Raw genomic sequence first — 115,343 nt, 5'->3', positions numbered from 1 at the left:
TATTTTAACATTGTCAATCATCTTCCTAATTTTTAATAAAATTACAAAAAATGATTGAATTTGAAATTAAGAAATAGGTCTTCTGATTACACTTCAATGACCCCAACGATTTATGAAATACTCAACAAATGAAAAATACAACATGAAAAATGCAAAATGGAACATGAAGGTCGAATTGCACCCTGAATCACTTTAGGTACTTCAACAGATCCTGCCCGAGGTCCCGCCGGAAAGCTTTATTCTCATATTTAATTTTGTCCGCATTCAGATATGACTTCCTGAAAGCTTCTATTATTGTGTCCCCGAAAGAAGTCAGGGCCAGAACACGCCCGCCATGGGTAAGCACCTGATTTTCTTCAGGACCGATGATGGTTCCCGCGTGAAAAATGATGCTGTCTTCAACCAGGTCAAGACCGGATATAGTTTTATTTTTCTCATAACTTCCCGGATAGCCCGATGAAACCAACATCACCGTTGCTGCATACCTTGGATCAACTTCAATTTTATACAGGTCAAGGCTTTGGTTACCAATTGCTATGAACAATTCAAGCAAATCATTTTTAATCCGGGGAATGATGGATTCTGCTTCAGGGTCGCCCATCCTGGCATTGTATTCGATGACATACGGATCACCTTCAACATTGATCAGCCCAAAAAAGATAAATCCCCTGTATTCTATGCCATCCCGGATCAAGCCTTCGATAGTAGGCGTGATGACCCTTTCTTCGACCTTCTTCATAAAAGCATCACCTGCAAAAGGGACGGGGGAAACAGATCCCATGCCGCCCGTGTTCGGGCCGAGATCGCCCTCTCCGATCCTCTTGTAATCTTTTGCTGACGGCAGGATCAGGTAGTGCAAGCCGTCGGTCAGCACAAATGCGGACATTTCTATACCGGCCAGGAATTCTTCAATGATCACTTTCTCACTGGCCTCGCCGAATTTTTCATGGAGCAACATCGCCCTGATCTCCTCCTGTGCCTCTTTCAGAGTCTTGCATATAACAACGCCTTTACCCGCGGCAAGGCCATCCGCTTTGATAACAAAAGGAGGATTCATTTTCTCAAGGAAGTGAATGGCTTCTTTGAGCTGATCTTTGGTAAACGTCCTGTACCTTGCGGTGGGTATGTTATGTCTTTCCATGAAAGCCTTGGCAAAGTCCTTACTGCCTTCGAGCATGGCCGCCTGTTGCCTGGGCCCGATAACGGGAATCTCTTTCAGCAATGGATCAGCGAGAAAGAAATCATGGATGCCTTCCACCAGCGGCACTTCCGGGCCGACTACGACCATTTCAATCTTATTCTCCAGGGCCATCTCCCTGATTCCTGCGAAATCAGAAACAGAAAGGTTTACATTTTTTCCCAATTCTGCTGTTCCTGCATTGCCGGGTGCAATAAATAACTCCGTCAATAGAGGGCTTTGTCGCAATTTCCAGGCTAAAGCATGTTCTCTTCCCCCGGAACCAATGATCAAAACATTCATTCATTTCTTTTTTTACGGTTTTTTTGAATCTAATGCCTTTTCCATGGAGTCCCAGAGCAGGCCGGCGGTTCTTTGCCAGTTGAAAACCTGCCTGCGTTCACGTGCTTTTTCATTGAGAGAAATGCTAATTGAGGGATCTGACACAATTTTCATCATCCCTTCACAGATCGATTTTACAGAGAAAGGATCGATGAGAATGGCAGCATCTCCGGCAACTTCAGGCATGGAGGTTACATTGGATGTAATTACCGGTGTTTCGCAGTAAAATGCTTCGAGGATCGGGATACCGAACCCCTCAAAATAAGAAACGTAAGTAAGTGCTGTAGCGGAGGCAATTACCCTGTTCAACTCGAGTGGTTCGAGCCGGCCGCAAAAACCCACATCCTTATTAAACTGCATCTTATCATAAGCTTCTTTGATACTTTTGGTCCACCATTTTTTCTGCCCGATGGTGAGCAGTTTCATGTTGATACCGGTTTCCTGCCTGAAGAGATCGAAAGCGCGGAATAAATTTGCCAGGTTTTTGCGGGGATGCAGGGCACCTACAAATACAAAATAGGGGATACCCTCGGAATATTTTGCCCTGACCAGGAACTTTTCAGACTCAGAAAGGGGAGAGTAACGGTCATTAGCGCCATTGTAAACTACATCGATCTTTTCAGGGGAAACATGATACTGGTTGATGATGTCCCGTTTTGAAAATTCCGAAACCGTCGCGATACGGCAGGCTTTCCGGGCATATTGCGGAAAATAATGACGATAGAATGTCCTTTCGGGATATGGAAGGTCCTCGGGATAATGTTCAAAATTCAGGTCATGAATAACATTCATCGATTTAACCGGGCTGGAAAGCGATAAATATCCATCGGGAGAGAAAAAGAGATCGGGCTGGATCTTTTTTAATATCCTAGGAATAGATTTTTCAAACCAAAGGTAATACAGCAACGGATGCCGGGCTTGCGGCGGGATAACCACGGGTGTGATATTCCCTGAAAAAATGAATGACTCATCGAATTGCCGGTCGAACATGAAATAAAACTGATGTTCCTGGTGCTGTTTCGTTATCCTTCTTAAAGTTTCGTAAGAAAACCATCCTATTCCTTCGAGCTTGTTTTTCAGGAGCAACCTGGTGTTAACGGCAATTCTCAATTTTATATATATTAAAAAGAAATTAAACTTCCGGTTACATACCGGATTTAACCCGTGCACCGTTTTTTAAATCTCATAACTTTGTACAAATTTAATTTTTTTTGAAAATGACTGGCTCAAGAGAGAATATTAAACCGCCTGTTATTATCACATTTTCCTAACAACCCATCAATGCAGAAAAAATTCCTGACCAATCTTGCCCTATTGCTGTTCCTGAACTTTCTGGTAAAGCCATTCTGGATTTTCGGGATCGATCGCACGGTGCAGAATACGGTTGGGCTTGTGGATTACGGTTTTTATTTTACCATTTTTAATTTTGCTTTTCTGTTCAATATATTGCTGGATGCCGGAATTACAAATTTCAACAACCGGAATATTGCCCAGCATGTCCACTTGCTGAACAAGCATTTCTCAAGCCTGGTAATCCTGAAATTCTTACTTACATTTATTTATGTTGCCGTGACCTTCATTGTTGCCCTGATCATCGGGTATAAAGGGGAACAGCTAACCATGCTAGCTTGGGTGGGGTTTAACCAGTTCCTCCTCTCTTTTATCCTTTACCTGAGGTCGAATGTATCAGGTATGCTAATGTTCCGCACCGACAGTTTTCTCTCCGTATTTGACCGGGTACTGATGATATTAATATGTGCTGCTTTACTTTGGGGGAACCTTACAGGTGGGGTGTTTAAAATCGAATGGTTCGTTTATGCCCAAACAGCGGCATACCTGATTACCATGGCAGTAGCCATGGCTATCGTTGTGCGGAAGGCAAAGTTTAAAAGACTAAGCTGGAACTGGCCATTTTTCCTGGTGATCCTGAAAAAGAGCCTGCCTTTTGCTATCCTGGCGCTGCTTATGTCGGTTTATAACCGGGTCGATTCGGTTTTTATCGAACGGCTACTTGAAGGAGCAGAAGGCAAGCGGCAAGTTGGTATATATGCTCATGCTTTTCGTTTACTTGACGCGTTTAACCAGTTTGCGTGGCTTTTTGCCGTGTTGCTTTTGCCTATTTACTCGAAGATGATCAAGATGAAGCAGGAATTGAATAAAATGATCAGGTTGCCTTATTCTCTGCTGATCACTTCAGCTATTATCGTCGTTACCGGTTCTTATTTCTACAGGACCGAGATCATGGAATGGCTATATCCGAGAGGAGAACTGGAATCAGCGGCTGAGTTTGCAGACAAACTCAGCCAATCTGCCCGGGTCTATGGTATCCTGATGTTCGGTTTCCTGGGAAGTACTACTATGTATGTTTTTAGTACGTTGCTCACGGCAAATGGCAATCTGAAGCAGCTGAACATGATAGCCCTGGGAGGAATTATTGTGAATTTCGGTATTAATATCCTCTTAATACCCAGGATGCAGGCTTCCGGTGCGGCTTATGCAAGTCTTGTTACACAGCTGTTCACGGCGGGCTCCTATCTTATCATGGCACAGTACTTTTTCCGTTTTAAGATAGATTATCGTTTTATTTTCACTCTTCTGTTCTTTATCGTTTTAGTGATAGGCTTTAACTTCATTTCGAAAGAATTATCCTTCCACTGGTTACTCAGCTTTTCGATCATGTTAACTGCCAGTCTTATTTCTGCTTTTACATTAAGATTGATCAATATCGTGGAAATCATTCGTTTGCTTAAAGAAAAATCGTCGGTTTGATGGTTAGGAATGAATTGGCTATTGGGTCCCTCGTCTCCGCCTTTGGCGGAGCCTCGGGATGACGGCATGGAGTTAATTTAAAGAGAAATGGGCGGAGCGCCAGATATCATCGTGCGACCGGAAAAAAAAGTACTTTTACATATGTAGAATAGTCTGATCAGGCAAATCTACTAATCGAAATAAAGCCAATACCGGACAACAATTTTTTATATTAAGCCTGAGATTATTAAATTATTAAAAATGAGGACGAAGATTTCAAATCTTTTAAGGCAATTAGGAATATTACTCTTTACTGACAAAATAAGATTTTTCATTTTCCATTTAAAGAAATTAAAAGAAAGAAGAAGGTTCATATCAAAAAATCCTGGCATTCCAATTCCCCCTGCTTATCTCATTTATGAAGCATTTGACCTCAATTATGACAGCTATTATTTTGCAAGCAGGAATACAGCCGCTTGGTTACTGGATCATTTCAAAAGACACTATCAATTAATCAATATAAATATTTTAGATTGGGGATGTGGACCCGCAAGAATCGTCCGACATCTTCCGGATTTACTTGATAAATCATGTTCCGTCTATGGGACTGATTATAATGCAAAATCAATTGCCTGGAATAAAAAAGCGATAAAGGGAGTCAATTTTAACCTGAACGATACTGAGCCACCATTGCCTTATGTGGACAATTCATTTGACATTATTTATGGCATTTCGATTTTTACACATCTTCCTGAGGGATTGCATTACAAGTGGTTTTCTGAATTAGTGCGAATAACTAAAAAAAATGGCATTTTATTCCTTACGATGCAGGGTAATGCATTCAGGATAAAACTGACAATATCTGAACTAGATCAATTTAATCGGGGAGAATTAATTACAAGAGGTAATACAAAAATTGGCCATAGGACGTATACTGCTATTCATCCCCCTGACTTTGTAACAGAGCTTATAAAAGGACACCAATTACTCGAGCATATTGAAGGCGATATAAGAAACAACAAGCCTCAGCAGGACATTTGGATCATAAAAGTGATCAAGTAAATACCTCTTAGAATTACCCAACATGTTCTTATCCAATTATTTTGCAGTAATTCTTGAATAATTTCCTCCTCATTTTTAAATCTAATTTTATTCTATTTTTACTGAAATATGGTTTACATTGTAAATCTTCAGCCAAAAGCGGACTAATTTAGGTGAAATACTTGCTGGCGCAGGTCAGGCGCACCTTTTTTATTCAAACAATGATAAAAGTCGGAAATATCGGTACTTTTCAAAGTTTTGTAAGCGAGGGATCTGCTTGCAGCATCGGAACCTTATTTTAATATTATAGTTTATAGAAAAAGCTAAACTTTAAATATTTATTTCTAAATTTGATCTCTTTTTCGTAAAAAGGAAAACATGACTGATCAGTTGAACCAGGAACCCTTCAAAAAGGAACTTAATTCCATCAACCTGTTGCATTTATTATATAAGTGGAGACTTCCACTGGCTATTATTACCGCCATTGCTATCGTTGCCTCAATTATTTTTTCATCGCCCTTCTTTATTAAGCCCAAATACAAATCTTCCGTGATCATGTTCCCGGTTGCGACCAATTCGATTTCCAAAGTTTTGATCAGCCAGAACAGCGGAATAAAAGAAGATATTCTGGGTATCGGTGAAGATGAGCAAGCTGAACAGATGCTGCAGATGCTGAATTCTAACCTGATCAGGGACAGGATTGTTGAGAAATATGATCTCATGGGGCATTATAATATCTCCCCGGATTCAAAATATAAATATACCCGGTTACACAGGGAATATGAAAATAATGTCAAGTTTCGCCGGACGGAATACATGGCTGTGAAGATCACCGTTTTTGATACCGATCCGCAAATGGCAGCGGACATGGCTAATGATATTGCAGCCTTGCTTGATTCTACCAGGAATATTATGCAGAAAGAGAGGGCGGTCAAAGCTTTCCAGATTGTCGATGAGCAGTATCGCAGCCTTGAAAATGAAGTCAGTAGCATCGTCGAATCATTAAGATACCTCGGAAGTAAAGGAGTTAATGATTACGAAAGACAATCAGAAGTTCTTAACCAGCAGTTTGCTATTGCACTTTCTCAAAACAATCAACATGCAGTCAGAGTCCTTCAACAGAAACTTGATACCATCGGAAAATACGGAGGGGTTTTCCTATCTCTGAAGAATGAACTGGAGTTTAAGACAGAGCAGTTGACTTTGCTAAAGACCAAGTACCAGGAAGCCAAAGTTGACGCAGAGCAGTTTCTGCCTCAGAAATTTATCATAAACAGCGCTTACAAAGCAGAGATCAAATCATACCCGATCCGGTGGATCATATTGGTTGTCACTGCCTTTATCGTCTTCTTTGCGGCGGTTTTAACCATTATCATCGTTGAGAATTATACGAAGTTACAGTTAAAAAAAAACTTCAGTTCCCAATAATACCTAAGCTGAATGTCAGATTTCAGAAATTTAAAATATCTGAGCTCAAAATGGAAAAATACTTTAATAATACGAACCTGATCAACCTTCTGCTCAAATGGAGAATCCACCTGCTGGTGATCCTTTCGGTTGCAGTTGTGCTGGCGGTTATCTTCTCCAGCTCCTTATTCATCACACCAAAATTCAAATCCATGGCCGTGATCTATCCGGCTAATGTATCACCGTATTCTGAAGAAAGTGAAACGGAACAGATGTACCAGATCCTGCAGTCACAGGATATTATTGACAGTGTGATTACAAAGTTTAACCTGCCTGAACATTACAAGATTTCAAAAGATTATAAATACTTTAAAACAGCTATTTATTACGAATACAGCCAGAATATTAAAGTTGAAAAAACTCCTTATGATGCGGTAAGTATAGAAGCTCTTGACAAGGATCCTGTTATGGCCTGCAATATTGTTGAAGCGATTATCGACTTTTACAATCAGAAAGTCAGAAATATGCACAATGCCAAGTATTTGGAAGTGATGGACATGTTCAAGCAATTACTATCTAAGAAGGAAAGAGATATTGATTCGCTGAAACAAGCTTTATATACTCTAAGCGTTGAATCAGGCTTATTGGGTTATGATCAAAGCTCAGAAGAGATCATGAGGGGCTATTTGCGTACGGTGACCAGTGGCGCTGCAGCCAACATCAACTCTTCCGAGGTTAAACGTCTGAAAGATAATATGGAAAGGGTGGGGGGCGACCTGATCCTGCTGACGGAATCGATTAAAAATGAGGCGCGTGCCTATACAGCATTTAATGTGCAGTATGAAGATGCTCTCCGGTTTTACAAGGCTAAGCTGACCTATTGTAATGTCATTACACGCCCATTTCCGGCCGATAAAAAATCGTTTCCGGTCCGCTGGCTGATTGTGACCATGACGTTCATCCTGACCTTTTTCTTCTCCATTGTTGTTATTCTGATGGTTGAAAACCTGAGGGTGTCAAGAATCAGAAAAAATCAAAACCAATTGAATCATTGACCGAACGGGCGAAACTATTATGGGTTTATGGTGCCAGCGCGGTATTTATAGCCGCTAATGCCTACCTTTTTCTCCATGATAAATTATGGGGGCTGGCTATCCCTTTCGTCTTGTTATTGCTCATCCTGTATATTTTTTCGTTAGATAATGTGCTTCTTCTGATCACTTTTCTAACCCCTTTTGCCGTTAATCTTAAAGATGCCGAATTTGGGATCGGGATTTCTTTGCCTTCAGAACCCCTTATGTTCGGGGTTTTATTGCTTTTTATACTGAAACTTTTGCATGAGAGGTTCTATGATCACAAGATCATGAAGCACCCCGTTACCATTGCCATCGTCATCAATCTCGTCTGGATTTTTATTACCTGTTTCACCAGTGAGATTCCCACTGTTTCCATAAAATTCATGATTGCCCGTTTATGGTTTGTCATACCATTCTATTTTGCCGGAATATTGTTGTTCATGGATCTGAAAAATGTCAGAAGATTCCAGTGGTTATACATTATTCCGCTGGTAATAGTAATTTTCTATACGCTTTATAACCATTCAACTTATGGATTCGATAAGCCGCACAGCAATATGGTCATGAAGCCTTTTTATAATGACCATACGGCGTATGGTGCTATTATTGCCTTGTTCCTTCCCGTCTTTACAGGATTATCCCTGTCCCGGCAATTTAAGAGATCTTACCGTGTGATGGCTTTTATCATCCTGGCTATCCTGGTTACCGGCATTATCTTCTCATACAGCAGAGCAGCCTGGATTAGTGTAGCTGCTGCCCTGATGGTTTACTTTCTGGTCCGCTTCCGCATCCGGTTTTACTGGCTTTTGCTTTCCCTGGTGGTCGGTATCGGCCTCTTCTTTATGTTCCAGTACCAGTTCATTGATAAGCTCGAAAAGAACAAACAAGACTCTTCCACTGATTTCATGGAGCATGTCCAGTCGATTTCCAATATTTCATCTGATGCTTCTAACCTGGAAAGGATCAATCGATGGGCCTCAGCTATAAGATTGTTCAAAGAAAGGCCAATTTTTGGTTGGGGGCCGGGCACTTACCAGTTTGTTTACGCTCCGTACCAGCGTTCCAAGGAAAAAACAATTATCAGCACTAATTACGGGGACATGGGCAATGCCCATAGTGAATACATCGGGCCAATGTCTGAATCCGGCGTACTCGGAATGCTGAGTTTTTTCGGGATCGTTGTTACTGTCATTATTACCGGCATTCGTGTTTACCGGAGGTCTCAAAATAAGGAAGTCAAACTGTTGAGCTTGATGATCATGCTAGGACTGATTACTTATTATGTGCACGGATTAATGAATAACTTCCTTGACACAGACAAGGCGTCTGTGCCATTTTGGGGATTTACGGCAATATTGGTAGCAATGGATCTGTATCATTCCGGAAAAAAAGAAAGGGATACCCAGGTTATTGAAACACCTGAACCGTAAAAGATCCTTTCTTGTTTATTTACTATCCAGCTTTTTGAATAATTCGGGGAGTCTCTTCAGGTAGGCCATTTCCCGCCATTTTTTCCTTGCTTCTTCTGCAGGTGATCCGAAATATGTTATTCCCCCTTCAATGGATTTGTCAATGGCTGAAGTAGCCAATAGCACGGCTCCTTTACCGACCACGATATCTTTATTTACTGAAACGCGGCCCCAAAGGATAACCTCATCTTCGATCCTGGTAACACCTGCTATGGCGCAATGGGCGCCGATGAGACAATTTTTGCCGATATAGGTGTCATGTCCGACCTGAACATGATTATCGAACTTGGTGCCTTCATCAATAACAGTATCTCCCGAAACTCCTTTATCAATGGAACACAGCGCCCCTATCTCGACGCGGTCTTTGATCACGACCCGCCCGCATGATTCAAGTTTGCGGTAACCTGCGGATTTCTTCTGGAAGTAATATGCATCGGCACCAATGACCGAATTGGCATGGATGATGACCTCATCACCGATCACGGTATGGTCGTAAATACTGACATTGGAGTGGATCAGGCAGTTTTTACCGATTTTCACATGGTTACCAATGAATGCACCAGGCTGGATCATGGTTCCCTGGCCGATTTCAGCGGTAAGGCTGACCGATGCACTGCAAGCTTCGAAAGGCCGGAAATGCTTAGCCAGATAAACATAGTCGCGAAAAGGATCATCGGAAATAATGAGAGCTTTTCCTTCAGGCCGTAGCACTTCCTTGTTTATCAATATCGTGGTGGCCTTTGAATTCAGGGCTTTATCGTAATATTTCGGGTGGTCCACGAAAGTCAGGTCGCCTGGATTAACCATGTGGATCTCATTAATCCCGGTAATTAAAAAAGAAGGATCACCATCGAACCTGGCATTCAGCAAACCGGCGATTTCCTCGAGAGAATAACTGCGTGGGAGGTTCATATATTAATCTTTAGCTCTTTCAGCATACCGGTAAGTACGGGTATCTACCTTGATTTTCTCACCGGCATTGATAAACAGCGGTACCCGGACGATAGCGCCGGTTTCAACTGTTGCCTCTTTCAGCGTGTTGGTGGCGGTGTTGCCTTTTTCCCCGGGCTCGGTGTAAGTCACTTCAAGCGTGACCGTAGCCGGCATTTCGCACTGCAACACGGTTTCCGTTTCGGAATGGAAGATCAGGTCGACTGTCTGTCCTTCCTTGAGCAGGTCCGCAGCATCGATCATTTTTTTCTCGATATAGACCTGTTCGAAGGTATCGGAATTCATGAAGTGATAGGAATCCCCATCGTTATAAAGATATTGATGAGGCCTTCTTTCGATCCTGACAATATTGATCTTGACACCGGCTATGAAGGTATTTTCAAGCACCCGGCCATCACGAAGGTTCTTTATCTTGGTCCGGACGAAAGCACCGCCTTTGCCGGGTTTGACATGCTGAAACTCAACGATCGCCCAGAGGTCATTGTTAAATTCGATGCACAATCCATTCCTGAAATCCGCGGTTGTTGGCATATTACTGAGGTTTTAGAAAGATTTTCCGAAAATTTTTGCAAAATTACACCATTTTTCCAAATAAAAAAGTCCCCAACTTAACACTCAACACTTAACACTCAAAACTTCTTAAGTTTCTGCTCCCACATATACTCCGCATCCAACCTTATCATCTCTTTCAGCGGAATTCCCTTTTGTATCGCTTTTCCCCTGACGTGTTCCATCCAGACGGGATTGTCTGAAATAATCCGGCTGAAATGATCCTGGCCATAATTGATCAGATAATTCACCGTATCATTCCGGTAAAAAAGGAATTTTCCCTCTTCAATAAGGGCTTCTTCCAGAGAAATATGTCTCAGTGCTGCCCTATTGATGATATCTCCGTACCAGGGGCCGACCTGCATGGTCTTATTAATATTTTCATAGACAGGATCTTTCAGCCATGAATGTGTGTATAGCGCATATAACTGGTCGATAAAGGTCCAGTCAAACTTGTGAGGGAATCGCTCTATGATCATCAGGAAAATGACCTCCTGCTTTTCAACTTCCTGCCGGAGATTTAAGATCGAGATATTCATCCAGGCCGTTTCCCCGAAAGCGATTACATCATCCCCGCCTGAAACCACGGAGTCCTGAACGATAACTCCAGTGGATGAGAAGGTAAAAGTCTTGGACAACCTGCAGAAAAACTTTGACATCCTGGTTCAGGTTGATATCGCTGAGTAATTTCGAAAGATCCAGGCCGAATTCGATGGTTTTATCGGCTTCGGTTGTTCCACCCTGCATATAGTTATCGCCTCCATGGTAATCATAAATGGGATAGCCGAGAATAACTTCAGGCTTGTTAAGGCTTACATTGTTGTAATCCCAGCGGATAGAATCGTTATAGCCTAATATAGTCATCGCATGGTTAGCGCTGCCCCCGAAGGTGGTAAGCACGTATTTTCCCGCTTCAGGGGTGCCGACCTGGATCTGGTAAGCATTGGTGATGCGGTTATGCATACCGTTGTAATATTGAGTGTACCCGGACATCCAGCGCTTCGGGCCGCCATAACTCAGTGTACCGCCATAATCCACGACATTTCATAGGTGAAATTATACCCTATGTCAGAAGCCCAAGGATGGCAGCAATAACGAGAAGTTGAGGGATGTTCCTCATATGGATAAATTGAAGGGCTAAAGATATTGAAAAAATTGGAATTTAGAATTTTCTTACCTTTGACGCTTCATTTCAACACTTATGATGAACAGAATACTGGAATCCGCAGCATTTTTACGATCGAAAGGGATCACGGAACCTGAAATTGGCATTATTCTTGGAACCGGCCTGGGAAAACTGGCCGACCAGATCGAGCCTGAAATTGAGATCGATTATGAGAAGATTCCCCACTTTCCAATTTCAACCGTCGAATTTCACCATGGAATCCTGATATATGGCATGCTTCGCGGTAAGAAGGTCCTGGTCATGAAGGGCCGTTTCCATACTTATGAAGGTTATACCACCCAGGAAATCACCCTGCCGATCCGGGTTATGAAAGTCCTTGGAATACGCAGTTTGCTGGTTTCCAACGCCTGCGGTGCCATGAATACCGCATTCAAAAAAGGATCACTGATGCTCATCGAGGATCATATCAACCTGCTTCCGAATCCTTTGATCGGGCCCAATTTCGATGAACTGGGAACCCGTTTCCCGGACATGAGCCAGGCTTATTCAAAGGAAATCAATCAGAAGATAATCCGGATCGCTGAAAAGAACGGCATCACTTTGCATCGGGGCGTCTATGTGGCTGTATCAGGACCAAACCTCGAAACCCGCGCCGAATACAGGTGGCTTAGCCGCATTGGTGCCGATGTCGTTGGGATGTCAACCACCCCCGAAGTGATAGTGGCCAACCACATGAAACTCCCGGTGGCTGCTATTTCCGTTGTTACGGATGAATGTGACCCGGATCATCTTGAACCTGTCGATATTTCGAAAATACTTTATTACGCCTCCCAGGCCGAGCAAGGGCTTGTGAAAATCTTTTCCGACCTGGTGGAGGAATTATAAAAATCCTCCTTATGTCTGCTATCCTGACAGTAAAGTCGCCGTACGACCATCATTTTATCCGGGAATTTCCCCTTGCCGGGGAAAGAGAAATTGAACGCGCCATAAGCAAGGCTTATGACTTGTTCCATGACCAATCCCGCTGGCTCCATAAATACCATCGGATCGAAATCCTTGAAAGGCTTGCCGGCCTGATGGAAAAACAGGTGGAAGAACTTACGCGGATTGCCGCCGAAGAAGGTGGCAAGCCTTACCGCGATTCTAAAGTGGAAGTCCTGAGAGCCATCAACGGCGTAAAAATCGCAACAGCTGAACTCTATAACCTTCGCGGAGAAGAGATCCCGATGGGAATGACGGCTGCTTCGGTTAACAGGCTTGCTTTTACCACGCGGGAACCAATAGGCGTGGTATTTGCAATCAGCGCCTTCAACCATCCGTTGAACCTGATCATCCACCAGGTAATTCCGGCCATCGCAACCGGTTGCCCGGTCATTGTGAAGCCCGCATCTTCGACTCCTGTTTCCTGCTTCAACCTGGTCAGGCTGCTTTACGAGGCCGGACTGCCGGAGGCACACTGCACCGCATTGGTCTGCCGGCGCGACCTGGCTGAAAAACTCTCCGCCGATCCACGGATTGGCTATGTGACTTTCATCGGATCACATGCTGTAGGATGGCACCTCCGGTCGATCCTTGCCCCAGGCACACGAATTGCACTTGAACACGGTGGCGTAGCCCCGGTCATCATAGATAAATCAGCGGAAATTGAAGAAATAGCTCCCGGCATTGCCAAAGGTGGTTTTTACCACGCCGGGCAGGTCTGTGTTTCTGTGCAGCGGGTGTTCGTACATGAAGAAATTGCCCGCCCGTTCGCAGAAAAGCTTGCCGAAATCGCCGCTAACCTTAAAGTCGGCGATCCGCTCGATCCGCAGACGGATATAGGCCCCATGATAGCAGAAAGTGAGGTTAATCGAGTTCATGACTGGGTTGAAGAAGCCAAAGCAACCGGAGCAGAATTACTTACAGGCGGCCAATTAATTTTAAATCAATCTCCCCCGCTCCCCCGCTTCCCCGCTTCCTACAGTCCCACAGTCTTATTCGCTCCTCCTGAGCACATAAAGGTATCCAGGGAGGAAGTCTTCGGCCCGGTGATCTGCGTCTATCCCTATTCAGATCTGGGTGATGCCATCTCAAAAGCCAATAATCTGCGCTATGCATTCCAGGCAGCCGTCTTTACCCGCGATATCGATATGGCGCTGGAAACGGCACAAAAACTCAATGCTTCCGCCGTGATGATCAACGACCATACCGCCTTCCGTGTCGACTGGATGCCGTTTGGCGGGCGCGACGAATCCGGAATCGGCATAGGAGGGATCCCTTATTCAATGCACGAAATGACGCGGGAGAAGCTGATAGTGATGAAGAGCAAAGGATTGATTTAAGTGTTGAGGTTTAAGGGTTAAGGTTTAAGTTCTGGAAATTTATATAAATATTTGATTTACAGACAGTAAAAAAGTCCTAAACTTAACCCTTAAACCTAAAACCTTAAAACCTAAACTAACAACTTTTCACTATGAAACACCTTCACTTCTTGCTAATAATCTTTGTCATCATATTCGACAATCTTTCAGCGCAACAGAACTTAATACAATATATAAACCCTTTAATCGGCACACAACGCATGGGCCATACCTATCCGGGAGCAACGGTTCCTTTTGGCATGGTGCAGCTCAGCCCTGACACTGATACCATTAGCTTTGAAAAAGACGGAAAATATAACGGGGAGGTTTATGCTTATTGCTCGGGATATCAATATGATGACCCGACGATCGTGGGGTTCAGCCATACGCATTTCAGCGGGACCGGGCATTCCGACCTGGGAGATTTCCTGATTATGCCCACGGTCGGGGCTTTGCAGCTGAATCCGGGAACTGCCGTCCATCCTGAAAATGGCTATCGCTCTGCTTACTTACATCAGAATGAAGTTGCAGAACCTGGCTATTACAAAGTGAAGCTGGATGACGACGGCATTCTGGCGGAACTGACGGCTACAACGCGGGTAGGCTTTCACCAGTATACCTTCCCGGAAACCGACAGCGCCCATGTCATCCTTGATCTTATCCATGGGATTTATAATTATAATGATAAGAATGTCTGGACATTTATCCGGGTGGAAAATGATACGCTTGTGACCGGCTATCGCCAGACAAACGGTTGGGCCAGGACACGGGTGATTTATTTCGCGATGGTCTTCAGCAAACCATTTTATCAATATGGGCATAAAAAATACGATCAGACCGTTTACCGGGGATTTTACCGGAAGTTTGATGAAACGAAGAACTTCCCGGAAATGGCAGGCAAGAAGATCCGGGCTTATTTCGACTTTAATATGAAAGAAGGGGAGAAACTGAAAATCAAATTTGCCTTATCGTCCGTCAGTACGGATGGCGCCCTGAAAAACCTACAGTCGGAAATTCCCCATTGGGACTTTGAACGGGTAGTCAGGGAAAGCCAGGGAAAATGGAATAAAGAACTGAACAAAGTGGTAGTGGAAACGATGACCCCGGGCGATAAAGTGACCTTCTACACCGCCCTTTATCATTCTTTTCTCAGCCCGACGGTTTATATGGATGTCGATGGCGCTTACCGCGGCCTTGACCAGAATATCAACCAGGCAACTGATTTTACGAATTACACCACTTTTTCGCTCTGGGATACTTACCGCGCCTTGCATCCTTTGTTCAATCTAATACAGCCCGGCAGGAATACAGATATGATCAAATCCATGCTGGCCCATTATGATCAGAGCGTGCACCCGATGCTTCCAGTCTGGTCGCACTATGCCAATGAGAATTGGTGCATGATTGGCTATCACGCCGTTTCGGTCATCGCGGATGCCGTTGTAAAAGGAAATGATGGTTTCGATACCGGCCATGCGCTGGAAGCCTGTGTGAATACGGCCAATTATGATCTTTTTGATGGTCTGGGCTATTATAAAGTCATGGGTTATGTTCCGGAAGACAAGAATTCTTCCTCGGTTTCAAAAACATTGGAATATGCCTATGACGACTGGACCATTGCCCAATTGGCCGGTAAAATTGGCAATCCTGAAATTGATCTGATTTTTACCAAACGATCTGCAAGCTTTTTGAATGTTTATGATCCAGGAACGGGCTTCATGAGGCCAAAGCTGAACGATGGTTCATGGAAGGTGCCGTTTGACCCTCTGAATACGCATGGGCAGGGTTTTATTGAAGGAAATGCCTGGAATTACAGCCTTTATGTCCCGCATCAGATTCCTGAGATGATCAGCCTGATGGGAGGTAGGGAAAAATTTTCAAGGTACCTCGATTCGTTATTCACTATGCACTTGTCAGATGAAAATTTTAAAGAAACTGAAGATATAACGCGTGATGGGATTATCGGCTGTTATGTGCACGGCAACGAGCCCGGTCATCATATCCCCTATCTTTATAACTGGACCGGTCAGCCATGGAAAACACAGGAAAGGGTGAGGATGATCATGAAAGCCATGTATGCTGATGCGCCGGACGGGTTGTGCGGGAATGATGACTGCGGCCAGATGTCGGCATGGTACATTTTCAGTTCCCTGGGATTCTACCCGGTCTGCCCCGGAGCCGACTGGTATGCCATTGGAAGCCCCCTTGTAAAATCTGCCGTTATTACATTGGAGAATGGCAATAAATTGGAATTAGAGGTGAGAAATCAGTCGGAAACCAACTTATTCATCCAGGATATCCTGTTGAACGGAGAGAGATATTTAAAAAATTACATAGATCATTCTTCATTAATAAAAGGCGGAAAAATTACTTTTGTGATGGGTCCTCATCCTAATAAATCCTGGGGGAAAATTCTTCCGTAACGGTTTTATATTCCTTATCCTTGCCGTTTACTTCATTTTTAAAAATTAGCTGGTTTTAAATTTCTTAACTTTGTTATCCGGGTATATTAAAACAATATTTCTATGAGTCAGAAATATCGTGTCATCGTTGCTGTTATCGGGGTGCTCCTCGGTCTGTTCATGATGTGGTATTTCTTCGATATATTGATTTATATCATCACAGCCGGGGTGATATCTTTGATTGGCCAGCCTCTGGTGGAATTTCTTTCGAAAATCAGGATCGGCAAACTATCCATGCCTAAATCGATTGCAGCCCTCATCACAATTGTAACCCTGATAGGGTTGCTTGTGTGCCTGGCTCTCCTCTTTGTTCCGATGATTACGCGCCAGGCCCAAATGATCTCGAAGATCAATGTAGATGAAGTAGTTACATACTTTGCAGGGGTGATTGACCGGATGCAGGGGCTGCTGCTTTCTTATGATATTATTAAAGCAGACGAGACACTCCAAAGTATCCTGGAACGCCAGATCACTTCCGTGATCAATGTTGCTGATTTTTCCAACCTTTTTGAAAAGCTTCTCGGTGCGACGAGTACGTTAATTATCGGCATATTTTCCGTGCTCTTCCTTTCATTTTTTTTTCTGCGTGATCGCCAACTGCTCAGGAGCGGGATCCTTTTGTTTGCCCCTGACCGTTTCCAGCCTGAAGTTGTAACTATTCTGCATAAGACCAAGATCATGCTTTCAAGGTATTTTATAGGTCTGCTTTCACAGCTCTTTATCATGATGGTACTGCTTACGATCGGCCTGTCTGTCTTTGGGATTGAAAATGCAATATTGATAGGTTTTTTCGGAGGGTTAATGAACGTGATCCCTTACCTGGGGCCAATCATCGGGGCTTCTATCGGAACAGTACTCGGTATTTCCTCCGATCTGGGACTGGGATTGTATGATAATGCGCTGAATACGGCAATCACAGTAATCCTCGTTTTTTCCATAGCCAACCTGATCGATAATTTTGTCATACAACCCCTGATCTTCTCTAAAAGGGTAAATGCGCACCCGATTGAGATACTCCTTGTAATACTGATGGCAGGAAGCCTGGCTGGTATTCCGGGAATGATCCTGGCTATCCCGGGTTATACCGTGCTCAGGATCGTGGCGAAAGAATTTCTGAGCGGGTTTAAACTGATCGATAAATTAACCGAAAATATTTAAAAACATGAAAAAGACAATGTCAAATTTTCTCCTTGGCTTCCTGGCCGGCGCTGCCGCCGGTGCTTTAGCAGGTATATTATTAGCTCCCGATAAAGGCAGTATTACCCGTCAGAATATTAAGAAAAAAGTACAAGCACTAGCTGATGAATATGGCCTCGGATTAGGGGAACTGATGAATGAAATGGGAGTGGAACCGGAACATGAATTAAAGACAAAAATTCCAAGAGCAAAACCTGGAACTAAAACACAAAAACCACCGTCTGTAGCAAAAAGGAAGTACACCCGCAAACCCAAAACAGAATTGTAACCACTAACCAATAACATAATAACTATCAGTTATGGAAGAAGATAATAGCCTATCCGCACAATTGATGAGGTTTTTCGACCAGATTAAAATTTACTTAGACCTGAAGGTCGGTTATTTTAGGCTCAATGTTGCCGATTACCTGATCAGATTTTTTTCCAGCCTGGTTTTATGGCTGGTACTTTTCTGGATATTGTTTTTCGTTGTGGTTTTCGGCTCTTTTGCCTTTGCCTATTGGTTTGGCGAAGCGACCGGAAAATGGTGGCTGGGATTTCTAATTATTGCCGGTTTTTATATCCTCCTGGCCGTATTTATCTATGTTTTCAGAAGAGCTATCATCGTACGGCCTTTTACCCGGCTCATCCTAAGCCAGATGGAATTAGATCAATATAAAGACTTGGAAAATGAAAAAGAATAGGAAGGATTTCCAGGAAATCGAGCTAATAAAGGCACGCCAGAAGCTACGGATTCTGGAACAAGAGCTGAAGATCAAATCCAGCTTCAGGGAATTAACTGGTAACCTGACCGGTCCTGCGATTAAAAACCGTATCCTTGAAAATTTGTTTGGCGGATCCGGACTTGCTTTCAAGCTGGGAATTATGGCTGTTTCGCTGCTGACCGACCGGATCAGGCGCAAACGAAAGAAATAACAATTTCCATTGCCTGCTCAGCTTAAAGATAGCCTTAGCCTCCTGATGCGGATAACACCTGGGAGATTGATTAACCTGGTCAAACTTTTTTCCAGTTATTACCTGAGCCGCTTTACAGGTAAAATGAGGCATTGGGGAAATCCGTTTACCATTTCCGTGGAGCCGACGACCTCCTGCAACCTGAGATGTCCCGAGTGTCCGTCGGGCCTTAGAAAGTTCACACGTGATACCGGGAAGATCTCGCTTGAAATGTACCATGAGGTCATCGACCAGCTTCACCCGGACCTGTTTTACCTGATCCTGTATTTCCAGGGAGAGCCTTATCTTCATCCGCTTTTCTTTCACATGGCGGAATATGCCCGGAAAAAGAAGATTTACACTGCCACTTCCACAAATGCACATTTCCTGACCGACCACCTGGCAAAAAAAACCGTCGAGTCGGGCCTGGACCGGATCATCATCTCTCTTGATGGCCTGGACCAGATAACCTATGAGAAATACAGGGTAGGGGGGTCATTTGATAAAGTTCTGGAATGTACCCGAAACCTGGTGAAGTGGAAAAAAGAGCTTCATTCGGCAACTCCTTATATCATTCTTCAGTTCATTGTTTTTCGAACCAATGAGCACCAGATTCCTGCACTGCGTGAGCTGGCAAAGGAAATAGGAGTAGACAAACTTGAGCTTAAATCTGCCCAGGTCTATAACTACGAGGAGGGAAATCCGCTTATTCCCGTTAATGAATCTTTTTCGAGATACAAAAAGAAGGGTGACGGCAAGTATATTATAGATAATCCCCTGTATAATCATTGCCTTAGAATGTGGCGGGGCTGTGTGATTACATGGGATGGACTCGTAGTTCCCTGCTGCTTTGATAAGGATGCCACCCACCGTTTAGGGGATCTGAAAAAGCAGAGTTTTCAGGAGATCTGGCGGGGTGAAGCCTATGATAACTTCAGAAAGAAATTGTTCTCCGCCAGGAATGAAATCGATATTTGCAGGAATTGTACAGAAAAATAACCTTGGGTCTTTTCACGCTGTCAAATGCTTCGCACGTTGACAGGTGAAAAGTTAATTTATCTGACGGCGTCCGCCTTTGGCGGACCTGTCAGTGTCAAAAACAATATCTAAACCGTCATAATGTCTTTTTCTTTCTGAACAACAATTTTATCGACTACTTCGATATACTTGACGGTGAGTTTCTGGATATCTTCCTGCAACTTCTTTACTTCATCTTCAGCTACCCCTTCTTTTTCAAGGTCTTTGGCCATATCATTCGACGAACGCCTGATGTTGCGGATGCTTATCTTGGCATTTTCCGCTTCAGATTTAGCTTTCTTGACGAGATCACGTCGCCGCTCTTCTGTCAGCGGTGGCACCTGGATCCGTAACACTTCCCCTTCATTTTTGGGATTCAGGCCCAGGTTCGCGGTCATGATGGCTTTGTCGATATCATGAATGATACTTTTATCCCATGGCTGAATAATGATCTGTCTTGCATCCGGTGTTGTAATGTTTGCCAATTGTTCAATGGGAGTTACCACGTCGTAGTAGTTGATCCTGATCCCTTCAAGCATCTGGGGTGTGGCCTTTCCCGCGCGAAGCTTGTGCAATTCTTTTTCCAGGAATTGAACTGATTTGTTCATCTGGTCTTCTGTTTCCTGAAGTAGAAATTCGGATTCCTCAGTCATAACAGTGTCACTTTAAGATTTTTGCAAAAATAGGTTTTTATCGGGAAATCTCGCTATGATAGTCTTACATGCACTAACTTTCTGGCCTAACTTAACCACGATCTCGCTATCTTTTGGAAGAATGATATCGACCCTGGAGCCGAACTTGATGATACCTGCTTCTTCTCCCTGGAAAACATAACTCCCCGGCCTGGCGGTGGTGAATACCCGCCTGGCCATGATACCGGCAATCTGTGTCATCATGACCGGTTTGCCATGTTCATTTTCTATCACGATCGACATGCGCTCATTCTTCATGCTGGCTTTTGGCCGGTATGCCGGAATGTGGGAACCATGGTGATATTTTGTGTGAATGATCTCCCCGCTGACAGGATACCAGTTTACATGTACATCAAGGGGCGACATGAAAATGGAAACCTGCATTCGCCGGTCATGAAAATACTCCGTTTCTTGAATCTCTTCTATCACAACAACATGGCCATCGGCAGCACTTAAGATTTGTTCAGGGTCAGGTAAAACTTCTCTGTATGGTCGCCTGAAAAACCGGATGCACAGGAAATAAAAAATAACGCCCGCACAGTACAATATGTAATGTATGGTACTTTGCACCGGAAAAACCAGGTTTATCAGCCAGACCATGCACAACAGGAGTGCCAGCATGACAAGAAGGGGTATGTATCCTTTATGATGAAGTCTCATAGGTTGAGCAATAAAAGATAACAAAATAATACCGGTGCTGCAAATATAGCTGCATCAAACCGGTCGAGTACACCGCCATGGCCGGGAAAGAAATCTCCGGAATCCTTGACATTGAACTTTCGTTTCAGCATTGATTCCGATAAATCACCGAAGGTGCCGGAAATATTGATAATCAATGCTGCAACAAGCCATTGCCAGGTTGTAAGCTCTTTGAAGAACAGGGACAATATGAAGGCCGCAAGCAGGCCGAAGCATGTTCCTCCGATAGTGCCTTCCCAGGTTTTCTTCGGTGAAATTTTTTCGAATAGTTTATGTTTCCCTATCGCTATTCCAACCAGATAAGCAAAAGTGTCATAGCCCCCCTGGATGATTAATAAGCTGAAAAGTATATGCCAGTAAGGATGGTCACCGATAACCACAGGGTTCATTAAGAAAATCATCATGGCAAAAGGGATGGAAATATAGGCGACAGGGAAAATGCTGAAAGCTATATTTAACAATGAATTTGGCTTCGTCCGGAACAATTCCGCAATAAAAAAAACAAAGAACAGAGGAGGAAGAAAGGCCAGGTACCAGGCTGAAACTATCCCGAGGGCGGTAAGAGCCACGATGATGTACATGATGGCCCCGACCGCGAAGCCCAAAACCCGTTGCGGGTGTATTTCATGAAAACCGGCCAGTCGGTAAAACTCGTACAAACCGACCATCATCAGAACAAAGATCACAACAACAAGAGCCAACGGATGCAGCAGAAGAGAGCCGATGATCAGGGCTGTAAGAAAAATGCCGGTAATGGTCCTCGTGTATAGGTTTTGCACGCAGTAATTAATTTAAAGCCGGTCTTCCAGAAGGAAGACATATAATTCTTTCGGTCCGTGAGCCCCCATGACCAATGTTTTTTCAATATCGGCCGTACGGCTGGGGCCCGTGATAAGAGTGACCATCGAAGGCATCCGTTGTTCGTACTTTTTTCTTAATTTGAGCAGGGCATCCTTCAGGTCACCAACCAGTTGCGATGCCTGTGCTAAAACGATATGGATTTCCGGATAGATAAAGATTTGCCGGCCGGCCATTTGCCCGGTCGACACCATGACGCTGCCCAGCCTTGCTACGAGGGATTCGCATCCGGTCATCCCCACATGCGACTGGGTTATTTGATCGTGATCAGACAGGCAGGTAATTTGCCCTTTATTCAGGAGCTCGATAATCTTTGGCTCAAGTGCGAAAATATTGTCCCACTTCCGGTCGTGCATCAGGAACCTGAGGCCATTGATGACTTCCGCCTCACTCTCACAATAAATGAACATTCCGCCGGCAGCAGTCAATTCCTGTGCGAAATTGATATCAAAAGATTCTTCCATTTCACTGAATACCGGCTTTTCATAGTCGATCTTTGGAAATGGCTGATCAGTCTTTGAAATGAGAGCCTCCCTAATGTATTTTAATACCTTTTCTTTTGAAGTGCTTTCTTCCATAATCAATACAAAGATAGAAAATTTGAACTACTGCTGTTCAAGGACTGATTTTTAGGAAGAAATGGTCAGAAAGTGGTCATTAGGTGGTCATAAAGTGGTCATACATTGTTCAATTGCTCGATTGTTCAATTGCAATTGAGCACTATGAATGCTCAATCCTCTTGCACTCCATAGGAGTGCCTTGAAAATAGCCCCGGAATTCATTCCGGGGAAAAATATGCGGATAGGATAATGTTTCCCCTCCCTGCACAACCAGAGCTTTTATTATAAATGATGGCATGGGAGGGGATTAAAGGGTGGGAATATTTGAAACAAATCCTTACAGTTTGATCCATTTCCCCGATTGGATTATCTGGCTTTTATGGTCAAATATCCGGTAAAGATAAATTCCGGCAGGTAAGCTGGAAACAGGTATCGAATTGGTGCCTGCCGAAAGTTCAGCTTCACATTCCAATCTTCCGGTCAGGTCAAAAAGCTGAATTTGTGACCGATCTATTGGTGAATTAATATTTAATGTCTCATTCCCCGGATTAGGATAAATAAAACATGCGTTACTATTTATAATTGGATTTTCAGTGGTTGAAACCAGCAATCCATCCTGATTAACCTTGAGAATATAGATATCGAACTCTTCGTTCTGGGTTAAGTAATCGTAGCGTGAACACGACAGCACACATCCACTGTCCTGTGTGGCCAGTATGGCATTCACCAGGTAAAATGCATCCCCTCCATAAAACCGCTGGTTTTTAAGGTTCAGATTCGAATCAAGGATATTTAACATGATCCATGAAGGCTCGGTTTGAAAATATTGTTTAATATTGGATTCTCCAGAGAAAAAAATGTTACCTTTTGAAATAAAGTCTAGATTTTTATATAGACCTGTATAATCCACAGTATCAGTTTTTCCAAAATATGCTGCGTTAAGTAAAGAATCATTGGCAGTCATTTTCAGAATTCCGATATCGAATTCATCTTGGGAGGGATCGAATGACCTTCCGGTCAGAAGATAAATCGAGTCATTGATCCATTTAGCCGTATTTTGATCCCTAATAATGCCACCAGAAAGGACTAAAGAATCAGTTACATTAAAAGAAGTATCAATATAACTGATATTGCATGACATTCTATATGAAACGGGCAAAAGAGAAAATAATTTATAACAAAAATTTGAAGAATCCTCAATAATTGTCGAAGCAATGTTAAATGAATATGCTTGATTAAAAAATTTATATCTGACCAAATCTCCTTCGGGTGTCAATTCATAAATACAGACCTTATATTCAGCGGGAGAAGATCCAGGTTGGTAGTGGGCTATAAAAACAATATTACCATTACTTCTGATGATATGATGGAAATTATAAATTTTAAGGCTGTTGGAAATCAATTTCTTATCATCAATAATTTGTAATTCGTGATTAAATTTCACAAACCATAATTCAGAAACCGTATCAATGGTCCAATTACCTAAAGCCACAAAATAATCATCATCAATTTTAATCAACTCTGCAAGGTTACAAGTGCCTTCATGGTTATATATACTGATGGAGTCTAGAAAAGATCCATCATGATCAAGTTTGATAATCAAAGCATATTGAAAGTTTTCAACCGAAAAATAGATGTTTCCTTGTTCATCTTCATTCAGGCTTCTTGAAATTTCATTTAAAGGACTTTGATAAAGAAATTCATAGGTAGATTGGCCGTATGTAAAAAACATACTCATTAATAATCCAAAAATTATAAAATCTTTCTTCATAAGAATTTTAATAAAACAGCAGGATGCATTTATATTAATGCATCCTGCAATAAGTTAATTAATTAAAAGTTCCCGGTTGATTTGTGTCAACAACCCATAAACCATATGTATTGGTCATAATGTGAACATAACTGTAATTTGGAAATCCGTAATAAATGCTTCCCTCATTATTAATGGACATGAAAACTTTGTCTTCAATTAAATCCCCCAAATCATCACATTCGAATATAAGATCGGTACAAACAGATTCTTCACCATGCAGGTAGAAATTCATTTCATCAGGACAGAGACAATCATGAAAATTTGGTAATGCATAGTAATTGACAAAACACAAATAGTCATAATAATTGTCTTCGGTAGTTTCATCTTCGTAATTAAGAAAATCACAATAATAATTTTGGGGAGGAATACCATTAGGGGGGTCTCCATAATAATGGACAAGACCATCAGGCCATATATCTAACGTTACTACATCAGTAGAGTAATGCCTTAGACCAGGGACACCAATATTTACTCTGATTCTATATTCAATTTGTTCGGCTGCATCACTATTAGTATGTGTTCCTTCGTATGGGCCATCGCAGTATCCCCCAGAATTACACCACCCCAACCCAAACATCCACCAATCCTCATCTCCAAAACGACCATAATTAATTGGCGAGACATATCCGAATGCCGAGATTACACCGAAAGTAACACTTCCTGAAATAGAGTCCCTTCTGAAAACATCCGCGAAAATCAGATGAAGATTTTGTGAAGGAAGATTCTGATATTGAACAGTCAGGCTGTCAATAATCTCGTCATAAACAGATGCAGCTTCAGCAGGCGTTACCTTTCCGCCGGTTAAATCAACATCAATAAATACGGAATCAATATCCAATCCTTGGAGATTATTGGCTACATCTCCATAAGTATAATTTATCAAAGCTTCAGTGTACCGAACTGCTGTATCTATCGGGTAACTGCTCCCACTTTTCAGCCTGTTTTCAATCTCCGATTTGAATGTAAGTATCCGCTGTTCTATGTTTTGGTTGGTCTGGTTCACCTGGTTGATCGGATTAACTTTTGAATCATCATGCTGTTTTTTACAGCTTAAAATTACGACAATAAAAGATAAAATAATTGCTATAATAAAAATCACTTTTTTCATTTTGTCAATGAAACTCCCCGCCGCAAGCAGCGGGGTATCTGTTTAACTGACGGGTTAACCCGTCAGTTAGAATACTTTCGCCCCAAGGGGCGGGGAATTAACCTAACAAGATTAAATTAAAGGGTTTATAAACTAAGAAGTCTTGTGCAGCAAAGGAAATGTACATTTATGGAGGGTACAGCGATTTTGGATCTAACCTTATATATCTTAAATATGTTAGTTCATCCTTCATGCCCCCAATGATAATCTATTTTAAAGTGAAATCCATAGCAGAAAACCACTAGAAAAAATTTAAGTGGTTTTCTATAGATGATCTGCATACTTCACAGAGATTACACAAGGAAGAGGAGGTTCAAATATTTTGCAAGTCCTGTGGGCCGTATGGGACTTGTTTTAAAGGGTCGATCTATTATCCACGGGCGGCTTGTCCGGGACTATTTTCATTTGTCCCTGACGGGCCAAATTCTTAATGACTACCTTCTGACAACCTTCTGACTACCTAATGACCAACCACTAACGACTAACGACTGACGACTATACTCTGTCTGCCTTCGGCTTCCTGCCCCTTTTCTTTGGAGTTTTATCTTCGGCTTTTTCAGACATGGTATTATTCCCGTTTGATTTGATATTGATCAAAACGATCTCATGCCCCGCCTGCTTCATCTTTTTCCCGAAGATGGGCTCCAGGTCTTCGCCGAATATCACTTCTTTTTCGAGCAGCATTCGGGCCAGATGCTCGAGTTTGTCCCTGTTAATTCTAAGGATTTCCACGGCTCTGCGATAGGCCTGGTCGACCAGTTTTCCAATTTCATGGTCAATAACTTCCGCTGTTTTTTCACTGTAAGGCTTTTGGAATGCATATTCCTGCTGCCCCGTGGAATCATAATAGCTGATATTGCCGATCTTATCGTTCAGTCCGAAGAATACGACCATATTGTAAGCCTGTTTGGTTACCCTTTCCAGGTCATTCAGGGCTCCGGTTGAAACCTTCCCGAATATGATCTCTTCCGCTGCCCTGCCGCCTAATGTAGCGGTCATTTCATCAAACATCTGTTCGAAAGTCGTGAGCTGCCTCTCTTCAGGCAGGTACCACGCTGCGCCCAATGCTTTTCCGCGGGGGACAATGGTCACTTTGACTAATGGATGCGCGTGCGGCAGCAACCAGCTGACCGATGCATGCCCGGATTCGTGGAATGCGATCACCTGCTTTTCCTCCTGTGAAATAATCTTGCTTCGTCGTTCCAGTCCACCGATAATCCGGTCGATGGCATCCACAAAATCCTGCTTTTCGATGATTTTCTTGTCGTTTCTGGCGGCTATCAGGGCCGATTCATTAGCAACATTAGCAATGTCTGCGCCGGAAAAACCGGGTGTCTGCCTGGCCAGCCATTCCATGTCGACATTTTCCTTGTCGTATTTCAGGTTCTTGGTGTGCACTTTGAAAATTGCCCTTCGTTCTTCGAGATCGGGTAGTTCTACGTTGATCTGACGATCGAAGCGGCCGGCACGGAGCAATGCCCTGTCAAGGATATCGGCCCGGTTTGTCGCCGCCATGATGATGACCCCGGAGTTAGTGCTGAAACCATCCATCTCGGTGAGCAGTTGGTTCAGCGTGCTTTCCCGCTCATCATTGGCGCCGGTGATCTGGTTCTTTCCCCTGGCACGCCCGATGGCATCAATTTCATCGATGAATACAATGCAGGGGGCTTTTTCTTTAGCTTGCTTAAAAAGGTCCCTGACCCTCGAAGCGCCCACACCCACAAACATTTCCACAAAATCGGAGCCTGAAAGGGAAAAGAACGGAACCTGGGCCTCACCCGCAACGGCTTTTGCCAGCAAGGTCTTTCCGGTTCCCGGAGGACCTACCAAAAGGACTCCCTTGGGAATTTTACCACCCAATCCCGTATATTTTGAAGGGTTCTTTAAAAAATCCACCACTTCTTTAACCTCCACCTTGGCTTCCTCAAGCCCTGCCACATCATTAAAATTAATGCTTACACTGGTGGTCTTATCAAATAATTGTGCTTTCGATTTACCGATGTTGAAGATCTGACCTCCGGCACCACCGGCATTGCGGCTCATCATCCTCATGATAACCAGCCAGACAATGACCAGGATGGCAACAGGAACAACCCATCCCAGAATATCTCCGGTCCAGTTGCGCCTTACATCGTTCTCAATATATACCGGATCAGCAATGTCCTTCTGGGCTTCCATCACCAGCCTCTCAAAACTTTCAGGAGAAGTGATGTTGTACGTGAAATGAGGCCCTTTGGCAGGGACCTTCTCTTTTATTTCCTTGTACCTGGGATCATCAATCTTTTCCGGCTTAAGGAAAATTTCTGCCGATTCCTTGTTGACCAGAAGGATGCGGCTGATATCACCATTTTCCAGCATCTCCTTCACTTCGCCCCAGGTAGTCTTTTTAGCTGCCCCTCCTTCCCAGTTGACAATATAAGTCAGCATAAAAACTAAAAGTAAACCGGCATAAATCCAGTAGAAACTGAATTTAGCCCTGGTATTTTTACCTTTTGGTAAATTACTCCCCCCTTTATCCTGTGAATTAAAATTCTCCTCTGCCATTCTGTCCGATTTGTGCTTTAGATCTTAAAAAAAAGCTGATTATTATTCTTTATAGTCATGATGCGTGATGGCGGCATCTGCCCATAATTTCTCAAGCTGATAAAAGTCCCTTCTATCTTCCCGAAAAATGTGAACAACGACGTCGACGTAATCCAGCAAAATCCATTCCGCGTTTTCAAAGCCTTCTTTATGCCAGGGTTTAGCTTTCAAATTCCTTACCGTCTTTTCGATGATGGAACCCGCAATGGCTTCCAGTTGTGGTTTCGAGCTGCCATGACAAATTACAAAATAATTAGTGATGGAGTGTTCGATGTCTTGCAAATCAAGTATGACAATGTTTTTAGCTTTTGTGTCTTCCATGCCCTGAACGATGAGCTTGGTCAATTCTTCTGATTCATATAAGTCCGGTGTCATTCAAATATTTTATTTCCCTGCAAAATTAAACTTTTTTACGATGCTTTTCATCGAATAGCTTTGCCTATCTCTTATTTATTAGTACGTTAAGGCTGATCTTTGCTTCTTAACACCTTAAAACGTATTTTTGTACAAGTTGTTTAAAAATGGCAATAATTGGATCTGAAATCACACGATTAACAGAAGTCGACTCCACAAACCGCTTTCTTATGGATTGGCTTACCAGGGAAAAGCTTAAGGAGGGCACACTGGTCATTTCTGATTTCCAGACAGCAGGAAGAGGCATGGATGGCAGCAAATGGGAAAGTGAGCCCGGGCGGAACCTTACATTCAGCTTTTTACTCTACCCGTCATTCCTGGCCATAGAAGCCCAGTTCTACCTCAATAAAATTATTTCACTTGGCCTTACCGATCTCGTCAGGGAAGTTCTGCCTGAACGTGATGATATCCGGATCAAATGGCCAAATGATATTTATATCGGCAATCATAAGGTTGCCGGCACCCTGATACAGAATGGAGTTAAAGGCTCTCAGTTTGATTTTTCCGTGATCGGCATTGGCATTAATATTAATCAGGAATCATTTTCCGGTGAAGCCTCAAATCCGGTTTCACTAAAGATGGTGGCAGAAACTGCATTTGATCTTGATGAAATGCTGAGCCGGACTTTAGCTAAAATTGAACACCGTTTAAATCAATTAAAGCAAGGCGCAAAAAAGGAAATCGATGAAGACTATCTTAAACTCCTATACCGGATGCAGCAATTATCCGGGTATATTTATAAAGGAAACCCTATACAGGCCAGAATCATCGGTGTAAACCGGTATGGTCAGCTTATCCTCGAAATTCCTGGAGAAAAGATTATAGAATGCGATCTCAAAGAAATCAAATTTGAAATTTGAAATTAGGAATTCAAAAGGATGCTTCCTTGAGCTTATCCGCCATGATATTAACCAGGTTCTGCATTGGACCTGACGCCATTAATTTCAGCATAGGGCTTAAATCCGCCGTAAGTTCAATCCATAAAGTGGTTTGATCAGCTGTTTGTTTTTCAAGGTTTCCCCTGATTTCAAGATCAATGGGATTTTCGGGTTTTGAGATGATCCTGACAAGCTGCTCCGGGATTGTTTCGGCCCTTTCCAGTGAAATATGGGCCATTCCTTTTATATCGAAAGAGCAGGAATCTTCGGTCGACTGCCAGTTGATGATCTGCTCCGGCATAAGCTTTTGAAGATTATTCAGATCATACAGAAATGAATAAGCTTTTTCAACCGTGACCTGAATCTGAACCTTATGGCTCTGGAAATCTACTTTGCCCATTTTTCAGGATTATCACGCCATTTCACGAGCGACTGAAGGTCGTCATCAGTAATGTAGTTACTTTCGAGCGCTTCATTTATCAGGGAATTGTAATCCGATAAAGTGATCAGCCTGCATTTGGCATCATCGAAGTTCTTTTTGGCCGAGTCAAGATTATAGCTGAAAATCGCAACCATCCCTTTGACTATAAATCCGGCTTCCGTAAGGGCATGCACCGCAGCAAGACTGCTGCTCCCCGTCGAAACCAGGTCTTCTACAACGACAACCGACTTGCCTGTCTCCACCCTGCCTTCAATCTTATTCTCCAGCCCGTGCTGTTTCTTTTCAGACCTGACATAAACCATCGGAATGCCGAATTCCTGGGCTACAAGAGCTCCCTGGGCAATGCCGCCGGTAGCAACACCTGCTATGTATTCCACCACTCCGAATTCTTCCCGGATGATATGGACAAGCTGCTGCCGGATGTAAGTCCGGATGGCGTGAAATGATAAAGTGATGCGATTATCACAATAAATCGGCGATTTGATCCCTGATGTCCATGTGAAAGGATCGTGAGGGTTCAATTTGACTGCCTTGACCTGGAGAAGAGACCTGGCAGTCGTTCTGGCAATTTCTTCATTAAAGATCATGAAGCAAATTTAAAAAGTTTAGATAGATTGGTTTTAATTGTTCATAACTTCATGAGTGTTGACATTATTACATTTCATGTCAATTTAATTTATCTTTGCTTAAAATCTGCTGGGATGGAACGAATTGCTGTTTTCCCGGGTTCCTTTGACCCGATTACCAAGGGTCATGAGTCGATCATCCTGCGGGCCATCCCGCTGTTTGATCAAATTATTATTGCTATTGGAGAAAATGCGGAAAAGAAAAGCTTCTTCCCGCTTGAACGGAGAATGAAATGGATAAAAGCTGTCTTCGCGGATGAACCTAAAGTGAGTGTGCAGTCTTACAAGGGCCTGACGGTCGACTTCTGTAAAAGGGTAAACGCCAGGTTCCTGCTTAGGGGACTAAGGACTTCCGCTGATTTTGAGTTTGAAAGGAGCATAGGCCAGATCAATAAAAACCTCAACCCTGATATTGAAACGGTTTTTCTGCTGACAACCCCTGAATTTACTGCACTTAATTCATCTATAGTCAGGGATATCCTGAGAAACGGCGGTGATCCTTCGCAATTTGTCCCTGATGTAGTGAAATTCTGATGCTTGCCCCAACTTTAACAACTTCCGCCTGACCGGGGAATAAACCAACCATTTGACCGTTTTGTATTAAACCTATGGTATGAAAAAGATAACTGCCACTTTCATTCTGATCTTGCTTATCGGTCTGACGTTGAGGGCTGAAATATCGAGCGTCAGCGGGAAAATAATAAATGGAAAAGGCTTGACAATCAGATTGATGACCTACAGCGACCAGGTCTCTTACCTGAGAGAAACCCTGGCCAGTGCCCCGATTGGAGAAGACGAGAAGTTCCATTTCACCATTGAAAACAATGCGATAAAATATGTCTGGCTTGATATAGAATTTCAACAGGCCGAAATGTTTATCCAGCCTGGCCAGTCGTATGAAATCGAAATAGAGCTGAAAAACCTTTCCATTTCAACTTCATATTACAACCGGACCGGTTTACCCATTAAAATAGTAAAAGATGATAGCGATAATCTGAATTTGTACATTCAGGATTTTAATCAATTATATAATGATTTCCTGCTGAACTATGCTGATAATGTCAGATCCCGCAGTGCCGGCAGTATGTTCGACACATTTATCAAAGCCATAAACCTGCGGTTTCAAAATGCAACTAACCCATATTTCAAGGATTATATCCGTTACAAAACTGCTTCGATGCAACTATTTCTCAGATTGAAAAGCAGGGATAATATCGGGCTGGAATATTTTACCGGGAAACCGGTACTTTATGAAAACATCGAGTATATGGACTTTTTTCATCTTTTTTTCGAAAAATACTTCCTCGCTGGGGGGAAATACTTTAATTACAACAAAACTTATGATCTGGTCAACGGAAATGCTTCTTCTGCTGATGTACTCGATTCGCTGAAAGCCGATCCGGTCATGAAAGATGTTGAATTACGGGAACTGCTTCTATTGGATGGGCTTAAAGAACTTTATAACATTTCTGGCTTCAAGCATAACAGGATCATATTGCTCATGGATGAAATTTCCAGGAATACCAGCTCCCCAGAAACCCGGAAATTAACTGATAACATAATGGTCCGGCTGAGAAGGTTGCAACCTGGAAGTCCGGCGCCTGACTTTAATTTATCCGGTATCAATGATGAAAAAAATTATCGACTCACTGATTTCAATGGGAAATACATTTACCTGGTTTTTTTTGAATCAGGTAATCCTGCTTGCCAGTCTGAACTTGGGATGATTACCGATATTTATGAGGAATTTAAAAACAAGGTCGTTTTCTTGGCTGTTTCAGTCGACAAAGATCCCGGCAAGCTTGCCGCATATCTGAAGATGGCGGACCTGCCATGGCTGGTTCTTCAATATGGGGGCAGCCTGGAATTGCTTGAAAATTATGATGCCAACACCTATCCTCATTTCATTCTCATAGATGATAAAGGGCAGATCATAAGCTGCCCGGCGCCAAGCCCAAGCGAAAATATAAAAAAGTTATTAGGATCAATTTAAGGCCCCTTTTGTTTTTAAATCGGCTATTTGGATTAATTTTGTTCCGAAAAAACCTGGATTTTTACCTGCCAAAGTGTCAATAATCTTCAGACAGGCGTAAAGGAACAATTATTGCGCAAACTAGCGCCAAATTACTTTGCATATGAAGCTACTACAGAAAATTTTCGGAGATAAGTCCACCCGCGATATTAAAGAGATCAATCCTATTCTAATTAATACTAAAGCCTCCTATGAGGCAATTTCCCGGCTAAGCAATGATGAATTAAGAGCTAAAACAGCTGAATTTCGCAAGAAAATTGCAGAAAGAATAGAAGTAGAAATCAGCCAGATCGAAGCGATAAAACTCCAGATCGAATCGGAAGAGGATATCATGGAAAGGGAAAAATTGTGGGAACAGATAGATAAGCATGAAAAGGAAAGTTACCGGATCAGCCAGGACGTGTTAAATGAGATTCTCCCTGAAGCATTTTGTGTGATGAAAGAAACGGCCCGGCGTTTTAAAGAAAATGAGGTGGTTGAAGTTACTGCAACCGATATGGACCGTGAACTGGCCACTAATAGGGACAGCATTTACATTTCCGGCGATAAAGCGTATTATAAAAATCAATGGCTGGCCGGTGGAAACATCATCACCTGGGATATGGTGCATTATGATGTTCAGCTTATAGGCGGTATCGTCCTCCACCAGGGGAAGATCTCTGAAATGGGCACAGGAGAAGGGAAAACGCTTGTTGCTACTTTGCCTGTTTATCTGAATGCCTTACCCGGGAAAGGGGTTCATATTGTTACTGTCAATGACTACCTGGCAAAACGTGACTCCGAGTGGATGGGAACATTATACGAATTCCACGGCCTTAAAGTTGATTGTATCGATAAACATCAGCCTAACTCCACTGCCCGACGGAATGCTTACCTGGCGGACATTACATTCGGCACCAACAATGAGTTCGGATTTGATTACCTGAGGGATAACATGACCGGAAACCCGGATGAGTTGGTTCAGCGGGGTCATAACTATACTATTGTTGATGAGGTGGACTCCGTATTAATTGATGATGCACGGACACCATTAATCATCTCGGGGCCAACTCCACAGGGGGAAAAGCAGGAATTTGAAAACTACAAGCCCCAGATTGAAAAGCTGTATTCCTCCCAACGAACTTTTGTAACAAAAATTTTGGCTGAAGCCAAAAAGCTACTCACCGAAAATGCCTCACCGGAAGATGAAAAAAAAGGAGGAGAGCTTATTTTCAGAGCTCACCGCGGCCTGCCTAAAAATAACGCCCTGATCAAATTCCTTAGCGAACCAGGCATGAAAGCATTGATGCAGAAAACGGAAAACTTCCATCTCCAGGAGCAACAGAAAAATATGCATCTTATCGATGATGAGTTGTTCTTTGTTATTGATGAGCAACATAATTCCATTGATATCACCGAGAAAGGTATTGACCTGCTGACCGAATATACCGGCGATCATAAATTCTATATGCTGCCTGATATTGGTTCCGAATTAGCAGAAATTGAAAAGTCTTCTCTTAATGATTCGGAGAAGCGGGATAAGAAAGAAGAACTGATGCAGGAATATTCGATCAAGTCGGAAAGGGTGCATACGGTTAACCAGCTTCTCAAAGGTTACTCACTCTTTGAGAAGGACGTAGAATACGTTATTATTGACAACAAGATCAAGATCGTTGATGAGCAAACCGGCCGTATTATGGAGGGCCGGCGTTATTCTGACGGTCTTCACCAGGCCCTTGAAGCCAAGGAAAACGTGAAGGTTGAAGCCGCTACGCAGACTTACGCCACGATTACTTTACAGAATTATTTCAGGATGTACAAAAAGCTGGCCGGTATGACCGGTACGGCTGAGACCGAAGCCGGTGAGCTATGGGATATATATAAACTCGATGTGGTTGTCATTCCTACCAACCGGCCGGTTATAAGAGATGACCGGGAAGATTTGGTTTACAAAACCAAACGGGAAAAATTCAATGCAGTTATCAAGGAAATAGAAGATCTGGTTGCCAAGGGACGGCCGGCTCTTGTCGGAACAACCTCTGTCGAAACATCGGAATTATTAAGCAGGATGCTCACCAGGGTTAAAATTCGTCATAACGTATTAAATGCCAAATTACATCAGAAAGAGGCTGAAATAGTGGCCGAAGCAGGCAAAGCCGGCACGGTGACCATTGCTACCAATATGGCCGGACGTGGTACTGATATTAAGCTCGGTCCCGGCGTAAAAGATGCTGGTGGATTGGCCATTATAGGAACAGAACGGCACGAATCCCGTCGGGTTGACCGGCAGTTGAGAGGTCGTGCAGGCCGCCAGGGCGACCCGGGTTCAACACAGTTTTTTGTCGCACTGGAGGATGACCTCATGCGTATGTTCGGCTCTGACAGGATTGCGAAAATCATGGACCGGCTGGGTATCAAAGAAGGTGAAGTGATCCAGCATTCCATGATCACCAAATCGATCGAGCGGGCCCAGAAAAAAGTGGAAGAGAACAACTTCGGCATCCGTAAAAGATTGCTGCAGTATGACGATGTGATGAACTCACAGCGCGAAGTCATCTATAAAAAGCGCCGCCATGCTTTATTCGGTGACCGCCTGGCAGTCGACATTTCCAATATGATGTATGATGTTGGGGAACAACAGATCAACCAATATCTTGAAGAGAAGGATTTTGACGGTTTCAAAATGGCCCTTCTGAAGTACCTGGCATTGGAATCCCCATTTACAGCCGATGAATTCTTTTCAATAAGGGTGGAAGAAATGTCAGACAGGCTTTATGAAGCAGCTTATGATCATTACAGGGGAAAATCAAAAAGAATTGCCGAACTGGCATATCCGGTAATCCGGGATGTTTATGAAAACCAGCCGCAATTTGAAAACATTGCTATCCCCATTACTGATGGCATAAAGACGATGAACGTCGTTGCTAACCTGAAAAAATCTTATGATAGCGGAGGAAAAGAGATCATCCTGTCCATCGAGAAAGGGATTACCCTTGCCATGATCGATGATGCCTGGAAGGAGCACCTAAGGGAAATGGACGAATTGAAACAATCAGTCCAGAATGCGGCTTATGAGCAGAAAGATCCTTTATTGATATATAAATTTGAGGCGTTTGAGCTGTTTAAGAAGATGATCGGGAAAATTAACGAAGAAATTACCACTTTTCTGATCAGGGGAAAACTGCCGCTCCAGGATGCCTCTTCCGTCAGGGAGGCCAGGGCCCCGAGGGGAATCGACCGCACCCGTATGCGTGAAGAAAGGAGGGACCTTCTTGCACAGGCTCACAGCGATACCCAGGCTGACCGTCCCAAAGAACCCCAACGCCGTGATATACCCAAGATCGGCCGAAACGACAAAGTCAAGGTCCAATACACGGATGGCAGGATACTGGTCACCAAATACAAGATGATCGAACACGATCTCAACCGCGGAAATTGCCAGCTTCTTTAATGAGCATTTGTCCTGCCAGATCATCAAGCATCCAGATTAATTCCCCATCTGTCGGCTTGACCAGCGATGCAGGTAAATCCTGCCAGCCTGCTTTCTTTTGCAGGATCTGGGATACTCTTTCTGCTTTACTTGCACCGGTGACCAGGAAACAGACCTCTTTCGAATTGTTTATGAGCCTTCCTGTCGCCGTAATTCTTTTTTGCTTTGTAGCCGGATGCTGGCTTATTTCAAAGAGTTTTTCGGAATTAAATAAATGAATATTATCAGGGAAAATTGAAGCAGTATGGCCGTCTTCTCCTAGTCCAAGTACGACCATATCAAATTGAGGATTATTTATTTTATGAGGGAGCAGCAAATCGACCATTTCAGCATACCTTTCAGCTTCAAGCGCCGGATCTTTTTCAGCTTCGATCCTGTAAATATTGGATTCAGGAATATTTATATTTTTAAATAAGCTATCGTACGCCATTTTGTAATTGCTTTCATCACTCGTAGGGGTTACACATCTTTCGTCCCCCCAAAAAATCATTACTTTAGACCAATCAATTTCATCTTTATAATTTTCTGCAATTGTTTTATAGATCGCCCTGGGTGTCGAACCGCCCGACAGGGCAATGTAAAAAAACTGGTCTCCGGCAGTTCCTGAAATACTTTCTGAAATTCTTCCGGCAAAGAAATCTGCAAGTTTTTCGACGGATGAAAAAATATGAATCGTTTCTTTCATCATTAAAGCTCACAATAAATTCCGTCGTCAGATAAGTTTTTGCAAGGATATCTCCATGTCATACCAGGTTCCTCGATTAAATCATCTGCCTTTTCCGGGCCCCATGTCCCTGCCGGATAGCCGTAAACTGGAATGCATTTATCATTTTTCCAGGCTTTTAAAACAGGATCCAAAAATTTCCAGGTTGCCAGGACTGCATCACTCCTCGCATACAAAGTCGTGTCGCCTATCATGCTGTCAAGCAGCAATCTTTCATAAGCCTCCGGAATCCTTAGATTGGACAAATCAGAATAATGAAAGTCCATATTCACATTTTGAACTTCAAATCCGGCCCCGGGAGTCTTCATTCCGAATTTCAACAGGATGCCTTCGTCAGGCTGGATCCTTATTACTAATTGATTACATGAATCAAACGCGCCTTTTTGAGAAAACAGGTAATGCGGCGTAGGTTTAAAGTGGATCACTGCTTCTGACACTCGGGTGGGTAACTGCTTGCCGGTTCTTACATAAAAAGGGACACCGCCCCATCGCCAGTTATCGATATAAAATTTTATCGCCGCGTAAGTTTCGGTTTTGGAATTCGGATCTACCCCAACTTCTTGACGATATCCTTTTATTTGTTCTCCTTTAATCGTAGCAGCGAGATATTGTCCCCGTATAGCAGATTTAATAATTTCTGACTTTTTAAATGAACGAAGCGATTGAAAAACTTTTACCGTTTCGTTTCTGATAGCATCGGATTGCATAGATGTAGGTGGTTCCATAGCGATTAATCCGACAACCTGAAGTAAATGATTTTGGATCATATCACGCAGGGCACCGGATCCTTCATAATAGCCACCCCTTTTCTCCACGCCAATGCTTTCTACTGAAGTTATTTCAACGTGGTGGACATAATTTCTGTTCCATAGGGGTTCGAATATGCCGTTGGTGAACCTTGTTACCAGGACATTTTGTACAGTTTCCTTACCCAGGTAATGATCTATTCTGTAAAGCTGCTCTTCATGCCAATCTTTTTGTAATGAAGCATTCAGTTCAATGGCGCTTTCCAGATCATATCCGAAAGGTTTTTCAATGATTACCCTTTTCCATCCGTCATTTTGAATATTCAGTTTGTTTTTGGCAAGATTCTTTGGAATTACTCCATACAGACTTGGAGGTGTTGAAAGATAGAAGATGGTATTACCATTGATATTTAACGTCTTTCGAAGTTCTGAAAGTTTGTCTGTCAGATTTTTATAAGAAGAAGCATCTGATGCATCAACACGCTGATAAAATATCTTTTTTAAAAAACCTGCGGCTTTGCTTTCATCCTTCTCTCCGGAATACTTCTGCAGCCCTTTCTTCATAGCATCGCGGAAATTATCATCACTTGTTTCGGTCCGGCTTACGCCCACGATGGCAAATTTTTCCGGTAATAAGTTCTGAATTTCCAAAGAATAAAGCGCTGGAATGAGTTTACGTTTCGTTAAATCTCCCGATGCACCGAAAATTACCAGGATTTGATTATCAGGCAAGTTCATATAATTTTTTATTTGATCCAGGTTAATCAACAAACATGTCAATGTAAAGTTAATTAAATGATTACAATAGCATATGGCTGAGAAAAATAAGAATGATTAACTTTACCGGAAATTATTATCATGAAATATAACAGAGTCCTGCTTAAACTCAGCGGTGAATCCCTGATGGGACAAGCTTCTTATGGTATTGACCCCGGCAGGTTGCAAGAATACGCCCTGGAAATCTCAGAAGTTTACCACAAAGGTATACAACTTGCGATCGTTATCGGTGGAGGCAATATTTTCCGGGGCATCAAGGGTAGTCTGCAAGGCTTTGACCGGCAGACTGGGGATTATATGGGTATGCTGGCCACGGTAATCAATAGTCTTGCGCTACAGACGGCTTTGGAGCATTTTGATGTCAGGGTTAAGCTCATGTCGGGTCTTGATATTCCGAAAATCGCGGAAATGGCCTATGGACCAGCTGCCATTGACTACATGGAAAAGGGGTATGTGATTATTTTCAGCGGCGGAACCGGCAACCCTTACTTTACTACCGATACAGCTTCTGCCCTGCGGGCGGTTGAAATCGGTGCCGACGCCGTGCTCAAAGGTACCCGTGTTGATGGTGTTTATACCGAAGACCCCGAAAAGAACCCCTCTGCCAAAAAATATGATCAGCTGACTTTCCGCGAAGCCTACGAGAAAGATTTGAAAATAATGGATATGACTGCCTTTACCCTGTGTGAAGAGAATAATATCCCGATCGTGGTTTTCAATATGAATCAACCGGGGAACCTTAAAAAACTTCTTGAAGGAGAAAAATTGGGAACCGTGGTTTCAAGGGATTAAATTTACCTTATTTCTAAAGGATTTTCATCACTTCATGCCATGAATGAACTTCATGGTCAAGGCGGTGTTCATGCACATGGCGCTGAGGGTTGAAATACAAAGTGTCCATCCCGATTAACCGCGCACCGGCCATGTCAACCAGCAAATCATCACCGATCATCAGGCTCTCGCTGGCTTTTGCTCCTGCTTTTTCCAAAGCCAGTTCGAATATACCTGTTTCAGGCTTTTTTACACCGGCTTCTTCAGATGTGGTAATTGTTGTAAAATACTTCCTGAGGTCACAGACATCCAGCTTTTTCTGCTGGATTTCTTCAAAACCGTTAGTGATGATATGAAGTGAGTAATCAATTTTCAAATAATTCAACGCTTCACGGGAATGCGGAAAAAGAATAGTCTTTAATGGGCTAAGGGTAACGTAATCTTCAGCAATCCGGGTTGCCAGGATCAGGTCGTCGATACCAAATTCCTGCAGGGTTAATTCAAAACGCCGGATATTTAGTACTTCTTTTTTTATTTTATTCTCCCGGTATAAACCCCACAACAAATCATTGATACGCGTATAAACTTCTGTAAAATTATGTAAATGACTGATTCCATGCGATCTCAGTTGGTATTTTTCGAAAATTTCCCGGAACGTTATGCGTGAATTACTTTCGAAATCCCAAATGGTCTTATCAAGATCAATGAAAATATGTTTGTATTTTGATGGTGATTTCATTCCGACAAAAGTAAGATAATCCATTAAAATTCGCTCAATTCGCGTCATTCGCGTGCCATTAAAAAAATAATTTAATAAAAACTTGACTTTGTAATAAAAAAAGTAGTATTATTGCAATATCAAAATAATATTAAAATGAATATTAAAATGGAAAAAGAGAACAATTTTTCACCAAAAAGTGGCTATCTATTCCTGGCCATCATTTTTATTCTTCTCGGTGCAATATTTGCACTGGCTTTTTCGCTGGATAAGGACTGGATTTTCGCGTTCATTGCTATTCCTGTCTTTCTGATGCCTGGATTCATGGTGGTCAATCCCAATGAATCTATGGTCCTGGTGTTGTTCGGTGATTATACCGGCACAATCAAAGTGAATGGGTTCTTCTGGGCCAATCCTTTCTTTGTTAAAAAGAAGATTTCGCTCAGGGCCAGGAACCTCGACAGCGAACCGATCAAAGTGAATGATAAGGTTGGAAATCCTATCATGATCGGGATTGTAATGGTCTGGAAGGTCGAAAATACTTTTAAGGCTGCTTTCGAGGTCGATGATTATAGTCATTTTGTTGAAATCCAGAGCGAATCCGCTATAAGAAAATTAGCAGGGCATTATCCTTATGATAACTTCGATGATGCCCAGGCCGAGATCAGCCTGCGTTCCGGGGGAGAAGAAGTTAATCATGTTCTCGAGAACGAGCTCAGGGAACGTCTGTCAATTGCAGGAATTCACATCATCGAGGCAAGGATAAGTTACCTGGCTTACTCCGCCGAAATTGCCGGCGCCATGTTGCGCAGACAGCAGGCAACAGCCATTGTGGCCGCACGTTTTAAAATTGTCGAAGGCGCTGTCAGTATGGTTGAGATGGCATTAGAGCAGCTCTCAAAAAAGAATATTATCGATTTTGATGAGGATAAAAAAGCTGCCATGGTCAGTAACCTGATGGTCGTGCTTTGTTCAGACAAGGATGCCGCACCCGTAATTAATGCCGGAACTTTACATCAATAGGTCTAATTAAAAGTAAGTTATGGCTGGTAAAAAGACATTTGTGCTCAGGCTGAACCAGGATACATATGCAGCTATAGAAAAATGGGCTGCTGATGAGTTCCGTAGCGTTAACGGCCATTTAGAGTGGATCATCGACCAGGCGCTTTCAACATCGGGCAGAAAGAAAAAATCCGTCTGAATCACATGAAAAAAAAGAGGGTGCTCTCAAATGAGGCACCCTCTTTAAGTATCAGTAAGAATGATTATTTAACCATGATCTTTTTCGTTGCAATCCCTTCATCAGTAGTGATCCTGACAAAATAGACACCTGCATTGAATCCGGTAGTATTCATATTGAAGTTGGTATCTTTCACAACCTGGCTGTAAACTTTCTGGCCGAGCTGGTTGAAGATATCCACCTGGGTCATTTCAACACCTGATGTGATATTCAGTTGATCTGTGACCGGGTTCGGGTAGATAGCTATTTCAACATCCTGCGACTGTTCCGGCATACCAACGAGGAAGTCGATCGAGACGTCATCAATCATGAATGCGAGAGCATCTTCTGAAACACACTGGATGGCGACATAAACTGTCTGGCCATCATAAGCTGCTAAGTCAAAAGTAACTTCGGTCCATACGGTCGGTGCTTCCATCGGGGTAGAACCGGAGATTGCAGTAAAGCTTGCCGGGTCCATATCGGTAGTGGAAACGAGCACATTGTATCTCTCCAGGCCATATTCACCCGTATAGGATTTTACCCACAAAGTGATAGAAGAATTAATTCCCAGGGTAATCTGCGGGGAAATCATCCAGTCATCATTCAGAAAGGTAGGATCTGCAGCATCCATACAAGCGCCGAATCTTACACCGCCATGGGGCTGGATTTCCGGGTCACCGGTCATGGGAGGAGTGGTAGTGGCCGGATTGAAAGCAATAAATGCCATAGGCTCCTGGCTGTGCGGGAAGGTAACGTCCGGGATAGGGAAAGTGCTGGAACCGTCAACATCCACAACTGACCAGAGATTGAAGGTCATATCCCAGTCAGCCTGTTCCTCAAAGTCAAGGATAACTGACACCGGCGTACCTCCTTCAGTTACTTCGAATGTCACCGGGACGTCAATTTGCGAATTTTCCGGGTCATTGCTTAAAACACGCAAAGTAGCCGTGTAGGTACCGACATCCAGGCCGGAAGCATCACAGGTAACCGTAAGCGGATCCGTGTTGCCCGGGGTGATCAGGCCGGAGGCAGGAGCAACGGAGAGCCATTGCTCAATCGGGGTTCCGGTCAGGTTAGCACGGATATTCCAGTTATATGGCAGAGCAGGATTGTTGGAAAGATGCGACCAGCCTACACCGGTGGAAATGAAATCGCCGTTAGGATCGTTAGGACCAGCATCGACGCCTGGAATATAAATTCCAGTATCGGGTTGCGTGAACTGATAACCTACCCAGATATCAGCACCGGTGATATTGACCGGGGTGGCTAAGTTAATGGTATTCCAGCTGAGGCTCTGTCCTGCAAATGGTTGCGAAACCAGCAAGGTCCCGGGCTGATAACTCGTACCCATATCATAAATTTTAAGAACGAAATTGGTACCCGGATCGTTAATGTAAACATCAACCGTACTGATCTTCATCCCTGCATGGGGCAAAGTAAGGTTAGTGGGGAACATGGCTGCAACAATGGGGGAGATGGGCGCTGAACCCCATCCAATTGCATTGGAATTATCACCATCATAATGCAGTACGAAATCATCTGTCGGTGGGGGGTTATATGACGCAGGGCGGGCATCCGGATCGACACTGACCTCGCTGTAGCCCAGTGTCCTGACCGGGCTGGACTGACCTTCAAGACTGATGACATCAGTCCGTTGTACTGCGACTTCATAGATCACACTGACCTGGTATTCCAGATCTGCCGCCCCTTCATTAGTGATGTTAAGCGTTGTTTCGTCAACACCGCCCGCTGGTGCAGTGGCTGCAATGCTTGTAGGATCAACTGCAATGACCGGATCCAGTTCTCCGGAAATCTGCAGGAACTCTATGTCATCGAAATATGACTTGGGAGTTTCGCCTGTGGCGGCTCCAGCATAAAAGTCAACTCCACCCAGTTGATTAGTCCCGGCTGTACCGTCAGATAGGAAATGGAATGGCCAGGAATAAATGATCACCCCGTCGATGGTCAGTGTTACCCAGTCTTCATCGATGTTGATATTGTTTTCCACTGAGAACCAGGTGTCTTTAGGATAATCAAAAGTGAATGGAGTTGTACTGCCGGCAAACAACCTGCCGGTGCCATCTTCATCGAAGTAAACTTCATAGGCCCATTCAATTCCGGGGGACTGGAAATGCTGTATGTTAAAATATCCGGCATATCCGGTTTCCACATATGCCATCCAGTTCAATGCGTAAGAACCGGAGATCCGGTCGCCCAGTTTGAGGATGAGGTCAGAGGCTCCCGGAACTTCATCAAGGACAACTGATTTTGTCGGGCTGTTGGCATAATCATCCACAATCTCGCCATCTTCGCCTGAACCAGGCAGATTTGACCAGGTAGTCCACCATATTGGATTAACCACAGCCATGAATTCTCCAATATTATAGGATTCAAAATCATCAGCATATAATTCGGCCGGAATGGGTTTGAACTCCAGGTTATCAAAATAAGCCCTTGGCGTTTCTCCGCTTCCGCTTTCAGCCCCGGCATAAAAGTCTACCCCGCCAAGCTGGTTGGTTCCACTCGTACTGGTTCCCTGATAGTGGAATGGCCAGGAATGCACCAGCACACCATCCACATATAAATAAGCCATATCGCCATCGATATTAATGCGGTTAACAACCTGGAACCAGGTATCTTTGGGATAAGTAAAGGTGATAGCGGTCGTGCTGCCGGCATAAAGTTTTCCGGTACCGTTTGTTCTTAAATAAACTTCATAGGCCCATTCAATACCAGGTGATTCGAAATGCTGGATGTTAAAATATCCGCATTTTCCTGTCTCAACATAGAAATCGAAATTCACTTCATAAGCCCCTGAGGTCTTATCTCCCAACTTGAGGATAAGATCGGATGCACCGGGAACTTCATCAAGGACAACTGATTTTGTCGGGCTGCTGGCATAGGTTTCGACGATCTGTCCATCCTCGCCTGATCCGGGCAGGTTTGACCAGGTTGTCCACCAGGTCGGGTTTTCAACTGCAATGAAACTGTTAACATCATACGATTCGAAATCATCATAATAGAAGGAAGAGATCAGTTGTTCCACCTTTACATCATCAAAATAATAGGTTGAAACGTCACCTGAGGGTGCACCGGCATACATATTCATACCACCAAGCTGTATGGCGCCGGGATCCCCGAACGTACCGAGGCTCCATGGCCAGGCAACGATCTGGACACCGTCGATCCAAACTTCTGCCCAGTCATTGTCAAGGTCGACAATATTAACGATATTGATCCAGGTATCATGGGAAAATGTAAAAACACCCGCGCCTTCTGCACCGGCATCGATCGTACCGTTGCCATCCTCGCCGAAATAAGCCTGAACGCCCCATTCCACTCCCGGAGAGGAGAATTTCTGCAGGTTATAATACCCGCCAAAACCGGTCGGGACATACATGTTCACTTCGACCTTCCATTTTCCGGAAACCTTGTCGCCAATTACTTTTAACAGGTCTGTAGTACCTGCCACTTTCACTGAATTTACACCGCTCAGGGCCTCTTCAGTGCTGACATATCCATCTTCAGAAGAGCCCGGGAGGTTACTCCAGGTTGTCCAATAATCGGACTGCACTGCCAGGTATTGTCCTGCCGTATATGACTCGAAATTGTCAAAGTACGCGATAGCCTGAGGGAATGCAGCCCACGAGATTAGCATTGCTGCTACAAAGAGTAATAGTTTTCTCATAAAGCTTTATTTATTTAGGTTAATACTAAAAAATGCTTAAGCAAATATAATATTATAATTTTTTATTTCCCGTAAAAAATTTCAAATTTCAAGTTTCAAATCCTCAACTTAAACCTTAAATCTTAAACCTCTTACCTTGCCAAGTTCCTCTTTCTTCCATCCTTTTTTCGATCTTAACCAGGATCTGATCATTGCGGATCAAACCCCAGCCAGGTCCTGCCAGGAAACGGGGCGGGACTTCACCTGCAAATCTTTCTATTACGAAAGCCGGATTTAGCTTTTCAACAAAATCAATAATGAATTCAATGTAATCATCCAGGGAAAACCGGATAAAACCTTCAGGCATCATTTTAAACTCTTCAGCCATCCTGGTACCTTTAATAATTTGTAACTGGTGAAATTTAATGTTATTGATATTCAAAGCCGATAATATCTCAGCTTCTTTCATCATTTCATCCCTTGTTTCCCCCGGAAGCCCGAAGATCAGGTGAACACCGGTTTTTATACCATATTGAGATGTCATCCCGAGTGCAGCGATGGAATCCTCAAAGGTATGGCCCCTGTTAATCCTTTTCAGGGTTCGGTTATAGCACGATTCAATGCCGTATTCCAGCATGATATATTGAGACTCAGAAAGGTTCCGGAAATATTCAAGTTTCTCCCCGTCAATACAATCAGGCCGGGTACCGATAACCAAGCCGATTATCTCCGGGAAAGACAGTGCCTGTGAGTAAATCTCTTTCAGTTTTTCCAGCGGGGCATAGGTATTGGAATAAGGCTGGAAATAAGCAAGGAAAAGGGAAGCCCGTCGGTATCTCCTTGCATGGAATTCAATTCCTTCTTCAATTTGCGTGAGGATTGATTTTTCAGGATGGCAATAGGAGGGATTGAAAGCATCGTTATCGCAATAGGTGCATCCTCCCAAGCCCTTGGACCCATCACGGTTAGGACAGGTAAACCCGGCGTCAATAGCTAATTTTTGTACTCTTCCGCCGAATTGCTTTTTGAAATATTCGGCATAGGAGTTAAAGCGGCGTTGATGTCCCCAGGGGTACATCAATTATTTAGTAGCGTTTTCAAGCCTCTTCATGATGGAAAAGATGAAAGCTGCCGAAAGCAGGCAACAGACAATGAATATGGCCCAGAGCTGCCACAGGTCGAGTTTGCCCCAGAAGTAGCTTCCGACAAAAAGAAGCTTGTTGCCAAGCGCAGTCGCCAGCAGCCATCCTCCTTGCATGAGGCCCTGGAACCTGGGTGGAGCAACCTTTGAGACAAAAGATAAACCCATCGGGCTTAAAAAAAGTTCGGCGATCGTCATGATCAGGTAGCCGTTAATAAGCCAGTATGGCATCACCCTTGAAGAATCAGGCACTGAATGGTACTCTAATTTACCGGCTTCGCCGACATATTGAAGCTCGTGAGGCGAGACCAGGCCGAGGGATGCAATTAGTATAAGCAAAAATCCGACAGCTGCGATGATCATCCCGATCCCGATTTTCTTCGGGGTTGATGGTTCCATATTTTTCCTGTTCAGCCAGGCGAAAAGTCCCATTATAGGAAAGGTGAGCGCTACAATGAACAAAGGATTAAAAGATTGGAATACTTCGGGAGCTATAGGGTTCAGTGTGTTATAACCCGATATAAAATAATAAGTCAGGCCACCACCGACCAAAAGCATACCAGCACCGATTAACTTGGTAGTGGCTTTTTTATTAAGGATCACGAGGAAGAGGCCGGCAACCGCACCAATGAAAGCGAGTATCGACTCAAGGTTAAAGAAAATATTGGTGAAGGGCCCTACATCTTTTACCGTATAATCCCGGGCGAAGAAAGTAAGGGTCAGACCGTTCTGATGGAAAGACATCCAAAAGAAAATAACAACGATGAAGACCAGTCCGAGTGCAATGAGTCTTTTCTTTTCTTCTGCCCAGGGCATCTTAACAACAGACTTTGCATTTGCATCGGCTTTTGCGATCTTATCTTTGGATGGCAGGTGTTTATTGAAAATGAGATAAACAAGCATTGAGATGACCATTGCCCCTGCCGCAATCGAAAAAGCATAATTATACCCCCTGGAGAAAGCATCAATGTAGTTTTGAGCAAACGTCCCCAGGTCAGTTACAGGAAGGCCGGATAACGAAACCTTGTTGGCAAGAGTCTGGAAATCTCCGGTGTTGACGAGTTCACCCCGCATAAAAGCATGGCACATCGCCGGAAGGCTTCCGTCATGAAGAAATCCTTGTGTTTTCAGGAACCAGTTACGGATACCGGTAGCGACGAAAGGCGCAAAAAATGCACCGATATTAATACCCATGTAAAAAATCATGAATGCATTATCCCGGACTTTTGAATACTTCGGGTTATCATACATCTGACCCACAACTGCCTGAAGGTTTCCTTTAAAAAGGCCATTTCCGAATGCAATGGTAAAAAGGCCAACCAGCGTGACGGTGAGGGTGTTTCCCGGAATTCCCATAATGAGGTACCCTGCAAACATGACTATAATACCGGCCAGGATCACGAGTTTGTACTTCTTTGTCCAGTCGGCCAATAAACCGCCAAGGAGAGCTAACGCATAAATGCTGAAATAAAACCAGCTGTAATAACTTCCGGCCTGGCTTTCAGTTAAACCGTATTTAGCTTGCAGAAACAATACCAGTATGGCCATCATGGTGTAGAAGCCAAAACGTTCCCCCATATTGGAGAAAAAGGCTACGAAAAGTCCTTTTGGATGATTTTTAAACATAATTTTAGGTTTTAGTTATAAAAACACTGGAGAAGTCAATGACACAAAAATAATGAAAAATCGAACTTTTCAAAATTTCAATCAGAATAAGGTAAAATTTAGTAAGTTTTTTCGATATCAGTTGTAATGAATCTATTCTTCTATCGTCTTAACACCAAATGAACCCTGAAGAGTTTAAAATACAGGTCCTTCCGCTGAAGCACAGACTGTTCCGTCTGTCACTGCGGTTGCTGGGCAGGGTTGAAGAAGCGGAAGATTCAGTGCAGGATGCCTTGATTAAACTCTGGACCAGGCGGGATGATTTGAAAAATTATTCTAGTATAGAAGCCTTTGCGATGGCAATAACGAAAAATCTCTGCCTTGACAGGATCAGGTCAAAAGCTTTCCAGACAGAACGACTGACTGACCGGCAGGTTTTAACCGTAAAGCATAACCCTGAAGAATTGTTGGAAAGGGCTGATTTTACAGGGTTTGTCCGGAAAATCATTGAAAATCTCCCGGAACAGCAAAAGGCGATCATGCATATGCGGGATATTGAAGGCCTGGAATATGAACAGATTGCCGAAGTCATGGAGTTGAATATTAATGCGGTAAGGGTGAATTTGTCGAGAGCACGCAAAAAAGTCAGGGATACGATCTTAAAAATACAAGGATATGAACTTGCACGAAATTGAGAAACTATTGGAGAAGTATTTTGAGGGAGAAACCTCTCTCTCAGAAGAAAATCAGCTCCGTGATTTTTTCGCCTCAGGGGATGTACCTCTGAAGTGGAAAAATCTTGAAGGATATTTCAGTTTCGTAATCCAGGAACAGGATCAGAAAATCGAGGATGCTGATTTCGATAACAAGGTGATGTCCGCCGTGAAAGGAAACAATCTGGCACCACTCGTTGATCTTCGCCGGCCCTGGATTTATTGGATTGCCGGAGTTGCTGCCAGTGTGCTCATCCTTATCGCTGTTTTTGTGAAATTTGACCCATTCTCCAAAAGAATAGAAGATACTTATAAGGACCCGCAAACCGCATACCTGGAAGCCAGGAAGATCCTGCTCTTTGTTTCCGCCCAGTTCAATAAAGGAACCAGGAGCCTCGAACCAGTCAATGCACTGGAAACCGGGTTAAAGGAACTTAAACCTGTTGCGGCTTATAATAAAGGATTGAATGAAGTAAACAGGCTGGACCAGGTTGATAAGGTCGATAAATTTATTACTAACAACTAATCGTGAAACTTGAAACAGTGGAACGGTGGAACAGTGAAATAGTGAAACAGTGAAATTTTTAATTTTTAATTTTTAATTTATAAAACTATGAAACGGACAATTCTTGCAGCTTTAACTATGCTGCTTTTAATGAGTACACAACTGCTGAATGCCCAGAACAGTTCTGCCATCGCACTGTTCGACAAATACAGCGGTAAGGATGGTTTTACCACGGTCAGCATTTCCAAGGAACTCTTTGGAATGTTTGCGGATATGAATACGGATGATCCTGATGCGAAGGAAGTTAAAGCAATGATGGAGCAGTTGGATGGAATCAAGATCTTGATGTATGAGACGAAGGATTCAAACAGCACTGGCACTGCACTGGTCAGTTTTAAGTCAGAGGTCAGCAAACTACAGGTTTCAGGCTACAGCGAACTGATGGTCGTCAAACAGCCGGGAGAAGAAGTAAAATTCCTGGCTATGAAAAAAGGCGATAAGATCGGGGAACTGCTCCTTGTGATCAGCGGCGAAAAGGAAGCCGGGTTTATTTCGATAACCGGAACGATCGACATGGCTACCATTGGAAAGCTTTCGAAAACCATGAATTTTGAAGGCATGGACAATCTCAAAAAATTAGATGAAGAGAAGAAATAATCCTTTAAAATAAAAGGCCATGAAAAAGCTGATCGTCTTAATGATTGTTGCCTTTGTACCAGCCTTTCTTCTGGCACAAAACACACCGCTTTCTTCATTGTATGACCGGTATGTGAGTGAACCCGGGTTTGAAACCACTGAGATACTGCCCGGTTCCATGAGCTTCGATTGGGAAAAGACCGTGAATAACATCCAGATGAAGGAGATGATGCAGAATATTGAGAGCATCAGGATTGTGAAATATAAAACCGATGCCGGAAAAGCTGACCAGGATAAACTTTGGAAGAAAATGCAGAAGACTGCCGGAGATGACCAATATACCAAAGTGATCACCGTTAATGCTGAAAAAGTACAGGTTAATATCTTTATGATAAAAGGACCGGCCGGAAATACCAGGGAAGTTGCCATGCTCGAAAAAGATGAAAAAGGTATTATGATGGTAACGGTTACAGGTAATATGGACTTTTCTGCCATGTTCAGCCCTGAAAATTTACAAAGCCTCCGTGAGATGGTGGAATATTACATGCATAACAAAGGGGACTGCAAGCCTGAATAGAACCAGGTTTTTTTCTAATTTTGTGCATTATTTTTTTGAATCACTGAAACATCAGGAATAATGCACATTCCCAGTAAATACAGCCCCCGTGAGATTGAGAGCAAGTGGTATCAGCATTGGATGGACAAAAGGTACTTCCACTCTGAACCGGACGAACGTGAACCTTATACGATCGTTATCCCTCCTCCCAATGTCACGGGGGTTTTACATATGGGCCACATCCTCAATAACACTATCCAGGATATCCTGGTCAGGCGGGCCCGCATGCAGGGAAAAAATGCCGAATGGCTTCCCGGTACCGACCATGCTTCCATTGCCACGGAAGCAAGGGTTGTAGCGAGCCTGAAAGCAAAAGGCATTGATAAGTTCGACCTCACCCGTGAAGAATTCCTGAAATATGCCTGGGAATGGAAAGAAAAGCACGGCGGCATCATCCTTGAACAATTAAAAAAGCTGGGCGCTTCCTGTGATTGGGAACGTACCCGTTTTACAATGGACCCTGATATGTATGAATCTGTCATTGACGTTTTTGTTGATTTGTACCATAAAGGGTTGATCTATAGAGGTGTCAGGATGGTTAACTGGGACCCGAAAGCACTCACCGCCCTTTCAGATGAAGAAGTAATCTACAAAGAAGTCAAATCAAAGCTTTATTATATCCGCTATTTTGTCGAAGGGAATCCGGAGGAATGGATAACCATTGCTACCACACGTCCGGAGACAATCCTGGGCGATACGGCCGTTTGTGTGAACCCGAACGACCCTCGATACCGGAACCTTACGGGTAAAAAGGTGCTCGTTCCCCTCATCAACAGGCCCGTGCCGGTTATAGAAGATGAATATGTGGATATGGAATTCGGCACCGGGTGCCTGAAAATTACCCCTGCCCATGATATTAACGATTACGAAATTGGCCGGCGCTTTAAACTTGAATCTATTGACATTTTTAATGATAACGGTACACTCAGCGAAAAAGCCCTGCTATATGTGGGGGAGGACCGCTTTGTGGTGAGGGAGAAAATTACAACCGAACTCCAGGGAAAAGGATTTATGGTCAAGGTGGAAGACTATATCAACAAAGTAGGATATTCAGAGCGGACAGATGAAGTCATTGAACCAAAACTTTCCTTGCAGTGGTTCATGAAAATGGACGTCCTGGCCAAGCCCGCATTGAAGGCAGTCATGAATGAAGAGGTCAGGTTCCACCCTGCTAAAATTAAAAACTCCTACCGGCATTGGATGGAAAATGTCCGTGACTGGTGTATATCAAGGCAGTTATGGTGGGGGCAGCGGATACCCGCCTATTATCTCCCCAACGGGGAATTTGTAGTGGCAAAATCTGCGGATGAAGCCTGGCAGAAAGCAAGAGAAGAGTTAAACCTTCCGCAGTTGAAGAAGGAAGACCTGTTACAGGATGAAGATGTGCTCGACACCTGGTTTTCGTCATGGCTCTGGCCGATTTCAACCTTTGATGGTATAAGAAATCCGGATAACAAGGATATCAACTATTATTATCCGACCAATGACCTGGTGACCGCTCCCGAAATCCTATTTTTCTGGGTTGCCAGGATGATCATGGCTGGCCTGGAATACAGGAAAAAAGTACCATTCCGGAATGTTTACTTTACAGGTATTGTGCGCGATAAACTCGGCCGTAAAATGTCAAAATCTTTAGGCAATTCACCGGACCCGATCGATTTGATGGACCATTACGGCGCCGACGGCGTGCGCATTGGAATGCTGTTCATGTCGCCTGCCGGGAATGACCTGCTTTTCGATGAATCATTATGTGAACAGGGGAGGAACTTCAGCAATAAAATCTGGAATGCACTTCGCCTGGTCAATAGCTGGACGGTGGATTCTGAATTGAAAACTTCAGGAAACAATAAGACTGCTGTCAATTGGTTTGAGAACAGGCTTAACGAGGCCCTTGAGCAACTGGAAGATCATTTTTTGAAATTCCGGATGTCGGATGCCCTGATGACTGCTTATAAGCTTACCTGGGATGAATTCAGCTCCTGGTACCTCGAGATGGTCAAGCCCGAATACCAGCAGCCTGTCGACCGTGAAACCTATGACAGGACGATCATCTTTTTTGAGACACTGATGAAAGTCCTTCATCCTTTCATGCCGTTCATTACGGAAGAAATATGGCACCAGCTCAAGGAAAGGCCGGACGGTGATGACATTATAATTGCACCGTATCCCGTTTCTTCAAAATATAAGACCGATCTTTTAAAGCACTTTGACCTTGAGCGGGAAGTGATCATTGCCATCAGGAATGAACGGGTGAATAAAAATATTTCCCAAAAGGAAAAGATCTCTCTCTACGTGAGGAAAAACCATGGCCAGCGACCAAATACATATTTTGATGAAGTGGTGATTAAAATGGGTAACCTGGCAGAATTAAAATATACAGAAGAGAAAATTGAAGGTGCAGCTTCTTTTATCGTGGGCTCTACCGAATTCTTTATACCGCTTGAAGCGGAAACGATAGATATTGGAACGGAAATTTTAAGATTAGAGAAAGACCTTGAATATGCCCGCGGGTTCCTTGCATCCGTGATGATGAAACTCGGAAATGAAAAGTTTGTCAACAGCGCACCGCCGAAAGTCGTTGAAATAGAAAAGAAAAAAAAGGATGATGCTGAATCGAAGATCCGGGTGATCGAAGCACAATTAGATACTTTAAAGAGTAGAACTTAAGTCCATCTGACTTCTTGAGTTAACTGCCGACCGCTGACCGCTGACCGCCGACCGCCGACTACTTCATAAACACATAGCTAACCAAATTCGCCCCCATCTGCAGTGCCTTTAGCCGGGTAGCGTTCGAATCATGATGGACATCCTGATCTTCCCATCCATCACCGAGATCCGATTCATACGAGTAAAAGCAGACCAGCCGGCCTTCGTAGATCAATCCAAAACCCTGGGGCGGCTTATTATCGTGCTCATGGATTTTAGGTAACCCGTTCGGAAATTCGTATTCCTGGTGATAAACAGGATGATCGAATGGCAGCTCGATAAAATCGAGCTCCGGAAAGACTTTTTTCATCTGCGGCCTGACAAAGGGATTGAGGCCATAATTGTCATCAATATGGAGGAAACCTCCGGCAATTAAATAGTTGCGTATATTCTGAGCCTCCTGGTCATTAAAATAAACATTCCCATGCCCCGTCATATGGATAAACGGATAATTGAAAAGTTCAGGGCTTTCCGCTTCAACAGTTGCGTAATCCGCGACAAGATTTGTCTTCAGGTTTTCGTTACAGAATTTGATCAGGTTAGTGAGAGAAGTGGGATTGGCGTACCAGTCGCCGCCTCCGTTATATTTCAATAATGCAATCTGAACTCCTTTTTGGGAATAAATGCCGGAAGGAAGCATGAAAATTGCAATAACCAGTAAAGAAAAACGATATGGCATCTCAAGATTCAATTATATCCCGAATGATTTCCGGATTTTGTCCACAGCATCCAGCTTTTCCCAGGCGAAGAAACTTACCGTTTTAAAATATTTTACTTTTCCTTTAATTTCACGCTGAACGGTGTCTTTGTCTTCAAAATAAACTTCAACTTCTTTCTCATAATGGTCCCTTCCAAAGTGGCCATAAGTGCAAGCAGGTTCAAAAACCGGGTTTTGAAGGCCAAATTTGCTGATGATTGCATAAGGACGCAGGTCAAACAATGTATAAGCAATTGTGGAAATCTCCTTGTCAGTCAATATCTTACCGTGTTGATTCCTTACTTTGGCCGTTCCGCTGGTGTTAACTAAAAATCCGACAGGTTCAGCAACGCCGATGGCATAAGCAACCTGCACCAGGACTTCATCGGCTACTCCGGCTGCGACAAGGTTTTTCGCGATATACCTGGCTGCATAAGCTGCCGAACGGTCAACCTTTGAAGCATCTTTTCCGGAGAAAGCGCCGCCTCCGTGTGCACAGCGACCACCATATGTATCAACGATGATTTTCCTGCCGGTCAGGCCGGTATCCCCATGCGGGCCTCCGATCACAAACTTGCCGGTCGGGTTGACCAAAAGGCGGTAATGCTCATTGAACAGTTTTGCAATCCTGTCCGGGAGCTGTTTGAGAATGCGGGGGATCAATATAGTTTTAATGTCAGTCTTGATCTTTTCCTGCATCTTCTCATCTGAATCAAATTCATCATGCTGAGTAGAAACCACAATGGTATCAATCCTGACAGGCTGGTGCAGATCGTCATATTCGACGGTTACCTGTGATTTGGCATCCGGCCGCAGGTATGGCATCAGTTTGCCTTCTTTGCGGATAGCAGCGAGTTCCTGCAGCAGGACATGGGCCACTTCGACCGGCATGGGCATAAAATTATCCATTTCATTGCTGGCAAAACCGAACATCATTCCCTGGTCACCGGCGCCCTGTTTGAATTTATCTTTATTTTTATCGACACCGCGGGCAATATCGTCAGACTGCCCGTGTATGGCCGAAATAACCGCACATGAATCGGCATCGAACCGGTATTCAGCCTTGGTATAACCTATCTTGCGGATTGTTGCCCTTACAACATCATCAATACTGACATATCCCTTTGTCCGCACTTCACCCGCGGTAACGACCAAACCTGTTGTCACGAGCGTTTCGCAGGCAACTTTGGATTCCGGGTCCCAGCGGAGAAATTCATCGAGGAGGGCGTCTGAAATCTGATCAGCCACCTTATCGGGATGTCCTTCTGATACAGATTCCGAAGTAAATAAATAGCTCATAATAAATGTATTTGTTGATTATTCTTGTTTATTTAAGGAAAGGCCTGATTTAAATATCAGGGCTGCAAAGCTAAAAATAAATTAAATATAAATCAGTTTTGGGTCAGGATTTGAAAGACCTCCTCCAGCCTGAGTTCTTCCTTATTCAATGAAAGAATGCCTGAATCCTTGTTTACGGCAAGTTTGAACAGATCTTCACGGATATCCCGGGAAGCCTCGGTTTCTATGACCCAGGTGTTTGGATTTAACTGATCCAGCGATGAAATTCCAGAAAGATGTTTTAAATCCTCTTTTGTAATCTTTCCGCTGAATTCCACCGTGATCCGGTTTTTATTCCGGACGGTGCCGGCCAGGTTCCTGGTTGCATCATCTGCAACGATTTTGCCTTTGTGAATGATGATGGCGCGGTCGCAAATGGCTTCCACTTCCTGCATAATATGCGTGGAAAGCATAATTGTTTTCTTTGTGCCTATTGACCTGATCAAATTCCTGATCTCATGGATCTGGTTGGGATCAAGCCCAGAGGTCGGTTCATCCAGGATGAGGACCTCAGGGTCATGGATGAGTGCCTGGGCCAACCCGACACGCTGCCGGTAACCTTTGGAAAGTGCGCCGATCTTTTTTTTCTGCTCCAGAGCCAGGCCTGTCAGTTCAATCATTTCTGCAACCCTTTCCTTGATATTTCCTTTGATTTTATGGATCCCTGCGATAAATTCCAGGTATTCCCTTACATACATTTCCAGGTATAGCGGGTTGTGTTCGGGAAGATAACCAACTTTTTCCCTGACCTGAAGAGATTCTTCAAAAATATCATGGCCACACACACTGACTTCACCTTCTGTAGGAGGGATGAAACAGGTGATGATCTTCATCAACGTAGACTTGCCGGCACCGTTTGGACCAAGCAAGCCGACAATTTCGCCCGGTTTTATTTCAAAACTCACATCATCCAGCGCACGCTGCCTGCCATATAGCTTGATGACTTTCCTGACTTCAATTGACATTCCTTTTGCTGTTCTGTAATGGAACGAAATTAATAAAATAATTATATTTACTTCTTATTAATATCACTTCCGAAGTTGTTAACCTTTGCCAAAATTATTTCTATGATTAATCTATCTCAACGGTTAATTATCATAGTTGTTTTATTGTTAACCATTTTTATAAAACATGCTAACGGACAAGCAGATTCTACGCTTGATTTTCCCGATGATGGTTCCCATTATGATTGTAACCTGATACAAGGATTGCCATTGGTGCATGTCAATGATATCTTTGAGCTGAATCCACAGATGTTTAACGCATCTAAATTCGGTTCTTTTTATAGCAATGGTTTCAGCATATCGGATAATTACACCTGGTTCGATGGGGTTCCGGTCAGATTTGCGGAAGAAATGCCTTTGAGATTGATTGGGTCTGCGAAATTCGATTCTTTTGAAGATTATTTTGACCATGGAAATAGTCTGACCGGCTTTTGCAATTTTTTGCCTACTTCATCTCCTGACAGTTTTTCCTTTAGGATCGAAAGTAATATCACGCTTCTGCATAAGCAATTCAATGATAATGATCTGCAGCTCATCCTGTCAGGTCCGATCAGGTTTAACAAGTCTGGTAATAAGGGAAATGTTTCATTGAGCTACCTGTTGGCATCCAGGCTGTTTTCTTCAGCGGATGCTTATCCTTCATATATTTCCCGCGATCATGCTTCTGACGAATATCTTGATTTCCTGGCCGACAATCCGCTAAGAGCAGCAGGGGAATGGGACGGAACATATGAGAATGCACTTTATACCGAAGCTCCTGATGCAGTGAGTTCTTTCTTTAATACCAATGCCGCGAAAAAGGGATATTCGCTGTACGGCAATCTTCAGGCTGATTTTCAGAACGGAATGAGCATAAAACTAGGTACCTATACGGTATCCAAAAAAGAGATAATTCCTATCTATGAGAATTATTTTTTCAACCAGAATGGAAATCCTGAAAAATCAACCATTTATTCGAACAATTACCTTCGGTTTGAGCAACAGGTTAATACCGGTGCATCAGTCCGGTTTCATTACCAGGTGCAGGGACAGTATTCCTATTATCATGCAGTGACCCAGGACCCGAATTACGGCAAGGATTATTTCAGCTATGGCTATGCAGGTAAATTCGATACTTATAAAACACCGACTTTTCAGATAGGTTCCGATTCCATTAATGGAAATTTTTACGATGAGGCCTGGATTCTAAATTCCTGGGATTATGACACTTTGGTGGAATTCTCACCGGGGGATCTGAATCCCGGGTTGGCCGCCTATACTTCATCTTATTTTTCAATTTACGAGGGTGAGCCAATAGGTAATTATCAAAACCTGGACCAGGTACAATTGGGGGGTGGCCTGCTCAACGGTCAACGGCCAAATAATGTCTACGGCCTTTATTACAACGCCGGTACTGTTTACAATGAATATTCCGTTAAGGATCAACACCAGGTCAAAATCTTTGCGAGCGGTGACCTGATTATTGGCAAGCATAAGATAAACCTTGGATTTCAGTTCAACAGGGACTCTTATTCATCCTATCAGATTCATCCAACCGGTCTTTGGTCACTAATGAGGAGCATCACCAATTTTCACCTGCGGGAATTAGATTTCGAACATCCGTATGTCCACGAAGGTGATTTACTTGATACTATTTATTATAGCAGGAAATATGATGAGATTTCGCAAAGAAATTTTGACTTTAATCTGCGCAAAAAACTTGGCCTGCCTACCGATGGACTCGAATTTATCGACATTGATTCCTATGATTTCAGTACTAATTCGATCAACTATTTTGATAAAGACGGTGTAAAACATACTGTAAATTGTGGGCAGGAGTTATTCTCTATTGATATGTTCACCGCGGATGAATTGCTGAATGACGGTATTGGTTCCTATGTCGCATACGTTGGTTATGATTATGTAGGAAACCGGATTCGGAATAAAGTGTCTTTTGATGATTTTTTCACAGCCAAAGATAACCAGGGTGAATATACGCGGCAGACAGGCGCCTATGTTCCGATGAACTATTCTGCTTATGCCGACTATCAGCTGAATCTGAAAGGTTGGTCGATCATTGCCGGTTTCAGGATAGATGCCTTTGATGCCAACCAGCAGGTACTGAAAGATCCTTATTTATTATATGAAGCCTATACAGCCGGAGATTTGGCCGATATTCCCGGATTTTCCGTTGAGCCACCTACGGGAATCGGCAATAATTTTGTGGTTTATGTTGACAATTTTTGGAATCCTACTCAAATTGTGGGATATCGTGATGGTGATCAGTGGTACGACAGCAATGGAGATCCTATAAGCGATGCTACCGAACTGGATGTTGGATCCGGTGTTTCCCCTTATCTTATTCATCCCGAACAGGAACATGTAACTACTGATGTTTTTACCAGGAATAAGATTTATTTTAATTTTTTACCCCAGATAAGCATTCAAAAGAAGTTAAAAAATTGGCTGCTTCTATCATTTCGATATAATTCGGCTGTCCGGAATCCAAATCCGGAAATAACCTTTTCCGATCCTGCAACTTATTATTTTTTTGACAATCTATCAGGTTGGATTCCTAACGGATCCCTGAAACCTGAAAGAACAGACAAGTTCAGGGCCGGATTTTCGGTTTTGCCTTTTCCGGGATTTCTTATTTCAGCTGAAGGATATGTGGATTATTTAAATAATATTATCTATCTTACCAGAAGAGTCGGCGCTTATCCTAAAGATTATAGTTCTTTTGAAAATCTTGATGACCCTTTCATCCAGTACGGCGCAGACCTGGCCATAAGCCGCAGATCGGGTAAGACCTCCGGGTTTAATTATGGACTTACTTATCATTTATTGTTCAACAAAGATAATCCATCATACCACCTGTATGATTTTCTTGTTCCCAAAAACCTGGTAAAAGGTTACCTGCAGTTTAATACAGGATACGGAAATGATTATATGGGGCCTTCCGGATCAGTTAATTATTCGCTTTTTAGTAGCATCGGCCTGGGGGTGTATGGCCATTTTCACTCCGGGGTTTACTATATGAAGACTAGAAACCCCGATGGTTCCTCATACACTTTATACACTCATTCTACGACCATGCCGGCACAGGCATACCTTGACTTAAAGATTGAAAAGGGATTTCATTTTAAAAATGACAGGTACATGCTGAACTTGTACTGCACGATTCAGAATCTTTTCAATTCAAAGATAATTTACAAGGTCTATCGCTATACCGGGAAACCAGATGATAACGGATATCTTTCTGCCCCGGAAAGCCAGAAACAAATTTCCGGGGCTCTTTCCGAAGAGTCTTACCGTTATTTATACGCCAATTATATCAATGATCCGCGGAATTATGGCCTGCCCAGGAGGACAACTTTCGGGGTAAGTTTTAGTTTTTAGTCCAATAATCCGTGTAAATCCGTTGCATCCGTGTTTATCCGTGTGCCATATAAAATAGCACACGGATGACACGGATATTACGGATGACCACTGATATTTCTTTCCCGGAAATACCACAAACCTATACCTGCCAAGATAATCAACTGTCCAATTCCAAAAACTACCCAGTTGAATTCCTGCGGCACATAATGTGTTGCAAATTCAATAAGCCGTCCGGTATCTTTAGGGAAGAAGATTTCAGACACTGAAAAACTCGGATGTAAGAAACTGACGTAATCTTCAATATAAGACCAGAAAACAATAAGTGATCCTGCTGCCAGCATTATCCATTCCCGCATCTTAACCGGCCATAGCTTATCCTTTGACTGGAAATACCAGATCAATACTCCAAAGATTATCATGGTAATGGCATTGATGACTGGCGCCAGGACGGGCCCCACCCAGGTTGTCGGCAACAGGAAAAGAATATCCCAGGTAAAAAGGCTTTCTGGCCATCCCAGAAGAAGTTTCAGGAAAATATAAAAGAAGATGTCCCATATGCCAAAAGCAAAGATGAAGAACCCGAACTTTTCTAACCTTGTCCTCCCTGCAATAAATCCAACAGAGCCCAGCATGACCAGCGTTGCGAATTCCCTGAAAATTTCAGTTAATGCGATATGCATATTCATTATTTTCAGCGGAAATGCAAATCCTTCCGGGTAATAAATCTCCCTGAGATAAATAACCACGGAGCTTTCCATGAACCCCATTGCTACCGCGAAAAAGGTGACCGCAATGAAGACTGCCAGAGAAATTCTTTTCATAATCTGCTAACGGATTGTGCCCATTTTTATTACAATTTCGGGTCCCCTCCGAAATGTCTTTTCTTTGCAACAAAAGCACCAAAACACTAAATCTCACCACTAGCATTTTTTGGCAATAAAAAATGATCGAACCATAATCGAGTTGTATTTGTACTCCGATATGCCTGGGAAATATGTATTATATTTACTCTCATATTATGGCCAATATCTTTGAAAATGAAAAAATTATCAAGATTAATGATAAATATTGCGAACTGGAATTGGGATAAAATAGCCAATATATCTGTGGTTATAGGAATATTTATCGCAATATTTACATTTATTAATTCAAATAAGCAATTTAAAGAGAGTTTAAAACTAAGTGAACAAATATCTAGAAAGGACAGTATTCTTTTTGCTAAGCAGCTTGAAATTTCCCAAGATCCAATAATCAGAATCCTTCCTGAAAATGAAATTTCTGGCGATATTGCTAATTTTAATCTCCATGTGAAGAATTATGGTATCTCCGAATTAGAAAATATTCAAATATTTGTCGATTATTTTGTAGCACTTAGCCAAAAAAGCAAAGAAATAACATTGATAAGTTTTGGCACTATATCAACAGCACCAAATACTTATATTTCGACACTTAAAGCAAATGAAATAAATGACTTCACAATTTCATTTAGCAGTACTCTAAAACAAATGTCTGACTTCTATTCATCCCCCAATTTAAAAGGCCAACGAATGGAATTGGTTAGGTTTATAATTAAATATGACAGAAAAATTGATGGCAAAAGATATATATAAAAAAGTCTATATCATTGCAGGACACGGCGATTATTTGTTGGATTTTAATGAAAGAGGAATTAGCACTCCGTTAATATTATTCACTTTAGATGATATTAAAAGGATCTTAGGGATAACCGAATAAAAAATACTGGGCGAAAGACGCGCAAAGGCCAGCCCGGGCTTCACAATTTGGAATTGCCGGCAGATTCCCGCTTTCGCGGGAATGACGCAGTGGGAGAGGAAAAACAAACCGGCGCGGCACACCTCTGTCAATATTTTAAGGCGTGCCGCGCCGTCTTCTAATCCCCCGTGATCCCCGTCATTCTCGCGCAAGCGGGAATCTATTTGCAAACTGTATCTTTAGTATTAATTTTACACGGTCCAGACACTACTTGCCTGGCGCTAATTTCTTTCTTTTGAAGTATGAAACTGACAAATAAAGCAATATTAATACTGATTATTATAGTAGCTGCGGCGTTAAGGTTATATCATTTAACTGAAATTCCTTATACGTATGATGAATTCAGCGCTCTTTTCCGGACCCACTTTGATAGTTTTTCTGAGTTAATTGAAAAAGGAGTAAAAGTCGACACGCTTCCTGCGGGCATCCAGGTATGGCTCTATTTCTGGACAAAATTATGGGGATATTCCGAATGGATCGTGAAACTGCCATTTATCCTTTGCGGGATTCTATCGGTTTACCTTATATATCTGATTGCCAGGAAATGGTATAATGAAACGGTCGCACTAATCTCAGCTTCATTTCTTGCAAGTATCCAGTATACTATCATGTACAGTCAAATTGCCCGGCCGTATTCGAACGGGCTGTTTTTTTCATTGTTGATGGTCTATTTCTGGACTAAAATCATGCTATCCCCCCAAAAAAGGTTCTGGCTGAATAGTTTCCTTTTTATAATATCAGCTTCATTATGTGCATACAATCACCACTTTAGCTTATTGTTTGCCGCTATTGTAGGTGTAAGTGGATTATTTTTTATACGTAGACAATATTTACTGAAATACATAATCAGTAACGTTATTATCATGTTACTGTATATTCCTCATATTAGGATATTATTATACCAGTTAAACATGGGTGGCAATGAAGGATGGCTGGGAAAAATTAACAATGACTTCATTTTAAATTACCTTGGTTATACCTTTAATTTTTCAGTAATTTCTTATGTGCTTGCCATATTGCTAATCTTATTTGGCTTCTTAAAAATAAAAAAGCAGGATATTAACTATCACCACTTTATATTGTTTGCTTGTTGGTTTTTCATCCCTTTTTTAATTGGATTTTTTTATTCAAAATATGTTAATAATGTCCTTCAGTATTCTGTTCTGATTTTCAGTTTCCCGTTTTTGTATTTTATTTTGTTTGGTCATATAAAACCTCAGAAAACAATAATTAATCTACTGCTTGTTCTGGCTATCCTGTCTATAAACATTTATTCTGTCATAATTGTGAGAAAACATTATACTTTGTTCTACAATGCGCAGTATATAAATGTTTTAACTGATCATCAAAAGGCGATAAACTCATATATAGGTATTGCATCAATCATTGATTCAGATAAAAACATATCCCGTTATTACTTTGAAAATTTAAAAATTGATACGAACTTTATTTGGTTTGATTCTTTTTCTACTATAAATAATCTTATCACTTATCTTGAGAAGCAAAGCCAATTATCTGATTATCTTTATTTTGGTTGTTTATCCTACAATAATCCATTATCTGTTCCAGTAATACAGGACTATTACCCTGCTATAGAAGTGCAAAATAACTATGCAGGCGGAACAAGCTTTATATTTTCGAAAGCAGTAAAGAAAGAGAATAATATTATTGAATATCAGGATTTTGAAATTGAAGGGAAAAAATATTGGTCTTCAATCGATAAAAGAAAAAATGTGGATTCTATATGGTTTTCAGGAAAAACATCTTACTTGATTGATGATAAAACAAAATGGTCACCAGCCTATTCAAGATCATTAAAGGAGATAATTTCAAATGAAAATGACTTTATAGATGTATCAGTTAAAACCTATTTACTTGATAAACATAATGATGCTATCCTCATAGCTTCTTTAGATTCTAAGGGTAAGAATATTTATTGGGGAGGTGCACGATTCGATTTGTTTTATTCAGACGAGGAAGCAAATAAGAATTGGACTACGATTCATTACTCCCTCAAGCTTTCCGATATAAATATAAACAGTCAGGATATTCAGTTAAGGATTTATATCTGGAATAAAGGCAAGGATAACTTTTTGATTGATGATTTTACAATAAAATTAAGAAAGGGAAATCCGGTGGTTTATGGCTTAATTGAAAAGTTATAGAAATGATGTTTTAATTTTTTTATCCGCCTTCATTTGTTAAAACCAAAATTTCATTCTATCTTTGCACCCCATTTTCAGAAGGTAATCTTTAACTATTGAAACATAGCCATCGATGGATACTTTGAGTTACAGAACAATCAGCGCTAAGAAGGAAACCGTTGTCAAAGAATGGGTTCTGCTGAATGCTGAAGGACAAGTGCTGGGGCGACTGGCATCGCATGCGGCCAAGATGCTGCGTGGTAAAAATAAGCCTTATTACACCCCTCACGTTGATTGTGGTGACCATGTGGTGATCATCAATGCCGAAAAAATAGTGCTTACCGGAAATAAAATGACTGGCAAGGAATACGTTACACACAGCGGCTATCCGGGTGGTAAGAAGATCCATTCACCGGCGGAGTTATTGAAGAAAAGGCCAACTGCAGTGGTTGAGGAGGCAATCCGGGGAATGCTGCCAAGAACAAGATTGGGCAGGGAAATATACCGCAACCTTCACGTTTATGCCGGCCCGGAGCATCCTCACCAGGGCCAGTCACCAAAAGAAATTGATATCAATACCATTAAATAGTCAATATGGAAGTCATTAACGCAACCGGAAGAAGAAAAACAGCCGTTGCCCGAGTATACCTTAAAGAAGGAACAGGACAGGTTACTGTTAACAAGCGTGACGTAAAAGATTATTTTCCGACATCAGTTCTTCAATATACGGTCAAACAAGCCTTTGAGGTTACTCAGACTGAAAATAAATTTGACATCAACGTCAATCTCGACGGCGGTGGTTACAAAGGCCAGGCTGAAGCGCTCCGGATGGCTATTGCCCGCGCACTGGTCAAATTAAACCCGGAGTTTCGCAAGGCATTAAAAGATAAAGGCCTCTTACGCAGAGATCCCAGGATGGTTGAAAGGAAGAAACCGGGCCAGCCAGGCGCACGGAGAAGATTCCAGTTCAGCAAACGTTAACGGATCGCTCCCCCGAAAAAGAGTGTTTAGTATCTAAACCGCCAGGACTATCGCTATTACAGATGCTACCTGGAGGTTGATAAATCAGAAGGTAAACATAAATCTACAATTCATGGCAAGAACAACTTTCGAAGAATTATTGGACGCGGGTGTGCATTTTGGCCACCTCAGAAGAAAATGGAATCCTAACATGGCTCCTTTTATTTTCATGGAGCGCAATGGAATCCACATTATTGATCTTTACAAAACAATGGCCAAGATCGAGGAATCGGCGTCGGCATTGAAACAGATCACTAAGTCAGGCCGCAAGGTCCTCTTTGTAGCTACAAAAAAACAGGCAAAGGAAATCGTTGCCACGCAGGTCCAGAAAGTGGGCATGCCTTATGTGGTAGAACGCTGGCCGGGCGGTATGCTGACCAACTTTGCCACGATCCGTAAAGCGGTGCGAAAAATGGGTTCCATCGATAAACTGATGGCAACCAGCAACTTTAAAAGCCTCTCCAAACGCGAACGTCTTCAAATTGACCGTGAGCGTCAGAAACTGGAGAAACAGCTTGGAAGTATTGCCGATCTTAACCGTTTACCCTCTGCTATCTTTGTTGTTGATATTTTGAAAGAAAAAATCGCGATTGCAGAAGCACGAAAATTGAATATCCCGACTTTCGCTATTGTCGATACAAACTCTGATCCCAATATTATTGATTTCCCCATCCCGGGCAACGATGATGCTTCAAAATCAATCGAGCTGATTCTGCGGATTATGGTTCAGGCCATTGAAGAAGGACTGGCAGAAAGAAAGATCGATAAGGAAGCCCGCGGTGAAGAAGATGACAAGGACGAATTTGACCGGCTCGGCGGACCAGCATTCCTGGTTGACAGACTGGATGATGAAGAAGATTCTGAAAGTATCCGTAAAAAGGCTCTCGAGAAACTTTCAAAAGTTAAGAAAGAGGAAGACAGGATGGCTGAAACGAATAAGAGACCACGCAGAGGCCTTGCTAAACCCAAGAAGTAATTATTTCATTCACTAAACAAAGATTCTGATTATTATGGCAAATATAACTGCTGCTGAAGTAAATAAACTCAGACAGATAACCGGGGCAGGAATGATGGATTGCAAAACTGCCCTCATCGAAAGTGATGGCGATGCTACAAAAGCCATCGAGATCCTCCGTAAAAAAGGACAGAAAATCGCCGCCAAACGTGCCGACCGTGAGGCAACTGAAGGAATAATCCTTGCTAAAACCAATGATACACATGATTTTGGCGCCCTGATAATTGTGAACTCCGAAACTGATTTTGTTGCTAAAAGCGATGATTTCATCAATTATGTTAAAGCTGTTCTTGATCTGGCCGTTGCAAAAAAGCCTGCTTCTATGGATGAGCTGAATGCTTTGAACCTGAATGGCAGGACCGTTGAGGAAAACCTTACGGACCTGGTAGGTAAAATAGGTGAAAAACTTGAACTGTCAGGCTATTACACGGTTCGCGCTGAGCTGGTATCAGGATATAATCACCTGGGAAACAAGCTCGCTACGCTGGTTGGGTTAAACAAGAAAGGTATTCCCGGGATCGCGGATGCGGCACATGATGTGGCTATGCAGATTGCAGCCATGAGCCCTATCGCCATCGACCGCGATGATATCGATGCCACAACGATTGAAAAAGAAATCGAGATTGGCATGGAGCAGGCCCGCAGGGAAGGAAAACCGGAAAATATGCTCGAAAAAATTGCGATTGGAAAGCTCAATAAATTCTACAAGGAAAATACCCTGCTGAACCAGGAATTTATTAAGGATAATACCAAAACGATCAGGCAGTATTTGCAGGGATTCGATAAGGATTTGACCGTTGCTGCTTTTTGCAGGCAGAAATTAGGGGTCTGAATACCAGGTAATTTTTTCACCAGGTTAGTCAACATTATCATGCAGAAACGAATTCCCGGACCTTATCTCAGTTCCTTTGGTATCATTGTCTTCATAAAGAGAATACTTTGAAACCCGGGCCTCACCCGAGGGAACAGAATTTGTAAGTTCTACATTGCGGCGGACATAGGCGGGTTCGTTCTCCATTTCTTCGATGGCGCTCTCATCTTTAAGTTTCATGCTTAAATTTCTGAGCCGTTCAATTCTTTCCTGGGATTTCAGGTCGATCGACGGGCGAGTGGAAGTATTATCGGTCCCGTGAATTGAATCGCCGCCGGGCTTTTTAATGTACAGCTCAAATGGCTTCATTTCAACCGGCTTCCTGGATTTTTCTCCTGATAATTCCTCTCCGTTAAGCTTTTTCTCTTTAGCTTCCGGCTGGGTGACTAAAATTTCTTCTTTTTCCAGGATTTCATCGTCTTCCTGCTGCGAAAACTCGAAAACAAATGTCCTTTCATCTTCTTTCCAGGCTTTACTCACGGGTTGTTCCTCGATAACAGGGGATTCTTCCTCCTCCGGCTTGCTGATCAATGTAATGGGTTCAGGATCAATGACCGGGATTGACTCTGTGCTTTCTTCGAAAATACTGTTTTCCAGGATTGGTTTGCGGATAATTTCTATCCTTCCCGTGATTTCTGTAAAATCTTCTTTTGAAGCAGCTATAGGCAATGGCAGCTCAGTTTTGATTTCATCGTTCAATGCATGCCTGATCTTAACATCCTGGCCGGCAGCAGCTTTTCTTTCAGCATCAAATCCGGTTGCAATCAGGGTAATGCTGATTTTCTTGCCGAGTGTCTCATCGTATCCGTTTCCCCAGATAATCTCAGCCTGCGACTTTGCTTCCCGCTGGATATAGTCTGTGATTTCGGTGACTTCATCCATGGAGATTTCTTCCAGCCCGGAGGTAATATAAAGCAATACATCGCTGGCACCTTCAATTTCATTATCATTCAGCAATGGAGAGGAAAGGGCTGCTTTCACAGCTTCAATCGCCCTGTTTTCCCCTTCTGCCTGGGCGCATCCCATAATGGCTTTGCCGCTATTGTTCATCACGGTCCTGACATCTTCAAAATCAACATTGATATAACCTGTTACTGTAATGATTTCGGCAATGCCCCTTGCGGCTGTGGTCAGCACGTCATCGGCTTTGTCGAAAGCTTCGGAAAGTTTAAGGTCACCGTATAATTCACGGAGTTTATCATTGCAGATGATCAGCAAGGTGTCGACGCATTTCCTTAATTCCTGGATCCCTTCATCAGCCTGGAATTTTCGTTTTTTCCCTTCAAACGTAAAAGGGATAGTAACAATGCCTACCGTAAGGATACCCAGCTCTTTGGCAATGGCTGCGATTACCGGAGCGGCGCCGGTCCCGGTTCCCCCTCCCATCCCGGCCGTGATAAATAACATCTGCGTATTCTTTTCGAGGATTTCCCTGATCTGATCGACCTTCTGCCGGGCAGACTCTTTTCCTACCGCGGGCATTGAACCGGCCCCAAGACCTTTTTCACCTAACTGGATTTTTGTGGGAACCGGTGAAGAATCCATTGCCTGGGCGTCTGTATTGCAAATGATGAAATCCACCCCTTTGATACCCTGGCGGAACATATGGTTAACTGCATTAGATCCGCCACCGCCAACACCAATTACTTTTATAATGGATGATTGGTTTTTCGGCATATCAAATTTGATCATTTCTTTCATGGTTTTCAGGATTTTAAAAGTATTGGTTTTATAAATTTGATTAGCTATTTTCCAGAATAATTATAAACAAGATGATTGTTGATAACTGCGGCTTACAACTCATCCCCCTCAAACCAATCCTGGATCCTTTTTAGAAATCCGTTGGATTTAGATTTCTTCTCAACTTTCTGTTCCCGCTCAACTGATTTTACTTTTTCAGGGCTCTTGATATCCTCCCTTACCTTCTCCCGTATGTAACGCTCTACCCCCTGTATAACCAGTCCAATGCCGGTTGCGTACATCGGGCTGGCCATTTCATCTGGTGTTCCGGGTGCCAGGTGTTCATTTGGATAGCCGATCCTGGTATCCATGCCTGTCATGAATTCGGTTAATTGTGCTAAATGTTTGAGTAAAGCTCCTCCTCCGGTAAGCACTATCCCGCCGATCAGTTTCTTCTCATACCCGGAATTTTTGATCTCATAATAAATGTGTTCAATGATTTCTTCCATCCTGGCCTGGATGATGCTGGCGAGGTTCCGTAGCGTGATCTCCTTGGGCTGTCTTCCCCGTAGGCCGGGAATAGCCACGACTTCATCATCCCTGTTTTCGCTGGCTAAGGCCGAACCGAATTTAATCTTAAGCTCTTCCGCATGCTTTTTAATGATCGAACATCCTTCCTTAATATCTTCCGTCAGGATTTCACCACCGAATGGAATAACGGAAGTGTGCCTGATAATGCCATCCTGGAAAATCGCAATGTCGGTAGTCCCGCCACCGATATCCACAAGGACAACCCCTGCTTCTTTTTCTTCTTCACTTAAAACGGAGTCCGCGGATGCAATTGGCTCCAGGATCAGATCGACTACCTCCAGGTTTGCCTTTCTGACACACTTGTAAATATTCTTGGCCGCTGCAGTCTGGCCGATAATGATGTGGAAATTAGCCTCCAGCGTATTGCCCAGCATGCCTATCGGTTGCTTGATGCCCTCTTCGCCGTCGATGATGTATTCCTGCGGAATTACATCTATGATCTCCTCACCGGGATTCATGTTCAGGTTGAACATGCTCTGGTGCAGCGTATCAATATCCATCTGGCTTATCTCGGTCTCGATTTCTTTTCTGATTATAGTCCCTTTATGCTGCAAACTCTTGATGTGCTGGCCCGCTATCCCTACATTGACATATTTGATGTCGACACCGGAACTTTTCTCTGCCAGCTCAATTGCGGTCCTGATGGATTGAACCGTATTTTCAATATTGGAAACAACACCTCTTTTAACTCCGATCGACTCCGTATTACCGTAGCCAAGGATCTCGATTTTGCCGTGTTCGTTCCGCCGGCCTACAATAGCTGCAATTTTAGTTGTGCCAATGTCTAAACCTACAATGATATCAGTCTTGTTCATATTCAATATATTTTAAGCAAACAACCTGGTTTTTATATTTTAAATTGATTGATTTATATGTATTCCAATCCATATTACTCATCACTTTCTGGTAGAAGGTTTTCAGGTTTTCCAGTTTTTCGCGCGCATCAACGGCACTCCCGAAAATGATAGCCTGTGATCCGATTTTTGGTACCAGTTCTATCTCCTTTTTTTCCGTGATATAAATCTGGTCAATGAAGGATTTTAGAAAATCGTCTTTGGAAATATAATACGCAACAGGGAATACCTGGTGCAATACTGAACTGTCAGGGAAGGTGTTTAGCGACCTTTCACTTTTATCCAATGATACAAACTGATCAGCGATAAATCCGTTGGCGATCAGGACGTGAGAAGGATGTTCCGGGTTTACAGGCATGACACAGCCGGTAAAATCAAGGTAAAACTGATTGTCTTCCAGGTTAACCACCCTGACCAGCGGCTCCCGGACCCTGGCCTTCAGCATCAGGTTACCCCCGATAGTCTGAAATACTTCACAGGATGAAACATAAGGGTTGCCTTGTACCATATTTTCCAGTTGATAAAGGTCTATCCTGGCAATCAGTGAGCCTTCTATTTCTCCGAATCTATCAATGATGAGGCTGGTGATCTCCTCTGATGTGATCATGGACTGCTCAGAAGGGTTAAGCACATCTACGCGGAAACTCTTGCAGATCTTTTGCTGATATCCCAGGTCAGTAAAGGCTAATAAAATTATAGTCCCTGCAACCAGGATTGTCATGAGTGATATGTGCAGGAACTTTTTCATGAGATTAGAATTTTTATGATCGGTTCAATCAGAAGATCGATATCGCCGGCACCCATGGTCAGGAATACTTCAGGTTTTTCAGCTTTGAGCATTTTCAAAACTTCCGGCCTGGATAACAATTTCTTATTTTTTTGATGCATCAGGTCCAGGATAAGATCTGAAGTCACGCCGGGTACTGGAAGTTCTCTTGCCGGATATATATCAAGCAGCCATGTTTCATCCAGCAGATCAAGGCTTTGTGCAAAACCGGCAGCAAAATCTTTCGTCCTGGAAAAAAGATGCGGCTGGAACAGGCCGGTGATCTTTTTGCCGGGATAAAGCATGCGTACGGCTGAGATAAAAGCTTCGAGTTCCTGTGGGTGATGGGCATAATCATCTATATAAACCCGTCCGGGCTGTTGTATCCTGATGTCAAAACGACGCCTGACACCGGTAAAAGTCCTGATGCCATCCAGTATCTTGCCGGGATCCACTCCGATGCTCAAGCAGACCGCCACTGCGGCCAGGGCATTTTCAACATTATATTTTCCGGGGACCTGTAGCTGAACATCACGGTATTGATGCCCGCCAATGAATATGTCGAAAAGCTGTAAGCCTTTTTCCGGTCTTAGATTAAAGGCTGAAATATCTGAGCTCTCATCTGCGGCATAATCGACCCTGGTGGTAGTCTGATTCGGGCTTAACTGCAGTCCGTTCCGGATGATCAGTTTTCCATCGGGCTTGATATTCCGGGCAAATTCGTTAAATGACCTGTTCATTTCACCGGCTGTCCCGTATATATCCAGGTGATCCGGATCCATCGCGGAAATGACGGCAATATCAGGATGCAGATACAGGAAAGAACGGTCATACTCATCAGCTTCCACGACCATGATATCTTCCTTGCCTGTGGTAATGAAGTTCGATTGGTAGTTATTACTGATCCCGCCGATCAGAGCAGTCATTTGGTAATCCGCACTTTTAAGGATATGGGCGATGAGGGAGCTGATTGATGTTTTACCATGGGTGCCGGCGACCGCCACTGTCAATTTTCCTTCCGTAATTTTCCCCATGACCTGAGATCTTTTAAACATGGGAATTCCACTCTCCTTCAGGAATCTATATTCTTCGAGTCCCTGCGGAATGGCCGGGGTATATATGACCAGGTCGATATCACCCGGGACCTTGGAAGGGTCATCTTCAAAATGAATGATCATGCCTTCATTCGTCAATTCACCGGTTAGTGCCGATGGAGTTTTATCATAACCTTGAATAACCATTCCTTTTGCCTGGAAATACCTGGCAAGGGCGCTCATACCGATTCCGCCTATGCCTAAGAAGTATACCTTCCGTATTTGATCCAGATCAAACTTCATTTTTTAATCAGCGCTATAATTTCATCTGCTATCTTATCATCTGCATCAGCTATGGCGAATGTCCCAATCTGTTTTTCCAGTTTTTCCCGGTGTGCATCATCTCTGAGAAGTTGCAGCAAAAGGGCTGGCAGCTTTTCTTTAGCTTCCTGGTCTATAATGACCATGGCGGCCTCTTTTGCTTCCAGTCTCCTTGCATTTTTCATCTGGTGGTCCTCAGCCGCGGTAGGCAACGGGATAAAAATCACAGGCTTGCTGACAGCAGCCAGTTCGGCAATGGCAATGGCGCCGGCACGTGATATGACCAGATCGGCCAGGGCGTAGGCCAGGTCCATCCGTTGAATAAAATCAACCACCTTCACATTTACATAACCAATTTTTTGACAGGCATCTTTAGCCCTTTGTTCGAAATTACGGCCGGTTTGCCAGAGTAACTGGACCCGGTTTTCTTTTAGCATCGGGAGCAGCATTTCAATACAGGTATTGATGGAATAAGCACCCTGACTGCCTCCTACAACAAAAACGGTCTTTTTTTCTGCATTTAAGCTGAAGTGGGATCCGGCCTCACCTCTCTTGCCCTGGATTTCTATGATTTCTTTTCTTACAGGATTTCCTGTTATAATGATTTTATGTGAAGGGAAGAATTTTTCCATTCCCTCATAAGCAACACAGATCTTTTCTGCTTTTTTACCGAGCAACTTGTTTGTGATACCCGGAAAAGAATTTTGTTCCTGGATAAGCGTGGGAATGCCCAGCATTCCCGCAGCCCGGAGTGCCGGGCCGCTGGCATAACCCCCAACCCCAACAGCCACATCAGCCTTGAAACGACGGATTATACAGGCAGCTTTGAACAGGCTGTGCATTACTTTCAAAGGAAACATCAGGTTACCGGCAGATAATTCCCTTTTCAACCCGCTTATCCAAAGTCCTTTTATCGGAAACCCGGCTGCAGGGACCTTTTCCATCTCCATTTTGCCTTTTGCTCCAATAAAGAGTATCTGTGCCTGCGGAAGCTTCTTTTTCAATGCACGGGCGATGGCCAGGGCCGGGAAAATATGTCCTCCCGTTCCACCTCCGCTTATAATGATATGTGGATCAGGCCGTGGCATAATTCTCCTGGATTTCATCCGGTTCTTCATCCTTTGCACCTTTATTGACCTCCTTGCTGACACTCAGTATAATCCCGATAGAGAGACTTGTGAACCAGATGGAGGTGCCGCCCATGCTTACCAGTGGCAAAGGCTGGCCTGTCACGGGCAGGAGGTCTACCGCAACACCCATATTGATGAGGGCCTGGAAGACCAGGCTAAAAGCTACCCCGATTGTCAGAAAGGCCCCGAATGTGCGGGGTATCTTGGTCACTATCCTTACCGCTCTGAATAAAAGGATCATATAAAGAAGCACTACAAAGGACCCTCCGATTAAACCATATTCTTCCAGAACAATAGCGAAAATAAAGTCGGAATAGGGATGTGACAGGAAGTTCCGTTGGGTGCTGTTGCCGGGCATCTTACCTATCACTCCTCCGGAAGCCACTGCAATTTTTGATTGAGTGACCTGGTCTTCTTCCGTGCCGCCGCCTGAAAAAGTCTCAATCCTGTGCTGCCAGGTTTCCAGTCTGCCCTGCTTCTCCTTTGGCAGAAGCAGCATTATGCAGATGAAGAGGGCAAAAGCTCCCGCTGCAATTCCAACAAGGCGTAAAAGGTTTAGCCAGCGTATCCTTCCAATAAACAGCAACAACAAGCTTGTAATGAAAAGCATGACAGCGGTTGAAAGATTTGAGGGGAGAATCAGGCCGCAAACTAAAATAATAGGAACCATGACCGGTAAAAGCAGTGATTTGAAGTTATGGAGAGCCTCCTGTTTCTTGGTTAAAATCCGGGCCAGGTAAATGATCAGGGTTAACTTCGCAAGGTCAGAAGCCTGGAAGGTTAGGCCAAAAGGCAGTGGCAGGGCTCTCTTTGCCTCGTTTACATCCTTACCGAAAAACAAAGTAACGATGAGCAGGGGAATGGCAATGTATAGCGCAATTTGAAATATCCGGGAATAGTAAGTGTATTTTACCTTATGGGCCAGGTACATCAGTACAAAACCAAGCAGTAAAATGATCAGGTGCTTGACCATATAATAGATCGTATTCCCTTCCTGGTATTTATAAGCAAGAGTGCCGGTGGAACTGTAAACGGCAAGCAGTGAGAGTAGTGACAATAATACTACTACCATCCAGATTACGCGATCACCTTTCATATGAGTGAGTTCGTCTGACATCTTTAGCCTCCCTTATAAATTTTTTATGGCTTCTTTAAACTGGTTTCCACGGTCTTCAAAGTTTTCAAACAGGTCGAAGCTGGCGCAGGCAGGCGATAATAATACAGCCTCACCCCGTTGGGCAAGGCTGTAAGCCGCCTTTACCGCATCATCTGCTGACAGGACCTCAACAATGTTTTCCACTAAGCCGGAAAAAACTTCTTTAATTTTTCGGTTATCTTTTCCCAGGCAGATAATAGCCCTGACTTTTGCCGCAACCAACGGTTCCAGTGAGGCATAATCATTGCCTTTATCAAGGCCGCCGGCAATCCAGATCACATTTTTATGCATGCTTTCCAGGGCAAACCAGGTCGAATTGACATTTGTCGCTTTTGAATCATTGATGTAATCAACACCATGAATGCTGGCAACAAATTCAAGCCGGTGCTCGATATGCTGAAAATCCGAAAGACACTGCTTAATTGTCTCTTTGCGGATATCAAGCAGCCGGGCCGTTATCCCTGCTGCCATTGAATCGTACAGGTTATGTCTGCCCTGTAAGGCTAATTCTTCTAATGTCATGGTAGATTCGTTTTCATTTATATTGAAAAACAATTGATTATCTTGAATATAGGCCCCGTCCGGAAATGCTTTGGCTCCGGCAGTGAAAGGATAAGATCGGGCGGCTATTTCCATTTTCCCTATCTGTTCCCTGAGAACAGGATCATCGAAACAGTAGATAAAATGATCTTTTTCAGTTTGATTGTTGATTACCCTGAATTTCGAACTGATGTATTTCCGGAAATCATAATCATATCTGTCGAGGTGGTCAGGTGTGATATTCAGCAGCACTGCCAGATCAGCCTTTGCCATGAACATCCCGTCAAGCTGAAAGCTGCTGATCTCGAGGACATAAAAGTCATGATTATCATGGGCGACTTTTAGGGCGAAACTATTGCCAACATTACCTGCCAGGCCTACATTCAGTCCTGCAGTTTTCAGAATGTGATGAGTTAGAAGGGTAGTGGTAGTTTTACCGTTGCTGCCTGTGATGAAAATAAGCTTTGCCCTGGTGAACCTGCAGGCAAACTCTATTTCAGATATTACAGGAATCCCTTTCTGCCGTGCCCGAGTTACAACCGGAACATTTTCCGGTATCCCCGGGCTTTTAATGATTTCTCCAGCCCCAAGGATGGTTTCTTCTGTATGTTTATTTTCTTCAAAGTCTATCCCTTCTTCCTGCAGAACTAATTTATATTTATCCTTAATAGAACCTTTATCCGACACCAGGGGACGGAATCCCTTCCGCTTTGCAAGAACCGCAGCCCCGGTCCCGCTTTCGCCTCCCCCTAATATGACGATGTCGAATCTTTTCATCTCTTATCTCAACTTTAAAGTAATGATCGTGATGACGGCCAGAATAATGCCTACAATCATAAAGCGCTGAACAATCTTAGGTTCAGGGTAGCCTAAAACCTGGAAATGATGGTGTAACGGCGACATTTTAAAAATTCTCCGTCCTGCGCCAAAACGACGTTTTGTAATCTTGAAATAACTTACCTGCAGGATCACAGATAGGCTTTCCATCAGGAAAATCCCGCAAAGGATCGGAATTAACAATTCTTTTCTGATAATGATGGCGAAGACCGCAATACTTCCGCCTAATGCCAGGCTTCCCGTGTCGCCCATAAAGACCTGGGCAGGGTAGGAGTTATACCAGAGGAATCCGATGCAACCGCCGACAAAAGAGCCGATAAAAATGGTCAGTTCCCCGGTATTGGGAAGGTACATGATATTCAGGTAATCGGCAAAGACGATGTTACCTGATACCCAAGCCAACAGACCAAGTGTTGCCCCGATGATGGCCGAAGTGCCTGTAGCCAGTCCGTCCATGCCATCAGTGAGGTTTGCACCATTTGAAACAGCTGCAATAATGAAAATTACTAGCGGTATAAAGATTAAGTAAGCATATTTTTCATAATCTGGTCCCAACCATTTAAGCAGGACGGCATAATCGAATTCGTTATCTTTTACAAAAGGGATAGTGGTTTTGGTCGATTTAATCCCTTCACTTTTAAATTTTGAGGAGAGATCACTCCCGCTGACGTGCTGTTCTATAGAAGGGCCGCTTGGCGGCAATTTTTCCCTGAGGACGACGGAATTACTGAGATACATTGTCGCCCCGACGACTATGCCCAGGATAACCTGCGCAAGTATCTTGTACTTTCCGCTCAGGCCATTTTTATTCTTTCTGAATACTTTGATGTAATCATCGAGAAATCCGACAGACCCCAGCCATACTGTGGTAAAGATCATCAGGAGGATGTAAATATTATCGAGTTTGGCAAACAGCAAAGTCGGGATCAGGATGGAGGCGAGGATGATCAATCCTCCCATTGTTGGAGTGCCTTGTTTTGCAAGTTGTCCTTCAAGGCCGAGATCACGGATAGTTTCCCCTACTTGCTTTTTATTCAGGTATTTAATCCACTTTGTGCCAAAAACCAGGGAGATCAGCAAGGAGACAATTACTGCTGCCGCTGTCCTGAAGGAAATGTACTGAAAGACCCCCGCTCCGGGGACATCACAACATCTTTGCAGATAATCAGCTATATAATAAAACATGGCCTATACTGGTTTTTGATTAGCTGGTAATAACATTTCTTCCAATATCTTCTTATCGTCGAATGGGTATCTGATCCCTTTTATTTCCTGGTATTTTTCATGTCCTTTTCCTGCAATAAGGATGATGTCACCGGGTTGTGCAAGATGACAGGCAGTCCTGATTGCTTCTTTGCGATTGACTATTGTCATGACTTTCCGCTGCCTGTCAGCTGTAATTCCCTGCTTCATCTCCTCAATGATCAATTCCGGTTCTTCTGACCGTGGGTTGTCAGAAGTGAGGATGACCAGGTCGCTCCAATCGGCACAGATGCCTGCCATAAGGGGCCGCTTGGACCTGTCACGGTCGCCTCCGGCCCCGACTACGGTTATGAGTTTTTCGTTCCGTGTCCTGAGCTCTCCTATGGTATCCAGCACATTCTTTAAAGCATCGGGCGTGTGGGCGTAATCAATGATACCTGTAATGTTATTGCCGGAATGAATGGTTTCAAACCGCCCTTCTACCGGGGGTATTGAACTTAAACAGGTTAGGATACTTTCAGGAAGTTGACCCAGCAAAACTGATGCGCCATATACGGCCGTGAGATTGTAAGCGTTGAATTCCCCGGTAAGCCTGCAAAAGGTTTCGAGGTTATTGATCGAAAGTTGCAAACCTTCCAGCAGGTTTTCCAGGATCCTGCATTTGAAGTCGGCAGGTGATTTTAAAGCATAGGTCTGGACTTTGGCCCTGGTGTTCTGAACGATCACCTGGCCGTTTTTATCATCCCTGTTAGTTAAAGCAAACGCTTCAGCCGGAAGTTCGTCAAAGAATCTCTTCTTAGCCAGAAGGTATTCCTGGAAAGTCTTGTGATAATCCAGATGATCGTGCGTAATGTTTGTGAATATCCCCCCGGCGAATTTCAGCCCTGCTATCCGGTTTTGTGCTATTGCATGGGAGCTGACCTCCATGAAACAATATTCGCCTCCCTGTTCGACCAGTTTCCGCAGCAGGTAATTCAGCTGTAACGGGTCCGGGGTTGTATGAGTCGAGGGGATTTCCTCATTAAGGATCAGGTTCCGGATGGTTGATAAAAGCCCGCAACCATATCCAAGCTCCGAAAATACCTGGTGAAGAAGGGTCGCAATTGTCGTTTTACCGTTAGTACCAGTGACACCAACGAGGACTAACTCCTCCGAAGGGTTATCATAGAAGTTAGCGGCCATGATGCCGAGTGCTTTGCTGCTGTCTTTAACCTGGATGTATGTGACACCTTCAGCCAGCAATCCGGGCATTTCTTCACAAACAATTACCCGGGCCCCGGATTCCAATGCCATCCGGATATATTGATGACCGTCGGCCTGTGTCCCCCTGACGGCTATGAAAAGATCTCCCGGGGTAATTTTCCGGGAATCGAAATAAATAGCAGGGACCGTTATATGCGGATTACCTACGATCTTAACCGTTCCGGCCTTATATAATATTTCGCTGAGTATTTTCAACGGATTGGGTTTTCCAGGGTTAAGATTATTTCACTGCCTTTTACCAGGGGTGTGCCGGCCGGAAGCGACTGGCTGAATACAATTCCTTTTCCATGAATGACTGAAGAAATACCTGCCTTTTCCATCATGTAAACAGCATCTTTGGCCGTTAAACCGGTCAAATCCGGGATAGTATCACTCCCAAAAAAGGTCGGTTGAAGAAGCATCACCGTCGTGGAACTATCCATGGCCACCCATTCCGGGTTTTGTGATGGTAGTCTTACGGCATAAGACATTGCAGACAAACTGGTCCGCAAATCTTTGTAATCCCCTCTTGCCGCGGCAGGCAAGAACTTTTCGGTAAAATATTTTTTATCATCCTGGTCATGTATATCCAGCTGCGTGGCATACACTTTATTGGCAATCTCTTTGAAAACAGGTGCAGCTACGGCCGCTCCATAGTATTTTCCGGCTTCCGGACGGTTTACAACGATAATACAGGAGTATTTTGGGTTATCAGCCGGGAAATAACCGACGAATGAAGCGTTATACTTTTTTTGCGTGTAACCTTTTGAGCCTTCTGCAATGAGAGCTGTACCGGTTTTACCCGCAATTTTATAAGTTGAATCTTTCAGGATTTTCCCTGTGCCATTCATAACAACGCCCTCCAGTAATGATCTCACGAGTTGAAGGGTAACGGGAGTGCAGACAGCCGGGTTTATTACCACAGGATCGAATTTCTTTATTGTTTGCCCCCCCTCCCGGATCTCGCTTACAAAAAGCGGCTTCACCATCACACCATTATTGGCAATGGCATTATAGAATGTCAGGAGTTGAAGGGGGGTAATCGTTAATTCATAACCGATCGACATCCATGGCAGGCTGGTTCCATACCAGTACTTGCTATCTTTCGGATCCTTGATGTATGGATCTCCTTCTCCCGGGATTTCAATTCCCAGCGGCTTTCCAAGTGACATCTTCCGGAGATGATCCACATACAATTCTGGTTTATTCCCGAAAAGGGAAGTGATAATCTTGGATACGCCCACGTTTGATGATTGTTCGAAAATCTCACGGACACTCATGTAGCTGGAATCCGGTCTGTGGGAATCTTCCATCCAGCGGTTATGGTACTGGACCCTGCCATTGCCAACATAATAATAGTCTGAAAGCTTCACCTGTCCTGTTTCCAGGGCCGTGATGAGAGAGGCAAGCTTAAATGTTGACCCTGGCTCAACCGCTTCACCGATCGAGTAATTATAGGTCTCTTTGTATTGACCGTCTTTTGCATCATATCTCAGGTTGGCAATTGCCCTGATTTCACCGGTCTTTACTTCCATCAGGATGGCACAGCCCTGAAAAGCCTGATTTTCTTCCAGATGCCTGGCAAGGGCAGATTCAGCCAGATCCTGGATATTGATATCAATGGTTGTAATGATGTCTTTACCATCCCTGGGTTCCACTTCCGGATTGTCACTCACCGGGATCCATTCTCCCTGGCTGATCCTTCGCTTTAATTGTTGGCCATCGTAGCCTTTTAGTTCATTGCTGTAGGCCCCTTCCAGTCCGACATAAAGACTTTCGACCGGATTTTCAAATCCGATGGTACGCCGGGCTAAATCCTTATAGGGCAATTCCCTGGTGGTCTTGCGCAGAACGATTAATCCCCCGCTGTATTTGCCTTCGCGGAAGATCGGGAACTTCTTGAGCTTTTTTAATTCATAATATTTTACATGATTCCTGATCAGGTAATACTTGTTGCCGGCTTGTCTTGCATTGAGCAATTCAGATTTATATGCTCTTGCATTTTTATCCTCAAATAGTTGGGACAGCATCATTGATAATGAGTCGATCTTAGAATTGAACAGTTCCGGTATAACAACCTCAGGTGACAGATCCATTCTGATCTCAAATTCCGGGATTGATGAGGCCAACAGGCTTCCGTCACGAGCCATGATATTCCCTCTTAATGCTTCAATTGGAAAATACTTGATTTCCTGCTTCTTGGCCTTTTCCATTAACTCATCCTTAAGGGCAAACTGGATATAAGCAGCCTTTCCGATGATTGCCATTGCGAAGACCAAAACCCCGAAATACACAAGGTAAACCCGCCATAATATGTCCTTCTTTATATCTTTCATGACTTACTTGGTCTTATTGTCCTTGCTGACCATAATCTTCCGGGGAGGGACCATGGACTCACGGATTCCGGTTTCTTCTAATTTGATTGCTATCTCAGATGGCTTACTCTCATACATGAGTTTACTCCTTGAAGAAATATATTCATACCTTAATTCCCTGAGCTCTTCTTCAAGGTCATCGATTTGCCGCTTGGTCTTTTCAACATGGAAAATGTTCGTTATATAAATCACTCCCAGAACCATCAGAAATAATATAAATGGCAATGCCCGCTTGAATTTATCCCTGGTTAAAAAGGTGCCATCAAGCATGGAATGCATTGACTTGCCCACCTTTTTCCTGGTAAAGGGGTTCTTGCTGCCCGGCCGCAGGTAAGAGTTTGCTTTTATTTCTCCTTCTCTTGACATAGTTATATCTTCTCAGCAATCCTTAATTTGGCGCTTCTTGACCGCGGATTGGCCAATTGTTCATCTTTTGATGGAATGATCGCTTTCCTGTTTACAGGACGCATGGGCGCAATCTGTTGGCCATAAAAGTCTTTAACAGGAATACCGTCAAAATTCCCGGTCCTGAAATAGTTTTTTACCAGCCTGTCTTCTAATGAGTGATAAGAGATGACAACCATCCTGGCTCCCGGTTTCAGGATGTCATTCGTGTGTTTCAGCAAATCTTTGAGTGCATCGAGTTCTTCATTGACCTCGATACGGATAGCTTGAAAAGCCTTGGCCAGATATTGGTTTTCCTTGCTCCTGGGCGCGACACGAAGAATAACATTCTTTAATGATTCGGTTGACCCTATGCGCTGAATTGCCCTCTCATTGAGAATTTCTTCTGCCAGCCTTCTTGAATTATCGATTTCACCATATTGTCTGAATAGTTGAATTAATCGAACTGCTGAGTAGGAATTTATGATTTTCGCAGCGTTGAGTTCCTGCCCCTGGTCCATTCGCATATCCAGGTCACCATCCAGGCGTATAGAGAATCCCCTCTCAGGTTGATCAATTTGCCATGACGAAATGCCCAGATCGGCTAATAAACCGTCGATTTGCAGAATTCCCTGAAATTTCAGGAAGTTCTTCAGATAGCGGTAGTTTTGGTGAATAAAGACAAAGCGTTCATCTTTAATCAGGTTGTCATGAACATCTTTGTCGCGGTCGAATGCAATAAGCCTGCCTGAGGATAGCTTTTCCAGGATTTTACGGGAATGTCCGCCACTTCCAAAGGTTACATCCACATAGATCCCTTCAGGATGGATATTCAGGCCTTTAATGCATTCATTCAACAGGACAGGAATGTGGTACATCATTCTTTTGGTTCTACGTCAATATCGCCCATGACCTCTTCAGCCAGGTTTGCGAATTCCTCAGGATCATACGATATTGCTTTTTCGTATTCGTCCTTGTCCCAGATCTCAATCTTGTTGACGACCGAGGCCATAACGATATCCTTGCTGATAGTGGCGAAGTTGAACAGGTCTTTAGGGATAAGCAAACGGCCGGCATTGTCCAGTTCGACAGTTTTCACCCCTGCCATGAACTTCCTGATGAAATCAACATTTTTCTTCCTGAACCGGTTGAGTTTATTGACCCGTGCACTTTCAGCATTCCATTCCGGGACAGGATAAAGCTCAAGGCAGTTACGGAAAATGCCCCGCTTTATTACAAAACCCTGGCTTACCACTTCTGAAAGCTGGTTTTTGAAATCCACTGGAAACATGAGTCTTCCTTTGGAATCAACCCTGCATTCGTATGTCCCGACAATGTTTAACAAGGATCTAAGGAATTTTGACGTAAATATAGATTGGTTTTACCACATTTTACCACCTTTTACCACTTTTTAACTAACAAGGTTTCATTTTTTATTAACAATTTTCAGTTTAAATCATATAAATTATTGTGGAGCAATCATATAATCAGGCAGAAGGAGGCGGTTGAGCACAGTGTAATACTAGAATTATCAAGACAAATCATGAAAATTGAAATATTGATTAAATTTGTTCTGGAAACAATGTTTATGGAATCTATGGTTCATCGAAAATTAAGGGAAGAACTGCCTGTTATTTCGGACAAGTTTATTGATATCGAGGGGGTATTTCGTGCAAAAAACCCCCGTATGGCTAAAAGCATACCAGGCTTTGTTTTTCGGTTGTTGGGAAGAATCATCCATCAGGATGAGTTAAATGATTTTATTTATAAGAACAGGAACAAGTGGGGATTGGATTATGTCCAGGCAATCCTCGAAGGCTTTCAGGTCACTACTAGGGTGATTAATCCACCGGTTATAGATCAGGAAGGAAGGTTTCTGATCGCTTCCAACCATCCCCTGGGGGGAATGGATGGGATTGCACTGCTGCACGAGGCAGGAAAAATAAAAAAAGATGTCATCTTTCCAGTTAACGACCTGCTGATGAACCTTCCCAACCTCTATGAACTGTTCATCCCTATCAACAAACATGGCAGCAATGCCGACAATATCAGGATATTCAACGAAACCTTTTCCTCCAACATGCTTATCCTGTACTTTCCTGCCGGGCTTGTATCCAGGAAGCACTCGGGGATTATTATGGATGTCGAATGGAAAAAAACATTTCTGACAAAAGCCAAAGCCTCAGGACGCGATATTATCCCTGTTTTTATCTCAGGCAGGAACACGAATTTCTTTTATAATCTGGCCAATCTGAGGAAGAGAATAGGCATTAAAGCAAACATTGAAATGCTGTTCCTGGTGGATCAAATGTATAAATTCAAAAATAATGTGATCCCGATCACATTCGGGAAACCAATACCAATCAGTGTTTTCGATAAAAGCAAAACAGACCAGCAATGGGCATCGCTTCTTCGTGAGCATGTTTACAAACTTGAAACTAATCCCGATCAGGATTTTATATTTTGATACTGCATAAATAATACTTTATGAAGACAGTCATTCCACCGGTTGACAAAACCTTGCTTGAAGCCGAACTGACACCGGAAAAATTTGTAAGGAAAACGAATAATGGTAATAATCTGATTTACATATTCGATTACAGGGATTCGCCGAATCTTATGAGAGAGTTAGGCAGACTCAGGGAGATTACTTTCAAAGACTCCGGAGGCGGTACAGGAAATGAAATTGATATTGATGAATTTGACCTGGGAGATAAACCATTCCGGCAGCTTATCGTTTGGAACCCTGAAGAGAAGGAAATTGTAGGAGGATATCGTTTTGCCCAGGGCAGAAACTTCCAGTTCGATAAAAACGGTGAAGTGCTCTCCCCGACGGCGGAACTTTTTAAATTTTCACCTAAATTTATTAAGGAGTACCTTCCCTGGAGCATTGAACTGGGCAGATCATTCGTTCAGCCTAATTACCAGCCGCAGTTCAATTTCAGGAAAGGGATGTATTCACTTGATAACCTCTGGGATGGTCTTGGTGCCATCGTAATTGATAATCCCGGGAATAAATACCTCTTCGGCAAGGTAACCATGTATCCCCAGTATGATCATTTTGCCAGGGATCTTGTATTGTATTTCCTGCAGAGATTTTTTCCTGATCCTGACCAGCTATTGGTACCAATTGAATCATTGCCTATCCGTCATGATAAAAATTACCTGGAAAGCATCTTTACCGGGTCAACTTATGAGGAGAATTACAAAATCCTGGTGCAAAAGGTCAGGGCCCAGAATGAAAATGTCCCTCCTTTGGTGAATGCATATATGAGCCTGTCATCAACCATGAAGACGTTTGGAACTGCTTTAAACCGCGGATTCGGAGATGTTGAGGAAACAGGTATCATTGTTACCATCAGCGATATATATGTATTCAAGATAGACAGGCATATAGCTACTTACAAAAGAGAGGAGTAAAGTGGGAATTTCTATAAAGGCCGAGTTTATAGTCAGCAGCATAGATTTCAGCCAGTGCCCGAAGCCGCTTTTGCCTGAATATGCATTTATCGGCAGGTCAAATGTTGGTAAATCATCTCTGATAAATATGTTAACAGGCCAGAAAATGCTGGCTAAAACCTCTTCCACCCCTGGCAAAACGCAGCTCATTAACCATTTTTTAATCAATGAGGAATGGTATCTTGTAGATCTTCCGGGTTATGGTTATGCCCACGCAGCCAAGGCTAAAAGAAAACAATGGGAGCAGGTAATCGAACAATACCTGTTAAAACGGTCAAACCTGATGTCAACTTTTCTACTGGTTGATTCAAGATTGTCAATGCAGGACAGCGACCGGAAAGTAATAAACTGGTTTGGCGAAAAACAACTGCATTTCACCCTGGTACTCACCAAAACTGATAAACTTTCGACAAATCAGCTTGCCTCTAATTTCGAGGTCTATAAAAGAGAACTTTTAAATGACTGGGAAGAACTTCCACCCTTTATACTGTCATCTGCCCATTCAAATTTAGGTAAGGGAGAAATCCTGTCTTTTATTGAAAAAACCAATAAACTGTTTCAGTCTGAGCCAGCTTAAAATCATTACTTGAATTCTACCAGTAAAGCGCCTTTTGACACAGAAAGCCCGGCTGTGACATAAACTTCTTTAATGGTTCCTTTCATGGGTGAGAAAATGTTGTTGTTCATTTTCATAGCTTCAAGTACTAAGAGGATATCTCCTTCCTTAACCTTACTCTTCTTTTTTACATGGACTTTTTTGATTTTTCCGGGTATAAAGGCTAAGATCTTCTTAGGGTCTGGTTCCTGGAAGGTTTTTCTATGCTTAAATTTTTCCGTTAAAATTGTCTCATAATTGACATCATCTAATTGGAAAGAATCGAATACTTGCTCCTCCACTGGATCTATATGAATATCTTTTTGTTCTGTCATGATTATTGGATTAGAATGGAGGAATACCATGCTTTTTCTTAGGTGGGATCTCTTGTTTCTGAGAGCTGATATGTAAGGCATGAACCAGGATACTCCTGGTTTCGGGAGGTTCGATGACCGCGTCGATATAGCCGTAGGCCGCAGCAACGTAAGGGTTGGCAAACTTTTCTTTGTACTCTTTGATTTTAACCTTCCTGGTTGCCTCCGGGTTATCAGAATTTTTGATCTCAGTGCGGAAGATAATATTGGCAGCGCCCTCAGGCCCCATAACAGCAATTTCAGCAGTCGGCCACGCAAATACGAAATCGGCCTTCAGATGGTGTGAACACATGGCGATATATCCTCCGCCGTAAGCTTTCCGCAGAATCACCGTAATCTTAGGAACAGTTGCTTCAGAATAGGCGTATAATAATTTTGCCCCATGCCTGATGACACCGGAATGTTCCTGGTCGATGCCGGGAAGATAACCTGGAAGGTCAACCAAGGTGACCAGCGGTACATTAAAAGCGTCGCAATAGCGAATAAACCTCGCTGCTTTATCTGATGAATCCACATCAAGCACACCGGCAAGGTATAAGGGCTGATTGGCCACGAAACCGACAGTCTCCCCGTCAACCCGCCCAAAGCCAATAACAATATTCCTTGCCCATAATTCCTGAACCTCAAGAAATTCAGAATCATCAGCCAATGCTTTTATCACATCTCTGACGTCATAGGATTGCTTGGGGTCGGGTGGAATAATCTGATCAATTTTATAGCTTCTGCTCTTTGGCGGCCGTTTTGGAAAAGAATCAGCCTTTTTTTCGTTATTCCAGGGGATAAAAGTAATTAGCTGCTTGATCTGGTCAAAACACTCCTGTTCACTTTTAGAAAAGAAATGCGCATTGCCGGTAATTTCCGCATGTACTCTTGCACCGCCAAGGTCTTCCATGGAGATCTCTTCGCCAATGGTGGCTTTTATGACTTCAGGACCAGTGATGAACATTTTGGAAATTTTATCCACTACAAAAACGAAGTCGGTAAGGGCAGGGGAATAAACTGCGCCCCCGGCGCAGGGCCCCAGGATGACAGAAATCTGCGGAATTACCCCCGAAGCCAATGTGTTCCGGTAAAAGATTTCCCCGTAGCCGGCCAGGGAATTTACCCCTTCCTGGATTCGGGCACCTCCGGAATCATTGATGCCAATCAGAGGCACTTTCAGTTTCATGGCATGATCCATGATCTTAGTGATCTTTTTCGCATGCATGTAGCCAAGAGAACCGCCGGCAACCGTGAAATCCTGGGCAAAAATGCAAACCGGATGGCCTGAAAGTACACCTGTTCCCGTGATCACACCATCGCCCGGCAGGTACTTTTTATCCATATCAAAGTCCTTTCCGGCATGCTCGACAAAAAGGTCGTATTCGTGAAATGATTTGGGATCGAGTAAGGCCAGGATCCTTTCCCTCGCAGTTAGCTTACCAGTTGCTTTTTGCTTCTGGATCGCTTCATCGCCACCTCCCTTTAACGCATCTCGCATCCTCTTTTTTAAATCGGTTGATTTTCTTGCAAGCCTCATATGATCTGATTTTGGTTATCAAAATAGTTATGTTGGTGAATGATAGGTGTCGGTTTATGGTTGATTGTCAGTCGCTTAAAATAATGTTTAATTTAATGGTATATACAAAGGTAGTGTTTTTTAAAGGTAGATATCGCTCATGGATAATATATTGCTTCGGGTAAATATTTTCATTTAACGATTAATTTAATTCAGGGATGCAAAGTCAATTAAGTCCCTTTTATAATTATTTGACTACGACCCTGGTGATTCCCGACCCGCCCCGGTCGGGCTGTTCATCTTCGAATGATATAACTTCATCAACATCAGAAAGATAGTCCCGGATCACTCTTCTGAGAATGCCTTCGCCCTTCCCGTGAAGGATACTGACTTCCTTTATCCTTAGCAAATAGGCATCATCAAGGTATTTTCGGACCATCATCAGGGCCTCATCGGCCATTTGTCCCCTGAGATCAAGAGTGAGCTTAAAATTGACAGCTTTTTCATTCAGATCACGGATAAATGGGGAGCCTAAACCTGTCGGCTTTATGGTAAGAGACTTTGCAGGTAGTAAGTTTTGTAGGGGTAAAGCAATCTTCAACCCGTCAAAATCAACGAAGGCTTCATTATTTTTAATCCGTTGAATTACACCCGGGTTTTGCCGCCCTTCAATAGAAACCCAATCACCAGGCTTCCATGGCAGCAGTCCTTTGGCTTTCTCAGGCTTAATGGCTTTTTTTTCTTCTTCTGTTGACGATATGATGATTCTTTGCCTGTATTTTTCTATCTCTGACCGGGCAGATTTCGTTTTTTCCTTCTCAGCCTGTGATTCCCGGATTTCCCTGATGGTATTTTCGATGATCCTGTTTGACTGCTCAAGTATTTCCCTCGCTTCCTGCCGTGCTTTTTCCAGGATGTCTTTACGGGTTTTTTCGAGTTCTGTCTTCAGGATCTCATATTTCTCAATCAGTTCACCGAGAAAACCATCGGCGACCTTAAATTCCTTAAGCTGTTTTTCAAGCCGGAGTTTTTCCGTTTCCACCTCCTGGAGCTGCTGCTCAAAGTCGAGGTGGGTTTTTCCCGCTTTGCCAATGGCCACCTGGATCACCTCTTCCGGAAACCCGATCCGGCGGGCGATTTCAAAAGTGAAAGAACTTCCGGGCTTTCCGGATGCCAGGATGTATAAGGGCTGCAGGCGTTTGGTATCAAACAGCATAGCCCCGTTCAGGACACCAGGAACTCTTCCTTCCAATAGTTTCAGGTTGGAATAGTGGGTAGTTACTACCCCGAAAGCCTTTGTTTCACTGAGCTTCTCAAGCGCTGCCTCAGCAATGGCGCCACCCAGCGATGGATCAGTGCCCGTTCCCAGTTCATCGATGAGGAATAAACTCCGGGGGCCACAGTTCCCGATAAAATAGGCCAGGTTTAACAAATGGGAGCTGTAAGTGCTCAAGTCGTTTTCAAGGGATTGCTCATCGCCTATGTCGATAAAAATATTTTCGAAAATGCCGGCTTTTGCGTCAGGATCCATGGGTACTAATAACCCGTTTTGCAACATATACTGGATCAATCCGACGGTTTTCAGGCAGACAGATTTTCCCCCTGCGTTAGGACCTGTAATGATGAGGATTCTGTCTTCTGTATCAAGCCTGATATTCAGTGGAACAATTGTTTTTGTTTTGGCTGTTAATGACAGGTAAAGAAGCGGGTGACGGGCATTTACCCAATCAATAACTGATCCTGGAACGAGCACAGGCTCATCGGCTTCTATCTCAAGGGCGAAGCGGGCTTTAGCGCGGATAAAATCCATTTCTCCAAGGAAATCGTAAGCTTTCAGAAGTGTTCCCGTTTCCGGCCTGATATAATCGCTGAAAAGAAGCAGGATATGAATGATTTCCCGCCTTTCGGCATTTTCCAGTTCGCGGACCTCATTGTTGATTTCCAGGCAGGCCTCAGGCTCAAGGTAAACCGTTTGCCCGCTGGCAGATTCATCATGGATAATTCCCTTGATCTTGCGTTTATGGGTGGCCTGCAGCGGTATCACAAGCCTGCCGTCACTCAGGGTGATTTCGGCATCAGTGGAGGTCCAGCCCGAATTTCTTGCCATATTAAGTAGCTGGCCAATCATTTTTTCGCTGGCAACCGTTTTGTTTCGCATCTCTTTCCTGATCCGGGCCAGGTCCGGGGAGGCACTGTCGCGGAGATGGCCTTTCTCATCAAGGATCCGGTCGGCTTCGCGAAGGATATGGCCTGGAACCTCCAGGTCACCTGCTAATGCCTTGAGGTGGGTGAAAGCTTGAGCAGCAGTCAGCCGGAAGAAAGCCAGGCATCCGGAAATGGTCCGCAGCGATAGGCGCAGATCGACGAGCTCTTCGGGTAACAGGTAAGTACCGGGTATCTGGATGCGAGACAGAACAGGGGAGAGGTCAAGGTAATCCTGCGCCGGGAAGGGGAGACCTGTTTCCAGGATAGTGAGGAATTCTCTGGTTTCTTTCAGCAGGCGGCTGACCAGGTCAAAATCGGCGCTGAATGATAGCTGCAGGACACGCTGCCGGCCCATCTCCGAAATACAACGCGCCGCAACAAGTTCCCTGATCTGGTCAAAGCCTGTCTTTTGCCCGAAATTCGATGGGTAAATCGATGTCAATTCGCCTGTAGTTTTTCCTGAATTTAATGTATCTTCTGGTCAGGATAAAAGAAATGAAAATAATCAAGCCGCCTAAAACAAAAAGCAAAATTAAGTATAAATCATATTGGCCTTGTCTGAACCCCCGGTTGTTGCCATATAGAACAAAACCTGACCAGAAAGCCGGGTGCAATTCAATTTCTGATTTGGTTTTCTCCAGGTAGTTCAGTTTAGCCAGGCGCAAAGCTACATCTTTATGATAACCCTTACCAAGTAATTGATAAAACGACGCGATAATATTCCCGCTGCTGATATCTTCAACATCCCAAAGGGTCATTACCACACTGTGCATACCGGCATAAGTAAATGCCCTGGCGAGACTAAGCACCCCTTCGCCTTTTTGCAGCTTTCCATTGCCTGTACTGCATGCACTAAGAAAAGCCAGCTCACCTTTAAGATCCAGGTTATAGATTTCGTAAGTATGCAATACACCATCTTCTCCACCACCTCCATATGGATAAAACGAAAGCATGGAAGAAAGTGGATTATCATCGTCTATCCTCGTATGCATTGCAAAATGCAAGATATCATAGAAAGATGCCCACTTTTTAAATTCAGCTTCAGTTGCATTTTCACCTACGAGTTTCTTTCCTTTCATGATTTTAAGGATGGTTTCCACTTCCCATTCCGCACCAGGAAGATCATTTCCTGCATTTAAATGTTGAGCTAATGCCTTATTATTGGCAAGGATGCTTCTTTTCAGGATGTCGTAACTGGGTGCAAGTGCAAGAACCCCATTTCGCAAAACGGGCCTTGGCCCTTTCTTTATAAGGGTTAAGATAGTTGAAGATGCCGCATAGCTTATCGGACATTTATTGATCAGGTAAGGCAGGTCCCGGAATTCAATAGTATCAGAAGGTACAATTGCTTCAATCAGTGATTCAAAAGAAAGATAACTTAACTCTTCATCAGGAATAATAATAACTCTTTTTCTCAGCAATTGGTTATCAACCGGTTCAATCAATATAGTGTAAAGTTTATTTGCAGTACGCTGATAATCCATATAATCCTGAAGAGAATAATCCGGAACATGGAGAAAATCCAAATTATTGCGCATAGCGAAAATATCCTGAATGAAAGACGAATCAATGATAGCCTTTCTGACCTCGAAATGATTTTCAGAAATAAGAAATGTATAAACATATTCTTCCGAAAGCGTATATTCAATAATGACTTCATCATTTTCGAGAATAGTTTGCAATTCTGCAACTGACACTACAGAAGGGTCATATTTTAATTTAAAATAATCCGGGTAAACTCGTTCGAGATGATCTAATAAACTGTCGTATCTCATTTCATAGGCCAGGAGGTTTGACCGTAGGTAACTAAGCTTGTTTTCATCAGGCTCAGATTGATTTTCTTCTTCCCAAATATTGTTGCGGTATAGGTATAAGTTGCTTTTAATTTCTTTTTCAGTTTTTCTCAGATCTTCAGGTATGGATCCGAGTTTTTTAGCATTGGCATCTTTCAGTTCACTGAGAAGGACCATTGACTTTCCCCTTTCCGATATTTCGAACGCCTTGTATAACCATACAGAGTCATTCGTATAGCCAAATGTAACCAGGCAAATATCAATAGCTTTTTTATAGATCTTATAGATATCGCCGGAAAGTAACATTTGGCTGTTTTCAGCGCGGTAAGCCATTCGCAGTTGGTCAATCATATCCATACATAAAAGATAGGTTTGAACAGATGAAATTAAAAAGGTAACATTTTCGTTTTTATAAAAGAACTTATTAAGGCAAAAAGCTTTTTGCAATAATATATTGATTAGAAGCAAATTTGTGTTTAAAGATTGATTGGAAGGGTTTACCAGGATGTTGGTGTCTGTGAAGGATTTGGAAATTGAGATGAGGCTTTTTTGATAATAAGATAGAGCAAGGTGGAGTTGATCTTTTTTTAAATAATAGTCCCCGATACTTTGAAGTGAGGCAGCGACATCCCGGTTGTGAAACCCTAAACTTTTACTAAAAATTTCAAAGGCTTTGTTTAAATATTCTAAGGCTCTTTCATCCCCGTTTTCTATTAAAAATTCTCCGTAATAAAGGAATGTCAAAGCATTTTCCGGATTTTCAATATCAGAAGTTTCTTTTATTATTCCAGGTAGTTTATTAAAATATTCCTCTGCTTTTTTTAAATCTCCTTCCTGGAGGTATAAGTTGGCTAAGTTCCTGTATATTTTGGCTTTAAGAAATGCATCTGCGCCTATTAATGAAGAATTATAAAAAACTATTGCTTTATCTTTTTCTTTATTCTTATCGTAAGCAAGGCCAATGTCCATAAAAAGTGGTGAAAGGAGGATATTATTTCCTTTGACCCCGGATTCTATGATCTGTTTAGCATTATAAAGGTATGTGAAAGCTATTTCATGATCTCCTAAGATATTACAAATTACTCCTTTATTCCAATAAATGCTTCCCAATTCGAGATGGCTTTGAAGACCATCTCTTAAATAAATTCTTTCCGCTTTTTCTATATAAAAAAGGGCTTTGTCAAGAGCAGATATACCTTGATAAAACCTACCTAAATTCAGATATATTCTTCCTAAGGAATAGCTGTTTGGGGAATAAATGGTTTCTTTAAGATGAAGCGACTCAAGAAAACAGGTTTCCGCTTTTGCATAATCACAAAGTTCGAGGTGAATAATGCCAATGTTCTGGAGATAGGAGGCGCGGTCTTCCAGATTGGAGGATTTATTATTTGCTAATTCCAGGGCCTTGTTATAGCAGGCCATGGCAGAATCATATATTCTTTTATAATAAAAATAATTGCCAAGTTTATTATAGCAGGGGGCTAAGAGTGAATCTTCCCTGCCAAAACTGACTGAATAGATTTCAATAGCTTGCATAATTGCACTTCGCCCTTTCTCCAATTCTCCCCTTGTTAAAAAAAGTGTGCCCTGAATAGTCCAATAAAGCCCGGATAATGGCTCATTGGTTGCTAAAGATGAAAAATAAAATGCATGCAATGAATCGAGCAGGTCTTCCGATTGACGGTATTGTCCATTCATCCGGTAAATATCAGCTTTCACTAACCTGTTTTCAATGGCCGGTTTTGGATTTGGGATTGATCTTAAGGAATCAAGCTGCAGATCAAGTAATATGATGGCTTCGTCAAAACGGTTCTCTCTCTTTAGCTCGGCAAGGTGCCCAAGGAAATGTGTATCCAGATAGATCTGCCCCCTCAACTGAACGACAAAGCACATTAATACAATGAATTCCAGATAAATACGGAACATTGACGGGCTTAAGCAATACCAACTTTTCATGCTGATTTAGACTTGAATACTGGTTAACTGAAAGCAATATTATTTATTGTTTAATACCACTTTATATGAAAATATACCCGCCTGTTAATAAAAAAATAAATGATCGTGAAAAATAATAAAATACCACCTGTTATCAAGACAAAATGTAATGGCTTCCAGGCTGTTGTTGTATATATCACAGGATCAGTTTTGCCGATACATACATAACCTGCCCAGAAATAAGGATGTGACTGCAGTTTTCCGGCACCTTCCAGGTAAGCGATCTTGGCCCGCTGAAGAGCGATGTCATTTGGCAGGCCGATTTTTAGATTTTCGTAAAACATGGCCATGAGATTTGCGCTGCTATGGTCCTCTATCTCCCATAAAGTCATTACCACACTTGGGATACCGGCATAAAAAAATCCCCTGGCCAGGCTGATGATCCCTTCGCCGCGCTCGAGTTTTCCGCTGCCTGTATTGCAGGCGCTTAAAACAGCAAGTTGTCCTGGCAGATGAAGGCCAAACAGTTCATAGGTATTGAGGTAACCATCATCCGGAGAACCAGGTTCCGGGAGTGTAAAAACAAGTTTGGAATACAATGGGTTTTGATTGTCAATAATTGTGTGCATAGCCAGGTGCAAAATACTATATTCCCCGGCATGTTCTTTGAAATAGGTTTCCGTAGCCTTTAGATCAAATAACTTTTTTGTTTGAAACTGGCCGGAAATAGCATTGATTTCCTCTTTAGTCCCTTTGATAGGAGAGAGCTTCAGCATGACAGAATCAATAAGGCCGGCATTTCTGGTGTTCCTTGTGTAATTATAAGACGGGGCGAAAGCAATCAATTTTCCGGTAACTTTCCGGGTAAGTTGGCTGGATTGCTCGAAATGAATTGTTGATGAACTACTGTAACTTATCGGATTACTCCTGATAAGCCAGGGCAGATCATTGTAGCCTTGCGATTTATTTATGGGTTTTTCTTTTAACAGCAGATCAAACGACAAATAACCCAACTCACCATCGGGAATGATAATTAACCTTTTTCCTGGAATTGCCTTTTCAAACGGAAGGATCAATATATTATAAAGCTTGGTAGAAATTGTAGTGAGAACTTCGAATTCCTGCTGTCCGGCATTGAAATATTCATTCCGGATGAAAAATTGCCGAAGACTGTCAAGCTTCCTGATCAGGCTGGATTTGTTGCCTAATATTTCAGCGGATAATAATCCGTCTGAAAGAATAAAACCAAACACCAATGAATCTGTCACATGATATTCTATGATGGCTTGATCAGTTGGTAAACTTTTTATTGCCGAATCTGCAGAGATCGTAGTGAAGTCATATTTAAGCCTGAAATATTCAGGGTATGATTTTTTGTACGAAGACAATAAGCTGTCATGGGAAAGCCTGAGGCTGAATATCTTGTCACTCCACAATTGCAACTTTCCCGGGTCAGGAACTTTCTTCTGCCTTTCCTGGTAAAGAAAGCCATTGTAAGTGGCAAGCTCCCGGGAAAGCGTATTTTCAAGATCCAGCACATTATGGGGTATATCGGTATCCGATTGTGCATCCAACCCTCGCAAGGCGCTAAGCAAAATAATGGCCTGACCCTTTTCAATGAAATGAAAGGCATCAGCTAAATATTTTTTATCTTCAGTTGCTTTATAAAGACTGTAAGTAACCATTACTCCCAGATCAATGACGGTTCTTGCATCTTTATTTAAGATCATCTGGCTTTCTTCCTCATTATAAGTTTTTCGTATTTCTTCAATTACCGCAAGAGTCAGGTCTATGGTTTCCAGACTTAAATTTAAATCTTTAATGTTTTTGTTTTGCAGGTACTGCAGATACAGAGCTTTTGCCTTAAGACTCAAGGCATTCGGCAAATAAAGGTCAAGTACGATATCTTCAATTTTGGGATTAATTCTTGGGTCCGACTCTTCAAATCCAGGCAATAGGGCCGTTAAGGCTCCCTGAATCTTAATCAAAGCAGAATTATAATCAGCTTTTGCCAGGAAATACTCACTTTGAAGGAGGAATATTTTTGACAGGTCTTTATTCTTGGTGCCAAATAACTGGATGAAGATGTCTGCTGCCTTGGCGTAATACCACTGTGATTTATCATTATTTCTCGATTTTTCCAGAAACATACCATAATATTGATAACAAAGGGCGAGGTCATAGCTGTTCCCTGAGAAGAATTTATTAGCAAAATCAATCGATAAATTATAATACTTATCGGCACTATCGGGTTCATTTAATGTTTTATAAATATTGCCAAGGTTTCTATAAGCTTTAATAATGAATGGATTGTCCTTAATTTTCGTGGATTGGGTATAGAAATCAATGGCCCTGTTTAATTCACCTTTCTTTTCATAAACATAGCCTAAATCCATTAACGCACTTAAGACTTCCACATTATTAGTGCCTAAAACTTTTTCACGTATGGAACGGGCTTTTGATAAATAACTGATGGATTTCTCATAATCTCCTTTTAGCGTAAATATATTTCCTTTATTCAAATAAACATAAGCAAAGATTAAATCATTCCGGTCAAAACGAGATAAAAGCAGTTGCTCAGCTTTATCATAATATTCGAGTGCCTGGTCATATTTAGAAAGGTCCATGGAAAACTTGCCGAGATTTATATAAATCCTAGCCAGTGCAGGATCGTTCTGACCAAATAGCTCTTCCTTGAGGTGCAATGATTTGGTATAACAGTCTTCAGCCAGTTTGTAATCACCTTTCATGTGCGCGGCAATACCCAGGTTCTGGTAAGAAGAGGCCGTTAAGAAATTTACGGGATTGCTCTTTTTCAGGGAAAGCACTAATGCTGTTTGATGGCAATCAAAGGCTAAATCATAGTTTGCCTTTGCCAGGTAGAGATTTCCCAGTTTATTGTATGCATAATGCAAAGATGTATCCTGTGTTCCACAGTGAGCGGTTCTTAATTTGATGGATCGTTCAAGATAAAGTTTTGCAGAATCCATTTCCCCTTGTGCAAGCAGATAACTGCCTTTCACCTGGTAAAGTTCGGGTCCAAGGTCGATATCGTCTGGAAACCCTTTGTGAATTTTATTTGCAGCTTCTTCCAAACCTGCCTGCGCCTGTACGAAATTTCTCTGTAGAACATAAATGTCGCAAAAGTTTAACTCGTTCAGGATTTCCTCTTTTTTATCTCCTGTCGTTTCAAGTAAATCACTTAATTTACTATAATAGATAAGGGCGCTGTCATATTCGATCCTGTTTTTAAATAGAAGGGCTTTTTGTTTAAGTAATTCTTCCTGGTTTGCGGTTTGTGCAGAAATATCGGGAACTGACAGAAACAAACCCGAAGAAATGATCAGATAGCTCAAGAAAAGCCAGATCGAATGACTGAAGTTAGAAAGAAAGAAAAGAGGAGGTGCGCTTTTCATCCTGTTGACAGTTTATTGCCGTCACAGGCTAAATTATATAATTTTTCAAAGCTGCCAGAGATAAATAAAAAAAAGGAGTACCTGCCGGCACCCCTTTTTGGATTTAATAAAAAGAACGCCGCTTATTTGGATTTAATTATTGTTCCCGTACTTTTAAATTGGTCGCTGCCATTGTATATGATGCTGTAATAGTAAATGCCCGGTATCAGGTCGGCGCCGTTAATTTTAGCCTGATGATTGCCGGCTTGACAGTCACCGTTTACTATTTCCTGAACAAGTCTTCCTGCCTGGTCGAAAAGGGAAATGATGACGTGTCCCTCCCCTGGGAGCAGGTAGTTAAGGTTGGCATTCTCCATGAAGGGATTCGGGTATACTGTCAGTGCAATATCTTTTTTTGCAATAAGGTTGATTGTCGGAAGTATGAGACTTACCCCGGAGATCAATTCCCCGTTTGCATTAATGAAGTGGCTTTCATCACTCAACTTAAGGCTATAACTTTTTCCGTCACGGGACGCACCCGTTGTTTTTGTTGTAATAACCAACAGGGGCATTCCGTCCGTAATTTCAAACGCCTGCTGTGACTTATCAATCCATGTCACCCTGACCTGGTCTCGTAAAATGGAAATTTTAGCTGTTGAAATGGGAGATTCAACGCTAAGCACGCTTAAACCTTCAGGTATCCTTATAACCAGGTGCATGCCGGCGATTTCCAGGTTTCCTGCACCGGTCAGTTTAAAATCGATTGGGTCTGAAGGACCTACGTTTAAACTCATTACAGGATTGTTAAGAAAAATAGAGCTGATTTTCGGATCAGGCACTAAGGATCCATTAACATCTCCTGAAGACCCCCCCCTTGTAGTGAATCCTTCCCTTGCTGCTGTGGGAATAGTAACTGAAGCTGTTTCAAAAACCCAGGGGCCGATTGGAAATGGGTCTCCTTCGTTCATGTAACCGAGGAGGATTAAATCATAATCATCCCAGGTTAAGGTTCCGTCTCCATCTACATCTGAGGCTAATTCCTGGATAGGAGTGAAAGTGCAAAGATTTAACAATCGTTGTATGACAATGAAAGGATCGGTGAGGTTGATACCTCCGGAGTCTTCACCGGTCGTAAACGTAATCGTATAATTACCGGGTGCGACATTGTGAAATGTGTAATGCCCGCCATTATTAGTGGTGGCACTGTCGATGACATTACCGATCGAATCGGTGAGATGAGCTATAACTCCAGTCATTGGGTAGTTATCATGATATGTAACTTGCCCGTTAAAATTAAAGTTGCCTTGAGAGAATGCAGTAGTGCTTAATAAAAGGAGGCTCAGGCACAGCGTCCTTAAGATTGCTTTTTCCATGATTTTGAATTTGGCGTTCGTTAAACAATTAAATCCGGTTGAGTGAAAAAGGATTTTTAAGCGGCTATACCTCTTTCATAATTTAATCCGAAAACCTATGTAAAGGTAATACGGTTTTTTAAAAAAAAGTTGGAAGATTAAAAGAAATAAGCAGTCTCGGTAATAATCTATTGCAAAGTACGTTAATTTAAATCAAAAAAACAATAAAATATGTCATTAATTTTGTCGAATGTTGGTTGATAAAAATAATTAACTTTTTAATCTTTTTTTCGTATTACCTTTTAGCAAAAAAATGATAAACGACCGATGAATGACTTTTTATACTGATGAAGCTATAATAGATGGTCTAAAGAAACGAGATAGTGGGATAATCAGTTATGTGTACAAAGAATATTACCCTACTATCAAATTTCTGATCACAACTAACTCCGGAACTGAAACTGATGCCGAAGATGTATTTCAGGATGCACTTATTGTGCTATTTAAAAAAATTGCCAGGGAAGACCTGTTTTTAACGAGTTCTTTTAAAACATTTTTATATTCGATTTGCAGGAATTTGTGGCTTCAGAGGCTGGACAGACGTGTTTTCAGCAATGAGTTTCTGGAGATGGAAGATTTAAGTGAATTGCAGGATAATCTTTATCTGGAACAACCAGAAGAAGAGCACGAGAAATACCGGCTTTTCCAGCAACATTTCCTTAAACTCAGTGAAGATTGTCAAAAGATTCTGCAATTGTTTTTGGGTAAGACTTCTTTAAAAGAAATTGCTGAAATTATGGGTTTTAAGACAGAGAAATATGCTAAAACCCGAAAATTTATGTGTAAGGAGAAATTAAAAAATTCAATAATAAACGACCCGAATTTCAAAAAATATCTAGTTGATTATGAATAAAATGAGATACACGGAATGGATCGACAGTTATATCGGAAATGAATTGGACGAAGCCGGTATGAAAAGTTTCGAAATGGAATTATCCATCAATCACGATCTTGCGTTGGAATATCATCTTGAGAAGGATCTGGAAAAAATCCTCAGCCAACAGGATTTGCTTGATTTCAGGGCTAAATGTATTTTAGCGCAGAATGAATTGAATCTTTCAAGCAGGAAATTCGTCAAAGTTATTCAATTTACCAGGAAATACTGGTATGCCGCCGCATCGTTACTTCTGATTGTTTTGGTCACAGGTAGCTTGATCCTTATCAATCCTGGTAGTTATTCCCCTGAGAAACTGTTTAAAATGTATTACAAGTCTGGCCAAACAATTGGTGTTTCCCGTTCTGGTAACAGTAATATGGTTGAAGCACTTTTATATTTCAGCAAAAACGATTTTCAAGCTGCCGATGGTCTATTTGACAAAATCCTGATTAATGATGTGAAGAATTTTGCCGTTATGTATTACTCCGGTATCTCAAACATTGAAATAAAAAACTATTCAAAAGCAATTCAAATGTTTGAGTCAATTATTCAGGACGGAGATAATCTTTACATTGAAAATGCAGAATGGTACCTCGGTCTTTCTCATTTAGTAGCAGGAAATGTTGATCATGCTAATAAAATATTTGAATCAATTGCCTCAACACCAGATCATTACTATTCAAAGGATGCAAAGAGCATACTTGAGAAAATTAAAAAGAATGAGAAAAGTAAAAAATTTCTAAATAATTTGTTCTTTTTGATATTACCTTTTTAGAATTCTTGGATTAATACCAGATTGAAGAAATAATACATTGTTTTTTCATGATTTTGGGTTTAAGTAAAGGGTGCCGGGGGGCACCCTTTATTATTATTGCATATTCCTCTTTAATCTTTCATTTCATACTTCTGAATTGATATTAAAAATCTGGTTATATTCGCTTTGTTTAAGATTATTTTATTTTCGGGAATTAACCCAACAATCGAAACGAATGATCCGGAAAAAAAATCCTTTTGCTTCTTTCCCTGTTTTTCTCGCTTTTCTGTGCATGGGATTCGGCGATGTAGTCGGACCCCTTACCGGATTGATCAAACAGGAGTTCCAACTTTCCAATTTAATGGCACAGATGATCCCGTTCATGGGATTTCTTATGTTTGGTTTGCTATCCATTCCTATCGGGGTGGTTCAGGATAAATACGGCAAAAAATCTATTCTTCTGACCGGCCTTTATCTTGCACTTTTAGGGTTAATGATCCCTTTAATAGGTAAATTCTCTTCTTTTATTGCCTTGCTGGCTGGGATTCTCATGCTTGGCGCCGGTGCTACCTTTCTGCAGGTTTCAGGAAACCCCCTGATGAGAGATATATCTGCCCCTGGAAAATATTCAAAGAATTTATCCCTGGCACAATTTATCAAAGCCATAGGATCATTGTCTGGTGCACTCATACCCCTGGCAGCAGCCAATTACTGGGATGCTGACTGGAAAATACTGTTTCCTGTTTATTCAGTTTTGGTTTTACTTACTATTATTTGGTTATGGATGACCAGAATCAAGGGACAGAATAATGAAAAGGTCGTTAAGGCTACATTTGCCTCAAGTTTATCGCTATTAAAAAATAAATATATATTTCTGATGGTTTTGGGAATTTTTCTTTATGTGGGCGCTGAAGTGTCAATGAGTTCCGGTCTGCCAATATATTTGCAGGATTCATTCGGACTAGATATTGCCAAACTCGGACTACTTGGAACCTTGTTTTTTTTCATTGCCTTAATGACCGGCCGTTTTATAGGTGCTATTATCCTTAATTGGCTTTCCGCAAAGACCTTTCTCAAAATATCAGTCTTGGTTTCAATTGTGGGATTTATGGGGCTATTTGCAGGAGTCCAGGTTGTTGCCATGACCGGCATTGTAATGATCGGCCTCGGTTTTGCTAATATTTTTCCTTTGGTTTTCAGCATCACAGTTGATGCGATGCCTGCCAGGAGTAATGAGCTTTCAGGATTAATGGTTGCCGCTATTGTAGGTGGCGCATTAATCCCGCCTCTCATGGGTCTGATCGCGGATTTAACTTCTACAATGATTGCCTTTGTAGTACCCTTGGCATGTGTTCTATTTATTCTTTCGATATCTTTCATAAAACCTAAAGAATCAATTTCAAATTAAAATGATGGACAGGAGAAAATTTATTATTCAGGGGTCCATGGTCTCTGCGGGATTGCTGATGGATCCAAAAATTGGAATTTCACAAAAAGATTTCAGTAATCCAGGAAATGCTGATTATCCTCTTGTGATATCGACATGGGATTTTGGTTTCAATGCAAATACTGTGGCCTGGAAATTAATGTCTGCAGGCGGAAGGGCACTTGATGCTGTTGAGGAGGGTATCCGGGTCATTGAAGCTGATGCAGATAATATGTCCGTTGGTATTGGCGGCCTTCCAGACCGTGAAGGTATAGTCACGCTTGATGCATGTATTATGGATGAAAACGGCCAGGCAGGATCTGTGACCTTTCTAAGTGAAATTGTCCATCCCATTTCCATTGCACGGCTTGTCATGGAAAAAACTCCCCATGTTATGCTGTCCGGAGATGGTGCTTTGCAATTTGCCCTGGAAAATGGTTTTGAACGCCATAACCTGTTAACCGACAAGGCCCGGAAAGCCTGGGAAGAATGGAAAGTGCAAAGCCATTACCAACCGGTTATTAATATTGAAAATCATGACACCGTTGGTTTATTAGCTATGGATCAGAATGGTAATATTTCCGGCGGATGCTCAACCAGCGGGCTGGCATTCAAGATGCATGGACGGGTTGGTGATTCACCAATCATAGGTGCAGGTCTGTACGTAGATAATGAAGTGGGTGCTGCGGTTGCCACCGGCCTTGGTGAATTGGTTATGCGAGCATTGAGCTCCTTTCTTGTGGTAGAACTGATGAGAAATGGCGCAACGCCTCAGGAAGCCTGCCAGGAAGCAATCCAGCGAATCGCAAAAAAAAATCCTGATTTTAAAGATTACCAGGTCGGCCTCCTTGCGTTGAATAAATCAGGTCAATCCGGAGCTTTCGCCTTACAGTCGGGGTTTAGATATGCCATACATAATCAAAGTTTAAATGAAGTGGTAACTTCTTCAAGTTATATCTAAAATTCATCCTGAATGAAAAAATCAATTTGGCTTATTTTCCTTATTTTACTAATGGGATGTTCGGGTAATAACCATAAAAATTTATTAACTCTTGTTGATCCTTTCATAGGTACGGGTGGCCATGGCCATACCTTTCCCGGTGCCACTCTTCCTTTTGGAATGGTACAGCTTAGCCCGGATACCCGGAAGGATAACTGGGACGGATGTTCGGGATATCATTATTCCGATTCTACCATCATGGGCTTTTCACATACACACTTAAGCGGTACAGGAGTGGGTGATTATGGCGATATCAGGTTTATGCCAACAGTTGGCAGTTTACAGATCAGACCCGGTGCTGAGAATGAACCCGCATCAGGATACCAATCACAGTTCTCACATAAGAAGGAAAATGCTTCACCTGGCTATTACCAGGTATTCCTGGAAGATTACAAGATAGATGCGGCTTTTACCGTCACCAGGCGATGCGGATTCCACCAGTATACTTTTCCTCGCTCGGAAGAGGCCTGTATTATCATCGACCTTAAAGAATCTGTTGTGACTGAGGAAAACCTGGATTTATCCATCCAGATCATTAACGATCATGAAATCAGCGGTTACAGGAAATCATCCGGTTGGGCTGCCGACCAATCCGTTTATTTCTATGCTATATTCTCCCGCCCTTTTGATTCTTATGGAACTGCCACTAATGGAGAGATCTCCGAAAATACCGATAATGCATCAGGGGATGATGTTCAGGCTTATGTGAGGTACAAAACTGAAGAAAATGAAAAAATCCTGGTTAGAGTCGGAATCTCTGGTGTTAGCGTTGAAGGAGCCAGAAAGAACCTGATTACTGAAATACCTGACTGGCAGTTTAACCGGGTCAGGAAACAAGCTGAAGATGCATGGATTAAAGAGCTTGGCAGGGTCGAAGTCAAAGGAGGCGGCAAGGATGACCGTAAAAAGTTTTATACTGCACTCTATCATTGCTATTTAGCTCCAAATCTTTTTTCTGATTCTGTTGGCCGATACAGAGGGAATGATGGAAAGGTGCATCAAGCTATTGACTTCGAAGTTTATACTGTTTTTTCCCTCTGGGATACTTACCGGGCCTTACATCCTTTGATGACAATTCTTCAACCTGAGCGAACGGCAGACTTCATTCAAACCTTTCTTGATATTTACGAAAAGGCTGGTTTGCTGCCGGTATGGGAATTAGCAGGAAATGAAACCAATTGCATGATCGGGTATCACGCAGTACCGGTAATTGTTGATGCATACCTGAAAGGGATTGACAGTTTTAATGCTGAAAAGGCTTATTCTGCCATACGAAGCAGTGCAGAACAGGATAATGCCGGACTTAAGTATTACAAGGAATTAGGTTATATACCGGCAGAAATGGAAGGGGAAGCGATATCCAAAACCCTTGAATATGCTTATGATGACTGGTGTATCGCCATGATGGCCAAAAAGTTAGGGAAAGAGAATGATTACCGGTATTTTATTCAGCGGGCTCAGTATTATAAAAATTTATTCGATCCCGATACCCGGTTCCTCAGGGGTAAAAGAAACGGTATGTTCACCATGCCATTCGATCCGTCAGAGGTGAATTTTATGTTAACTGAAGCTAATACATGGCAATATACTTTCTATGTCCCGCAGGACATCAGCGGATTAAAGGATTTGATGGGAGGTGATGGATTTTTTGAAAAGAAACTGGATAAAATGTTTTCTGATTCAGGTGGATTAAGCGGCCGCCAACAATCTGACATTACCGGGTTGATCGGCCAGTATGCACATGGAAATGAGCCCAGCCATCACATGGCCTACCTATATAATTTCACCGGAAAACCTTATAAAACACAAAAGCTGGTCAGGGAGATCATGAAGGACTTATATGGTTCTGAGCCATCTGGTTTGTGCGGAAATGAAGACTGCGGGCAAATGTCCGCCTGGTTTGTATTAAGTGCCATGGGATTTTACCCCGTCACCCCCGGATTAGGATATTACACTCTTGGCAGCCCTCTTTTCGAAGAAATCAGGATCCATCTCGAAGATGGAAAGGATTTCATTATTAATGCCAATAATAATAATGCATCCAATATCTACGTTCAATCTGCCGACCTGAATGGGGAATACTATGATAAATCTTATCTTGACCATGAGGTTATAATAAAAGGCGGAACTCTGACATTCGAGATGGGTTCACATCCTGATACGGACTGGGCATCCGAACCCGGAAACTGGCCGGTATCCGGAATTTCTGACCATATCATAACGCCTGTACCCTTTTTTGAAGCTCCTTCCGGTTCCTTTCAAGACACTGTCACAATTAAACTCCGCCATAATAATCCTGGGGCCAGGATTTATTATAGTTTCGATGACAAATTGCCAGATTCAGCATCCGCAGTTTATCATGATCCTGTTATTATTGACCGTTCTACCTCTTTTAACGCATATGCTGCTCTGGATTCTAATATTCCGAGTAAGATTACCAGGGCATCATTTTATCAAATTCATCATGCTTGGACCATTTCGATAAAAAATCCTTACAACAACCAGTACACGGGAGGTGGTGATATGGCGCTTGTTGACGGCCAACATGGCGGTCCCAATTTCAGGACCGGTTCCTGGCAGGGATACCACGGAGTTGACTTTGAAGCAGTAATAGATATTGGGAAGGTCGCTAATGTTACTAAGATCGCTGCTACATTTCTCCAGGACCAACGTTCCTGGATATTCATGCCCGAGAAAGTTGAATTTTCCGTTTCCAGGACACTTTATGATTTCAAGACTGTGGCGATCATTGAAAATAATCTGGCGGATAATATTCCTGAAGCTGTAATAAAAGAATTTAAAAAAGACGGATTGAATGAGGGGGTCAGATATATCCGGGTTCATGCAACGAACAAGGAAGCCTGTCCTGACTGGCATGTGGGGGCTGGGGAAAAGACATGGATTTTTATAGATGAAATTACTGTGGAGTAATGCTAAAAAAAGGGCACATTAAAAAATGCACCCTCTTAATAAATGTCTATCATCCTTTATCTTATCGGATATTTTTTAAAGATCTCATTGGAGCGCATCAGGATATCAACATATTGTGCCCGCTGGTAAGCATATGGATCTTTGATATTCACCTTCGCCAATTTACCTTTGAAATCAGCCAGGGATTGATATTTTTTCAATTTCATCCATTCTTCTATTTCCTCCAGGATTTTTCCGATCTGTCTTGGCCCATGTTTGTAAATAGTACTGACTACCTGGACGCAATCGGCACCAGCTATGATCATTTTAATTACATCTTTGCCTGTAAAAATACCTGTGTTGCTGCAAATATTGCCTTTTATGTTACTGTAAAGCAACCCGGCAAATCGAAGCGGAAGGCGGTTATCTTCCTCATTACTTAACATATAGGGGTAATGTAAACCTTCTTTATCAAGATCGATATCCGGTTGAAATAAACGGTTAAAAAGGACAAAGCCATCAGCCCCTTTTTTATCCAACTCCCCGATACAATAAAGCGGATTCGTATAAAAAGGGCTTAACTTTACACTGACCGGTATTTTCACAGCTTTTTTCACTCCTTCAAGCGTATCAAGTTGTTCCTGAAGGATTGAGTTATCGTCAATGTCGAATTCTCTCGGGACAGCATAAAAATTAAGTTCGATAGCATCGACACCGGTTTCCTCGATCTTTTTGGCATACTCATACCAGGTGTCATCGTAAACAGCATTAAGGCTGGCGATAAGAGGTATCTTCAGTGATTGTTTGGCTTTTGCAAGATGTAAAAGAAAATCTTCAGGGCCGGTATCCACGCTAGCCGGGAACATTGAGCTCATCTCGGCATGGCGGGTCCCATAATCCTCTTCCGCCTGATAGTTCTCCAGGTTTTCCAGTTGGATTTGTTCTTCAAATAATGATTTATAAACGATGGCTGAGGCACCTGCCTCTTCAAGTTTCTTCAAAAAATTCAGGTCGGTAACCAGGTTACTGGCCCCCACGATGATTGGATTTTTAAGCTTGAGGCCCAGATATGTCGTTGAAAGATCCATAATTAATCATTTTAAATTTTAACACCTTTTAGGGTCGTAAAAATAGATAAACCTGCCTATATAAACAAGGAATTTTTTTTGAGAAGAAATCGTCAAACGTTATTCCTTGAAAAAGTATCAGTTTTCTGGATAGATCATGGGTATAAAAATGGTTCAGAAAGTTAATCTAAAATGGTTATAAATTAGACCTTTGACGACCGATTTTAGACGGCCTGTCCGTCCGGGTACATATTATTTAGTAATTTCGTGCTGATTTTTTAAGGACGATAATATTATCTTAAAGCATTAAAATATAACTTGTTATGAAAAATAAAAAGTTTACAACCTGCGATGGTAATTACGCTGCAGCGCATGTGGCTTATATGTTCAGTGAGCTGGCTGCGATCTATCCGATCACTCCTTCTTCTACCATGGCGGAATATGTTGATGAATGGGCTGCTTATGGCCGTAAAAATATATTTGGAGATACATTAAAGGTTGCCGAAATGCAATCGGAGGCCGGGGCAGCGGGTGCTGTTCATGGTTCGCTTCAGTCAGGGGTATTGACCACGACTTTCACTGCTTCGCAGGGATTGTTACTTATGATCCCGAATATGTACAAGATTTCAGGTGAATTACTCCCGGGCGTCTTCCATGTTAGTGCCAGAAGTCTTGCAGCTCATGCCCTTTCCATTTTTGGTGATCACAGTGATGTGATGAGCACGAGGCAGACTGGATTCGCGATGCTGGCTACAGGCAGTGTGCAGGAAATCATGGATATTGCCGCTATAGCCCATCTGGTGGCGATCAAGTCAAGGATACCTTTCCTGCATTTCTTTGATGGCTTCAGGACTTCTCATGAAATCCAGAAAGTTGAATATTTTGAAAATGAAGATATGGCCAAACTTCTGGATTTTGAAGCAGTCCAGGCTTTCAGGAACCGGGCCCTCAACCCGGAACACCCCGTTACCCGTGGTACTGCTCAAAATCCCGATATTTACTTCCAGGCCAGGGAAGCCGGGAACCGGTTCTATCATCCGATACCTGACTTTGTGGAATCCTATATGCAGGAAATAACCAAACTGACCGGCAGGGAATATCATCCTTTTGTTTATTATGGAGCGCCGGATGCAGCAAACATTATCATTGCCATGGGATCGGTTACCGAAACGGTGAAGGAAACCATCGATTACCTGGTTGGAAAAGGAGAAAAGGTTGGACTGGTCACTGTTCATCTATACCGCCCGTTCTCAGAAAAATATTTCCTGAATGTCCTTCCTAAATCAGTGAAGCGGATTGCCGTCCTTGATCGCACTAAAGAGCCAGGTGCCAATGGAGAACCTCTTTACCTTGATATTAAGGATATTTTCTATGGCAAAAAAGATGCCCCTCTAGTGGTCGGTGGCCGTTACGGGCTGAGTTCCAAGGATACAACTCCTTCAATGATTATCTCCGTGTTTGAAAATCTTAAGCTAAATGAACCGAAAAACAGGTTCACTGTGGGTATCGTGGATGATGTAACCTTTACTTCGCTTCCAATACTGTCAGAGTTCAGTGTCGTGCCAAAAGGTACTTTCGAAGGAAAATTCTATGGATTAGGTTCCGATGGAACGGTCGGCGCCAATAAAAACTCCATCAAAATCATAGGTGATAATACCGACAAATATTGTCAGGCTTATTTTGCCTATGATTCAAAGAAATCCGGCGGTATCACCACTTCTCATCTCCGTTTCGGCGACAAACCCATCAGGTCAACTTACCTGGTCACTACACCCGATTTTGTTGCCTGCCATGTTCCTTCCTACCTTGATAAATATAATATGATGAAAGGGTTGAAAAAGGGAGGGACTTTCCTGCTAAACAGCATTTGGGACGTTGAAGAAACGAAAACCAAACTGCCGGATTCTATGAAAAAATACCTGGCAGAAAACGATATTAATTTTTACATCATCAACGCGACTAAAATTGCTGAGGAAATAGGATTGGGCAACCGAACCAATACCATCATGCAATCGGCATTTTTCAGGATTTCAGGTGTTATCCCTTATGAGCTTGCCGGGGAAGAAATGAAGAGAATGATCCGGAAATCATTCGGAAATAAGGGAGAAGAGATTGTTAAGATGAATAATGCAGCTGTTGATGCAGGTGCTGCTGTCATTAAGGTTGAAGTCCCTGTGGCTTGGAAAAAGCTGGATGGAGTAGATAAGAAAGAGGAACCAGATGTCCCTGATTTTATTAAGAATTTTGCCATTCCGGTTAATCAAATGAAAGGCGATGATTTACCGGTAAGCGCTTTCCTCGACCGGGAAGACGGCACCTTCATGCCAGGGACCACTGAATTTGAAAAAAGAGGTATTGCGGTCAATGTCCCGGAATGGCAGGTTGAGCATTGCATCCAATGTAATCAATGCGCTTATGTTTGCCCCCACGCCTGTATCAGACCATTTTTGATTTCGGACGAGGAATTGAAGAATGCCCCTGAAGGGACACATACGCAGGAGACCAAGGGTAAACTCGCCGGCTATCATTTCCGTATCCAGGTCAGCGTGCTTGATTGCACCGGTTGTGGAAATTGTGCGGATAACTGCCCGTCCAAAGAAAAGGCGCTCGTCATGGAGCCGCTGGAAACCCAGCTGGGAGAAGTCGGAAGATGGGATTACATCTCAAAGAATGTCACCTACAAAGATAACATTGTTCCAAAAGAACAATCTGTTAAGAACAGTCAGTTTGCACAGCCGCTGTTCGAATTCTCCGGTGCATGCGCCGGTTGCGGAGAAACCCCTTACATCAAGGTAATTACCCAATTATATGGAGAACGGATGATCGTCGCTAATGCAACGGGATGTTCCTCGATCTATGGCGGGTCTGCACCCTCAACTCCTTACCGGCCAAATAATATCAGTGGTCATGGTCCGGCCTGGGCAAACTCTTTGTTTGAAGATAATGCCGAATATGGCTATGGTGTGTCGATTGGTGTCAGTAAGCTCAGGGAAAGGATTGCAATGAGGATGAAGGATGCCATGAAGGTTGGCTTGCCTGAAAATCTGAAGGCTGCCTATCAGGAATGGATTGATAGTATGTTATCGGCAGAAGGTTCCGGAGAGGCTTCCAAAAAGCTTATCCCGTTGCTGGAAAAGACGAAAGACCCTATAGCGGCCGAAATACTCAGTTTAAAGCAGTACCTGGTGAAAAAATCGATTTGGATTTTCGGTGGAGACGGATGGGCCTATGATATCGGTTATGGCGGACTTGACCATGTCCTGGCCTCTGGCGAAGACCTCAATGTCCTGGTTCTTGACACAGAAGTTTACTCCAACACAGGCGGGCAGGCTTCAAAATCAACACCGGCCGGGGCTGTGGCTAAATTTGCTGCGTCCGGCAAGAAGATCCGGAAAAAAGACCTTGGGTTGATGGCTATCAGCTATGGTTACGTTTATGTGGCCCAGGTAGCCATGGGCGCCAGCCAGAACCAATATTTCAAGGCTCTCAAAGAAGCGGAAGCTTACCCGGGACCTTCCCTTATTATTGCTTATTCTCCCTGTATCAATCATGGCATCCGTAATGGGATGGGGAGGACACAATACGAACAGGAGCTTGCGGTTAATGCAGGTTACTGGCAGCTTTACCGCTATAATCCATTGCTGGAAGCTGAAGGCAAGAATCCGTTCCAACTAGACTCCAAAGAACCTGACTGGAATCAGTTCCAGGGATTCCTCGACGGGGAAGTACGTTATGCTTCTTTGAAGAAATCTTTCCCGAGCGAAGCGGCCCGTTTGGATGCTTTGGCAGAACAAAATGCCAGGTGGAGGTTTGAAACCTACAGACGGTTGGCGACCATGGAATATTCGGTGAAGTAAAGCCTTTAAGGCTTGAACACAAAGTTGCTTATAACCACTCTTGCAGCCACCGGTTTTCCATCACGTTCAGCAGGTTTCCACATTCCACTCATCAGCTTCACAACACGGACCACCTCCTGGTCAGTAGCATTGTCAAGGGAATAAAGGATCCGGATATCCTTTACTGTACCATCTGTATCCACAGTGAATTCTACGATTACTCTGCCTGAGATATAATTTTTTGCAGACACTTCGGGATATTTAAGATGCATTTTAATAAAATCATCCAGCCCCTTTTCTCCACCTTTAAATTCGGGCGGGTTTTCGACTATTACAAATTTTTCATCAGCAGCATTGTTATCCTCTACAACCATTTCATAACTGATATTACTTTCAGCGCTGGCTTTATTGTTCATTACTGCAGATACGCCACCGACACATCTTCCGACAGCATAATTACTGACTCCCTGTGGCAACGGCAAGGGCTGCCTGATCGTGATGTTGTTTCCTTCAGTGTTCCTTATTTCCGAATCTATTGCAATGAAGGAAGTGTGCCTCGTGAGAAGGTTGTATTCCAGGCCGAGAGCTATAACTTGGTCTTCAACGTCTTGACCCTCATAGCCGGAATTTGCAAGATCGTCCAGCATCATGATCTTTTCCCTGGCCCAAAGGTACCTTAAGCCTGAATTAGCATCGTCGGGCCGGATAGAAGCCAGATCAATGCGCGTTTCCACATCTTCACGGCCTCCTTTTCCGGTTACAACGATTTTTCCTTTTGGGATTCCCTTATATTTTCCGAAAATTATGACCGGCCTTTCCGAAAACACATCCGGGTATGATTCCTGGGCGAGGTCATAAGCATCAAAATCGTTAAAGGATATTTTGATATCAGTTAATACCGGATTTGATATGTATTTCCGGAATTTAGCTGCCGACTTACCTGCTTCTTCCTCTTTGGTAACTACGAAAGGTTCGCCTTGCCCGGCATGAGCCAGGCCTTCAATAAGATACCTGTTCACCCCGGTTCCGATTCCGAATGCGAAGAAATTGGCTTCACCGAGGCTCCTGCGGACCAGGTCAAATACTTCTTTCTCAACTGTGACATATCCATCTGTAGCGATGATAAAAGTCCGGGAATATCCTTCAGTTCCTGGAAGACTGAGTGCTTTCTTCATAGCCGGTAAAAGTTCAGTGCCTCCGCCGCCATTCTCTTTTTCGATGAACCTGATGGCTGACGCAAGATTTTCTTTTACAGCCGGTAATGATTTTTCAGCCATTATTTCAGATCCCCCGGCAAACAGGATCACGTTGAACCGGTCAGTTGGCTTTAGCCCGCTGATCAGGTCAGTCAGCAGCTTTTTAGAGATATCGATCGGGTAACCATTCATAGAGCCGGAAACATCCATGATAAAGATATACTCCCGCGGCGGGATCATCTCGGGCGACACGCGGTCTGGCGGCTGCACCATGGCCAGGAAGAAATTCTCCTTGTCCCCCTGGAACAGAAGAACCCCTGTCTCAATCTTCTGACCGGCTAAACGATATTTCAAGATGAAATCGCGGTTTCCGCCAAATTTTTCCAAAGGTGAAAGATTGACTGAAGCTCTCGACAATCCGCTGTAATTGATTTCAGTTTGATGCGAAGGGCATTTAATGTCTTTAAGCGCCATCCCGCCTGTGAGATTAACTTTAATATCAACTTCATAAAGCGGTGCTATTCCTTCTGTGGTATAAGGATTAGCATTCCAGCCTTCTCCGGCAGAGGCAATTTCATTCGCACTACCGCTGTAACGTGGTCCAACCACGGTCGGGTACACAAATTGATAAATCCTGTCGACCGGGACCAGGGCTTCAGTATATTTCAATTCAACGCGGACCTGGTCGCCGGGCATGATATTGGCAACATTCATCGTAAATACATTGGGGCGCTCCTGTTCCAGCAGCGAAGCGCTTTGCCCGTTGTTCTTAGCCTGTTCATATTCCTGCCTGGCTTTTTCCCTTTCCTGGATCCGTGCGACGATCACCCTTTCACCGATGGTCATAACCATGGAATAGACAGCAGCCTGGGTGGAGGCCGGAAAAACATAAATGGCTTCAATAGGTTTTTTACCTTCATTGGTGTATTTCTGTGTAATAGTTACATCGGCAATAACACCGGCAATATTGACTTTGGCGCTGGTAGACTTAAGCGGAAGACGGTCAGTCTCAGGATCATCAGATTGAATATAGAAATATGGGGAAAGGGTTTTGTCTTCCGGAGACGAGAGGATCTGACCGGAAATATATAGTACTGACGTCAAGAGAAATAATAGTGTAACGATTGATACGATCGGTTTCATGACTTTAATATTTAGTGTTATTGTAAAGTAAATCTGATTGGCAGGCTAAAACTCACCCTGACCGGTTTATTCCTTTGGAATCCAGGACTCCAATCAGGCATTGCAGAAACGACCCTGTAGGCTTCATCAGAAAGCAACTGATCTGGAGACCTAACAATTAGGATATCAGAGAGGCTGCCGTCTTTTTCAACCACAAAACTTAAATGTACTATGCCCTGAATGTTGGCCTCCCTGGCTATTTTGGGATATACCATGTTATTTCTGAGAAACTCGTACATTGCCGGAAGACCACCTGGAAATTCAGGCATTTTTTCCACTACGCAGAAGATGGTATCTTCCTTAGGATCTGAAGGCTCTTCCGGAAGCCTTAATATTTCGGGGATGACAGAGTTGCCATCAGCGCCCGCATCAAAGGACGGCAAGTCGTCAGTGATTGCAACGGGTTTATCTATAATGTTGATGGTGTAAATTGGCTTTGGATCGGGTGGGGGAGGAGGCAGTTTCCGCTGCTGCGTATTGACCGGCAGAAGCTCATCAATCTCTTCCCATTTTGAACCAAAGTTTAATGAAACGCTTTTTTCATTTGTCTGCCATTCAAAAGCAAGCAGGCTGACAGCCAGCGCAACGATGAACCCGATACGGAGAAAAATCCCCTTTTTAATTTCCAGGTTCGCCCGGTTTGATTTTTTGCTTTCCATTTTTATAAGATTTTAAAAGGTTATCTTTACCATTGGATGCAGGGATATTTAATTTTCCATAAAATGGGAACATTAAAACAACCAAAAGACTGGAGGCTTTACATGGTACCATATTTGTTTCTTCTATTTTAAACCGTTCCCGATATGTTTATCAGGTTTATGCGAAAACAGGATAAACCGGACTTTCATGAACTCCCGGATCATGAGCTGATTCTGAAATATCGTGTAAACGCTGATCCTGAGATAATCGCCTTGCTTTTCCAGCGCTATGCCCATCTGGTTTACGGTGTCTGTCTGAAATATCTGAATGATAAGGATGGTGCAAAAGATGCAGTGATGGAGATCTTTGAAGGATTAATGGAAGATATTCTCCGGCATGAGATACGAAATTTTAAAAGCTGGTTGCATTCGGTTACCCGGAATCATTGCCTTATGATGTTAAGAAAGGCCAAACCTGTGAGGATGGAAATGGCGGAAGAAAAAAATGATGGGGTATTTATGGAAATTCCGGGGGAATTGCATCAAGAAGTAGAATTGGAAGAATATACACTGAAGGAGCTGGAATCGGCAATGGTAACTTTGAAAGAACCACAACGGCGATGCATTGAATTAGTATATTTAATGGATAAATCATACATGGAAGTATGCGATATCACCGGATACTCCATAAACGAAGTAAAGAGCCACGTCCAGAATGGAAAACGAAACCTGAAGATCAGACTAGAATCACGAAATGTCGGAAAAATATAATATATCATCCCTGTTTGATGTGTCGGGCAACCTGACCCTCAACGCGATGGAGCGTTACCTTCGAAATGAACTCAGTCCTGCAGAACGGATTCTGGTAGAAAAGCATCTTGCCAAATCTGATTTCGACTGTGAAGCGCTTGAAGGAATGCAAAATTATGGTTCAAGTGATCTCAGACAGGAAGTTGAGGATTTGCAGGCAGATTTGCTCTTTGTTGCAGGGAAAAGGGCGAAGACCGGCAATTCGCGGATTTCACGTATGAAATATTGGTATGCTGCAGCCGGTCTGGCAGGTCTTATCGGCTTGTCGGTGCTGATGTTCTTCATGTTCCGCGGTCCGATCGAAAAATCTCAATTGGCAGTAATGCAGCCTGATACTATTATTGATGAAATTGTTCCAATTACAGAGCAAGCAGTAAAGAATCCGGTCCAAATATCGGAAGATATTCAGAAAAATATGCCTCAAAATGAAATCAATTCCCCGATAAAACCTGTCCAGGAACAGTCATCCGGATCTATTGAAGTTGCCGCAGTATCTTTGCCGCCAGTGATTAATCAGGAAGTTATTGCATTTAACCAGCCCGTTGAAGTAGCCGAAGAGATAGTTGAGGTAGTAAATGATGATTTGATAATTGAAGAATATATTGTTGGCGGGGTGGTTATCACTAATGATAAAGATTACACTGAGGAAAAGCTTGACAGAAGCGAAAAGAAAGGTTCCACTCAAAATATTGTACAGTCAAAAAGTGCAATTGCTGAAGATAATAGTGAAATGTCTGATCTTGAATCTGATGCTCAGATATTCATGGTTGTCGAGTCTATGCCTGAATTTCCGGGTGGAGATTCCGCTTTGTACCGGTTTTTAACTGAAAATATTCATTATCCCGATTCAACAAAAAAGGCGGGCATCCAGGGAAGAGTTTTTATGACATTTGCGGTCAATAAAGATGGTTCTATTTCAGATGTACAGGTACTTAGAGGCATTGGCGGCGGCTGCGATGAAGAAGCATTAAGAGTGGTAAAATCAATGCCAAACTGGATACCCGGCAAGCAAAGGGGTAAACCGGTCCGGGTGCAATATAACCTGCCAATAAAATTCAGCTTGAAGTAATTTTGCCCGGAAATGACTTATTTTGTAAAAACCTACTCAAAGGTTTATCATTGATTAGAAAAAAATTGACAAATGAAATTAAAAGTAATTATTCACGAAGCTGAAGAAGGTGGATATTGGGCTGAAGTCCCTTCCCTTCCGGGTTGTGCTTCACAAGGCGAGTCGATGGTAGACCTGATAAATAACCTTTATGATGCTGTTGAAGGCTGTTTATCTGTCGACATGAAGAATATTCAACTTGAGAACAAGGATACCGTGATGGAATTGGCAGTTTGATTATGAAAACCATCAGCGGGAATGTTAATGTCCTCCGGGGAATTTAATCAATTGTTTCCTTTTTTGCTGCAAGACTATAACCGCTACAATATCTTGGAATCCGATGATGAGTGAACCGTCGCATTAAATCGAAATGGTATGAGATGCGCATCCCGCAAGTTATTGCCAGCTGGAACGTTTCCCGATTAGAGGCAGGGTATTATTCTATATTTTCTAATGTTTTCCGAAGCACAATCCGCACAATTATTTAATTCTAATATTCTAAAATACCCTTCTGCATATTTCTTAATGCCAAGAAAATTTAGCGCTAAAATACGAACACGAATTATATCATAATTTATTTTGGAACTATCAATTTTATCTTCAGTCCATTTCTTTTTAGTATAAAAAGTGTAATGATCCTGTTTATGCCTCAATAAGATGATTTCATTTTTCGCCAATTCCAAAGTCTTAACTTTATCATTATTGAAATGCATAGCAGTTACTTCACATTTAATTTCAACAATATTTCTATGAATTATATTCCCGTTCTCAATTTTTATATTCAATCTCTCAACATTTTCTTTTAATGATTTATCAGTATCACTTAAATAAACACATATTAAAAATCTAGGATGAAAAAAATAGAGAATAGAAAATCCTAATGCAAATACCGATGCAATTAACCCAAAAATTTCAAGGTAAGATTTACATGGTACGGAAATTAAAGATAAATGTTCCATAGATTTGAGTTTCGTTGTTAATAATGCCTTGCATCTAACACCTCATACCCTCTTTCCCTGCATTCATATATATTCCAATAGGCATAAGGGTGGGTAATATTATTTTAAATCCTTGTAAAGATATGATTTATTTGACTAATTTTAGAAAAAGTGTTGCACTTACTACTTGAATTTATAGATTTGGCAAAGTAAAGAAAATAGTAACTCGAGAGACTGACTGGTATCTCTTACTGCTTCGATAGAGACTCTACAATGAACGAACACAACAAAGTTACACATTGGGGGGGCGCTCCCGACCACCGCAAATCAATGTAGGGCGGTCTCCGCATAATGCGTTGAAATATCCATTTACAAATAGCCTGGCTAATAACCTACTATAATTTCTTTATTTCTTTCAATAAACCTTTTTCATCTTTATTTGGTTTTTAGAAAATATAATGGGGGTTAACAATTATTTAATACCACCTCATCCGTCGCGAAATAAAAAGCTCTGTGTTCAATGTAAAAAAGAGTGTTGTAGAGGTTCTTAGGAATTTTCATTTTTTTAATAACCTCAGAAAACAAATTACATTGTTCTGGATTAATCCAAAATAATGATATCAAGACGTTAGTCAATAGTTATTTGTACCTTTAAAGATTCTAAACCAAAAACCAGGCCTTATGAAAATATTATCTCTGGTATTATCAATTCTTTTATTTATCCAGATATCGGCTTCATCGCAATCCTGCTTACCGGAAGGCATCACATTTACCACACAGACTCAAATCGATTATTTTCAAAGCCTTTATCCAGGGTGTACGCAAATTGAGGGAGATGTTACAATTATTGAAACAAACATCACCAATTTAAACGGCTTGATTTACTACTCCCCATTTTTTAGACCACGAATTCACTTTTCTTAATTGAATTTATTAACTCTATTTGTATTGATATTGCTGTTAATTTCGGGAAATAACTCGAAGAGTTATTCTCGATATTAACAGC

General features: G+C 42.7%; 94 protein-coding genes (1 of these 94 running past the window's edge). 44 read left to right on the top strand and 50 right to left on the bottom strand.

The window, feature by feature from the left end:
• From M0Q51_00470 to M0Q51_00460, 3 genes are all read right to left on the bottom strand, one after another.
• Positions 1 to 21, bottom strand: partial view of a nucleotidyltransferase domain-containing protein gene (locus M0Q51_00470; protein ID MCK9398453.1) — the beginning only. Its footprint begins 300 nt before the window's first position; only the first 21 of its 321 coding nucleotides appear in the window; the start codon lies at positions 19 to 21; its stop codon lies beyond the left edge, outside the window.
• A gap of 166 nt (positions 22 to 187) precedes the next feature.
• Positions 188 to 1,480, bottom strand: a complete 1,293-nt coding sequence (gene purD / locus M0Q51_00465; protein ID MCK9398452.1) for a phosphoribosylamine--glycine ligase — start codon at positions 1,478 to 1,480, stop codon at positions 188 to 190.
• A gap of 12 nt (positions 1,481 to 1,492) precedes the next feature.
• Positions 1,493 to 2,629, bottom strand: coding sequence for a glycosyltransferase family 4 protein (locus M0Q51_00460; GenBank protein MCK9398451.1), 1,137 nt, complete (start codon positions 2,627 to 2,629; stop codon positions 1,493 to 1,495).
• 171 nt (positions 2,630 to 2,800) lie between these two features.
• Between M0Q51_00460 and M0Q51_00455 the strand changes: the two genes are divergently transcribed.
• The 5 genes from M0Q51_00455 to M0Q51_00435 all read left to right on the top strand — a co-directional run bounded on the left by M0Q51_00455 (position 2,801) and on the right by M0Q51_00435 (position 9,221).
• Entirely contained in the window at positions 2,801 to 4,288 is a 1,488-nt protein-coding gene (locus M0Q51_00455; GenBank protein MCK9398450.1) for a polysaccharide biosynthesis C-terminal domain-containing protein, read from the top strand.
• A 240-nt stretch (positions 4,289 to 4,528) separates the two neighbouring features.
• Positions 4,529 to 5,329: a class I SAM-dependent methyltransferase gene (locus M0Q51_00450; GenBank protein MCK9398449.1), complete on the top strand. Its 801-nt coding sequence runs from the start codon at positions 4,529 to 4,531 to the stop codon at positions 5,327 to 5,329.
• Between the two features lie 357 nt (positions 5,330 to 5,686).
• Entirely contained in the window at positions 5,687 to 6,736 is a 1,050-nt protein-coding gene (locus M0Q51_00445; GenBank protein MCK9398448.1) for a hypothetical protein, read from the top strand.
• A gap of 50 nt (positions 6,737 to 6,786) precedes the next feature.
• Positions 6,787 to 7,770, top strand: a complete 984-nt coding sequence (locus tag M0Q51_00440; GenBank protein ID MCK9398447.1) for a hypothetical protein — start codon at positions 6,787 to 6,789, stop codon at positions 7,768 to 7,770.
• Positions 7,767 to 9,221: an O-antigen ligase family protein gene (locus M0Q51_00435; GenBank protein MCK9398446.1), complete on the top strand. Its 1,455-nt coding sequence runs from the start codon at positions 7,767 to 7,769 to the stop codon at positions 9,219 to 9,221. The genes M0Q51_00440 and M0Q51_00435 overlap by 4 nt, the downstream gene beginning before the upstream one ends.
• A gap of 15 nt (positions 9,222 to 9,236) precedes the next feature.
• On the opposite strand, the gene M0Q51_00430 is transcribed toward M0Q51_00435, so the two are convergent.
• From M0Q51_00430 to M0Q51_00415, 4 genes are all read right to left on the bottom strand, one after another.
• On the bottom strand, positions 9,237 to 10,172 hold the full coding sequence (locus M0Q51_00430) for a UDP-3-O-(3-hydroxymyristoyl)glucosamine N-acyltransferase (GenBank protein ID MCK9398445.1): 936 nt from the start codon (positions 10,170 to 10,172) through the stop codon (positions 9,237 to 9,239).
• Between the two features lie 3 nt (positions 10,173 to 10,175).
• On the bottom strand, positions 10,176 to 10,742 hold the full coding sequence (gene efp, locus M0Q51_00425) for an elongation factor P (GenBank protein MCK9398444.1): 567 nt from the start codon (positions 10,740 to 10,742) through the stop codon (positions 10,176 to 10,178).
• A 98-nt stretch (positions 10,743 to 10,840) separates the two neighbouring features.
• On the bottom strand, positions 10,841 to 11,419 hold the full coding sequence (locus M0Q51_00420; GenBank protein MCK9398443.1) for a hypothetical protein: 579 nt from the start codon (positions 11,417 to 11,419) through the stop codon (positions 10,841 to 10,843).
• A complete protein-coding gene (locus M0Q51_00415) occupies positions 11,328 to 11,798 on the bottom strand; it encodes a hypothetical protein (GenBank protein ID MCK9398442.1) in 471 nt (156 codons plus the stop codon). Before M0Q51_00415 ends, M0Q51_00420 begins: the two co-directional genes overlap by 92 nt.
• A 163-nt stretch (positions 11,799 to 11,961) precedes the next feature.
• Between M0Q51_00415 and M0Q51_00410 the strand changes: the two genes are divergently transcribed.
• The 8 genes from M0Q51_00410 to M0Q51_00375 all read left to right on the top strand — a co-directional run bounded on the left by M0Q51_00410 (position 11,962) and on the right by M0Q51_00375 (position 19,816).
• Positions 11,962 to 12,771 (top strand): purine-nucleoside phosphorylase, encoded by an 810-nt coding sequence (locus M0Q51_00410; protein MCK9398441.1) that lies wholly within the window; start codon positions 11,962 to 11,964, stop codon positions 12,769 to 12,771.
• A gap of 11 nt (positions 12,772 to 12,782) precedes the next feature.
• Positions 12,783 to 14,207 (top strand): aldehyde dehydrogenase family protein, encoded by a 1,425-nt coding sequence (locus M0Q51_00405; GenBank protein ID MCK9398440.1) that lies wholly within the window; start codon positions 12,783 to 12,785, stop codon positions 14,205 to 14,207.
• Between the two features lie 131 nt (positions 14,208 to 14,338).
• Positions 14,339 to 16,648 carry a GH92 family glycosyl hydrolase gene (locus M0Q51_00400; protein ID MCK9398439.1) on the top strand — a complete coding sequence of 770 codons (2,310 nt, stop codon included), beginning with the start codon at positions 14,339 to 14,341 and terminating at the stop codon, positions 16,646 to 16,648.
• A gap of 102 nt (positions 16,649 to 16,750) precedes the next feature.
• The gene (locus M0Q51_00395) at positions 16,751 to 17,845 is read left to right on the top strand and encodes an AI-2E family transporter (protein MCK9398438.1); all 1,095 of its coding nucleotides are present in this window, start codon (positions 16,751 to 16,753) and stop codon (positions 17,843 to 17,845) included.
• Positions 17,846 to 17,849: 4 nt separating this feature from the next.
• Positions 17,850 to 18,152, top strand: coding sequence for a YtxH domain-containing protein (locus M0Q51_00390; GenBank protein ID MCK9398437.1), 303 nt, complete (start codon positions 17,850 to 17,852; stop codon positions 18,150 to 18,152).
• A 31-nt stretch (positions 18,153 to 18,183) separates the two neighbouring features.
• Positions 18,184 to 18,567: a hypothetical protein gene (locus M0Q51_00385; GenBank protein MCK9398436.1), complete on the top strand. Its 384-nt coding sequence runs from the start codon at positions 18,184 to 18,186 to the stop codon at positions 18,565 to 18,567.
• The gene (locus tag M0Q51_00380) at positions 18,554 to 18,799 is read left to right on the top strand and encodes a hypothetical protein (protein ID MCK9398435.1); all 246 of its coding nucleotides are present in this window, start codon (positions 18,554 to 18,556) and stop codon (positions 18,797 to 18,799) included. The genes M0Q51_00385 and M0Q51_00380 overlap by 14 nt, the downstream gene beginning before the upstream one ends.
• 9 nt (positions 18,800 to 18,808) lie before the next feature.
• Positions 18,809 to 19,816 (top strand): SPASM domain-containing protein, encoded by a 1,008-nt coding sequence (locus M0Q51_00375; protein ID MCK9398434.1) that lies wholly within the window; start codon positions 18,809 to 18,811, stop codon positions 19,814 to 19,816.
• Positions 19,817 to 19,923: 107 nt separating this feature from the next.
• On the opposite strand, the gene frr is transcribed toward M0Q51_00375, so the two are convergent.
• From frr to rsfS, 8 genes are all read right to left on the bottom strand, one after another.
• Complete coding sequence (gene frr / locus M0Q51_00370) at positions 19,924 to 20,487, bottom strand: ribosome recycling factor (protein MCK9398433.1); 564 nt, start codon at positions 20,485 to 20,487, stop codon at positions 19,924 to 19,926.
• A gap of 12 nt (positions 20,488 to 20,499) precedes the next feature.
• On the bottom strand, positions 20,500 to 21,186 hold the full coding sequence (locus tag M0Q51_00365; protein MCK9398432.1) for a phosphatidylserine decarboxylase family protein: 687 nt from the start codon (positions 21,184 to 21,186) through the stop codon (positions 20,500 to 20,502).
• The gene (locus M0Q51_00360; protein ID MCK9398431.1) at positions 21,183 to 22,004 is read right to left on the bottom strand and encodes a phosphatidate cytidylyltransferase; all 822 of its coding nucleotides are present in this window, start codon (positions 22,002 to 22,004) and stop codon (positions 21,183 to 21,185) included. The genes M0Q51_00365 and M0Q51_00360 overlap by 4 nt, the downstream gene beginning before the upstream one ends.
• Before the next feature lie 12 nt (positions 22,005 to 22,016).
• Positions 22,017 to 22,661 (bottom strand): lactate utilization protein, encoded by a 645-nt coding sequence (locus M0Q51_00355; protein ID MCK9398430.1) that lies wholly within the window; start codon positions 22,659 to 22,661, stop codon positions 22,017 to 22,019.
• 319 nt (positions 22,662 to 22,980) lie between these two features.
• Positions 22,981 to 24,414, bottom strand: coding sequence for a T9SS type A sorting domain-containing protein (locus M0Q51_00350; GenBank protein MCK9398429.1), 1,434 nt, complete (start codon positions 24,412 to 24,414; stop codon positions 22,981 to 22,983).
• 58 nt (positions 24,415 to 24,472) lie between these two features.
• On the bottom strand, positions 24,473 to 25,564 hold the full coding sequence (locus M0Q51_00345) for a hypothetical protein (protein ID MCK9398428.1): 1,092 nt from the start codon (positions 25,562 to 25,564) through the stop codon (positions 24,473 to 24,475).
• A 534-nt stretch (positions 25,565 to 26,098) separates the two neighbouring features.
• Positions 26,099 to 28,147, bottom strand: coding sequence for an ATP-dependent zinc metalloprotease FtsH (gene ftsH / locus M0Q51_00340; protein MCK9398427.1), 2,049 nt, complete (start codon positions 28,145 to 28,147; stop codon positions 26,099 to 26,101).
• A gap of 42 nt (positions 28,148 to 28,189) precedes the next feature.
• Positions 28,190 to 28,561 (bottom strand): ribosome silencing factor, encoded by a 372-nt coding sequence (gene rsfS, locus M0Q51_00335; GenBank protein MCK9398426.1) that lies wholly within the window; start codon positions 28,559 to 28,561, stop codon positions 28,190 to 28,192.
• A gap of 146 nt (positions 28,562 to 28,707) precedes the next feature.
• Between rsfS and M0Q51_00330 the strand changes: the two genes are divergently transcribed.
• A complete protein-coding gene (locus M0Q51_00330) occupies positions 28,708 to 29,460 on the top strand; it encodes a biotin--[acetyl-CoA-carboxylase] ligase (GenBank protein MCK9398425.1) in 753 nt (250 codons plus the stop codon).
• A gap of 10 nt (positions 29,461 to 29,470) precedes the next feature.
• Here M0Q51_00330 and M0Q51_00325 read toward each other — a convergent pair whose 3' ends face one another.
• The gene (locus M0Q51_00325; protein MCK9398424.1) at positions 29,471 to 29,878 is read right to left on the bottom strand and encodes a hypothetical protein; all 408 of its coding nucleotides are present in this window, start codon (positions 29,876 to 29,878) and stop codon (positions 29,471 to 29,473) included.
• Entirely contained in the window at positions 29,866 to 30,507 is a 642-nt protein-coding gene (gene pyrE / locus M0Q51_00320) for an orotate phosphoribosyltransferase (protein MCK9398423.1), read from the bottom strand. Before pyrE ends, M0Q51_00325 begins: the two co-directional genes overlap by 13 nt.
• A gap of 114 nt (positions 30,508 to 30,621) precedes the next feature.
• Here pyrE and coaD point away from each other — a divergent pair, with 114 nt between their 5' ends.
• The 3 genes from coaD (at position 30,622) to secA (ending at position 36,008) form a co-directional block, all read left to right on the top strand.
• A complete protein-coding gene (gene coaD, locus M0Q51_00315; GenBank protein ID MCK9398422.1) occupies positions 30,622 to 31,080 on the top strand; it encodes a pantetheine-phosphate adenylyltransferase in 459 nt (152 codons plus the stop codon).
• A gap of 79 nt (positions 31,081 to 31,159) precedes the next feature.
• A complete protein-coding gene (locus tag M0Q51_00310; GenBank protein MCK9398421.1) occupies positions 31,160 to 32,539 on the top strand; it encodes a redoxin family protein in 1,380 nt (459 codons plus the stop codon).
• Positions 32,540 to 32,681: 142 nt separating this feature from the next.
• Entirely contained in the window at positions 32,682 to 36,008 is a 3,327-nt protein-coding gene (gene secA, locus M0Q51_00305; protein ID MCK9398420.1) for a preprotein translocase subunit SecA, read from the top strand.
• Here secA and pgl read toward each other — a convergent pair.
• Both pgl and zwf read right to left on the bottom strand, forming a co-directional pair.
• Complete coding sequence (gene pgl / locus M0Q51_00300; GenBank protein ID MCK9398419.1) at positions 35,980 to 36,735, bottom strand: 6-phosphogluconolactonase; 756 nt, start codon at positions 36,733 to 36,735, stop codon at positions 35,980 to 35,982. The genes secA and pgl overlap by 29 nt on opposite strands.
• Complete coding sequence (gene zwf, locus M0Q51_00295) at positions 36,735 to 38,255, bottom strand: glucose-6-phosphate dehydrogenase (GenBank protein MCK9398418.1); 1,521 nt, start codon at positions 38,253 to 38,255, stop codon at positions 36,735 to 36,737. The genes pgl and zwf overlap by 1 nt, the downstream gene beginning before the upstream one ends.
• Before the next feature lie 117 nt (positions 38,256 to 38,372).
• Between zwf and pyrH the strand changes: the two genes are divergently transcribed.
• The gene (pyrH, locus tag M0Q51_00290; GenBank protein ID MCK9398417.1) at positions 38,373 to 39,086 is read left to right on the top strand and encodes a UMP kinase; all 714 of its coding nucleotides are present in this window, start codon (positions 38,373 to 38,375) and stop codon (positions 39,084 to 39,086) included.
• 13 nt (positions 39,087 to 39,099) lie between these two features.
• On the opposite strand, the gene M0Q51_00285 is transcribed toward pyrH, so the two are convergent.
• A complete protein-coding gene (locus tag M0Q51_00285) occupies positions 39,100 to 39,852 on the bottom strand; it encodes a YjjG family noncanonical pyrimidine nucleotidase (GenBank protein ID MCK9398416.1) in 753 nt (250 codons plus the stop codon).
• An 87-nt stretch (positions 39,853 to 39,939) separates the two neighbouring features.
• Here M0Q51_00285 and M0Q51_00280 point away from each other — a divergent pair, with 87 nt between their 5' ends.
• Positions 39,940 to 40,806: an SPFH domain-containing protein gene (locus M0Q51_00280; GenBank protein MCK9398415.1), complete on the top strand. Its 867-nt coding sequence runs from the start codon at positions 39,940 to 39,942 to the stop codon at positions 40,804 to 40,806.
• A 19-nt stretch (positions 40,807 to 40,825) separates the two neighbouring features.
• Positions 40,826 to 40,984: a DNA-binding protein gene (locus M0Q51_00275; protein ID MCK9398414.1), complete on the top strand. Its 159-nt coding sequence runs from the start codon at positions 40,826 to 40,828 to the stop codon at positions 40,982 to 40,984.
• A gap of 64 nt (positions 40,985 to 41,048) precedes the next feature.
• On the opposite strand, the gene M0Q51_00270 is transcribed toward M0Q51_00275, so the two are convergent.
• From M0Q51_00270 to M0Q51_00260, 3 genes are all read right to left on the bottom strand, one after another.
• Entirely contained in the window at positions 41,049 to 44,693 is a 3,645-nt protein-coding gene (locus tag M0Q51_00270) for a choice-of-anchor J domain-containing protein (GenBank protein MCK9398413.1), read from the bottom strand.
• Positions 44,694 to 44,808: 115 nt separating this feature from the next.
• Entirely contained in the window at positions 44,809 to 45,750 is a 942-nt protein-coding gene (locus M0Q51_00265) for a TIGR01212 family radical SAM protein (GenBank protein MCK9398412.1), read from the bottom strand.
• 3 nt (positions 45,751 to 45,753) lie between these two features.
• A complete protein-coding gene (locus tag M0Q51_00260) occupies positions 45,754 to 47,439 on the bottom strand; it encodes a peptide MFS transporter (protein ID MCK9398411.1) in 1,686 nt (561 codons plus the stop codon).
• A gap of 158 nt (positions 47,440 to 47,597) precedes the next feature.
• On the opposite strand from M0Q51_00260, the gene M0Q51_00255 reads away from it, so the two are divergent.
• From M0Q51_00255 to M0Q51_00235, 5 genes are all read left to right on the top strand, one after another.
• A complete protein-coding gene (locus M0Q51_00255; protein MCK9398410.1) occupies positions 47,598 to 48,113 on the top strand; it encodes a sigma-70 family RNA polymerase sigma factor in 516 nt (171 codons plus the stop codon).
• Positions 48,094 to 48,657 (top strand): hypothetical protein, encoded by a 564-nt coding sequence (locus M0Q51_00250; GenBank protein MCK9398409.1) that lies wholly within the window; start codon positions 48,094 to 48,096, stop codon positions 48,655 to 48,657. The genes M0Q51_00255 and M0Q51_00250 overlap by 20 nt, the downstream gene beginning before the upstream one ends.
• 87 nt (positions 48,658 to 48,744) lie before the next feature.
• Positions 48,745 to 49,293, top strand: a complete 549-nt coding sequence (locus tag M0Q51_00245; GenBank protein MCK9398408.1) for a DUF4252 domain-containing protein — start codon at positions 48,745 to 48,747, stop codon at positions 49,291 to 49,293.
• 19 nt (positions 49,294 to 49,312) lie between these two features.
• Positions 49,313 to 49,849 carry a DUF4252 domain-containing protein gene (locus tag M0Q51_00240; protein MCK9398407.1) on the top strand — a complete coding sequence of 179 codons (537 nt, stop codon included), beginning with the start codon at positions 49,313 to 49,315 and terminating at the stop codon, positions 49,847 to 49,849.
• Between the two features lie 60 nt (positions 49,850 to 49,909).
• A complete protein-coding gene (locus M0Q51_00235) occupies positions 49,910 to 52,555 on the top strand; it encodes a valine--tRNA ligase (GenBank protein ID MCK9398406.1) in 2,646 nt (881 codons plus the stop codon).
• A gap of 58 nt (positions 52,556 to 52,613) precedes the next feature.
• Here the strand turns inward: M0Q51_00235 and M0Q51_00230 are convergent, their stop codons facing one another.
• From M0Q51_00230 to gldA, 3 genes are all read right to left on the bottom strand, one after another.
• Complete coding sequence (locus M0Q51_00230; protein ID MCK9398405.1) at positions 52,614 to 53,273, bottom strand: DUF4159 domain-containing protein; 660 nt, start codon at positions 53,271 to 53,273, stop codon at positions 52,614 to 52,616.
• Between the two features lie 12 nt (positions 53,274 to 53,285).
• Positions 53,286 to 54,590 carry a methionine adenosyltransferase gene (gene metK, locus M0Q51_00225; GenBank protein ID MCK9398404.1) on the bottom strand — a complete coding sequence of 435 codons (1,305 nt, stop codon included), beginning with the start codon at positions 54,588 to 54,590 and terminating at the stop codon, positions 53,286 to 53,288.
• Positions 54,591 to 54,682: 92 nt separating this feature from the next.
• Positions 54,683 to 55,594, bottom strand: coding sequence for a gliding motility-associated ABC transporter ATP-binding subunit GldA (gene gldA / locus M0Q51_00220; GenBank protein ID MCK9398403.1), 912 nt, complete (start codon positions 55,592 to 55,594; stop codon positions 54,683 to 54,685).
• Between the two features lie 102 nt (positions 55,595 to 55,696).
• Between gldA and M0Q51_00215 the strand changes: the two genes are divergently transcribed.
• Positions 55,697 to 59,011 carry a hypothetical protein gene (locus M0Q51_00215; protein ID MCK9398402.1) on the top strand — a complete coding sequence of 1,105 codons (3,315 nt, stop codon included), beginning with the start codon at positions 55,697 to 55,699 and terminating at the stop codon, positions 59,009 to 59,011.
• Between the two features lie 77 nt (positions 59,012 to 59,088).
• Here M0Q51_00215 and M0Q51_00210 read toward each other — a convergent pair whose 3' ends face one another.
• Complete coding sequence (locus M0Q51_00210; protein MCK9398401.1) at positions 59,089 to 59,814, bottom strand: hypothetical protein; 726 nt, start codon at positions 59,812 to 59,814, stop codon at positions 59,089 to 59,091.
• 216 nt (positions 59,815 to 60,030) lie between these two features.
• Here M0Q51_00210 and M0Q51_00205 point away from each other — a divergent pair, with 216 nt between their 5' ends.
• The 6 genes from M0Q51_00205 (at position 60,031) to tsf (ending at position 65,777) form a co-directional block, all read left to right on the top strand.
• Positions 60,031 to 60,603 carry a hypothetical protein gene (locus tag M0Q51_00205; GenBank protein ID MCK9398400.1) on the top strand — a complete coding sequence of 191 codons (573 nt, stop codon included), beginning with the start codon at positions 60,031 to 60,033 and terminating at the stop codon, positions 60,601 to 60,603.
• A 1,074-nt stretch (positions 60,604 to 61,677) separates the two neighbouring features.
• Positions 61,678 to 62,931, top strand: a complete 1,254-nt coding sequence (locus M0Q51_00200) for a hypothetical protein (protein ID MCK9398399.1) — start codon at positions 61,678 to 61,680, stop codon at positions 62,929 to 62,931.
• A gap of 112 nt (positions 62,932 to 63,043) precedes the next feature.
• Positions 63,044 to 63,499, top strand: coding sequence for a 50S ribosomal protein L13 (rplM, locus tag M0Q51_00195; protein MCK9398398.1), 456 nt, complete (start codon positions 63,044 to 63,046; stop codon positions 63,497 to 63,499).
• 5 nt (positions 63,500 to 63,504) lie between these two features.
• Entirely contained in the window at positions 63,505 to 63,891 is a 387-nt protein-coding gene (gene rpsI / locus M0Q51_00190) for a 30S ribosomal protein S9 (GenBank protein ID MCK9398397.1), read from the top strand.
• Positions 63,892 to 64,003: 112 nt separating this feature from the next.
• Complete coding sequence (gene rpsB, locus M0Q51_00185; GenBank protein ID MCK9398396.1) at positions 64,004 to 64,906, top strand: 30S ribosomal protein S2; 903 nt, start codon at positions 64,004 to 64,006, stop codon at positions 64,904 to 64,906.
• 34 nt (positions 64,907 to 64,940) lie between these two features.
• Positions 64,941 to 65,777, top strand: coding sequence for a translation elongation factor Ts (gene tsf, locus M0Q51_00180; protein ID MCK9398395.1), 837 nt, complete (start codon positions 64,941 to 64,943; stop codon positions 65,775 to 65,777).
• A gap of 24 nt (positions 65,778 to 65,801) precedes the next feature.
• Here tsf and ftsZ read toward each other — a convergent pair whose 3' ends face one another.
• The 13 genes from ftsZ to mraZ form a co-directional block, all read right to left on the bottom strand.
• Positions 65,802 to 67,517, bottom strand: a complete 1,716-nt coding sequence (gene ftsZ, locus M0Q51_00175; protein ID MCK9398394.1) for a cell division protein FtsZ — start codon at positions 67,515 to 67,517, stop codon at positions 65,802 to 65,804.
• A 92-nt stretch (positions 67,518 to 67,609) separates the two neighbouring features.
• Positions 67,610 to 68,902, bottom strand: coding sequence for a cell division protein FtsA (gene ftsA / locus M0Q51_00170; protein ID MCK9398393.1), 1,293 nt, complete (start codon positions 68,900 to 68,902; stop codon positions 67,610 to 67,612).
• Positions 68,889 to 69,689: a hypothetical protein gene (locus M0Q51_00165; protein ID MCK9398392.1), complete on the bottom strand. Its 801-nt coding sequence runs from the start codon at positions 69,687 to 69,689 to the stop codon at positions 68,889 to 68,891. Before M0Q51_00165 ends, ftsA begins: the two co-directional genes overlap by 14 nt.
• Positions 69,686 to 71,044 (bottom strand): UDP-N-acetylmuramate--L-alanine ligase, encoded by a 1,359-nt coding sequence (gene murC / locus M0Q51_00160; GenBank protein ID MCK9398391.1) that lies wholly within the window; start codon positions 71,042 to 71,044, stop codon positions 69,686 to 69,688. The genes M0Q51_00165 and murC overlap by 4 nt, the downstream gene beginning before the upstream one ends.
• Positions 71,041 to 72,150 (bottom strand): undecaprenyldiphospho-muramoylpentapeptide beta-N-acetylglucosaminyltransferase, encoded by a 1,110-nt coding sequence (gene murG, locus M0Q51_00155; GenBank protein ID MCK9398390.1) that lies wholly within the window; start codon positions 72,148 to 72,150, stop codon positions 71,041 to 71,043. Before murG ends, murC begins: the two co-directional genes overlap by 4 nt.
• On the bottom strand, positions 72,137 to 73,288 hold the full coding sequence (locus M0Q51_00150; GenBank protein MCK9398389.1) for an FtsW/RodA/SpoVE family cell cycle protein: 1,152 nt from the start codon (positions 73,286 to 73,288) through the stop codon (positions 72,137 to 72,139). Before M0Q51_00150 ends, murG begins: the two co-directional genes overlap by 14 nt.
• A 33-nt stretch (positions 73,289 to 73,321) precedes the next feature.
• Positions 73,322 to 74,665: a UDP-N-acetylmuramoyl-L-alanine--D-glutamate ligase gene (murD, locus tag M0Q51_00145; protein MCK9398388.1), complete on the bottom strand. Its 1,344-nt coding sequence runs from the start codon at positions 74,663 to 74,665 to the stop codon at positions 73,322 to 73,324.
• A gap of 3 nt (positions 74,666 to 74,668) precedes the next feature.
• Positions 74,669 to 75,910 (bottom strand): phospho-N-acetylmuramoyl-pentapeptide-transferase, encoded by a 1,242-nt coding sequence (gene mraY / locus M0Q51_00140; protein MCK9398387.1) that lies wholly within the window; start codon positions 75,908 to 75,910, stop codon positions 74,669 to 74,671.
• A 3-nt stretch (positions 75,911 to 75,913) separates the two neighbouring features.
• Positions 75,914 to 77,380: a UDP-N-acetylmuramoyl-L-alanyl-D-glutamate--2,6-diaminopimelate ligase gene (locus M0Q51_00135; protein MCK9398386.1), complete on the bottom strand. Its 1,467-nt coding sequence runs from the start codon at positions 77,378 to 77,380 to the stop codon at positions 75,914 to 75,916.
• A 2-nt stretch (positions 77,381 to 77,382) separates the two neighbouring features.
• On the bottom strand, positions 77,383 to 79,506 hold the full coding sequence (locus M0Q51_00130) for a transpeptidase family protein (GenBank protein ID MCK9398385.1): 2,124 nt from the start codon (positions 79,504 to 79,506) through the stop codon (positions 77,383 to 77,385).
• 3 nt (positions 79,507 to 79,509) lie between these two features.
• Positions 79,510 to 79,911 carry an FtsL-like putative cell division protein gene (locus M0Q51_00125; protein ID MCK9398384.1) on the bottom strand — a complete coding sequence of 134 codons (402 nt, stop codon included), beginning with the start codon at positions 79,909 to 79,911 and terminating at the stop codon, positions 79,510 to 79,512.
• Between the two features lie 2 nt (positions 79,912 to 79,913).
• Positions 79,914 to 80,810 (bottom strand): 16S rRNA (cytosine(1402)-N(4))-methyltransferase RsmH, encoded by an 897-nt coding sequence (gene rsmH / locus M0Q51_00120; GenBank protein MCK9398383.1) that lies wholly within the window; start codon positions 80,808 to 80,810, stop codon positions 79,914 to 79,916.
• A complete protein-coding gene (gene mraZ / locus M0Q51_00115; protein MCK9398382.1) occupies positions 80,807 to 81,274 on the bottom strand; it encodes a division/cell wall cluster transcriptional repressor MraZ in 468 nt (155 codons plus the stop codon). Before mraZ ends, rsmH begins: the two co-directional genes overlap by 4 nt.
• Positions 81,275 to 81,472: 198 nt before the next feature.
• Here mraZ and M0Q51_00110 point away from each other — a divergent pair, with 198 nt between their 5' ends.
• From M0Q51_00110 to yihA, 3 genes are read left to right on the top strand one after another with little or no spacing between them, the layout of a single operon-like run.
• A complete protein-coding gene (locus tag M0Q51_00110; protein MCK9398381.1) occupies positions 81,473 to 82,396 on the top strand; it encodes a glycerol acyltransferase in 924 nt (307 codons plus the stop codon).
• Positions 82,397 to 82,416: 20 nt separating this feature from the next.
• Positions 82,417 to 83,349 (top strand): GNAT family N-acetyltransferase, encoded by a 933-nt coding sequence (locus M0Q51_00105; GenBank protein MCK9398380.1) that lies wholly within the window; start codon positions 82,417 to 82,419, stop codon positions 83,347 to 83,349.
• Between the two features lies 1 nt (position 83,350).
• Positions 83,351 to 83,965, top strand: coding sequence for a ribosome biogenesis GTP-binding protein YihA/YsxC (yihA, locus tag M0Q51_00100; GenBank protein ID MCK9398379.1), 615 nt, complete (start codon positions 83,351 to 83,353; stop codon positions 83,963 to 83,965).
• Positions 83,966 to 83,970: 5 nt separating this feature from the next.
• Here yihA and M0Q51_00095 read toward each other — a convergent pair whose 3' ends face one another.
• The 6 genes from M0Q51_00095 to M0Q51_00070 all read right to left on the bottom strand — a co-directional run bounded on the left by M0Q51_00095 (position 83,971) and on the right by M0Q51_00070 (position 96,556).
• Positions 83,971 to 84,318: an acetyl-CoA carboxylase biotin carboxyl carrier protein subunit gene (locus M0Q51_00095; protein MCK9398378.1), complete on the bottom strand. Its 348-nt coding sequence runs from the start codon at positions 84,316 to 84,318 to the stop codon at positions 83,971 to 83,973.
• Between the two features lie 10 nt (positions 84,319 to 84,328).
• Positions 84,329 to 85,876, bottom strand: a complete 1,548-nt coding sequence (locus M0Q51_00090; GenBank protein MCK9398377.1) for an acyl-CoA carboxylase subunit beta — start codon at positions 85,874 to 85,876, stop codon at positions 84,329 to 84,331.
• Between the two features lie 226 nt (positions 85,877 to 86,102).
• The gene (locus M0Q51_00085) at positions 86,103 to 88,502 is read right to left on the bottom strand and encodes a Smr/MutS family protein (protein MCK9398376.1); all 2,400 of its coding nucleotides are present in this window, start codon (positions 88,500 to 88,502) and stop codon (positions 86,103 to 86,105) included.
• Positions 88,456 to 91,809 (bottom strand): CHAT domain-containing protein, encoded by a 3,354-nt coding sequence (locus tag M0Q51_00080; GenBank protein MCK9398375.1) that lies wholly within the window; start codon positions 91,807 to 91,809, stop codon positions 88,456 to 88,458. The genes M0Q51_00085 and M0Q51_00080 overlap by 47 nt, the downstream gene beginning before the upstream one ends.
• Positions 91,810 to 91,859: 50 nt before the next feature.
• Positions 91,860 to 95,204 (bottom strand): CHAT domain-containing protein, encoded by a 3,345-nt coding sequence (locus M0Q51_00075; protein ID MCK9398374.1) that lies wholly within the window; start codon positions 95,202 to 95,204, stop codon positions 91,860 to 91,862.
• Between the two features lie 122 nt (positions 95,205 to 95,326).
• Positions 95,327 to 96,556, bottom strand: coding sequence for a T9SS type A sorting domain-containing protein (locus M0Q51_00070; protein MCK9398373.1), 1,230 nt, complete (start codon positions 96,554 to 96,556; stop codon positions 95,327 to 95,329).
• A gap of 310 nt (positions 96,557 to 96,866) precedes the next feature.
• Between M0Q51_00070 and M0Q51_00065 the strand changes: the two genes are divergently transcribed.
• The 5 genes from M0Q51_00065 to M0Q51_00045 all read left to right on the top strand — a co-directional run bounded on the left by M0Q51_00065 (position 96,867) and on the right by M0Q51_00045 (position 103,583).
• Positions 96,867 to 97,448, top strand: a complete 582-nt coding sequence (locus tag M0Q51_00065) for a sigma-70 family RNA polymerase sigma factor (protein MCK9398372.1) — start codon at positions 96,867 to 96,869, stop codon at positions 97,446 to 97,448.
• Entirely contained in the window at positions 97,441 to 98,247 is an 807-nt protein-coding gene (locus M0Q51_00060; GenBank protein MCK9398371.1) for a hypothetical protein, read from the top strand. Before M0Q51_00065 ends, M0Q51_00060 begins: the two co-directional genes overlap by 8 nt.
• 214 nt (positions 98,248 to 98,461) lie before the next feature.
• The gene (locus M0Q51_00055) at positions 98,462 to 99,634 is read left to right on the top strand and encodes an MFS transporter (GenBank protein MCK9398370.1); all 1,173 of its coding nucleotides are present in this window, start codon (positions 98,462 to 98,464) and stop codon (positions 99,632 to 99,634) included.
• A gap of 1 nt (position 99,635) precedes the next feature.
• Complete coding sequence (locus tag M0Q51_00050) at positions 99,636 to 100,613, top strand: N(4)-(beta-N-acetylglucosaminyl)-L-asparaginase (GenBank protein MCK9398369.1); 978 nt, start codon at positions 99,636 to 99,638, stop codon at positions 100,611 to 100,613.
• A gap of 12 nt (positions 100,614 to 100,625) precedes the next feature.
• Positions 100,626 to 103,583, top strand: a complete 2,958-nt coding sequence (locus M0Q51_00045) for a GH92 family glycosyl hydrolase (protein ID MCK9398368.1) — start codon at positions 100,626 to 100,628, stop codon at positions 103,581 to 103,583.
• Between the two features lie 56 nt (positions 103,584 to 103,639).
• Here the strand turns inward: M0Q51_00045 and M0Q51_00040 are convergent, their stop codons facing one another.
• Positions 103,640 to 104,650: a dihydroorotate dehydrogenase-like protein gene (locus tag M0Q51_00040; GenBank protein ID MCK9398367.1), complete on the bottom strand. Its 1,011-nt coding sequence runs from the start codon at positions 104,648 to 104,650 to the stop codon at positions 103,640 to 103,642.
• Positions 104,651 to 104,952: 302 nt separating this feature from the next.
• On the opposite strand from M0Q51_00040, the gene nifJ reads away from it, so the two are divergent.
• A complete protein-coding gene (gene nifJ / locus M0Q51_00035) occupies positions 104,953 to 108,486 on the top strand; it encodes a pyruvate:ferredoxin (flavodoxin) oxidoreductase (GenBank protein ID MCK9398366.1) in 3,534 nt (1,177 codons plus the stop codon).
• Positions 108,487 to 108,491: 5 nt separating this feature from the next.
• Here nifJ and M0Q51_00030 read toward each other — a convergent pair whose 3' ends face one another.
• Entirely contained in the window at positions 108,492 to 110,804 is a 2,313-nt protein-coding gene (locus M0Q51_00030) for a TonB family protein (protein ID MCK9398365.1), read from the bottom strand.
• Between the two features lie 17 nt (positions 110,805 to 110,821).
• Positions 110,822 to 111,502: an energy transducer TonB gene (locus M0Q51_00025; protein MCK9398364.1), complete on the bottom strand. Its 681-nt coding sequence runs from the start codon at positions 111,500 to 111,502 to the stop codon at positions 110,822 to 110,824.
• 144 nt (positions 111,503 to 111,646) lie between these two features.
• Between M0Q51_00025 and M0Q51_00020 the strand changes: the two genes are divergently transcribed.
• From M0Q51_00020 to M0Q51_00010, 3 genes are all read left to right on the top strand, one after another.
• Positions 111,647 to 112,252, top strand: coding sequence for a sigma-70 family RNA polymerase sigma factor (locus M0Q51_00020; protein MCK9398363.1), 606 nt, complete (start codon positions 111,647 to 111,649; stop codon positions 112,250 to 112,252).
• Positions 112,236 to 113,360, top strand: a complete 1,125-nt coding sequence (locus M0Q51_00015; protein MCK9398362.1) for a TonB family protein — start codon at positions 112,236 to 112,238, stop codon at positions 113,358 to 113,360. The genes M0Q51_00020 and M0Q51_00015 overlap by 17 nt, the downstream gene beginning before the upstream one ends.
• A gap of 72 nt (positions 113,361 to 113,432) precedes the next feature.
• Complete coding sequence (locus tag M0Q51_00010) at positions 113,433 to 113,636, top strand: type II toxin-antitoxin system HicB family antitoxin (protein MCK9398361.1); 204 nt, start codon at positions 113,433 to 113,435, stop codon at positions 113,634 to 113,636.
• A gap of 185 nt (positions 113,637 to 113,821) precedes the next feature.
• Here the strand turns inward: M0Q51_00010 and M0Q51_00005 are convergent, their stop codons facing one another.
• A complete protein-coding gene (locus tag M0Q51_00005; protein ID MCK9398360.1) occupies positions 113,822 to 114,358 on the bottom strand; it encodes a hypothetical protein in 537 nt (178 codons plus the stop codon).
• Positions 114,359 to 115,343 lie beyond the last annotated feature (985 nt).

The sequence above is a fragment of the Bacteroidales bacterium genome (genome assembly GCA_023229505.1).
In the GTDB taxonomy this organism is placed as follows: domain Bacteria; phylum Bacteroidota; class Bacteroidia; order Bacteroidales; family JAGOPY01; genus JAGOPY01.
This window is presented reverse-complemented; position numbering and strand designations above follow the sequence as displayed.

What these genes read in the sequence shown, in the direction of transcription:
- purD (MCK9398452.1), bottom strand. Translation starts at nt 1,480, where the DNA reads ATGAATGTTTTGATCATTGGTTCCGGGGGAAGAGAACATGCTTTAGCC.
- M0Q51_00455 (MCK9398450.1), top strand. Translation starts at nt 2,801, where the DNA reads ATGCAGAAAAAATTCCTGACCAATCTTGCCCTATTGCTGTTCCTGAAC.
- M0Q51_00450 (MCK9398449.1), top strand. Translation starts at nt 4,529, where the DNA reads ATGAGGACGAAGATTTCAAATCTTTTAAGGCAATTAGGAATATTACTC.
- M0Q51_00445 (MCK9398448.1), top strand. Translation starts at nt 5,687, where the DNA reads ATGACTGATCAGTTGAACCAGGAACCCTTCAAAAAGGAACTTAATTCC.
- M0Q51_00440 (MCK9398447.1), top strand. Translation starts at nt 6,787, where the DNA reads ATGGAAAAATACTTTAATAATACGAACCTGATCAACCTTCTGCTCAAA.
- M0Q51_00430 (MCK9398445.1), bottom strand. Translation starts at nt 10,172, where the DNA reads ATGAACCTCCCACGCAGTTATTCTCTCGAGGAAATCGCCGGTTTGCTG.
- efp (MCK9398444.1), bottom strand. Translation starts at nt 10,742, where the DNA reads ATGCCAACAACCGCGGATTTCAGGAATGGATTGTGCATCGAATTTAAC.
- M0Q51_00420 (MCK9398443.1), bottom strand. Translation starts at nt 11,419, where the DNA reads ATGTCAAAGTTTTTCTGCAGGTTGTCCAAGACTTTTACCTTCTCATCC.
- M0Q51_00410 (MCK9398441.1), top strand. Translation starts at nt 11,962, where the DNA reads ATGATGAACAGAATACTGGAATCCGCAGCATTTTTACGATCGAAAGGG.
- M0Q51_00405 (MCK9398440.1), top strand. Translation starts at nt 12,783, where the DNA reads ATGTCTGCTATCCTGACAGTAAAGTCGCCGTACGACCATCATTTTATC.
- M0Q51_00400 (MCK9398439.1), top strand. Translation starts at nt 14,339, where the DNA reads ATGAAACACCTTCACTTCTTGCTAATAATCTTTGTCATCATATTCGAC.
- M0Q51_00395 (MCK9398438.1), top strand. Translation starts at nt 16,751, where the DNA reads ATGAGTCAGAAATATCGTGTCATCGTTGCTGTTATCGGGGTGCTCCTC.
- M0Q51_00390 (MCK9398437.1), top strand. Translation starts at nt 17,850, where the DNA reads ATGAAAAAGACAATGTCAAATTTTCTCCTTGGCTTCCTGGCCGGCGCT.
- M0Q51_00385 (MCK9398436.1), top strand. Translation starts at nt 18,184, where the DNA reads ATGGAAGAAGATAATAGCCTATCCGCACAATTGATGAGGTTTTTCGAC.
- M0Q51_00380 (MCK9398435.1), top strand. Translation starts at nt 18,554, where the DNA reads ATGAAAAAGAATAGGAAGGATTTCCAGGAAATCGAGCTAATAAAGGCA.
- frr (MCK9398433.1), bottom strand. Translation starts at nt 20,487, where the DNA reads ATGACTGAGGAATCCGAATTTCTACTTCAGGAAACAGAAGACCAGATG.
- M0Q51_00365 (MCK9398432.1), bottom strand. Translation starts at nt 21,186, where the DNA reads ATGAGACTTCATCATAAAGGATACATACCCCTTCTTGTCATGCTGGCA.
- M0Q51_00355 (MCK9398430.1), bottom strand. Translation starts at nt 22,661, where the DNA reads ATGGAAGAAAGCACTTCAAAAGAAAAGGTATTAAAATACATTAGGGAG.
- M0Q51_00350 (MCK9398429.1), bottom strand. Translation starts at nt 24,414, where the DNA reads ATGAAGAAAGATTTTATAATTTTTGGATTATTAATGAGTATGTTTTTT.
- M0Q51_00345 (MCK9398428.1), bottom strand. Translation starts at nt 25,564, where the DNA reads ATGAAAAAAGTGATTTTTATTATAGCAATTATTTTATCTTTTATTGTC.
- ftsH (MCK9398427.1), bottom strand. Translation starts at nt 28,147, where the DNA reads ATGGCAGAGGAGAATTTTAATTCACAGGATAAAGGGGGGAGTAATTTA.
- rsfS (MCK9398426.1), bottom strand. Translation starts at nt 28,561, where the DNA reads ATGACACCGGACTTATATGAATCAGAAGAATTGACCAAGCTCATCGTT.
- M0Q51_00330 (MCK9398425.1), top strand. Translation starts at nt 28,708, where the DNA reads ATGGCAATAATTGGATCTGAAATCACACGATTAACAGAAGTCGACTCC.
- M0Q51_00325 (MCK9398424.1), bottom strand. Translation starts at nt 29,878, where the DNA reads ATGGGCAAAGTAGATTTCCAGAGCCATAAGGTTCAGATTCAGGTCACG.
- pyrE (MCK9398423.1), bottom strand. Translation starts at nt 30,507, where the DNA reads ATGATCTTTAATGAAGAAATTGCCAGAACGACTGCCAGGTCTCTTCTC.
- coaD (MCK9398422.1), top strand. Translation starts at nt 30,622, where the DNA reads ATGGAACGAATTGCTGTTTTCCCGGGTTCCTTTGACCCGATTACCAAG.
- M0Q51_00310 (MCK9398421.1), top strand. Translation starts at nt 31,160, where the DNA reads ATGAAAAAGATAACTGCCACTTTCATTCTGATCTTGCTTATCGGTCTG.
- secA (MCK9398420.1), top strand. Translation starts at nt 32,682, where the DNA reads ATGAAGCTACTACAGAAAATTTTCGGAGATAAGTCCACCCGCGATATT.
- pgl (MCK9398419.1), bottom strand. Translation starts at nt 36,735, where the DNA reads ATGATGAAAGAAACGATTCATATTTTTTCATCCGTCGAAAAACTTGCA.
- zwf (MCK9398418.1), bottom strand. Translation starts at nt 38,255, where the DNA reads ATGAACTTGCCTGATAATCAAATCCTGGTAATTTTCGGTGCATCGGGA.
- M0Q51_00285 (MCK9398416.1), bottom strand. Translation starts at nt 39,852, where the DNA reads ATGACGCGAATTGAGCGAATTTTAATGGATTATCTTACTTTTGTCGGA.
- M0Q51_00280 (MCK9398415.1), top strand. Translation starts at nt 39,940, where the DNA reads ATGAATATTAAAATGGAAAAAGAGAACAATTTTTCACCAAAAAGTGGC.
- M0Q51_00275 (MCK9398414.1), top strand. Translation starts at nt 40,826, where the DNA reads ATGGCTGGTAAAAAGACATTTGTGCTCAGGCTGAACCAGGATACATAT.
- M0Q51_00270 (MCK9398413.1), bottom strand. Translation starts at nt 44,693, where the DNA reads ATGAGAAAACTATTACTCTTTGTAGCAGCAATGCTAATCTCGTGGGCT.
- M0Q51_00265 (MCK9398412.1), bottom strand. Translation starts at nt 45,750, where the DNA reads ATGTACCCCTGGGGACATCAACGCCGCTTTAACTCCTATGCCGAATAT.
- M0Q51_00260 (MCK9398411.1), bottom strand. Translation starts at nt 47,439, where the DNA reads ATGTTTAAAAATCATCCAAAAGGACTTTTCGTAGCCTTTTTCTCCAAT.
- M0Q51_00255 (MCK9398410.1), top strand. Translation starts at nt 47,598, where the DNA reads ATGAACCCTGAAGAGTTTAAAATACAGGTCCTTCCGCTGAAGCACAGA.
- M0Q51_00250 (MCK9398409.1), top strand. Translation starts at nt 48,094, where the DNA reads ATGAACTTGCACGAAATTGAGAAACTATTGGAGAAGTATTTTGAGGGA.
- M0Q51_00245 (MCK9398408.1), top strand. Translation starts at nt 48,745, where the DNA reads ATGAAACGGACAATTCTTGCAGCTTTAACTATGCTGCTTTTAATGAGT.
- M0Q51_00240 (MCK9398407.1), top strand. Translation starts at nt 49,313, where the DNA reads ATGAAAAAGCTGATCGTCTTAATGATTGTTGCCTTTGTACCAGCCTTT.
- M0Q51_00235 (MCK9398406.1), top strand. Translation starts at nt 49,910, where the DNA reads ATGCACATTCCCAGTAAATACAGCCCCCGTGAGATTGAGAGCAAGTGG.
- M0Q51_00230 (MCK9398405.1), bottom strand. Translation starts at nt 53,273, where the DNA reads ATGCCATATCGTTTTTCTTTACTGGTTATTGCAATTTTCATGCTTCCT.
- metK (MCK9398404.1), bottom strand. Translation starts at nt 54,590, where the DNA reads ATGAGCTATTTATTTACTTCGGAATCTGTATCAGAAGGACATCCCGAT.
- gldA (MCK9398403.1), bottom strand. Translation starts at nt 55,594, where the DNA reads ATGTCAATTGAAGTCAGGAAAGTCATCAAGCTATATGGCAGGCAGCGT.
- M0Q51_00215 (MCK9398402.1), top strand. Translation starts at nt 55,697, where the DNA reads ATGATTAATCTATCTCAACGGTTAATTATCATAGTTGTTTTATTGTTA.
- M0Q51_00210 (MCK9398401.1), bottom strand. Translation starts at nt 59,814, where the DNA reads ATGAAAAGAATTTCTCTGGCAGTCTTCATTGCGGTCACCTTTTTCGCG.
- M0Q51_00205 (MCK9398400.1), top strand. Translation starts at nt 60,031, where the DNA reads ATGAAAAAATTATCAAGATTAATGATAAATATTGCGAACTGGAATTGG.
- M0Q51_00200 (MCK9398399.1), top strand. Translation starts at nt 61,678, where the DNA reads ATGGGTGGCAATGAAGGATGGCTGGGAAAAATTAACAATGACTTCATT.
- rplM (MCK9398398.1), top strand. Translation starts at nt 63,044, where the DNA reads ATGGATACTTTGAGTTACAGAACAATCAGCGCTAAGAAGGAAACCGTT.
- rpsI (MCK9398397.1), top strand. Translation starts at nt 63,505, where the DNA reads ATGGAAGTCATTAACGCAACCGGAAGAAGAAAAACAGCCGTTGCCCGA.
- rpsB (MCK9398396.1), top strand. Translation starts at nt 64,004, where the DNA reads ATGGCAAGAACAACTTTCGAAGAATTATTGGACGCGGGTGTGCATTTT.
- tsf (MCK9398395.1), top strand. Translation starts at nt 64,941, where the DNA reads ATGGCAAATATAACTGCTGCTGAAGTAAATAAACTCAGACAGATAACC.
- ftsZ (MCK9398394.1), bottom strand. Translation starts at nt 67,517, where the DNA reads ATGAAAGAAATGATCAAATTTGATATGCCGAAAAACCAATCATCCATT.
- ftsA (MCK9398393.1), bottom strand. Translation starts at nt 68,902, where the DNA reads ATGAACAAGACTGATATCATTGTAGGTTTAGACATTGGCACAACTAAA.
- M0Q51_00165 (MCK9398392.1), bottom strand. Translation starts at nt 69,689, where the DNA reads ATGAAAAAGTTCCTGCACATATCACTCATGACAATCCTGGTTGCAGGG.
- murC (MCK9398391.1), bottom strand. Translation starts at nt 71,044, where the DNA reads ATGAAGTTTGATCTGGATCAAATACGGAAGGTATACTTCTTAGGCATA.
- murG (MCK9398390.1), bottom strand. Translation starts at nt 72,150, where the DNA reads ATGCCACGGCCTGATCCACATATCATTATAAGCGGAGGTGGAACGGGA.
- M0Q51_00150 (MCK9398389.1), bottom strand. Translation starts at nt 73,288, where the DNA reads ATGAAAGGTGATCGCGTAATCTGGATGGTAGTAGTATTATTGTCACTA.
- murD (MCK9398388.1), bottom strand. Translation starts at nt 74,665, where the DNA reads ATGAAAAGATTCGACATCGTCATATTAGGGGGAGGCGAAAGCGGGACC.
- mraY (MCK9398387.1), bottom strand. Translation starts at nt 75,910, where the DNA reads ATGTTTTATTATATAGCTGATTATCTGCAAAGATGTTGTGATGTCCCC.
- M0Q51_00130 (MCK9398385.1), bottom strand. Translation starts at nt 79,506, where the DNA reads ATGAAAGATATAAAGAAGGACATATTATGGCGGGTTTACCTTGTGTAT.
- M0Q51_00125 (MCK9398384.1), bottom strand. Translation starts at nt 79,911, where the DNA reads ATGTCAAGAGAAGGAGAAATAAAAGCAAACTCTTACCTGCGGCCGGGC.
- rsmH (MCK9398383.1), bottom strand. Translation starts at nt 80,810, where the DNA reads ATGATGTACCACATTCCTGTCCTGTTGAATGAATGCATTAAAGGCCTG.
- M0Q51_00110 (MCK9398381.1), top strand. Translation starts at nt 81,473, where the DNA reads ATGAAAATTGAAATATTGATTAAATTTGTTCTGGAAACAATGTTTATG.
- M0Q51_00105 (MCK9398380.1), top strand. Translation starts at nt 82,417, where the DNA reads ATGAAGACAGTCATTCCACCGGTTGACAAAACCTTGCTTGAAGCCGAA.
- M0Q51_00095 (MCK9398378.1), bottom strand. Translation starts at nt 84,318, where the DNA reads ATGACAGAACAAAAAGATATTCATATAGATCCAGTGGAGGAGCAAGTA.
- M0Q51_00090 (MCK9398377.1), bottom strand. Translation starts at nt 85,876, where the DNA reads ATGAGGCTTGCAAGAAAATCAACCGATTTAAAAAAGAGGATGCGAGAT.
- M0Q51_00080 (MCK9398375.1), bottom strand. Translation starts at nt 91,809, where the DNA reads ATGAAAAGTTGGTATTGCTTAAGCCCGTCAATGTTCCGTATTTATCTG.
- M0Q51_00075 (MCK9398374.1), bottom strand. Translation starts at nt 95,204, where the DNA reads ATGAAAAGCGCACCTCCTCTTTTCTTTCTTTCTAACTTCAGTCATTCG.
- M0Q51_00070 (MCK9398373.1), bottom strand. Translation starts at nt 96,556, where the DNA reads ATGGAAAAAGCAATCTTAAGGACGCTGTGCCTGAGCCTCCTTTTATTA.
- M0Q51_00065 (MCK9398372.1), top strand. Translation starts at nt 96,867, where the DNA reads ATGACTTTTTATACTGATGAAGCTATAATAGATGGTCTAAAGAAACGA.
- M0Q51_00060 (MCK9398371.1), top strand. Translation starts at nt 97,441, where the DNA reads ATGAATAAAATGAGATACACGGAATGGATCGACAGTTATATCGGAAAT.
- M0Q51_00055 (MCK9398370.1), top strand. Translation starts at nt 98,462, where the DNA reads ATGATCCGGAAAAAAAATCCTTTTGCTTCTTTCCCTGTTTTTCTCGCT.
- M0Q51_00050 (MCK9398369.1), top strand. Translation starts at nt 99,636, where the DNA reads ATGATGGACAGGAGAAAATTTATTATTCAGGGGTCCATGGTCTCTGCG.
- M0Q51_00045 (MCK9398368.1), top strand. Translation starts at nt 100,626, where the DNA reads ATGAAAAAATCAATTTGGCTTATTTTCCTTATTTTACTAATGGGATGT.
- M0Q51_00040 (MCK9398367.1), bottom strand. Translation starts at nt 104,650, where the DNA reads ATGGATCTTTCAACGACATATCTGGGCCTCAAGCTTAAAAATCCAATC.
- nifJ (MCK9398366.1), top strand. Translation starts at nt 104,953, where the DNA reads ATGAAAAATAAAAAGTTTACAACCTGCGATGGTAATTACGCTGCAGCG.
- M0Q51_00030 (MCK9398365.1), bottom strand. Translation starts at nt 110,804, where the DNA reads ATGAAACCGATCGTATCAATCGTTACACTATTATTTCTCTTGACGTCA.
- M0Q51_00025 (MCK9398364.1), bottom strand. Translation starts at nt 111,502, where the DNA reads ATGGAAAGCAAAAAATCAAACCGGGCGAACCTGGAAATTAAAAAGGGG.
- M0Q51_00020 (MCK9398363.1), top strand. Translation starts at nt 111,647, where the DNA reads ATGTTTATCAGGTTTATGCGAAAACAGGATAAACCGGACTTTCATGAA.
- M0Q51_00015 (MCK9398362.1), top strand. Translation starts at nt 112,236, where the DNA reads ATGTCGGAAAAATATAATATATCATCCCTGTTTGATGTGTCGGGCAAC.
- M0Q51_00010 (MCK9398361.1), top strand. Translation starts at nt 113,433, where the DNA reads ATGAAATTAAAAGTAATTATTCACGAAGCTGAAGAAGGTGGATATTGG.
- M0Q51_00005 (MCK9398360.1), bottom strand. Translation starts at nt 114,358, where the DNA reads ATGGAACATTTATCTTTAATTTCCGTACCATGTAAATCTTACCTTGAA.